A 93,490-nucleotide genomic window follows, 5' to 3' on the forward strand; every position below is an offset into this window, starting at 1 on the left:
GTTGGGCCTCCGGGGGGGGGGCCCCCCCCCGCGGCCCCCCCCCGAGCCCGTCTCCCGGGCCGTGCCGGCGCGGTCCGCACGCACGAGAGGAAAGGCGCCATGGGGGAGCCACCCGCACTGCCCAAAGACTCCGAGGTCGATGCCGAGCAGATCGACAAGCTGCCCGCGCTGCTCAAGACCCTCCAGGGTTACGTGGAGACGTACTGCATCGGGCAGATGACGAACATCCGCGAGCACCTGGACATGTCCGGCCTCAACATGGAGGACGTCGACATGAAGCTCAACGGGCAGGCGACACCCTTCGGCGGCTTCTACAGCGCGTTCGGCATGCAGGCGAAGGCCGACGGGGCCTACAAGTCGGTGAACAAGTCCCTGCACGAGCTCGCGAAGCACCTCGGCAAGATGGTCGGACCGACGGAGCAGATCGCGAAGAACTACCGCACCGCCGAGGAGCGCAACCGGGCCGACATGGCCTCCATCAAGAAGCTGCTCGACGAGGGCAAGTACGTGCCGGTCGACCAGACCGCGGTGGACAACCGCAACGACACGGACCCGGCGGCGCAGGACCCGCACACCATCACCGAGCACAACAAGACCACGACCTTGGCGCCCGCCGCGTTCGACGGCCAGCAGCACGGCTCCGGCACCCAGACCACGGAGGCGTAGGGACATGGGCGACGAGACCGACCCGGGCAGCTACGTCGACAAGCAGTACACGGAGCCGACGAAGTCCCAGGACGGCGGCTGGTTCGGCGACTCCTACGCCAACGAGGGCGACCCGTCCTGGGAAGACGTCATCGCGATGGTCGTCATCCCGGGCAGCCCGGCGCGCATCAAGCAGGCCGCGGACGAGTGGACCGCGCTGCTGAGCCGGCTCGGCGAGGTCGAGCGGGTCCTCAAGGCCGTCAAGTCGGACCTGGAGACCTGGAAGGGTGCCGGCGGTGAGCAGTACCGCAGCCATCTCGACACGATGGTCACCAGCATCCAGAAGGTCATCGACGACAACACGAACCTCCCGCACTACCTGCACCTGGCGGCCGGTGACCTGGAGAAGGCGATCGCGAAGATCCCGATCCCGGACGACATGATCCACGAGGTGATGGCGGCCAAGCAGGGCTACATCGACAGCGGCATGATCTCCGACACGTGGGGTCCGAACGCGATCTACCAGCACCTGCTGCCGGTGTACGGGAACAAGTGGTTCGACGAGGCGCGCGAGTTCTTCACCTGGGACTGGGCCTCCAACAAGCTGCGGGACTGGATCTCCGACCAGGACAACAAGGCCAAGGAGGCCTACCACCAGCTGGCCAAGGAACACGTCAACACGATGGCGCAGATTCCCGGCAGCGACCCCGTGGCCTTCCAGGACCCGCGCGTGCCCCTCACCCCGGACGACTTCGGCGGCCCCGGCGGCGGCCCAGGTGGTGGCGGCATGCCCAAGACGAAGATGCCCGGCGTCGACCCCAAGCTCGGCGGCGACCCCAAGCTCGACGACCTGGGCAACCCGCCCGGCTCCAACGTGACCGACCCCAACCTGACCAACCCCGGCGGCGGCTACGACCCGGACGACATGCCCGGCAGCGGCCTCGCGGGCGCGGGCGGCGGCCTCGTCGGCGCCGGCCCGGGCGCCGGCGGTCTCGGCGCGGGCGCAGGCCTCGGCGGCATCGGCCCCGGTAGTGGCAGCGGCCTCGGCGCCGGCGGTCTCGGCGCGGGCGGTCTCGGCCGCGGCGGCGGCGTCGGCGGGGGCATGGGCGCGGGCATGATGCCCGGCATGGGCGTGGGTGGCGCAGGAGCCGGCCGTGGCGCCGGCCGCGGCGTCACCGGAGCCGGCGCCGGCAAGGGCGGCGTGCGCGGTGCCGGCGCGGGCGCCGGAAGAGGCGGCGCCGCGGGCGGCCTCCGTGGAGGAATGATGCCGGGGGCCGGCGGCGCCCACGGCGGTGGAGAGGGCGAGGACCACACGACGTGGCTCCAAGAGGACGACGACCCGTGGGGCTCCGACAGCGAAGCGCCACCTTCGGTGCTCGGCTGATCCCCGTGCCCGATCGCAACGCATCGGCGCAGGCCGGCCGGACCCACCGGCCGGCCACCCGCTTCGCACGGCGCATGACCGCCACGGTCGTTGCCGGGATCCTGCTCGGCGTCTCCGGCGGCGTCGCCGCGGGCCTGGTCGCGCCGCAGGCCGCGCACGCCGACTCGGTCCGCGAGCGGCAGTGGTGGATCGGCCCGCTCAAGCTGGCGCAGGCGCAGAAGGTCACGCAGGGCGAGGGCGTCACCGTCGCGATCATCGACTCCGGCGTCGACGCGACCCAGCCCGACCTCAACGGCGCCGTGCTCGCCGGCACCGGCATGCTGGGCAGCACCAGCGCCAAGGGCTGGGACGACCCGAACGGTCACGGCACCAACATGGCCGGGATCATCGCGGCCCGCGGCGGCAGCAGCAACATGCAGATGCTCGGCATCGCGCCGAAGTCGAAGGTCCTGCCGATCGCGCTCCCGGTCCCGTTCGCCGGCAGCATCAGCGAACCCATCCACTACGCGGTGGAGCACGGCGCGAAGATCATCAACATGTCGTTCGGCGGCAAGGGCGACCTCGTCCGGGACGAGGCCGACGCGATCACCTGGGCCCGGTCCAAGGGCGTCATCCTCGTCGCCGCCGGCGGCAACGCCACCCAGGGCGACGACCACGTCCCGCACCCCGGCAGCTACCCCGGCGTCATCACCGTCAACGGCACCGACCGCGACGGCAACCTGTGGAGCGGCGCGCTGCAGGACGACACCATCGAGATCGCCGCGCCGGCCCAGGACATCATCAGCACCGTGCCCAAGTCGTTCGCCGCCTCCGGCTTCGCCACCGGCTCCGGCACCAGCAGCGCCACCGCGATGGTCTCCGGCACCCTCGCCCTGATCTGGTCGAAGTACCCGAAGCTCGACGCGGCCAACGTCGTCAACCGCCTCTTCAAGACCGCCATCGACAAGGGCCCGGCCGGCCGCGACGACCGGTTCGGCTGGGGCCTCATCGACCCCTTGGCCGCCGTCACCGCCGACGTACCGGCCGTCACCGCCGACCCACTCGGCCCGATCGCCGCCGGGACGGCCAGCGCCAAGCCGGGGACCACCGGCGACGCCGGGTCAGGCCCCGGCTCCGGGGACGACGACTTCGGCACCCCGGCGATCCGCACGGCCATCGTCGCCGGTGTCGCCCTGGTCGGCCTCACCGTCGTGATCCTCGCCATCGTGCTGCCGATCCGAGCGATGAACCGCCGCCGCGAACGCACCGCTGCGGCGGCCCGTGCCGGGTTCGGCCCGCCGCCCGGGTTCGGCCCGCCGCCTGGCCCACCAGGCCCGCCCGGGTACCCACCACCGGGCCCGCCGGGCTATCCGCCGGCCGGGTATCCGCAGTCTGGGTACCCGACGGGGCCCGTCACCGGCCAGCAACCGCCGACTGGGCAGTTCCAGGCCGGTGCTCCGCCGACTGGGCAGTTCCCGGGCGGCAACCCGACCGGGCAGTTCCAGGCCGGTGGTCCGCCGACCGGGCAGTTCCCGGGGAGTGCTCCGCCGACGAGCCCGACCGGGTTCCGCCCGGGCGGCACCGCACAGTTCCCGGCAACCGGCCAGCCACCACCGCCCGGTCACCCGCCGGCCGGCACTGCCGCGTTCCCGGCAACTGGGACGCAGCCTCCGGCCGCTCCTCAGCCACCCCGGCCCCCGCAGTGGGAGCCACCGTCGAGCCCGCAGGACCGGCGCTAGCACGCAACGCGGTTGCGGCGGCGGGCCCGGCTGACTGGGGGCTCCCGTCGCCGCTGCCGGCCTCGCTGCCCGCTCCTGCGAGCCCGACCGGGTTCCGCCCGGGTGGCACGGCACAGTTCCCGGCAACCGGCCAGCCACCACCGCCCGGTTACCCGCCGGCCGGCACTGCCGCGTTCCCGGCGACCGGGACGCAGCCTCCGGCCGCTCCTCAGCCACCCCGGCCCCCGCAGTGGGAGCCACCGTCGAGCCCGCAGGACCGGCGCTAGCACGCAAATCCGAACCGGTTCCAGGTGTGACACGCCATCGGTCCGCGACACGCCGGGGGAAGTAGCTTGCGCCTCGGACGGTTGAACGGTCTCGGTGCGACAGCCGGGCGGCGCGACAGGCTCGCGGCGACGGCTCGGCAGCGACCGTTCAGCCGCGACCGTTCAGCGGTTGTCGCCGCCGGTGCTCGATGTCGGCATGGTCATCCGCCGGGAGGCGTTGGCCATGCCGCGCGAGGATGGGCTGCGGTGGACCGTTGGGGGACGTACGTTCAGCGGGCCGTTGGCCGTCGGCTCGAACTGGTCGCGGCCCCGTGCTGGCCTGCGGGCGAGTGCGGCCACCGGCACGCCGCGCTGCCTGCGGCGGGCGCGCTGCACGAGCAGGCCCGACCAGATGAGCGCCGCGACGAGCACCGCACCGAACGCGGTCCAGATCGCCGGCAGCTGCGACTCGGACTTCTTGCCGCCGGTGTCGGGGGCGAGCCCGACCTGGGGTGCCGCGGCCGCCGCGTCAGGGTCCAGGAGTGCCGCGACTGCCCGGTAGGGGTTGACGGTGCCGTAACCGACCTGCGCGTTGCGGCCGTTCGGCGGGTGGTCGGCGGTGGCCGTGATCCGGTCCGCGATCTGCTGCGGCGACAGGTCCGGATAGTAGGCGCGCAGCAGGGCGGCGGTGCCGGCGACGTACGGCGCGGCGAAGCTCGTCCCGCCGCCGGAGCGCAGGCCGAAGCCGCCGCCCTGCGGTGCCGGGCCCTGGATGCGGACGCCGGGCGCGGCGACGTCGACGTAGTCGCCGGACGTCGACGTGGTGACGTGCTTGTCCTGCTCGTCGACGCCGGCGACCGCGATCACGCCGTCATACGCCGCCGGGTATGCGGGCTGGTTGGCGTTCTGCGTGGCGCCGTCGTTGCCGGCCGCGGCGACCACGATGACGTTGCGGCTCAACGCCCGGCTCACCGACGCGGCGAGCTTCGGGGTCGGCTGCGTCACCAGCGAAAGGTTGATCACGCCCGCGTCGTGGTCGACGGCGTAGTCGATGGCGGTGGCGATCGTGTTCGGCAGGTTCTGGTCGAACGACTTCTGGTCGTCCTCCATGACGCGGATCGGCAGGATCTTCGCGCCCGGCGCAACACCGTAGAACCCGGCGCCCGGCAGGCGCAGGCCGGCGATGATCCCCGCGACGAACGTGCCGTGCGCCGCCTGGTCACAGTCGCCGACGCCGGTGGTCTGCACGAAGTCCTTGCCCGGCAGGACCTGGTCCTTCAGCGACGGGTGGATCGTGGACACCCCGGAGTCGATGACGGCGACGATGACCCCGTCGCCCTTCGTCATCGGCCACGCCAGCTCAGGATGCAGCCGGGCCAGGGGCCACGGGGTCTCGGTCAGCTTGTCGGTGAAGGTCGGCCCGCACGCCGACGGCGCCGCGACGGCCTGACCGGGCACCGCGAGGAACGCGCAGGCGGCGAACAACCCGGCGACCGCCTGAGCACCGATCCGTCGAATGTGCCGCACGTGCGACAGGGTATCGCGCGCCCCGATCCGGCGGGGCCCTGGACAGCGGGGGCGTTCACGGGATCGACGGGTCGATGTGGACCTTCGGGGCGGCGCCCCACGCGGCCGGGCGCGGGCCGGACAGCGCCGACGCCGCCTCCGACAGCCCGATCGTCGCCGCCACGAGGGGGCGCGGGTCGACGGCACCGGAGGCGTACAGCTCGACCGTACCGGCGAGACCACCCGACGCGCTGAGGACACCGACCGCGGTCACGTCCTTGAGTGCCAGGCTCCGTGAGTCGAGCAGGCTCGGCGTCCCCGACAGCCCGATGAACACCACCCGCCGGCCAGGTTCGACGAGCTCGAGGGCCGCCGCCGGTGACGTCGCCGCGTTCGAGGCGTCGATGACCGCGTCCCACCGCAGCGGCGGCAGCGTCTGCGCGGTCCAGACGGCACCGCAGCCGAGCCCACGGGCGAACCCGACCGACGCCGGCGTCACGCCCAGCAGGTGCACCTCGACGCCCTGCGCGGCCGCGATCTGCGCGACGAGCAGCCCGATCGTGCCGGGCCCGAGGACCAGCAGCCGCTCGCCGGGGCGCAGCGCGGCGCCGCGGACCGCGCGCAGTGCGTTGCCGCCGGGCTCGACGAGCGCGCCGAGGGTCGGGTCGACCGACGGCGGCAGGGCGTGCAGCGCGGTCGCGGGCACCAGGAGCCGCTCGGCAAGGGCGCCGGGCCACCCATGGCGGATGCCTATCTCGTGTCGCGTCGCGCACAGGTGCTGGCGATTGGTCGTACACCTGGCGCAGCGGCCACACCCGAGCATGGTGTCGCCCGTGACCCGGCGGCCGACCCACCCCGCGTCGACGCCGGGTCCTGCGTCGCGGACCACGCCCGACCACTCGTGCCCGATCCTGATCGGATATTCCGCCTGGCCGTCGTGCAGGTAGGACATCTCGCCGGTGAAGAACTCGACGTCCGTGCCGCACACGCCGGCCCGCTCCACGTCGACGACGACCTGACCAGGGCCGGCAACCGGCTCGGCGACGTCCTGGACCTCAGCCCGGTTGGGGCCGATGATGACGAATGCGCGCACGGGCACCATCTTCCGGGAAGCAGGTCCGATGTCAGAACTGCGCAGTGCCGAGTGGTACGCGGGCGACGACCGCAACGCCTACATCCACCGCGCCTGGATGCGCCGCGGACTCCCCGACGACGCGCTCGACGGCAGCCGCCCGCAGATCGCCATCGCCAACACCGCCTCGGACCTGACCCCCTGCAACCGCCACCTCGACGAGGTCGCCGAGCACGTCAAACGCGGCGTCTGGGAGGCCGGCGGGGTCCCGCACAACCTGCCGGTCGTGTCGCTGGGCGAGACGCAGGTCCGCCCGACCGCGATGCTGTGGCGCAACATGGCCGCGATGGCGATCGAGGAGATGCTGCGCGCCAACCCGATCGACGGCGTCGTCCTGCTCGGCGGCTGCGACAAGACGATCCCGGCGCTGCTCATGGCCGCCGCGTCGGTCGACCTGCCCGCCGTCGTCGTGCCCGGCGGCCCCATGCTCACCGGCACGTTCCGGGGCGTGCCGCTGGGCTGCGGCACCGACGTGTGGCGGCTGTCGGAGGAGGTACGCGCCGGCACCCTCACCGAGCAGGCCTTCCTGGACTCGGAGTCCTCGATGATCCGCAGCCGTGGACACTGCAACACGATGGGCACCGCCTCGACGATGGGCCTGCTCGCGGAGGCCCTCGGGATGACGCTTCCCGGCACGGCTGGTGTACCGGCCGCCGACAGCCGCCTCCTCGCCCGAGCGCACGCGACCGGCGCCCTCGCCGTCGACCTGGTCCGCGCCGACCGCCGCCCCAGCACCGTCATGACCGCGGCGTCGATGCACAACGCGATCGTCACGCTCGCCGCGACGGGTGGGTCGACCAACGCTGTGGTGCACCTCCTCGCCATTGCCGGGCGGCTCGGTGTCCCGCTGACGCTCGACGACTTCGACCGGATCGGTGCGGGGGTGCCGCTGCTCGTGGACCTGCAGCCCGCCGGGCGGTATCTGATGGAGGATCTGTACCGGGCCGGTGGCCTCGCCGCGGTGCTGCGTGAGGTGCAGGATCTGCTGGATCCTGCTGCGCTCACGGTGACCGGCGCGCCGCTTGTCTCGTCGCTGGCCGGGGCGGAGATTTGGGATAATTCGGTTATTCGGTCCCGGTCGTCGCCGGTGCAGCCGCACGCCGGGATCGCCGTGCTGCGCGGGAATCTCGCGCCCGCCGGGGCCATCATCAAACCCGCCGCCGCGACGCCCGCCCTGCTGCAGCACCGCGGCCCGGCCCTCGTCTTCGACTCCATTGAGGACTTCCACGCCCGCATCGACGATCCCGCTCTGGATGTCGATGCGTCGTCGGTACTGGTGCTGCGCGGCTGTGGCCCGAAGGGGTACCCCGGCATGCCCGAGGTGTCCAACATGCCGCTGCCGGAGAAGCTCCTGCGCGCCGGGGTCCGCGACATGGTCCGCATCTGCGACGGCCGTATGAGCGGCACCGCCTACGGCACGGTCGTGCTGCACGTCGCACCCGAGGCGGCGGCCGGCGGCCCGCTCGACCGCATCCGGACCGGCGACATGGTCGTGCTGGACGTGGCCAGCCGTTCGCTCACCGTCGACGTGCCGCAGGCCGAGTTCGACGCCCGGCCGCCGTCGCAGGCGCTGCTTGACGGGCTCGCCCGCCCGCGCCGCGGCTGGGAACGCCTCTACGTCGACACCGTCCTCGGCGCCGACACCGGCGCCGACTGCGACTTCCTGCTCGGCTCCTCAGGTCCACGGGTAAGCCGCGAGTCGCACTGACACCCGCCGTCGACGCCGCCTGCGGAACTCACAGGCAACCTGAATGTTCGTGGCACGCTGCGCACAGGTGTCGGCGCCACGCTCGTGCGATGACCGAACCTAGCTCCAGTGCCGCTGTCCCCTGGGCGGATCCGTCGCCTCCACCTCCGCCTCTACTTCCGTCGCCGCCTTCGTCGCCGCCTTTGTTGCCGCTGACTGCCCGGCCGTCGCGGTGGAAGGTCGGCGTGGTTGCCGCGGTGTCGGCGGTGATCGTCGTCGGCGGCGGGGTGGCGGTGGCCAACGCCGCTACGTCTTCGGCAAAGCAGCAGGGCCCGGGCGGCTACGGCCGTCCTGGCTATGGCGGCGGGCCGGGCGGCGGCCCGGGTGGCGTCCCCGGCGCGGGCGGCGTTCGTGGGGGAGCGGAGCTGTCGCGTGCGCTGCACGGCGAGTTCGTGGTGAAGGACAGCAGCGGCAAGTACGTCACCCAGCGCCTCCAGTCCGGCACCGTCACCGCCGTCAGCGCCACCTCGATCACCGCGAAGAGCGAGGACGGCTACGAGTCCACGTTCACCGTCGATGCCACCACGAAGGTCAACGGCGGCAACTCGAAGATCGCCGACGTGAAGACCGGCGACACGGTCACCGTGGTGGGCCTCGTGTCGGGCTCGACGGTGACCGCCACCACGATCACTGACGCGAAGCTGCGCCCATCCACCGGCGCTGGCAGGCCTACGGCACGTCCCACCGGCAGCCAGCGCCCGACCCGCTGACACCCACACACCCCGGCGGATCCGGCCGCCCCACGCCCCCGGATCCGCCGGCCACCCTCGCCATCATGATTCGGTTGCCCCGAACCGCCTGATGCCCGCACTTCAGATCCTGGAGGCGTGGCCTGACGAGCGCCGTGGTCAGCAGCACGTGGTGGTCACAACGCTGAGCAGCGTTTGCTACTCGGCGAGGCGCCGGAGCAGCGTCGCGCGCGTGTAGGCCCACACGGCCGAAAGGAACGAGGCTTTCGACGAGAACAGACTACGAACCGGCGCCTCGCTCAGGCGTCCGCCGAGCGGTCGTATTCGCCCGTGGCCCGCGCCGACCAGGGCTTCGGCAACATGAGCCCGTTCCAGCCGGAGGTATTCGCGCCAGGTGAACGGCTCCGGTATCGGCGCGCTGTGGGCCAGGTTCACCGTCGCGCTGTCGCGTGCCTGGCGGATCACGGCACCCGGCAACACGACCCACCCGGCCAGCGCATGTCCGTAGGAGCCGGCGGTGAGCCGCCAAGGCGGTTCGATGCCGCCGGCTGGGCCGAGGATGGGCAGATGGCCGGGCGGCGCCGCGGAGGTCCACCGGGCCTCGGTGTAATACACCCAGTGCCCGCGCGGGTGCCAGCCGACCCGGTTGGCGAATGCGGTGGTATCCCAGGCGCCCAGCTCGGCCGCTTCGAGCTGGGCCAGGAACCCGAACCGCCCGGCGCTGTGCCGACGCCAGCATTCGTCGATGTCCAGCAGGTCGTCGACCGAGGTCGCCGCGACGTCGTCCGGGCTGAGCAGGTGGGTGTGGATGGACTGCGGGTCACGGCCGGCCGACTGCAGCACCAGGCGCAGTGTCTCCCGGTCGGCGTCGCGGAGCCGGCCGTGTCTGATCAGGTCGTCGAGTTTGTCGAGATTCAGCGCGGACGTCGACGACGCCGGGCGCTGCCGACGTCTCCTGCTGATCCGGCGGCGCAGCGGCCTGGTGAACAGGGCGGTGTCGCCGGTGTGGACCGCCGCATGGGACAGGTTCGCGAACAGCATTGCCGCGGACAGGTCGTCTTGGACCTCCTGGCTGTGGCCGTGCAGGTCGGCGATGTCGGCGTGGTGCAGCAGTTGCGGTGCGAGGAGCAGGCCCTCCACCAGCTCCGCCGGTTCGGCCATGATGGTCGGGGACTGGCGCCAGTTGATGTTGAGATCGCGGGAGCGGGACAGGACACGCTTGGCCAGCGGGCTGTTCAGTTCGGCGAGTGTGCGTGGCCGCGAAGGGGGCGTCATGAGATCGACGAACGCGGCCGTGAGCAGGCCCAGGCCACGCTCGTGATCCTCGAAGGACAGCTGCCCCTCTGGACAGCCCGAGATCACCACGGTTCCGGATGGTTTCGCGTCGATCAGCGCGCGCAAGGCGTTGGCGAAGTCGAGATCGGCGGAGCGTCCGCGGGTGGATGGCCGGCTGCGGCACGCGTCGAGCAGCATGATGATGTTGGGTTTGTCCCGGGGCGGCCGATGCTGGGGCGCTCCCACCGGCGCGCGCAGGCGGTCGATGACCTCACTGACGACGACGCTGCTGCGCAGACGCGAGCCGGATTCCCAGTAGGTGTCGTGCACGAGCAGGTGGCCCCGGCCGTCGAGATCGATCAGGCCGTGACCGCTGAAGCAGAACCAGACCCGGTCGCCGGCGTCGAGCTGGGGGAACTGTTGCGGCAGGTCGGTGACGACGCCCATGACGGCCGCGCGGGTGGCGTCGTCCCCGATGAGCACCTTGATGCGATCGGCGGCCAGCCCCAGGTGCCCGAACAGCTTGGCCAGCGCCACGGCGTCCGCTTCCGCGCACGACAGGACGCTGGTTGCCATGGTGGCGTTGCGGTTGACGCCGACGATGACGGCGACATCGCGGGAGCGCGGAACCGGCGTCGACGCCTCGTTCACCGGCACCGCCCCACGCGACGATCGTCAGTGACGCTCGGCACGGTCACTGGTCGAACTGCTGATCGGAGAACGGACCGCTCACCGCCGGGCCTCCTGTACATCGCGCCAGATGCCGAACGCGCTTCCTCTGCGACGTTCTGACGGACGGCACCTTGCCGATGTGCGGGCGTTCACGTTGCGGATCCGGCCCGGCTTCCCAGCCCGGTAACGGGGGAGGCGGCCGGGCCGGATCCTCGATGCCGGCTAGATTCCCGCAGGGTCCGTCACGTCGGTTCGACGGGCAGCCACAGCTCGCAGGTCGCGGTGCTGAAGTCGTCCGCGCGCTCCAGGACCGCAACGATCGAGGGGCCTGGCCGCAGACGCCACGGGTTGGAGGGGAACCACTCGGTCGCGGTCGCGGCCCAGGTCTGCTGCAGAGCCTGCGGGTAGGGCCCTGCGGTGCGGAAGACCGCCCACATACCGGCCGGTACCTCGATGGCGTGGAGGTCGTCGGGGGCCGGTGTGTCCCGAGAGACGGCGACCCCGTGCAGGTAGGTGAGTGCGCTGCCCTCGGTGGCGTCGGGGTCGAGGTCGTCGCTGACTTGCAGCAGGCCCGCCGGCTCGGTGTCGCTGAGCGTCTTCAGCCGGACATGCTCCTCCTGCGGCAGTGCGGTGATGAGGTGCTGGATGTGCGGGTTGATGCCGTGGTGGATCAGCGGAACCCGGGCTGCGTATCCGACGAGCCGGAATGCGGGGCGGTCGATGATGCGGGTGTCCATGGGGATGCTCCCTTCGACGGTCAGGCGGAACCTGATTTGCGGTTGTGTGCGAAGAGGGCCTCCGTCGCGGCGTACGTCACCGGGGCCGGCGCCGTGAACCGCCCGGAACGCACGTCCGAACGCCTCGGTTGAGCCGTATCCGTGCCGGACGGCGATGCTCAGCAGATCGTCCTCACCCCGCACGACGGCGGCAGCCGCGACGGTCATGCGGCGTCGGCGCACATACTCCGACAGCGGCATGCCGGCCAGCGACGAGAACATCCGGCGCAGGTGGTATTCGGTCGTGCCGAGCGCCCTGGCCAATCCGTTGACGTCGAACTCCTCTGTGAGATGCTCCTCGACAAGGTCGACAAGCCGGTTGAGTGCCGAGATCACGAGCCCTCCTTTCAACGTCAACCCTGGCCGAAGACACCTCGCCCGCGCCCGACCGCTGTGGCCCGATCCGATCATGTGCCTGCTGTACGGGCACGTGGATGCCGTGACTTGGCGGCACACTGCAACGTGAGACGGCCTACGGGATGTGTGGGGTGAGAGGCAGGTACGGCATGATCGCCCGGACGTGGCGGGGATGGGCTTCGACCGTGACCGCTGATGACTACCAGTACCACTACGAAACCGATGTCGCTGAACACCTGCAGCAGGTTGCGGGTTTCTGCGGTGCGCGGCTGCTGCGCCGCAACGACGGCGACGAGGTGTTGTTCACGTCCATCACGTTCTTCACGAGCATGGACGATGTGCGTGCGTTTGCCGGCGAGGACCCGGAACGGGCCGTCGTGGAAGACGCCGCCCGCCGGGTGCTGACGCGTTGGGACGAGCGCGTCACCCACGACGACGTCACCGTTGCCCTGCCGGCGACCAGCTGAACATGACCGTCACGGTCTGCCGCTCGCCGAGATCACGTACCCGGATCTGCCGCCGAGCGAGCGCGCCGCCGTTCAGGAGAAGCGGTCGGCGTCCCGAGCGGCTCGGATGATCCATTGTCGCCGATCGGTTGATTTCGCGTTGCGTGACTCAACACGCCACAGGGCTCGCGGTACCGTCAGCCCGGACGGCGCTGCGCCGCGGCCTGTTGTGCACAGACCACGGCGCAGCAGATGGTGCTGGTCGCGTTGGTTGACGGAGTTGTGTGGCGGGCCGAGAGGCCGGCGCTGACTGGGGCTACCGCGAGTGGGTCCACCACCAGATCAGTGCGGTGACGGCTGTTTGGCCGAGGGCGGTCCCGGTGCCGGTGAGGATGCCGTAGGTGACGAGCCGGACGAGCCGGCGGGCCGTGCGGCTGCGGGTGCGAGTCGGTGAGCGGTGGGCTGTGGTGTCGGCGGATGCGCCGCGGCGGAAGAGGTTCATGCGATCAGGTTCTGGCGGTGCAGGTCCGGTCCTGTCCGGCCGGACCTGGCCGGACGTCGGACGGCGTGCTGGTGAACGGTGGCGGGGTGTTTCGTCGATGGAGGTGGGTTGCCGATGACGGCTCGCGATCCGATTCCCGAGACGAGGGCTGCGATCCGGCGGCTTGTTGCGGACGTCGGCGGTCCCGGGCTGGATAGCTTGTTGCGACACGTTCCTGCGGATGAGGACGGGAAGCCCACTGTGGCCCGTTCGACGCTGGGTGATCTGTTGACCGGGCCGGCCGCCAAGCCGCGGGTGCCTTTATGGAGGAGCGTCGCGGCGGCGGTCGGGGCGTGCGAGACGTACCACAGGACGCATGCCGGGCGTGCCGCGCACGAGGCGATGGTGCGGGGCGGCCGGTTCGATCTGGCCGTGTGGCAGGTCATGTTCGCTGGGGAGACCGGAGCTGCCGCTGGTCGGGAGTCGGAGGTTTCTACCGCGTGGCTGGAGTATTTGTCTCGGGTGCGGGACCGGTATGGGCGGGTGGATCTGGAGATTCTGACGCCGTTGACCGAGCAGGGCGAGCACCCGGTGATGCTGCTGGAGCAGATCTTCATGCCGCAACGGGTGCGGGCTGACCTACCGCCGGTCGAGGTGCCGCGGGAGGTGTGGCAGCGGCTGGCTGACGCCGGGCTTGCTGACGCTGACAGCCTGCCCGAACAGCTCGACCGAGACAAGCTCAAGGCGCAGTTGGACGCCTATCGCACCCGGCCCACGCGTGCGGTCCTGGATGTGATCAGCGATCCGGGCGAGCGGAAACTCGTGGTGCTCGGCGATCCTGGCGCGGGCAAGTCGACCTTGGCCAGATTTCTCCTGCTCGCTCTGGCAGATGCGTCGGGCCAGCGTCCGGCCAGCGGAACCGCCATGGCACCTGACCTCCGGACACCCGGGGGTCAGGTGACCGGGTCCGGGTTGTCGCGGCTGTCCGGATGGCTCCCCGTGCTCGTGGAGCTGCGAACGTACGCCGACATGCAGTGGCGTTCGGGCCCATCCGCGACATTCTTCGACCTGCTCGATCATCTGCATCGTACCCAGCATGTGGGGTTGCCCAGGAACGTCCTGGAGCCGCTGCTCGACGCGGGCCGGCCGATCCTGGTCGTGTTCGACGGTCTCGATGAGGTGTTCGACTCGAGACAGCGGGCGGAGATCACTGCACAGATCGAAGGGTTCGCTGCCAAGTACCCTCGCGTCCGGGTGGTGGTTACCTCCCGGGTAGTCGGCTATCAGCGGGCGATGCTTGACGCTGCCGGGTTCACGCATTGGATGTTGCAAGACCTCGACCGGGAGCAGATCGGCGGTTTCACCGCCTGTTGGTACACCCGCTCGTGTCCCACCGACCCGGCGCAGGCCACCCGGCTGCAGCATCGGCTGCTCGCCGCGATCGACGCTTCGACCGCTGTGGCCGAGCTGGCTGGCAATCCGATGCTGTTGACCATCTTGGCGATCATCGGTCGCCGTCGGGAACTGCCCCGTGACCGGCGGAGCGTGTACGAACACGCGGTCACCGTGCTGATCGAGCACTGGGACGTCAACCGGCAGTTGCGCGACAAGCAGCTCGACATCGACTACCTCGACGCGCAGGACAAGCTCGAACTGCTCCATTTGGTCGCCCGGCATATGCAGGACGGCCCAGCCGGTCTTGCCGGCAACCACATCCCCGGCCCGATACTGAAGGTCTTGTTCCGCCAGTATCTGGAGGCCCGGTTCGCGCTGACGCCTGATCGATCCATCCCAGCGGCCCGAACCATCCTGGCCAAGTTCCAAGAACGCGACTTCATCCTCGCCAGGTTCGGATCAGAGGTGTACGGATTCGTGCATCGCGCGTTCCTCGAGTACCTCGCCGCCGGTGATCTCGCCCGGCGCCTGACCAGTTTCGACATCGACGCGGCAACCGTAGTAGGCACCTACGACCGGCACTGGCCCGAAGCCGCCTGGACCGAAGTCCTGCTCCTGCTCACCGGCATGATCCCCGAAAAGGTCGCGGTCCTCGCGATCCGCCAGCTCTTGCGCGCCGATCCGCGCTGGAGGGTCCGTCGACGGCTACCCCGGCACCTCCTCATCGCGCTGCAAGCGACCACCGAGATCCGTAAGACGACCATCCTGACCCCATTGGCGCCCGATCTGACCAACGCGCTGATCACCCTGCTGGAAGAAGTTGCCCTCCGCGACGGCACAACTCAGAACGACGAGCTGTCATCTGCCGTCGAGCGTCTAGCGCCTTACCTCCTACGAACCGTCAGCCCGGCCTGGATCGACATAGACCGGTACCACGTCTGGCACCGATCCACTGGCAATCGACTCACCAGCGGCCAACGCTATCTTGCTGCGCGAACCGCAGCAGCCATCCACATCCAACTGACCGGACGCGCGCTCACGGACCTGCAGCAGAAGCTGACCGATCGAAACTGGGCGACCCGCGAAGCTGCGGTCCAGGCCATCGCCAGTGGCTGGCCCGGCCACGCCGACACCCTCATCTGGCTCCGCGACCGCGCCACCACCGACGACAACTGGGACGTCCGCCAGGCCGCGGTTCAGGCGATCGCTACCGGCTGGCCAGAGCACCCGGACACCCTCACCTGGCTTCGTGACCGCGCCACCACCGACGACGACAACGACGTCCGCCAGGCCGCGGTCCAGGTCATCGCCAGCGGCTGGCCCGGCAATCCCGATACCCTCACCTTCCTCCGCGACCGCGCCACCACTGACGACAACTGGGCCGTCCGCCAGGCCGCGGTCCAGGCCATCGCTACCGGCTGGCCCGAGGACCCGGACACCCTTACCTGGCTTCGTGACCGCGCCACCATCGACGACGACAACGACGTCCGCCGGGCCGCGGTCCAGGCCATCGCTTCCGGCTGGCCAGAGCACCCGGACACCCTTACCTGGCTCCGTGACCGCGCCACCACCGACGACAACTGGGCCGTCCGCCGGGCTGCGGTCGGGGCCGTTGCCAGCGGCTGGCCCGGCCACTCCGACACCCTTACCTGGCTCCGTGACCGCGCCACCATCGACGACGACAACGACGTCCGCCGGGCCGCGGTTGGGGCCGTTGCCAGCGGCTGGCCCGAGGACCCGGACACCCTCAGCTGGCTCCGTGACCGCGCCACCACCGACGACGACTGGGCCGTCCGTCGGGCCGCGGTCCAGGCCGTCGCTTCCGGCTGGCCCGAGCACCCGGCCACCCTCAGCTGGCTCCGTGACCGGGCCACCACCGACGACAACGAGGTCGTCCGCCAGGCTGCGGTCGGGGCCGTTGCCAGCGGCTGGCCAGAACACTCCGACACCCTCACCTGGCTCCGTACCCGCGCCACCACCGACGACAACGACGACGTCCGTCGGGCCGCGGTCGGGGCCGTTGCCAGCGGCTGGCCAGAACACTCCGACACCCTCATCTGGCTCCGCGACCGCGCCACCACCGACGACAACGACGACGTCCGCCAGGTCGTGGTTCAGGTCATCGCCAGGGGCTGGTCGGAGCATCCCGACACCCTCACTTGGCTCCGTGACCGCGCCACCATCGACGACGACTGGGCCGTCCGCCGGGGCGCGGTCGGGGCCGTCGCTTCCGGCTGGCCCGAGCACCCGGCCACCCTCAGCTGGCTCCGTGACCGCGCCACCACCGACGACAACTGGGCCGTCCGCCAGGCTGCGGTCGGGGCCGTTGCCAGCTGCTGGCCAGAACACTCCGACACCCTCATCTGGCTTCGTGACCGCGCCACCATCGACGACAACGACGACGTCCGTCGGGCCGCGGTCCAGGCCGTCGCCAGCGGCTGGCCCGGCAATCCCGACACCCTCACCTTCCTCCGTGACCGCGCCACCACCGACGACAGCTGGGCCGTCCGCCAGGCCGCGGTCCGGGCCGTCGTCAGCGGCTGGCCCGAGGACCCGGACACCCTCATCTGGCTTCGTGACCGCGCCACCACCGACGACAACAACGACGTCCGCCAGGCCGCGGTCCAGGCCACTCGACGCCTTGATAGGCACGGGATCGTTGGCTGAAGCCGGCGAAACGTTCCGCGTCCGCTGTGACTCCGACAAACCCGTTGCGAGTGGCCGGCATCCGACGTCTGCTTGTGCGGCCACCAGTCACGGGAGGGAACATGACGCGCATCTCGCTGCCCACTCCTACGCTGCACACCGCTCGCCTTCGACTGCGTCCCTTCGACGACGCGGATGCGAACGACCTCTTCGCGCTGCACAGCAGCGCCCACGTGCTGCGGTACTGGGACGCGCCGCCGTGGAGCGAACGCGGGCGTGCCGAGCGGTTCATCACGGCTTGCCGGCAGATGGCGGAGGAGGGCACCGGGGCACGGCTGGCCGTGGATCGTGTCTCCGACGGGGCGTTCATCGGCTGGTGCAGCTTGAACCGGTGGAATCCGGACTACCGCAGCGCGTCGCTGGGCTACTGCTTCGGCGATGCCGCGTGGGGTCATGGCTACGCGACGGAGGCCGCGCGCGCTTTGCTGCGGTGGGCATTCGACATGCTGGACCTGAATCGCGTCCAGGCTGAGACCGATACGCGCAACGTGGCATCTGCCCGCGTGCTGGAGAAACTCGGGTTCGTGCGCGAAGGGACGTTGCGGGAAGACTGCGTGGTGAACGGCGAGGTCTCCGACTCGTGGGTCTACGGGCTGATCAGACGAGAATGGCGGCCGCAGACAGCTGGAGTTAGAGGTCGATGACGACCTTGCCGTGTACGTGCCGGCCGGCTTGAAGCTCGACCGCGGCGCGGATCTGTTCGACCGGAACGCTTGCCCCGATGGGCACACGGAGCTGGCCCGCCGCGACCAGGCGTGCAATCTCCTCGATGGCGCCAGGGGCGGCGTTGGCGCCGTTGGCCGGTGTGATGCCGTCGACCTGTGCAGCGATGGTGGTGATGCGCGTGTCCGGAACACCAAGGTCTCGTGCCGCCTGCGCCGTCTCCGTCCCGTACAGGTCGATGGCCGCAGTGACGCCGGCGGGAGCCAGTGCACGGAGCCGGTCGACCAGGCCGTCGCCATAAGCGACCGGCTCGGCCCCGAGTGCGCGCAGGGCATCGGCCGACGCCGCCGATCCCGTCCCGATCACCCGCGCGCCTGCGAGACGAGCGAGCTGCACGGCGAAAACGCCGACCCCGCCTCCCGCACCACCGATGAGCACCGTGTCACCCGGGCCGGGCTTGACCACGGCGAGCGCGGCGGCGGCTGTGCACCCCCCGATTGCAAGGACGGCGGCTGTGCGGTCGTCGACGCCGTCAGGGGTACGGTGCGCGTCACCGCCGACCGCGATGGTCCCTGCCACGTCGATGACTACGTGGTCGGCGACCGCGCGGGAGAGGGCGCCGCCGAACACCCGGTCGCCGGCCGCGAACTCGGTCACGCCGGCACCGACCTGGTCCACAACCCCGGCATAGTCGGTTCCGAACCCGCACGGCAGGCTCAAGCCGAATCGAGCGGCGGTCTCTGCGTCGGAGGTCATGACCCAGTCCATCGGGTTCAGTCCAGCCGCGGTGACTCGCACCCGAATCTGCCCAGAACCGGCCTGCGGTGCGGGTACCTCACGAAGGGACAGGACCTCGGGACCACCGAATGACTCGAGCTGGACCGCTCGGCTCGTGGTCGTCGACGGGTTGACACTCGGTTGTTGCATGCTCACTTGTCTCCTGTGGCGGCGAACGAAGGCAACGCAAACCGGACTATGCTCCGGTTATCAGAGGCACCGTACCATAATCGGAGCGTGATCCGTTTTGGCAGAGTCGGAAACTCGCGGGCTGCGAGCGGATGCGGCACGCAACCGCGACCAGCTCCTCGAAGTCGCGACCCGCGTGTTCGTGTCTGCCGACACCGAACCGTCAATGCGTGCGATCGCACGCGAGGCGGGGGTCGGCATCGCCACGCTCTACCGGCACTTCCCGACCCGCGAGTCCCTCGTCGACGCGGTCTACCGCGATCAGGTCGCGCGGCTCACCGACGGCGCCCGTGAGCTGCTCGCCCAGCTTCCCCCGCCCGCGGCGCTGCGACGCTGGATGGAGCTGTTCGGCGACTGGATCGCGACCAAGAACGGCATGCTCGACACGCTGCTCGCAATGATCGAATCAGGCGAAATCGCCCATGCCCGGACCCAGACCGAACTGCTCGCGGCCATCGACGAAATCCTCAACGCCGGCCGTGTGACGGGCGAACTCCGCGCCGACGTCACCGCCGAAGACATCGCTGCCAGCCTCATCGGCATCTTCACCGTGGCCCGCCCGCCCGAACACGAGGCCAGGGCAGGCCGCCTGCTGAACATCCTGATGGACGGCCTTCGACCTCCACCCTGAACCACCGCCGACGCCGAGCGGATACGCAGCGGCATCCGCTCAAGTAGCCGCGAGGTGCGCGCTACCCAGCGTGACGGCGGACTCTGTCTGGCGCAATTTCGATCAAAGTGCGGCGAGCTTGGCGAGCATGCGCCCCATGTGGGGATCGAGCGTCTTCGGATCGGCGTCGCTGACTTCCTGGGGAGTCCACCATCGGATCCCACGGAACTCGTCCGGGTCGGGGGTGAACACCTGATCGCGGCTGCTGGTCAGAACGAACCACAGGCTCACATCGGTGTGCCGTTGCTCCAACGTGCCGACAGTGTCCGTGACGGTAAGGAAGAGGGGACGTTCACCAAGCTCGGGGAGGAACACGGCCGGGACGCCAAGTTCCTCCATTACTTCGCGCCGTACGGTCTGTACCGGGTGCTCGCCGGGCTCGACGTGACCGCCGGCGGGTAGCCACAGGCCGGCTTTGATGTGGTCGACCAGGACGACGCTTCCATCCTGATCGTCGCGCAGGAGAAAGTAGGCGACCAGGTGCGGTGAGGGGGTCCGCGGCTTCGCACGGCGGAACACGTCGTCGGTCTCGCGCAGCCAGGCAAGGCACTCCGAACGGTGGCGAGCCTCAAGGTCATCAAAGGGCTGCAACCTGTCGATGAGTGCGTAGATCTCGTCGAAGAGCCCGGCCGCCGCCTGCATCAGCTCAGTCTTCCATCCAGCGCTCAAACCATCCACATCTGCCGCTGGTCGCGCTGGGGACCCTCTTCAGGCGGCCCGTCCTCCAGGGTGTCGCAGCCCGGATTGCCGTAAAGATCACGCTTCAGTAGCTACTTAGCGTTATGTTGCTGATACTTAGAGCAGGTCGTCGTCATCGGTCACGGCTTCGCACCCCACTCGACGGTCAAAATCGCGATCTACTCGGCCCCGGCGCTGCTGGCCACCGCCGTCGCCGACGAAGACGGCGACGTGAACCAACCGGTGACTGTCCCGAACAGCCTGACGTCCGGCCAGCACACCGTGGTCGCACTCGGCGTCGACCAGTTGGGCGTGACCCACACCCTGGCGTTCACGGTGACCATCCAGCCGACGACCGGCAGCCTCCCGGTGACTGGCCTGGCCATGACCTGGATCGTGCTCGCCGCCGTTACCTCGATCCTGACCGGCGCCACGCTGACGACCAGCGGCCGTCGGCGCTGCTGACCGCGCCGGAGCGCGTTCAGCGGGTCAAGGACCGGCCCGTTCACCGGTCCGGCTTCGTCCGGCGAGTACCTCGGTGAACATCGCGAGGTAGCTGCCGTGCGCAAGGCGTAGCTCAGCGAGCCCGGTCTCGTCGAACCAGGCGATGGCGTCATGCTCGTCCGGCGCGGCATTGACCGGAGTGCCAACCCAAGTGTCGAGAAGCCAGATCTGCATGGCGAATGTGTCGGCATAGATCTCGTGCATCGGCGGGCCGGACGGTTCCGCGACGGCGATCCCCAGTTCCTCCCGTAGCTCACGCGCAAGCGCGGCGCTGGCGAGTTCGCCGTCTTCGACATGACCGCCGGGCAGGTCCCACACGTCGGGACTCCAGCGGCGGCCAGCGGATCTGTGGCACAACAACAGCCGGTTGCCGTCGCGCAGGAGGCCCGTGACGATTTGGGCTCGAGCAGAACTGTCCACGGAGATCGCCATAGCTGCATTCTTGCTCCTGTACGGGCCATCGAGGCAACGGAGAATGCGGCAGGATCAGGCGGTGCTGACCCGACTGCTCTTCGTCCGCCACGGCGAGTCCGTGCACACCGTCGAGGGCTTCATCGGCGGGCCGCGGGCCTGCCGGGGCCTCACTGATCGTGGACACGAGCAGGCCGGCGCCATCGCCCGATCGCTCGTCGGAGAACTGCAGACCACCCGACCCGTGGCGGTCTACTCCTCGACGCTGCGCCGCGCGACCGAGACCGCGACCACGATCGCCGCCGCGCTGGACGTCCCATCCGATCAGGACTGCCGCTTGTGCACGTGGCACGTGCCCGACTACGCCGACGGCCTCACCCACGCGGAACTGCGCGAGCACTCGATCACCGGCGGCGGGGTGTTCCGACCGTTCGAGCGGGACAACGAGACCTGGGCGGAGCTGGTCACCCGTGGCTGCCGGGCTGTCCTCGACATTGCCGAGCGGCATCAAGGCTCGACCGTCATCCTCGTCGGGCACTCCGAGACCGTGGAGGTGTCGTTCCATGCGCTCGGACTGCTGCCGCTGTACCGCTCGTTCGACCTCACCGTCGCGCCGGCCTCGGTCACCGAATGGCAGACCAACGAGACACCGACCGCCTGGCCGCCGCCGCGGTGGACGTTGACCCGGTTCAACCAGACCGCAGCGTAGGCCCCTGCCGTCGTCACCCTCCACGGCGCCGGGTGGTCCTGTCGCCGGGTGCGGCGGTCGCAAGGACTTCGTCGGCGATGGCCGTTACGACAGATGGATGGCGGTGCGGGAGCAGGTCGACATATGCCGACCACGGCCCTGTGCACAGCGCCGCGCCGACGAGGTGAGGGGTCCGGTCCGGTGGTGCCGCGTCCGCGAGGGCGACCAGCACCCGCGCCGACCGGCCCGGGTCGGGGATCGCGCGGCTGAGCGCCTCGGCGTGATCCGGTCTTCCGATCGCGATCGCGAAGCGGGCGACGGCCACGAGCGCGTTGGAGCGGGCATGGTCGTTCGCGATGCCATGGGCGAAGGCTTCCGCGAGCGCGGCCGACGTGTGCATCCGGTCGTCCGCGCCGCACCGCTGATAGATCTCTGCCGCCATCAGGTACGCCTGAGCCGGCCAGTACAGCTCCTCCGTCGCAATGGCCAGGCCAGTGATGTCACCGGCGAGGCCTTCTGCGCGGGCCGTGTCACCACGTTCGACGGCCGCCAGCGCGATCTCCGACAGCGCCGCGCACCGATGCTGGTCGTTCTCGATGGTGGAGACGAGGCTGGTGGCGCGGTCGAGGTCGCCTACGGCAGCGAACGTCCTGACCACCGTGACGCGCTCGTCATCCAGTTCCAGGCCGTCAATCTCGATCCGGTCAAGGAGCGTCCGGGCCCGGGCGATGTCACCGGCGGACACGTACGCGACGGCGACGGCGGCCAGGGATTCGGCGTCGGTACCGGCCTGCTGTTCGGCATCGCGCAGCAGGTCTCCGGCACGCTGCGGATCGTCGGCGGCGATGGACGTGAGGGCCTGCGTCTGCCAGTACGGCCCGAGCGCGGCGCGGGCGACCGACTCCCGGCGCGCCGGATCGCCGCTCGTCGCCACTTGGGTGGCTCTGCCGACGGCCAGCTCCCGCCGGCCCCCGATGACGATCAGCGTGGCGACGGTCAATGACCGGTCGAGGTCCCCGGTGGCGGCGACCGCCTCGGTCAGGGCGACGAGCCCCAGCTCCCGGTCGGTCGACGGGGCGACGCTGTCGTCGGTCCACGCGGCACGTTCGGCCTCGTACATGAGCGCGGTCGCGTGTCCGGTGTCGCCGGCCTCCGCAACGGCCCGCGCGACCCCGGCGAGCGCTTCTGCCCGGTCGCGGGCACGGGGCATGGCGCAGATCAGCGCGACACCGCTGCCCGCGCGTCCGGCCCGCGCCAGGGCGACCCCGACGTCCTTGACCGCGGCGCCGGACGGGCCGAGGGCGGTCACCGCCTCGTCGAGCAGCGCGGTGGCGCTTTCCAGGTCACCCACCCCGATCAACTCGTGGGCCACGTCCGCGAGGGCCTGAGCACGCTGGTCGGCGTCGGGGACCGACCGGGCGATGTCCCCGGCCTGCAGCGGGTCTCCACCGGCGGCGGTCGCCCCCGCGACCTCGGCCAGAGCCATCTCCCCGAAGTACCCGTCGATGCGCGCGGCGAGGGCCGCCGCCCGGTCCGTTTCGCCGGACCGCGCGGCGGCACGGGCGACGTAGTAGAGGGCCGCCTGCGCGTTCCAGTCGTCGGCCGGCTCGATGCCGCGCGCGATCGCCTCGGCCTCGTCGAGGTCGCCCACGGTCGCCAGGGCAAACGCGATCGAGGACAAGGCACCCGGGCGGGAAATGGTCTCGGGGATGGCGTCGGCGAAGCTCCTGGCTCGGCGGATCATGCCCCGGGCGCGGTCCAGGCAGCCCGCGTCCGCCGCGACGCGGGCCGCATGCGCGAGACTGGAGACCTGGGAGACCGGCCACTGTTCCAGCGTGGACAGCCGCTCCGCCTCCGCGAACAGCGCATCGACCTCCGCCTGGTCCACGAGGCCGACAGCGGCGGCGGCGACCTCGAGCACGGCGTTGCGGCGGCGGTCGCGGTCGGTCACCGCCCACGCCCCAGCGACCGCTTCGGCGATCATGGCTTTCGCGCGGTCCGGCCGGCCGGTCTCCGCCATGACCCCGGCGAGCTTCGCCAGGTCGGCCGGCATCGGCTCGGCCCGCCGGCCTGCGCAGATGATCGCCTCGGCGCGGTCGACGTTGCCGAGTCGGAGCCACATCGCCGGGATGCTGGCCGGCAGGTACGGGCGGCTTGCGAGCAGCGCTTCTCGATGGACCGCGACCCTGGCGATCGGGCCGAGGTCGACGGGGTGCTGGCCGAGCAGCAGCTGTTGCGTCGCGGTCGTCTCCGTCAGCGCGGCACCGATGCCGCCGGTGTGCTCGCGCAGACGCCGGTGACGGTCGCTGTCGGTGGCACAGACGACCATCCGCTCCAGATCGTTCGTCCTGTGGAGCAGTTCGAAGTAGCCCTGGAGCAGGTCCTCGGGTGTGTCGTCGGGCCAACCGCGGTCGCGGTAGCTGCCGGCACGGGCATGCATGGCGGCCCCCTTCGTATCAACCACCACTCATCCGTGAGTCGGCGGCGGCTCAGGCGAATCCCAGATCCGTTCGAACGTGTCGGCCACCTCGGGCAGATTCCACACCACCCGACGGCCGTCCTCGACCGATTCGATCTCATCGGCCAGGGGACCGGAGACGACGAATTCGTGGGGGATCACCCGGCCGGCCGCGTCTTCGCGGTCCAGTGGGTCCGGGAAACGCAGCGCTACCCTCGCGCCGGCCCGGTGGCAGATCTCCGTGTCATCCCCCGCCCCTGCGAAGGCATCCTCGTATTCCAGCAGCGGATCCTTCAATCCGCCCTTGAGGAGGAACCGGAACCCCCAGGTCCGCCCGCGAGTGGCCCAGATGATGCTCATCGACGGCTCCGGAGCAGGACATGCTCCCGTTCGCCCAGGTCCAGGTCCATCCGGAAGCCGGACAATGTGGCGGCAAGGTGATCATGTCGGGTCAGCGCTTCGGAGTTGATTCTCCGGAGTTTGTCCCCGGCCAGTTTGGCCGCCTCGTTCACGAGATCGGGATTGACGAAACTCAGCAGATTCTCGATCGGTGCAGGCAACCAGCTCTTGCGTGAGATCAGCGCGGCGGCCAGCATTCCGGCGCTGCTCAGCAGATTCTCGGCCACCTTCCGGGGGAGCTGCATCGCCTGGTGCCACTGGACGTGCCGCACGAACGGGAGCATGGCAGCCATCGGCAGGATCAGGTCCAGGCCGATGCGCTCGGTCACCTTGATCTTGCCGGTCTCGAACTTCGCGGACGAGAGCAGCACGAAGTCCTCACCCACGGACAGCGCGTCGCTCGCTTCCACCAGCCCGGCGATCACTTTGCGCAGTTCGTCCAGGTCGTCGCCAGCCTTGTCGGTGAGGAGATCCCGGAACTCGTACACGTCCATGTCCGGGAGGAGATCGGCCTTGGACAGCGCCATCACCCAGATCCGCGGGAACTCGACGAGCGGCTTGCCGTCCTCCAGCAGCTCATCTTTGATCGACAGCAGTCCGGTGCGGAAATTTGCCAGCAGCGACTTGAGGTACCGCTCCTCCTCGCCGGCGTTGTCCAGCAGCTTCTGCGCGTCCACCAGCAGAAAGGCGACATCCGAGCCCAGCAGCGACCGGAACGTGCCGACCCGGCGCTGGGCCTCCTCCGGCCCGTCCACCGCCTGCTCGAACCACTCACCCGGGTAGTCGTGCCAGATGACGCGCAGCGCGTCGAACGGCCTTGCCTTCACCGCGCCGTCGGAGGAATCCCGCAGCTTGACGGAGAAGGCGTAGGACGTGGCGGTGAACCGGGTCTGCGCGGGGCGCCGCGCCGAGTTCTTCATGCCGAGGTAGTTCTGATGTAACCGGGTGTGCTGGCCGACGTCATCCGCCACCACGTCGAACAGATTTTTCTGCAGGTAATGGGCCTCCTGCGTGGCGCCGTAGAACGAGGAGAGCAGGACGGTCTTGCCGCTGCCGCTCTCACCGAACACTGCAATGTGCTGATCCAGCACTCTCTTCGGTGGCATGTGGGGATGGTACGGAAGCCGCCACCCCCGGGCGCACGGCGATGTGTTGGACTAGGGCATGCAGATGCGTCCCGCGGAGCTGGCGGCGATCCGTGCCGGCGAGGTCGATGTGGCGTTCCGCCGGTGGGAGCGGCCTCGTGTCAAGGTCGGTACCCGGATGCGTACCGCGGTCGGGCTGGTCGAGATCACGTCCGTCGACCGGGTGCCGGTGAGGTCGCTGACGGCCGCGGACGCCCACCGGGCCGGCGCGGCGTCGCTGACCGCGCTCCGGCAGGGGTTGGACCGTCTCCATCCCGACCGGCCGGTGTACCGGATCGGGCTACGGTACGCGGGCGACGACCCGCGGCACGCGCTGCGCGAGGCGACACCCGACGCCGCGGAGATCGACACGATCGTCGCGTGGCTCGACCGGCTCGACCGCGCCTCGCCGACCGGGCCCTGGACCCGGGCAACGCTCCTGCTGATCGACGAACTCCCGGCCACCCGGGCACCCGACCTCGCACAACGGCTGGGCCGTGACACCCCGGCGTTCAAACAGAACGTGCGCAAACTCAAGGAACGCGGCCTGACCGAATCACTCGACATCGGCTACCGGCTCTCGGCGCGCGGCGCCGCCGTGCTGGACCACGAGGGTCATCCCCGGCCGAGCCTCGACCGGCCGGCGCCGCAGCCCGGCATCCCGCTGCCACACCTCGGCGCAGCCGCGACCCGCGCACTCACCGCACACGGCGTGACCCGCCTCGAACAGGTCGCCGAACTCAGCGAGACCGAGATACACGCACTGCATGGAGTCGGGCCCTACGCTCTACGCCAACTCCGAACCGCGATGGACGCAGCCAGGCTGGCCTTCCGCACCGGCCCTGCCACATCACCGCAGGCCACCGCCGTACCAGAGACATCCTGAACATCAGCGCTCGTGCCGCAGGGCCGCATCAACCCGGTCGGCGCTGTCCGACCAGGGTCGCGCGGGAACGACCGGGACGCCGATCCGTGCGGCCCGGATCGACAGCTCGGCATCGAAACGGGCGCTCACGATGGCGCGGAGCCGTTGCTCTGCCGCAGCTGACTCGCGGGACAGGTAGTTCGCGACGATCTGATCCTCGTCCGGCTCGGAGATCACCACCGTCCTGACCCTGTCGCCGAAGCCGGCGGCGAAGTCCGGCAGCAGGTAGTCGCCCTCCATGACAACCGGCGCCGCGGACTCGAGGTGATCGGTGATGACGGCCTCGATCCCAGGTCGCATCGCCTCCGCCACAGCGATCGTGTGCTCGACGATCCGCGCCGGCGTCCATTGCCGCGCCGCAACGTTCGTGTCCCACAGGTGCAGCGTCGGCGACTGCTCGGGCGTGGTCAGCGCCTTGACAACGGTCACCATGTCATCGACCTCGGCGAGCGGCACACCGTACCGGCGGGCCAACGCGATCGCGACGTGCGACTTGCCGACACCAGACGCGCCGCAGATGAGCGTGACGGTCCAGGAGGGAGCAGGGACAGGACTACCCATGCGAGTGATTTTTGCCGATACCCACAAGCCGACCCGGCATCGACTGGTTCGTCCTGCGTCACGCGTATGGACGAGCCACGGACACCCCGGCCCACCTGGCCGCCCTCGAATCCTGGGACCGCGAGGCCATTCCTGACCCATGGCGACCCTCAGGTGCAGGTGGCCGCCGCGCTGGCACCGGCCGTCGCCCGCTCCGGCGCCGCCACCGACGTGCTCGTGCGGGCGCTGCACGAGGCCGCGTCCGGCACGGCGGCCGCGCAGGCCTGCACGCTCCCCGAACTGATAGGCGCGCTCGTCGCCCGGGTGGAACGCTTCGAACGCATCGCCGTGCCGGCCGCGGCGATCGTACGGACGGCCGGGCTGGGCCGGGTTCGACTCGACGTGGGGGTCGTTGCTGCAGGCCGCGTTCACCGGCCGCGGCCCCGGCGATCCGATCAGCGGGACGCAGCGGCTCGTCCTGGCCGCACTGGTCGACAACCCGTCGCCGTGGGATCCCCGCAATGGCAGCGTCGCCCTGACGTTCCAGCGCGCCGGCCTCCCGTTCGACCGCCGACAATGCCGGCAGCTGTGCGAGAGCGCTGCCCGCCGGCCACTGCCGCCCTGACTCTGCCGGCCACTGCGCTGACGCTTGCCGGCCGGTGCGCCGCCGGTGCGCCGTCGGTGCTCTGCGGCGCTGTCGGCGCCGCGGCGGCTTCGCGAGGCAGTGCGTGGTGGTGGCCCGTGGGGTGTCAGGTGTCGTAGATGCCGTCCCAGGGCGGGTCGAAGCCGAGGGTGTCTGGCAGGAACTCGGCGTGGTCGTGGCCGGCGGACAGGTCGGAGCCGTCGACGAGGCCGAAGATGTGGCCGTCGAACTCGACGTGGAAGAGCTCGATGGCGATGTTGCCGAACGTGTGGCCGGGCAGGGCCCTGATCTGCTCGGTGAGGTGGGCCTTGGCGCGCTTGACGGCGGCGCGTTCCTTCTCGCTGGTGCCCGCGAACCAGATCTCCGAGCCGGTGTGAGTGCCGGTCGGGTCGAAGCGGTGCAGGACGGAATACCAGCGCTTGTGTGGGCGCCAGTCGGGTTCGGCGCCGGCGCCGGGCTCCGTCGTGGCGGTGACGGAGCCGAAGAACTGACCGCCGGTGTAGTGGCCGATGTGGCTGGTGCGGTAGCCGCGGACGTGCGCGATCGGCACGCGGTCGGGGATGGCCATGGCGGGCACGTTAGTGCTGGGGTGTGGCGGGACCTGTCAGCCGTTGAGCCGGGGTCGGTGGAGGGGGAGCTTGAAACCGACTGCGATCAGCCATGCCAGACCGGCGAATCTGGCAACCGGCAGGAGATAGGCGGCGCCCTCGAGCAGCAGGCTCAGGGTCGCGAGCTCGGCGACGGCGGCGATGACCAGGCCGGCCCAGGCGAGCCAGCGGGGCAGCAGGCCGGCGAGGAGGCCCGGCACGGCGATCCCGGCGAGCAGCAGGCCCAGCGGCACCACGTGGCCCGGGCCGCCGGCGGCGAAGGCGAGCAGCTGCAACGGGCGGATGAGGTCGGGCGCGGTGGTCACGCCGGGCTGTGACAGGGCCCAGCTGATCAGGCCGGAGCAGGCCAGGAACGTGGCGGCGAGCAGGCCGCCGGCGAGGGCGATGGTGGCACCGGGGGCGCGGATGCCGAGGTGGTGCAGCCGGGACGAGACGGTCGCGGCATAGATCGCGAGGGGGATCGCGGCGCCGAACTGGAACGCCCCGCCGACGCGCACCGCGACGTCGTGGTCCTGGAAGTAGGCGACGATCGGGCCCGCCTCGCCGAACGGCGACGGGAACGGTGTGCCACCCGCGAGCGCCGTGCTGAGCACGAGGCCGGCGACGAACAGGGCGGCGACGACGATGCCGAGGACGCCGAGCGGCGGGCCGCCCTGGGCGACACGGGGGGCAGTGCGGGGGGCGGTGGCCTGCGTGACCATCGAACATCCCTTCAGTAGAATGAATGGTTCACTGGAGTGAATTATTCAGTACACTAGCGGGGTGAGTAGTCCCGGGCAACCCCCGCAGGGCGCGGCGTTCCTGATCGCGCAGGTCGGTGCGCACGCGGCCGGCCGGTTCGCCGAGCGCGTCGAAGACCTCGGCCTGACACCGCCGGAGGTCGGGCTGCTGCGCATGATCGCCGTCGCGCCGGGACGCAGCCAGCAGGCGGTCGCCGCCGACATGGGCGTGGTGCCGAGCCGGGTCGTCGCGATCCTCGACACGCTCGATCACAAGGGGCTGGTCGAGCGGCGGCAGGGCGCGACCGACCGGCGGCATCACGCGCTGCACCTCACCGACGGCGGCCGGCAGGTGCTCATGGAGATGCGGCAGCTCGCCCGCGCCCACGACGACGATCTGTGCGCCGCCCTGGACCCTGAGGAGCGCACGCAGCTCGCCGGGCTCCTGCAGCGCATCGCCGACCAGCAGGGCCTCACTCCAGGTGTCCACCCCGGCTACCGTCAGCTCGGCGGCAGGCGCAAGCGCTGAGGCGGGCCGACCTGGCTGGACCGGTGGACCGGTGTATCCATTACGGTCTACGACCATGACCGCACCACAGCGCGCCGAGTTCACTTCGGCCGGCATGGGGGCCCGTGTCGTCGCGCTTGTCGGCGCGCTGGGCGCGGTGCTCGCGATGAGCATGCCGTGGGCCAGCGAGGACAACACCGGCGTCGCCGAGAGCGGCGAGACGCTGCTCTTGCGCGGCGGCGTCGAATGGACCGGCTGGGGCATCTATGACGCGAGCCGCCTCGACGGTCACCGCCCGGTGTCGCTGACCGTGGCGATGATCCTGATCGCCGGGACGGTGCTGCTCGCGATCGCCACGTGGGTCGCGTTCGAGCAGACCCGCCGCCGGTGGCTGCCCCCGGCGACCGCCGCCGCGGCTGCGATCATGCTGGTCGTCAGCTTCCCTGGCCTGGAGGGCGTGAGCGGGCGCTTCGGCACGGGGCACTACACGGTGACCGAGTTCGGCATCGTCGTCTGGCGGCTGGCCGTGGCCGCGGTCGTCCTCGGCTCGACCCGCCTCGCCCTGCTCCAGGAGGCGGCGCAACCCCTGCGCCCAGACGCCACCTGACAGCCGTCCACTGGGTGGCGGTTTGCGCCGGTACGCCCGGATCCAATCACGGCACGTAACCACCCCGGCACGGCGTGGCGCCGGGTGTCATCCGACCGGGTCGGCAGGGTGCTACTCGGTTGCTGACAACCTCACCGCACCCTGGCGGCTACCTTAAGTGGACCAGCCATTCAGGGCTGGCGGGGAAAGCGATGATCCACCGGGCGTCCTTGGTCGCCAGTTTGGTCCGGTGGGGAGCCAGTGGCGAAACCGGACCCGGTCAGGTGACTACCGCGGGAGAACCGGTGTGCGTATCCACGCGCCCTCAGGCGCAGCAATGAATCGCTGAACCACAGCCATTCCTTTTCTTTGCCCTCGACCATTCGAGGGTTTCTCAAGCATGCCGTGCGACGGCGGAAACCGGGGGTCTTCGTGCTGAAGAAAGCAGTGATCGGCGTCGGAGCCGCGGTCGTCGCGGTGGCCTTGGCTGCCGTGATCTACCTGGCCGCGGCGCACCGTACGCCGGCCGCCGACGCCGGAGTCGTCTCCCGGCCGGCGAGCCGCAGCGAATTGCAGCCGCCGCCGAATCCCGAGCAGCTGAAGCCGTCCGAACGCGTCGTCGTCACCACCAAATAGCGAAGCAAGTCGTCACCGACACAAGTACCGCCCCGATTCAACAGAACCAGGAGAACTGCGTGTTCCGCTCGAAGAAGCAGAAGATCGCCGCCATCGGTGCGACCGCCGCGGCTGTGCTCGTCGGTGTCGGCTCCGCCGCTTTCGGCGCCATTCCGGCCAGCAACACCGGCGTCATCACCGGTTGCCGCGACAAGAACACCAGCGCGCTGCGGGTCATCGACTACCAGGCCGGCACGCGGTGCAAGAACAGCGAGCAGATGGTCCAGTGGAACCAGGCCGGCGCCAAGGGCGCGACCGGCGCCACCGGTGCGACCGGTCCCCAGGGCGCGACCGGCGCACGGGGCCTGCCGGGCGCCACCGGCCCGGCCGGCCCGGCCGGCGCGAAGGGTGCCACGGGTGCGACCGGCGCGACGGGTTCGACCGGTGCCACCGGAGCGACCGGCGCCACGGGTGCCCAGGGCGCGACCGGTGCCCAGGGCGCGAAGGGCGAGACCGGCGCCGCCGGCGCCAAGGGCGAGACGGGTGCCGCTGGTGCCGCTGGTGCCGCTGGCGCCAAGGGCGACACGGGCGCTGCCGGCGCTCAGGGTGCGAAGGGCGAGACCGGCGCCGCCGGTGCCCAGGGCGCTCAAGGTGCGCAGGGCGAGAAGGGCGACACGGGCGCCCAGGGTGCCCAGGGCGAGAAGGGTGAGACCGGCGCCCAGGGCGCTCAGGGCGAGGCCGGCGCCGCCGGTGCGCAGGGCGCTCAGGGTGAGAAGGGCGAGACCGGCGCCCAGGGCGTGCAGGGCGAGAAGGGCGAGAAGGGCGAGAAGGGCGAGACCGGCGCCCAGGGCGTGCAGGGCGAGAAGGGCGAGACCGGCGCTCAGGGCGAGGCCGGTGCCCAGGGCGCTCAGGGTGAAAAGGGCGAGAAAGGCGAGACCGGCGCGCAGGGCGAGCAGGGCCTCCAGGGCATCCCCGGCATCAACGGCGCCGACGGTGCCCAGGGCCCGCAGGGTGAGAAGGGCGAGAAAGGCGACAAGGGCGACAAGGGCGAGACCGGCGCGGCAGGCGCCGACGGTGCGGCCGGCGCGGCAGGCGCCGACGGCACCGCAGGCACCCAGGGCGAGAAGGGCGACCAGGGCATCCAGGGCGTCCAGGGGATTCAGGGCATGCCCGGTCTCAGCGCCTACGACGTGGCCCTCGCCAATGACCCGACGATCGGCACGCCCGCGGAGTGGCTCGCCTCGCTGGTCGGCGTGAACGGCGTCGACGGCAAGGACGCCTACCAGCTCGCGGTCGACATGAACGCCTTCTCCGGTTCGCCGGAGGAGTGGCTGTCCTCGCTCAAGGGCAAGGACGGCGCGGCCGGTGCCGCGGGTGCCGCCGGCGCCACCGGTGCGACGGGCGCGACGGGTGCGCAGGGCGCCACCGGCGCGCAGGGTCCGGCCGGTCCGGCCGGCGCCGCCGGTGCCAACGGCTCGGTCTGGCTGACCGGCACGGGTGCCCCGGCGGGTGCGAACGGCGCGGTGGGTGACCTGTACCTCGACACCGCGACCTCCAACGTCTACAAGAAGACCGCGGCGACCACCTGGACGCAGACCGCCAACATCAAGGGCGCCACGCCCACGGTGACGGCGACCAGCGGGACCAAGCCCGGCACGCTCAACATCAACAGCGGCACCTCGGCGCCGACGCTGAACGTCACCTGCGACAACGCCGGCATCGCGATGCTCGGCACCTGGTCGGAGTCCGGCTCCGGGAACGTGTCGCTGACCAGCGGCAAGCAGTCGACCGATGGCAAGACCTGGCAGTTCACCTTCTCGCACAGCGGCAGCTCGAACGTCGTGACCGCACTGGTCACCTGCGTCAGCTTCAGCTGAACCATCCCGCGCAGCGGCCCTGGCACCCACGCCGGGGCCGCTGCGACCAGTACACCCGAAACTCAAGCGAAAGCGAGCACCTGTGCGCACTGTGGTGAAGCTGGTGGCGTCGACGATCGTCGGCACCATCGCCGCCGGGGGCCTGGGCACGGCGGCCTACGCCGCGGGGCCGGCCGTCAGCGGGGTCACGCCGAAGAACGGGACGACCGGCGTTGCCGTCGGTGTCCGCCCGACGATCACCTACGCCGACCCGGTCGACCCGGCCGCGCTGCGGTACTCGTTCGTCAAGACCAGCGGCGGCGCGACCGTCGCGTCGTACTACGCCTACGACGTGCCGACGCACACGTTCACGTTCACGCCGCGGGCCGCGCTCGCCGAGTCGACGAAGTACACGATGACGGTGAAGGTCAGCACGTCGACCTACACGTGGTCATTCACCACCGGCGTCACCGACCGGGTCGCGCCGAGCGTGCCGGGCACGCCGAGCGTCACCGACGTCACCACCACGGGCGCCACGGTCAGCTGGGGCGCCTCCACCGACGCCGTCGGCGTCACCGGCTACCAGGTGTTCGACAACGGCACGCTGAAGGCGACCGTCACCGGCACCTCCACCACCCTCGCCGGGCTCGAGCCGAGCACCGCGCACAGCGTGACGGTCAAGGCCGTCGACGCCGCAAACAACGTCTCCGCCGCGTCGGCCGAGGCCGCGTTCACCACCCTGACGCCGCCCCCGCCGCCGGACACGATCGCGCCGAGCGCGCCGGGTGCCCCGGTGGCGAGCGCCCTGACGTCGACCGGGGTCACCCTCACCTGGGCCGCCTCGACGGACAACGTGGGCGTCACCCAGTACACCGTCAGCGGCGGACCGACCGTGGTCACCTCGACCGTCAACAGCGTGACGCTGACGGGCCTGTCGCCGCTGACCGCCTACGCCTTCACCGTCCAGGCCGCCGACGCCGCCGCGAACACGTCCCCGGCGTCGCCGAGCACGGTCGTCACCACGCCGGCCACGCCGATCGCCAACGGCGTCAACGGCGCCGGCATCCCGGGCGCCACCGGCAAGACCCTGGTGCTGTACGACACCACCGGCCCTTACGGCTTCCTCGGCGAGCAGTACGCCATCGCCACCGCGAACCTCAGCTCCCACTTCGGTGACTGGACCGCCCAGCCGGTGACCAGCTACGTGGCCGGCGAGCTCGAGCAGTTCCAGGCCGTGGTCTACCTGGGCAGCACGTACGACGAGCCGCTGCCGCTGGCGTTCCTCGACGACGTGACCGCGACCACGAAGCCGGTCGTCTGGATCTACGACAACATCTGGCAGCTGACCGCCCGCGACCCGAACTTCGTCGCGAACCACGGCTTCACCTGGACCAGCTTCGACGTGTCGTCGGTGTCGCAGGTGCAGTACAAGGCGAAGAACTTCAGCCGGGACCCGCAGAACGGCGCCGGCATCATGGACACCACGATCAGCGACGCCACCAAGGCCACACCGGTCGCGACCGCGGTCCGCGCCGACGGCACCTCGATGTCGTGGGGCGTGCGGTCCGGCAACTTCACCTACCTCGGTGAGATCCCGTTCTCCTACATCAGCGCCGACGACCGGTACGTCGCCTTCTCCGACATGCTCTTCGACGTGCTCGCTTTGGCTACGACCGAGCGGCACCGGGCCCTGGTCCGCATCGAGGACGTCGGCCCCGACGCCGAGCCGAGCGAGCTGCGGGCGATCACCAACTACCTGTACAGCAAGAACATCCCGTTCTCGGTGGCCGTCTACTCCCGCTACCGCGACCCGCTGGGCTCCAACACCGGCGGCGTGGCCGAGGACTACACCCTCGCGGACCGTCCCCTGGTCGTGGCCGAGCTCAAGTACATGCAGTCGCACGGCGGCACCCTGCTGATGCACGGCTACACGCACCAGTACGAGAGCATGATCAACCCGTACAACGGGGTCAGCGCGGACGACTTCGAGTTCTACACCGCACACGTCGACCCGGTCAGCAACAACGTCATCTACGACGGCCCGGTGCCGACCGACTCGCAGGCCTGGGCGCAGAGCCGCATCGACGGCGCGTTCGCGGCGTTCGCGGCTGCCGGGCTCGCCAAGCCGACCATCTTCGAGTTCCCGCACTACGCCGGCTCCGACGCCGCCAACAAGGCCGTCGCGGCGACGTTCCAGACCCGCTACGACCGCGGCCTGTACCCCGTCGGCGCGCTGCGCGGCGGCACGCTGGACAACACGCGGATCTTCGGCCAGTTCTTCCCCTACACGGTGCGCGACATCTACGGGGTGCTGACCGTGCCGGAGAACATCGGCAACATCGAGCTGGAGCCGTTCAACAACCACCCGGCGCACCTGGCGGCCGACATCGTGGCCTCGGCGGAGCTCAACAAGGTCGTGCGGGACGGTGTGGCGAGCTTCTTCTTCCACCCGTACGTGCCCGTCAGCTACCTGCAGGACACCGTGACGGGTATCCAGGCGGCCGGCTACACGTTCGTCCCGGCCTCGGCGATGTAACAACCGTTGCGAAGACGCGGAAAGGCCGGTGCCCCCCGCACCGGCCTTTCTGTCTGCCCGGGGGACAGCTCCGCACCCCGATTGCACCTAAATTCGACATGTCAGCAAATTTCGCTTGTAGCAGTAGGAGGCCCGCGTTGGTTGCGTCCCTGGAGACCTCGGAGACCGTCACGACCTCCCTCCCGTCTGACGTGCTCCCGGCGAAGAACCGCCGCGGCCGGCTCGCCGCGGGGTTCGCGCTCGTCGCCGTCGCCGCCGGCGTCATCGGCTGGCAGGCGCCGCGGGTCGTCGGTGAGCTCACCAAGCCGGCGTACATGGGCGAGCCCGCCGCCGCGATCGCCGCCGACCTCAAGTGCGACAACTACGCCGAGTCCACCAACCACGACGAGTCGGTGTACCGGTACCACGACCAGGGCACCTGCTCCCTCGAGGGCACGGTCATCACGATCACCACGTTCGACCGGGCCAGCGACGAGCAGGCGTTCGAGTCGGTGATGAAGGCCCTCATCCCCGTGGTCCACCCGACCTGGGAGGGCGCGACCTACGCGGCCGGTGAGGCGTGGAACGTCGCCGACGCCCGCAACCTGACCCCCGAGACGGCAACCCTCGTGGTCCAGCGCCTCGGCATGGGCGCCACGAAGATCATCCCTTTCTCCGGCAGCTGACCGCGCCCGCTGTGCCACCATCGGCGGATGCTGGAACTGGTCGCCGGTGACATCACCACGCAACAGGTCGACGCGATCGTCAACGCCGCGAACTCGTCGCTGCTCGGCGGCGGCGGCGTCGACGGCGCGATCCACCGCAAGGGCGGCCCGGAGATCCTGGCGGCGTGCCGCGCGCTGCGGGCCGGGCACCTGGGCAAGGGGTTGAAGGCCGGGCAGGCCGTCGCCACGACCGCCGGGCGGCTGCCGGCGACGTGGGTCATCCACACGGTCGGGCCTGTGTGGAGCGCCACCGAGGACCGCTCCGCCACCCTCCGCGACTGCTACACGAACTCCCTGGCGGTCGCCGCGGGGCTGGGTGCGCGGTCGATGGCCTTTCCGTTGCTGTCCTCCGGGGTGTACCGGTGGCCGAAGGACGACGCCGTCGCCCAGGCCCTGGCGGCGTTGCGGGACCTGCCACCCGGCATCGACCTCGTCCGGCTGGTCCTGTTCGACGAGCCGACCCTGGCCATCGCCGAACGCGTCCGCGCCGCCGGCTGACCGGGGAGCACGTTGCCGCGGGCTGACAGGATCGCGGGATGGTGTTCGCCGGGATCGTCGTGGTCGTCGTCGGGGTGCTGCACTGGTACCTCTGGCTGCGGCTGGTCCGGGCCACCACCGGCCGTCCCCGGGTCCGCCGGGCCGGCGGCTGGGTGATCGGGGCGCTCGGCGTGCTCTTCGCGGTCACGGCCGTCGGGAACCGGGCGCTGCCCCGCCGGTATGAGCCGATGCTCGAACGGGTCGTCGGCTGGCCGGGGTACGTGTGGCTGGCCCTCGCCGGGTACCTCGTCCTCGCCCTGGCAGTCCTGGAACTGCCCGCCTGGCTGACCCGGACGGTGCTGCGCCGTAAAGGCACCCCGGACGAGGCCGTCGACCGCACCCGGCGCCTGCTCATCGCGCGGGGTGTCGCCATCACCGCCGGTCTCACCGCGACCGGGGTCACCACGAAAGGCATGGCCACCGCCCTCGGCCCGCCCACCACCCGCCGGGTCCGCATCCCGCTCGCGAAGCTGCCCCGCGGCATGGACGGCACCCGGATCGCGCTCGTCTCCGACATCCACCTCGGGGCGCTGCTGGGGCGGGCGCACACCGAACGGGTCGTCGCCGCCGTCAACGCCCTCGACGCCGACATCGTGGCCGTGGTCGGCGACCTCGTCGACGGCACCGTCGGGGACCTCGCGCCGGCCGCGGAGCCCCTGCGGGCACTGCGCAGCCGGCGCGGCGCGTACTTCGTGACGGGCAACCACGAGTACTTCTCCGGGCACGAGGACTGGATCGGGCACGTCGGCACGCTTGGGCTGCGGGTGCTGCGCAACGCCCGGGTCGAGCTCGACGGGCTCGACCTCGCCGGGGTCAACGACGCGACCGGCGGCAGCGTCGGTGACCCGCCCGACTACGACCTGGCCCTCGCCGGGCGCGACCCGGCCCGGCCGGTGGTGCTGCTCGCGCACCAGCCGGTCCAGGCGCACGAGGCCGCGAAACGCGGCGTGGACCTGCAGCTGTCCGGGCACACCCACGGCGGGCAGCTGTGGCCGTTCCACTATGTGACCCGCATCTCCCAGCCAGTGATCAGCGGGCTGGCACTGGTCGACGGAATGCCTGTCTACGTCACGAATGGCGCCGGTTTCTGGGGCCCGCCGGTGCGGGTCGGTGCCGCGCCCGACGTGACCCTGGTCGAACTGCGCAGTGGCTGAGCGTGGACAGATCGTGTTCATGGCGTACGATGGCGGCGTGATGTTGGGTTATCGGCGTTTTACCGTGGCTCCGGGTGGAGCCGGCGGGCGCTTGCGCTGACCTAGATCACCCGGAGCCAGCAAGGGCAGAGACCACCGTCTCTGCCCTTTGTCGTGTCACACGGCGGGCTGGAGCACCGGACCCGCCTCAACCTGGGAGAAGAGACGGGACATGAACACCAGCAACCTGCGCGTCACCGGATACCGGCCGCTCGTCACACCCCGCGAGCTGCAGCACGAGCTGCCGATGGACGACGCCCGCGCCGAGGTCGTCCGACGATCGCGGGACGAGGTCCATGCGATCGTGACGGGCGTCGATGACCGGCTGCTCGTCGTCGTCGGGCCGTGTTCGGTGCACGACCCGGTCGCCGCCGTCGACTACGCGCGCCGGCTCGCGGCCGCCGCCGCCCAGCACAGTGCCGACCTGTGCGTCGTGATGCGGGTGTACTTCGAGAAGCCCCGCACCACCGTCGGCTGGAAGGGCCTCATCAACGACCCGGGCCTCGACGAGACGTTCGACGTGCCGACCGGGCTGCGGCTGGCCCGCCGGCTGCTGCTGGACGTGCTCGGCCTCGGGCTGCCCGTCGGGTGCGAGTTCCTGGAGCCGACCAGCCCGCAGTACATCGCCGACGCGGTGTCGTGGGGCGCGATCGGGGCGCGGACGCCGGAGAGCCAGGTGCACCGGCAGCTCGCGTCGGGCCTGTCGATGCCGGTCGGGTTCAAGAACGCCACCGACGGCGACGTCCAGGTCGCCATCGACGGCTGCCACACCGCCGCGAGCCGGCACGTGTTCTTCGGCGTCGACGAGGACGGCCGGGCCGCGGTCGTGGAGACCACCGGCAACCCCGACTGCCACATCATCCTGCGCGGTGCCCGTTCGGGTCCGAACTACGGCGCGGAGGGCGTCGCCGACGCTCTCGCCCGGCTGGAGAAGGCGGGCCTGCCGCAACGGCTCGTCGTCGACGCCAGCCACGGCAACAGCGGCAAGGACCACGTCCGCCAGGCGTCGGTGACCCGGGAGATCGCCGAGCAGGTCGCCGCGGGCCAGGCCGGGATCGCCGGCGTCATGCTGGAGAGCTTCCTCGTCGAGGGCCGGCAGGATCTCGGTGGCGAGCTGACCTACGGCAAGAGCGTCACCGACGCCTGCATGTCGTGGGACACGACCGAGACGCTCCTGGCCGACCTGGCCGCGGCGGTCCGGACCCGGCGGGGGTAGCCACCGTCAGGACAGCAGCTTGTTGGTCCAGCCGCCCTCGATGATGCCGCGACCGTCGACCCAGACGCCCCAGTCGACGACGGTCGCGGCATCGACGGTCGTCGGCGTGCCGGCCCGCACCGCAGGATCCGTCTCCGCGTCGGACATGCTCACCCCGGCGATCCGCGACGGATCGGGCCAGCCGGTGACGGTGGACCACACGTACTCCCGCTGCGTCGCGTGCCCGGCCAGCCCGTGCTTCACGATGAGGTGCGACGGCGCCGCGATCGTCCCGCCCAGGAACCGCGCCCGGGCCTGCGGCAGCGCGGCGCGGGCGGCGGCGATCGCGGCGTCCATCCGGGCGTCGCGCGGCGCCCGCCGCACGGCCGTGGCCGGATCCCCCAGCAGCGCGGCGCTCACCGACGCCAGGAACTCGCCGCCGGAGCGCCCGTAGGCCGCCGGCGGCACCACCGTCAGGAACGCCTGCCCGTCGAAACGGTCCGGCGGGTCGAGCCGCAGCCGCACCTCGGCGCGCCGGTCGGTGCCGTCCTCGTGCCCATACGCCCGCGCCACGTCCGCGGCGGTGACGACGAGCCGGCAGGGCAGCTCGACGAAGCTCGGCTCGCCGCGCAACGCCCGCGCCCACTCCCGGACCAGCGCCGCCGCGACGCCGCTCATGACCCTGGTCCACGCGGTGGCCAGCGCCGGCGGCACGTCCAGCACCTGCAGCTCCGGCAGCCCGAACCGTTCGAGGCCCTTCGTGGTCATCCACAGCCCCCGCGCGCCGGGGGACTGGGGCACCAGCACCCACCGCACGAGCACGATCCGGCCGTCGGCGTCCGGCAGCGACCCCACCGCCGCGGCCGGCCCCAGGATCTGCGGGGTGAACATGTCGACGAGCGTCCCGCCGGTCAGCTGCGCGAGCCCGGCCGCGACGCCGCGGGCGTGCCACTCGTGCGCCGGCGGCCACCCCGGCCGGAACACCGCCTGGCAGACGACGACGTGCGTCGCCGCCGCCAGGTCCCGCAGCTGGGCGGCCGACGCGCCGAACACCTCCAGGAAGGGCACCGGCAGCGCCGGCGCGTCCACGACGGCCGACCTGGTCACGCTGAGCAGCGGACCGGCCAGCATTCGCAGCGCACCCACGCGCAGCGGCTCCGGCAGTCGCCGCGCCGCGTCCCGCGCGGCCGCCTGGACGTCCACGGGCGGGTGCGACGTCACCACCACGTAGGTGGCCTCCACCAGCTCGGGCACGCTCAGCGTCACCGCGTCGTCCATACCGCCCATCCTGCCCCGCCGGGGGCGGCGGTGTCCGTCCCTCGTCCGCGGCCCGGTCAGAGCCGCAGCTCGCGCCCCGGCCAGCGGGAACGCAGCCAGCGGTCGTGGCTGGCGACCACGATCGCGCCGGGCCCGGTGCCCAACGCCTCCTCCAGCTCGTCCGCGAGCCGCGGCGACAGGTGGTTGGTCGGCTCGTCCAGCAGCAGCAGCTCCGGCGGGTCCGCGACCAGCAGCGCCAGGGCGAGCCGGCGCCGCTGCCCGACCGACAGCTCACCCACCGGCCGGGCCAGGTCCCGCGGGGCGATCAGGCCGAGTGACCGCAGCGGCACCGCCTCGGCGCGGTCCGGGCCGAGCGCCAGCTCATACGTCGCGGCCACGGTGCGGTCCGGGTGGTCGAAGACGGTGTCCTGGGCCAGGAGGCCGACCGTCAGGCCGCGCCGCCGCTGGACGGTGCCGTCGGCGGCGAGCCGCCCGGCGAGGACGGCCAGGAGCGTCGACTTGCCCGCGCCGTTGCCGCCCGTGACGAGCAGCCGGTCGGACGCGGCGACGTCCAGGCGGTCGAGCGTCAACCGGCCCGGCACCGCCACGTCGTGCAGCGTCACCAGCAGCCCGTCCGCCGACGCCGCGGCCAGCGCGGGGACGCCGAGGCGCAGCGGCGCCGGCGGTTTGCGGACCTGGGTGCGGGTGAGGTCGTCGAGCCGGCGGCCGGCGTTGCGGACCCGGCGGGAGATCTGCTGCTGGACCCGGCCGGCGGTGTGGCCGTAGCCCATCTTCTCGCTGTCGCGGCGCTCCCGGCCGGGCGCTACCTGGTGCGCGGTCACCGAGACGGCGTGCCGCAGCTGCTGCAGCTCGTCCTGCTCCTCCTCGAACCGGCGCTGCCAGCGTTCCCGCTCGGCGCGTTTCGCGTCCTGGTAGTCGGTGTAGTTGCCGCCGTACCGGGTGGGGCCGTCGACGGCGGGGTCCAGGTCGATCAGGTCGGTGCAGACCGCGTCGAGGAAGGCGCGGTCGTGGCTGGCGAGCACGACGGCGCCGGGCAGCTCGCGCAGCTGCGCCTCCAGAAACGCCGCGGCGTCGTCGTCGAGGTGGTTGGTCGGCTCGTCCAGCAGCAGCGCGGTCGGGCGGCGGATGAGCAGCGCGGCCAGGGCGAGCCGGCCGCGCTGCCCGCCGGAGAGCGTGCCGAGCGTGCGGCCGTGCTCCAGCGCGCCGAGGCCGAGCCCGGCCAGGACGAGCCCGGCGCGCCGGTCGGCGTCCCACGCGTCGTGCGCCTGGGCCCGTTCCAGGCGCTCACCATATTCCTCGAGCGTCAGCGCATCGGGGGACTCCAGCGCGGCGAGGTCCTCGCGGGCCTCGCGCAGCGCGTCGTCGAGGACGTCGGCGATCGTCGCGCCCGCGTCGAACGGCATCTCCTGGTGCAGGTAGCCGAGGTCGGACGGGCGCACGACGGTGCCGGTCTCGGGCTCGTCGGCGCCGGCGAGCAGCCGCAGCAGGGTGGACTTGCCGGCGCCGTTCTCGCCGATCAGGCCGATACGGTGGCCGGGCGAGGCGGTGAGGGACACGCCGTCGAGCACGCGGCGGGCGCCGAACGTGCGGACGAGGTCATGCGCGAGCAGGGTGAATGAAGACATGCTGACACCACCGGCAAAGAACGTCGGAAACCCGCCGGGCATTGGCCTCGGGCGCGGGTCGGGGAGGTGTCAGCGGCTCACATCCCCTTCAACATAGCGCGACCGGCCGGATCAGGCCAGCATGGCGTCGGCCACAGCCCGCCGGGCGGTGTTGTTGTTCCCCCAGGTGGCGTCGGGGTGGACGCGGTTGGTGAGCAGGACGAGGACGATGCGGCGGCGCGGGTCGCAGACCATCGACGTGCCGGTGAAACCGGTGTGGCCGAAGGCGCCGTGCCCGGCCAGCTTCCCCATGTACCAGGCCTGGTCGACGTCGACGCCGAGCCCGTGCGCGGCGGCCGGCCCGAACCGCGCGTTGGCGTCCGTCCGCATGAGCTCCACAGTGGACGGCCGCAGCAGCGGCCCGCCGCCGGCCAGCAGGGCGCCGCCGAGCAGCGCGACGTCGGCGGCGGTGGCGAAAAGCCCGGCGTGGCCGGACACGCCACCGAACGCGGCCGCGGACGGGTCGTGGACGGTGCCGTGGATCCCGCCCTCGGTCGCCGCGGTCGGCAGCGACGCCGGCGGCCGGAAGCCGGTGCGGGCCATGCCGAGCGGCCCGGCGATCTGCTGCCGGACCAGCAGGTCGAGGGGTTTGCCGGCCAGGCGGGTGACGATCTCGCCGAGGGCGATGAAGTTCTGGTCCGCGTACAGGAAACCGCTGCCGGCCGGCGCGACCGGCGGCTCCCGCAGCACGTGCTCGACGCGTTCGGCTTCGGACGAGCCGACCAGCGGCACGTCCTTGGACAGGCCCGACGTGTGCGTCAGCAGCATCCGCACGGTGATCGCCGGCTTGTCCACAAAGGACGGAAGGTAGGTGGCCGCCGGCGCGTCCAACGCCAGCAGGCCCTGCTCGACGAGGCGCAGCGCCAGCACGGCGGTGAACGTCTTCGTCAGGGAGGCAAGGTCGTAGAGGGTGTCGACGGTCGCCGGGATCCGTGCACCCGCCGGGAGTTCGGCCTTCGCGGCGTCGTACCGCACCGCGTCGCCGAACGCGAAATGCGCGACGACCGCGCCGTCGACGGCGGCGAACAGCACACCACCGGGGAACAGCGGGTGCGTGGGGCTGGGCGCGAGGAAACGGGTCACCACGTCGCGCAGCCTCCCCGCCCGGGACGCACCGGCCCGCCACGGCGCCGGGGTGGCGACCGGCAGCGTCCACGGCGACACCGGCGACGGCGTGACCGACGGCGCGGGCGCGGGCGTGGTGTGGCGCGCCGACGAGCAACCGGCGAGGAGACCGGCGAGCCCGGCGACGAACAGCCGCCGGTTCACTGCAATGGCGACCGCACGGCCTCATACAGGGCGGCCATGTCGTCCTCGGCGAACCCGCGCGCGGCGGCCGTGGCCAGCAGCGCCGCGGCCGCGTCCACGACGGACCGGTCCACGCCGACGGACGCGGCGAGGTCACCGACCAGCGCGGCGTCCTTGGCCGCGCCGCTCACCGGGAACGCGACCGGATACGTGCGGTCCATCATGGACGGTGCCTTCGCATGCAGGTACGGCATGTCCAGCGCACCACCGGCGACCAGCGACAGGAACAGCTTCGGGTCGAGGCCGAGCCCGTCGGCGAGCGCGACGCTCTGCGCCAGCCCCGCGACGGCGGTCAGCACCCAGCTGTTGACGACGAGCTTGATGCGGCTGCCGGCGCCGGCCTCGCCGAGCCACGTCACCTTCGCCGCGATCGGCGCGCACAGCGCCTCGACGCGCTCGCGGACGTCGGCGGGGCCGGACGCGAGGACGTTGAGCTTGCCCTGCTCGGCGGGCTGCCGGGTGCCGAGGACCGGTGCGTCGACGTAGACCAGGCCGAGCTTCGCCGCGAGAGCCGCGAGGTCGTCGGCGCCGGGCACGCCGACGGTGCTCAGCTGCAGCCACAGCGTGCCGGCCTCGGGTGCCGCCGCGGTGACGACCGTCTCGACGGACGCGGCGTCGAACAGGACCGTCACGACGGCGTCGGCGCCCTCGACACAGGAGGCGGGCGAGTCGCAGACGACCGCCCCGTCGGGCGCGAGCGCCTCGGCGGCCTCGGCCGTGCGGTTCCACACCCGCACCGTCTCGCCGGCGCGCAGCCAGTTGCGCGCCACCGCCGCACCCATGATCCCGGTCCCCAGCACCGCCACCGTCATCCCGCCGCCCCCTTCACGAGCTCGCCCCCGATCGTCGCACCACGGCGGCGCCGGTGCCCACCTGGGGCCCTCGTGCCGAAGCTGGACAGCGCCGCCTCCAGCAGCGGCAGCGCGTGCAGGACCTGACCGGAGCGGATCAGCACGTCCCAGACCCGTTCGAACTTCTTCCACCCGCCCGCGTACGCCAGGTGCCGCACCCGGTCACCGGGCCGCTCCTTGCTGGCCGCGCCCCGCCACAGGTTGCCCCAGCGGTAGAAGTCCCTGTACGCGCGCCAGTAGCCGTCCTCCAGCTGCTGGGCCGTCATCCCGCGCGGCTCATAGACGACGTGCCGGGTGTCGTACAACTCCCAATTGCGGTGCACGATGCGGTCCTCCGCCTCGATCCGGCGGAACAGACCGGTGCCGGGATAGGGGGTCATGATGTGGAACGTGGCGGTCTCGATCCCCTGCCGCACCGCCCACTCCACGGTGCGGTCGAACACGTCCGGCCCGTCGGAGTCCATGCCGAACACGAAGCTCGCGTTGACCATCACCCCCGCCTCGCGCAGGCGGCGTACGACCTGCCCGTAGTCGCGCCCGACGTTCTGCCGTTTGCGCTGCTCGGCGAGGTTGTCGGCGTTGATGGTCTCGAACCCCACGAACAGGCTGCGCAGCCCCGCGGCCACGGCCCGTTCCAGCAGCTCCGGTTGCAGGACCGAGTCGACGGTGCCGGCCGCCTGCCACACCCGGCCCATGCCGCGCATCCCGGCGAACAGCTCGGTGGCGAAACGTTTGTTGCCGAACAGGTGGTCGTCGAGGAAGTACAGGTGCCGCCCCGGCAGCCGGTCGATCTCGGCGAGCGCGTCGTCGACCGCCTGGGTGTAGAACGACTTGCCGCCTTCGAAGAACGCGTCCTTGTAGCAGAAGTCGCAGTGGTGCGGGCAGCCCCGCGACACGACGATGGAGTTCGGCACCAGGTAGCGGTGGCGTTGGATCAGGTCCCGGCGGATCGGCGGAAGGCCGACGAGGGTGCGCTGTGTCGAGGTGTACCGGGGCAGCGTCGCCTTGTTGCGCAGGTCGGTGAGGAAGACCGGCCAGGTGTCCTCACCCGGCCCGCAGAACACGCTGTCGGCGTGCTGGGCAGCCTCGTCGGGCAGCGACGTGACGTGCAGCCCGCCGAGCGCGACGAAGACGCCGCGGGCCCGGTACCAGTCGGCGAGCTCGTAGGAGCGGCGCGCCGAGGTGATGTACGCCTGGATGACCACCAGGTCGGGCAGGTCAGTGGCGGCCGGGTCGAACCGTTCGACGTGCTCGTCGACGATGCGCACGTCGTCGTCCTCGGGCAGGTAGCCCGCGAGGGTGGCCAGGCCGAGCGGTGGGAAGAGGCTGTACTTGATCGGCCGGAACAGAGGGCTGGTCGCCTCGGTCAGGGCCGGAAGGATCATCAGCACCCGCATGCCACCGACCGTAGGTGCGGGCCGGGGGCGAGCGGGTGTGCGAAGTGTGCAGATGTCGTGCGGAGACCGTCCCCGGCTACCGTTTTGGCTGCCGGGCCGGCTACTGGGCTGGCTACTGGGCGTTGAAGGGCGGCTGCGGCTGCGGCGGGAACTGCTGCGGCGGCTGCTGTGGGAACTGCTGCTGCGGGAACGGCGGCGGCTGCTGCGGGAACGGCGCCTGCTGGTACGGCGCCGGCCGCGGGTCGGCCCGCTTCCTGAGTGCGGCCGCGGCGAGTGCCCCGACCAGCAGTGCCACGCCGATGGTGATGACGATCGGGTCGGCGACGGTGTAGGCGTTGTTCACCGTGGTGTACTCGTCGGGGTCGAAGTCCCCGTTCGCCATCGAGGTCAGCTGCAGCACCCAGGCGACGTTGACGACCTGGTCGGCGGCGACGAACAGGCCGCCGAGCGCACCGAGGATCCCCGCGAGCGCGCCGAGCCGCCGGATGAGCACGAGCGCCAGCACCACACCCGCCAGGGCGAAGAGGATGACGGGCACCCGCAGACCGATCTGGATACCGTTGGAGAACGGTTCGACCGTCTCGCTCACCCGCCACCTCGCACATTTCGATCTGGGACGATGCGCCGCAGATCGTACCCCGGGCGACTCGCCGCCGCCGTCGCCGTCGAGGGCCGTTTGCCGTCGTAGGCTGGCCGGGTGAAGACCTTCCCGCTCGGCGATCGCACTGTCCACCGGATCGGCTTCGGGGCGATGCAGCTGCCCGGCCGGGGTGCCTTCGGGCCACCCCGGGACCGTGCCGAGGCCCTCGCGGTCGTCCGGCGCGCGGTCGAGCTCGGCGTCGACCACATCGACACCGCGCAGTACTACGGCCCCGACGTGGCCAACGAGCTGCTGCGCACGGCCCTGCACCCGTACGACTCCCGGCTCGTGCTGGTCAGCAAGGTCGGCGCGGAACGCGATGCCAAGGGCGGCTGGCTGCCGGCGCAGCAGCCCGAGCAGCTGCGCGCGGGGGTGCTGGACAACCTGCGGTCGCTGGACGTGGAGCGACTCGAGGTGGTGAACCTGCGGGTGACCAGCGGCGTGGCGGACTTCGACGCCCAGCTGGACGCGATGACCGCGCTGCGCGACGAGGGCCTGATCGGCGCGGTCGGGCTGAGCAACGTCACCCTCGACCAGCTCGAGCACGCCCTGACCCGCACCCCGATCGCGTGCGTGCAGAACCCGTACAACCTGGTCGACCGCGGCGGCGAGGACGTCCTGCGGGCCTGCACCGACCGTGGGATCGCGTTCGTGCCGTTCTTCCCCCTCGGCGCGGCGTTCGGACGCGAACGGGTCCTCGGCCACCCGGCGGTGAAGGCGACGGCGCTGCGCCTCGACGTCACCCCGGCGCAGGTCGCCCTCGCGTGGATCCTCGCGGTGGCGCCGAACACGCTGCTGATCCCGGGCACCGCGTCGCTGGAGCACCTGGAGGAGAACGTCGCCGCCGGGCGGGTGACGCTCGACGACGAGGCGATGACGGCGCTCGCCACGCCATGACGAAACGCAAGGTCGCCAACCTGCTCGGGCTCGCGGTGCTGGCGTATCTCAGCCGGGCGCCGATGCACCCGTACGAGGTGTCCAAGACGCTGCGCGCGCACGGCGACGATCGCAGCATCAAGTTCACCCACGGCTCGGTCTACATGGTGATCGAGCAGCTGGAGAAGGCCGGATTGATCGCGGCGCAGGAGACGACCCGCAACGGGCAACGCCCCGAACGCACCGTCTACGGCATCACCCCCGACGGCCGCGCCGAGCTGGAAGACTGGCTGCGGGACCTGGTCGGGGTGCCTCGGCACGAGTTCCCGGCGTTCGGCTCGGCGCTGTCGCTCATCGGCGCCCTGCACCCCGACGTCGTCGTCGACCTGCTGCGGCAGCGACTGGTCCTGTTGGAGGAGCAGCGCTCGGCCGCGGCCGCCCTCGCCGACGGTGCTGCACCGCACCCGTTGTTCCTGGTCGAGGAGGCGTACCGGCAGGGCCTCCTCGAAGCGGAGATCGCGTTCGTGCACCGGTTCATCGAGCAGATCACCGACCCTGTCTCCGGCTGGGGACCGATGTGGGCGGCGTACCACCAAACTCAATAGTTGACTCTAACTAGTCGACGGCGGATAGTTGGTATCAACCAATCGTCTTGCCGGGGGTAGTCATGGGAACAGTCACGTCCGCGATCGTCATCGGCGGCGGGATCGCCGGTCCGGTCGCCGCGCTCGCCCTGCAGAAGGCCGGCATCGCCGCCGCCGTCTATGAGGGCCACGACGGGTTCGCCGACGGCGTCGGCGGCGCGCTGAGCATCGCGCCCAACGGCCGCACCGCGCTCGCGGCCGTCGACGCCGACCACGTCGTGGAGCGGGTCGGCACGCCGATGTCGGGCATGGTCATGCAGAGCGGCACCGGCAAGCGCCTCGCCGAGTTCGGCACCTTCGACGACCTGCCGCCGATGCAACTCGTGTGGCGCCACGAGCTCTACCGCGCCCTCTACGACGAGGCCGTCTCCCGCGGCATCCGCATCACCCACGGCAAGCGCCTCGTCTCGCTCACCGGCGGCGTCGCGGGCTTCGCCGACGGCACCACCGCCGAGGCGGATGTCGTCATCGGCGCCGACGGGATCCGCTCCACGGTGCGCCGTCTCATCGACCCGGGCGCGCCGTCCCCGCGGTACGTGGGCCTGCTCGGCTTCGGCGCCCGCTGCCCAGGCGCCGGCGTCGCCCCCACCGGCGACAAGATGCACCTGGTCTTCGGCCGCCGCGCCTTCTTCGGCTACCAGGTGACCGACGGCGGCGACGGAGGCTGGTTCGTCAACCTGCCCTCGAAGGATCCGTCGTACGGCGCCGCCTTCACCCCCTCCGAGTGGCTGCCGATCCTCGCGGACGCGTTCACCGCCGACCGGATCCCCGCCGTCGAGCTCATCCGCCGCACCGACCCCGCCGACCTCGTCGTCACCGGCGGCCTCGAGGACATCCCGTCGGTGCCCGTCTGGCACCGCGACCGCGCCGTCCTCATCGGCGACGCCGCCCACCCCACCTCACCCAGCTCCGGGCAGGGCGCCTCCCTCGCCGCCGAAAGCGCCGTGCAGCTCGCCCGCTGCCTGCGCGACCTGCCCGTGCCGCAGGCGTTCACGGCGTACGAGTCGCTGCGCCGCGCCCGGGTCGAACGCGTCATCGCCGCCGCCGCGCGAACCAACAGCGACAAGGCCGCGGGCCCGGTCGCCCGGGTCCTGCGCGACGCGCTGATGCCGGTCGCGATGCGCCTGCTGGCCAACCCGGAGAAGTGGCGCTGGCAGTTCGACCACCCGATCGACTGGTCCGGCACCGTCACCACTGGCACCCCCGCCCGCGTCTGACCACCCGCGCGGGTGGGGGTGTCGTCCGGGTCGGGTCAGAAGCAGGAGTTGAGGTCGCGGAGGAGCTCCGACGCGGCCGCCGGGTCCAGGGTCGAGAACGGCACAGTGTGCTCGCGGGACCACTGATCGCCGCCGCCGGGGCAGATCCAGATGTCGTCGAGGGACTGTTGCGGGTGCTCCGTCGGGACGCCCATCGCGATGCCCGGATCGAGGTCGACGATCAGGGTCGCTCCGCCGGGCAGGTCCCGCTCGACCCGCCCCTGGTGGCCGCCGTCCTGACCGGACCTTCGCCAGCCGCGCCGCTCCAGCGCGAGGACCTTGACCGTCAACGCCTTCCGCCCGTCGAACCGCTCCAGCCGCGTCGTGGTGAGCTCCTGCGGCGTCAGCGCGTGGACGTCACGGCTCAGCTGCCGGAACGGTTGCAGGATCTCGTAGTCGGCGAGGACCTCTGACCACACCCGCACATCGAGGTGTACCGGATGCGCCACCGACACGACAGCATCATCAGCGAGCGCGACGGCCGTGTCATCGACCCCGGCGAGCGTGCGATCCTCGGCCAACCGGACCGGGATGCCGAAACCATCACCGCTGCCGCTGCCGCTGCCGCTGCCGCTGCCGTTGCCGGTGACGACGCCGCTGACATCGGCGTCGACTCCGTCGCCGTCGATGGCGCTGAGACCACCGACGCCGTCGTCCTCGGTGAAGTCGTCGCCGCCGTCGATGGCGCTGAGGCCGCCGACACCGCTGGTGATGCCGCCGCCCGCCGCAGTGCTCCCACCAGCGCTCCCGCCGCTGCCGGGGGTGGCAGGACCGCTGGTGGCGCTGTTGCCGGGAGTGGCGGGATCGCTGGTGGTGCCGCTGCCGGGAGCGGCGGAGGACGGGTCGTGGACGAGCCAGACCAGGCGGCGGGCGATCGGCCACAGCAGCGGGTGCTGCAGGAACGTCTGGCGGAACTCGGCGCCGGTCCAGGTGCGGCGCATGACCATGGCCCGCTCCAGGCGCTGGGTCTGCTCGGTGGCGACCTTGCGGACGGTCTTCTTGGCGTCGGTGAACCGTTGCTGCGCGGCCGGTGCGAGCCGCGGGTCGTCGCTCCCCGCGGGGGCCGGGAGGTCTTTGCGCCTGGTGCCGGACTCGTCGAGGACGTACGGCTTGAGCTGATCGTCGAAGCCGCCGACGAAGCGGCGTGGGCCGTAGTCGAGGGACAAGGTCGCGTCGGGGGTCAGGTCGAGGTGCGGGACGAGGCGGTCGGCGAGCTGGTCCGGGGTCAGCTCCAGGGTCTCGGCGACCTCGCGCAGCTTCAGCTCGGCGCGAGCCTTGACGGCCTTCGCCTTCATCTTCGTGGCGATGTCCTGCAGCTGGATGAGGGCCGCGTCGGTGCCGAGCTGGGCGAGCGTGTCGAGGCCCGCGGCGGCCCGCTTGTGGGCGCCCTGATACGGCCAGGCGCGGACGGTGGTGGCGAGCCGGGCCGCGGTCTCGTCGTCGCCGAGCGCGGCCTGCGCGTCGAGGGCCCAGCTGTCCGCGGGCGGCGCGTCGGCGGACTCCCACCGCTGCAGCAACGCCCAGGCGAACCGGGCCAGGTCGGAGGGGTTGCAGGCGTCGCGGACGACGGCGATCCCGGCGTACGGGTCGCCGAGCCTCGAGAGCATCAGCATCGTGATCAGGTGGCTGACCGCGCCGGCGGGCAGGACGTGGGAACCGCTGCGCAGCCGGATCGGTGGCAGGGTCGACGGCTCGGCCCACGACGGCAGCAACGGGATGCGCGTCGGGAGAACCTCGAGCGGGTCGGTGTCCAGCAGGTCGCGGATCGCGGCGGCCGCCTCGGGCCCGTAAGTGTCGGCGGCGGTGAGGATCGTGTCGCGGTGCCCGGAGGACGCCAGCGCGAGCAGCGCCTGCCCCGCGTGCCGGCGGCCCGCGCCGGGCTTGGCCAGCGCGGCGGGCACGAGCGTCCTCGCCGCCACCGCGGGGTGACGGCGCAGCCACTCGAGGGCCACCACCCGCGCCGCCTTCAGTCGTCCGTGCCAGTCGGCGGCGAGCAGCGCCACCTCCGGCGCGGCGAACGGCATCAGCGCCGGCCCGCCGTCGCCGGGGCTGCGGCGGGCGATCCGCAGCACCAGTGGCAGCGCCGCCACCCCGAACCGGGCGGCGATCCGCGGCAGCCAGTAGTGCACACCCCACAGGTGCCTCGGATTCCACACCGGCAGCAGCGGCCGGACGAGCTCCTCGGGACCGGCCTCGAACAGGTCGGCGGCGAGCCAGTCATCGAGCGACCCGGCCCGCAGCTGCGAGGCGAGCTGCTCGGGGTCTTCCCGGCGGACCAACGGTCTGAGCTTGGCGACGAGCCGCTCCCGCTCCCCGGGCGGCCAGATCGCGACCGGCTCGTCGTAGCAGTGGAGGTGCGCGAGCACGACCGGCTTCGCCGCCTTGCGCCGCACCGTCCACGGCGGCGTGACCAGCACCGCCGGCAGGACACCCACGGCCGCTCCGCCCGCCGCGACGAGCGGCATGCCGGTGACAACCTCCGGCGCCACGGGTGGCGAGCCGGCGGCAACGTCCGGGTCCGCGGGTGGGACGCCCGAGGCCACGGGTGGCAGGTTCGGGGCCACCGGTGGCAGACCGGCGGCAACGTCCAGCGCCACGGATGGCAGGCCGGTGGCAACGTCCAGCGCCACGGGTGGCAGGCCGGTGGCAAGGCCCGGCGTCGCGAACGGCAAGGCAGCGGTCGAGGCCGGGAGCGGTGCGACGGGTGCGAGTGCAGGATGCCGGACGATGTGCCGGCGCAGCAGCTCGGCGACCTTCGACGCAGAGGCAGAGGCAGAGGCGGAGGTGGAAGCGGCGGTGGAAGCGGCGGTGGAAGCGGTGGCGGCGGTGGTGGCGGTGGAAGCGCTGGCGGAGGTGGGAGCGGTGGCGGCGGCAGAGGCGGAGGCAGAGGCGGCGGTGGAAGCGGGGGCGGTAGCGGGGGTGGAGGTGGAAGCGGGGGCGGAGGCGGAGGTGGAAGCGGTGGCCGAGGTGGAAGCAGGGGCGGAGGTGGAGGCAGGGGCGGAGGTGAAGGCAGGGGCGGAGGTGAAGGCAGGGGCGGAGGTGGAGGCAGGGGCCGAGGTGGAGGCAGGGGCGGCTGCGGCTGAGAGCAGGCGCATTGCTCGGTCGGGGAACCGTTCGGCGGCCGCTTCGATGGCGGCCTGGGCGCCGCGCAGGTCGATGGCGTCCAGCAGGGCTTGGAACGCTCGGTCGGTCGGGATGGCGGCCAAGGTCGTCAGCAGTGCCCGGTGCTCGGCGGCGGCGCCCCAGTCCCAGCGTTGCCAGCCCTGGTAGACGTCGAGGACGCCGTCGCCGACGCCCTCGGCGATCGTGTGCATCATGGCCGTGCCGCGGAGCAGGCGCCAGCCGACGGAGTGGATCTGCGGGCGGATGAGCGTCACCTGCTCGGCGGTGTGGGCGGCGGCCATGAGCAGCGGTGCGTGCGGGTGGCGCCGGCCGTCGGTGGCGAGGTCGCGGGCGTCCGCGTCGACCCAGGCGGTCTGCTCCGGGGCCAGGAACGACGCGGCGATCCGCTGTGACAGGGTCCCTTCGCGCGGCTCGGCCAGGGCCGCGATCGCCGCCGTGTGCTGGTCGTCGGGCGCGGCGGCGAGCGCTGTCCGGATCTGGCCGAGGACCTTCTCGATGTCGCCGGTGCCGCCGTGGGCGTCGGCCTCGTCGCCGCGGCGGGTGACCGTCGTGTGCCCGCCGCGGCAGCCTGACTTGCTGCACCACGCGCGGCCCCGGCGGAGGCCGGCGAGCTCGGCACCCGCGACAGCGGCGAACGCCAGGCCCATGCCCGCGATCCAGCCGTCGGCGATCGCCCGCTGATCGAAGCGTGGCACCTGCGGGGTCCACAGCAGGATGCCGGCAATGGCCGCCGCCCCGAGCGGTGTCGCCGGCGCCGTGTCCGCCAGCGCGGCCAGGTCGGCGTCGGCGGAGAGCCGCAGCACGGCGCGGGTGTCCGCCCAGTCCGGCACCGCGTCGGTCACCGCGGTGTAAGCAACGCGGGCGCCACCTCGGCGCGGATAGATGCTGCGCCGCCACGAAGCCGGCACGGCCAACCGCGACGACCCCGGCACCGCCAACGACGACGATTCCGGCACGACCAACGACGACGGTGCCGGCACGGCCAGCGGGGACGAGACCGGCACGGCCGATGACGTCGCCGCCACGCCCGGCGCACCAACCAAGGCCCCTGCCTCCGGAGCCGTCGCCGCTCCTGGAGCCGCTCCTGGAGCCGCCCCCGGATCCGTTCCCGACTCCGGAGACCCGTCCGGCGGCGTGAGTGGCAGGTCGGCGGTCGAGGCCGTCGGCGGCGGCGCGGGAGCGAGCGCGGGGTGCCGGACGATGTGCCGGCGCAGCAGCTCGGCGACCTTCGGACTCCCGGTGGCAGCGGCCGAGAGCAGGCGCATCGCCCGGTCGGGGAACCGCTCGGCGGCCGCCTCGATGGCGGCCTCGGCGCCCCGCACGTGGATGGTGTCCAGCAGTCCCTGGAACGCCCGGTCGGTCGGGATGACCGCGAGCGTCGTCAGCAGCGCCCGCCAGTCGTCAGCGCGGATCGTGTCGCGGAGCCACCAGTCGAAGTAGGCGTCCATGATGCCGTCGCCGATCCCCTCGGCGACGGTGTGCATCATGATGGGCTCGCGCAGCCGCCAGTACGCGTCGGCGTTGAGGGCGCGCTGGACGCGTGAGGCCTGCGCCGCGGTGTGGACCGCGGCCAGCAGCAGGGGCGCGTCGTCGTCGAACCGGCGCAGCCCGTCCAGCTCCTGGGCGTCGGCGTCGACCCATGCGGTCTGTGACGGGTCGAGGAATGAGGTCGCGATCCGCCGCCGCAGCGATCCGCCCCGATAGGGCAGCAGGGCCTCGATGACGGCCGCGTGGACGTCGTCGGTGGCGTCGGCGATCGCCGCGCGGATCGGGCCCAGGACGGTGTCCACGCGGGCCGCGAACCCGTGGTGCGGGTGTCCCTGCCGCACGATGGTCAGGTGCCGTGCGCAGGACCGGTTGCCGCACTCGCGGACCTCGGCCGGGACCTCCAGGAAATTCATGCTGCACTCGCGGACGAACGCGCGCAGCCCGATGTATTCCATGGCCGCGACGGCCGCGAACGGCAGGCCGAACCGGGTGACCCAGCTGTCGACGACGGCACGCGGATCGAGGTGGACCTCCGGGGCGCTGAACAGGACCGCACCGATGGCCGCGGCGCCGAACGGGGTCACGGCGCCGTCCAGCATGGCGAGGCCCGCCGCGGCGACGTCGGGGGTGGTGCCGGGATCCTTCAGCACGGCCCGCGTGCCGGACCATTCGGTCACCTGGCCGGTCACCGGGGCATAAGCCACCCGGACGCCGCCGCGGCGGGGGTGGATGCTGCGCCGCCACGACGCCGGCACGACCATCGGTGAAGCTGTCACGGCCGCCACACTAGCCAGACCCACCGACATTTTCCGCCGCACCGACGCTGGAACCGACGCTAGCGCTGTGACCGGAAACGTTGGCCGGGTCGGGTGCCACGATTCCGTCCGTGGCTCGCATCAGGCACGCGCCGATTTGAACAATCTGTTGAAAACAGATTGTTGAGATGGCATGCTCCGAAGGTATGACGGAGATGCTGACCTACCCCGATCCCGGGGCACGGCGCGCGGAGCGGGTATATGCCGCGCTGGCCCACCTCACCGAGCGCCACGCCGGGTCGCCCGAGCTGCGCTCGCGGCACACCCACGCGGACGTCGCCGCCCCGCACGAGGTGGTCCGCGTCGCCGCAGCGATGGCCGCCGGGTCGATCCCGCCGGCCCCAGGCGAGCCCCTGCTGGACAAGTCCGACCTGGTCGCGGCGCTGACCCTGCTACCCGAGGTGCGGGCGGAAGTGGACGCCACGGAGCTCTACCTGCTCAGAACCGCCCGCGCCCGCGCAATGACCTGGCAGGACATCGCGCTGAGCCTCGGCCTGGGCACCCCGCAGGCGGCCCGGCAGCGCTACGAGCGGCTGGAGGCCCGTAGCGACCCCGCGACATGATCGGGGATCTGCCCGAGCGGCGCGCCCGAACAGGATCCGCCATCCCGACAGCCGGCACCGGCACCGGCACCGGCACCGGCATCGACGCCGAAGGCGACATCGAGGTGGTACCGGTCCCCGGCGTACCTCGACTCGGTCAGCTCCAGCGGCACGTCGCGATCGTCGAGGATGAGCCGCCGCTCGACCAGCAGCGGCGCACCCGCCCGGACGTCAAGCAGCCGGGCGTCGGCACGGGTCGCGGCCGCCGCGGTCAGGGTTGCCGTCCCCCGCGTCGGGACGTGCCCGAGCGCGGTGACGGCGGCATGCAGGGAACCGGCGACCAGGTCGGCGGACAGCAGCGCGGCCAGCGCACCGGGGAACACGGCCCGTTCCACCGCGACCGGCGTACCGTCCGCGAGCCGGACCCGCTCGACCGCGACCACGTCCGCGCCCGTGGGCAGCACCAGCCGGGCGGTCTCCGCCGCGCTGGCCGCCCGCACCGCGGCGACCAGGACCCGCGACGACGGCGTCCGCCCCTGCCGCCGCATCTCGTCGCTGAACCGGACCAGGTTGTCGGCGCGCCGGGGCGCGGACGGCACGGCGACGAACGTGCCGCGGCCGGGGGAGCGGTACGCCAGCCCCGCCGCGACCAGATTCGTCACGGCGGCCCGGGCGGTCATGCGGCTGACCCCGTGCTCGCGGGCCAGCTCAGGCTCCGACGGCAGCGGGTCGTGCGGCGCGGACCGGGCGACCAGGGCCCGCAACTCCTGCTCGATGCGGTGGTAGTGGGGCGTGAAGTCGGCCACGACGTCGAGGGTACACAGGGAGCTGTATAGACAACTAGACTGGGCGCATGGAGAGCGTTGCGAAGATGATCGACCACTCGCTGCTGCGGCCGGAGCTGACCCTCGACGACGTGCGGGACGGCTGCGCACTCGCCGCGCGCTACGCGGTGGCGTCGGTGTGTGTCCGGCCGTGCGACGTGCCGGCGGCGGTGGCGCTGCTGCAGGGCACGGGCGTGCTGGTCGGCACCGTGGTGGGGTTCCCGCACGGCAGTTCGGCCACCGCGGTCAAGGTCGCCGAGACGGCCCTGGCCGTCGAGCAGGGTGCCGCCGAGATCGACATGGTGCTCAACATCGGCCGGCTGCGGTCCGGTGACACGGCAGCCGTCGAGGCCGACATCCGCGCGGTCGTCGAGGCGGCCGGCGGCGCGACGGTGAAGGTGATCCTGGAGAACGCGTATCTCACCGACGCGGAGAAGGTCGCGGGCTGCCAGGCGGCGGAGCGCGCCGGCGCGCACTACGTGAAGACGTCGACCGGGTTCGCCCCGGGCGGCGCGACCATGGAGGACCTGGCGCTCATGCGCGCGTCCGTCTCACCGCACGTCAGGATCAAGGCGGCCGGTGGGGTGCGGACCCTCGACATCCTCCTGGCCATGGCGGACATCGGCGTCACCAGGTTCGGCGCCACCGCCACCGCCACGATCCTGGACGACCTCGCGCAGCGCGCCGCGCGCGGCTAAGCGCCCGAAATTGCCGCGGCGGCCGACGCGCTGGGGACGACCGGCACGACCTCGAAGTCGACCAGGTCGGACCAGCGCGCGATCCAGGTCATCAGCAGCGTCAGGTCGTCGCATTCCATGAGCTGGAAGCAGCGCGCGAAGTTCGCCTCGACCCAGCTGTCGACATACCGCAGGCCGTCGGGCATCATCCGGCCATCGGCGGCGGCTCGCTCGTACACCGGGCGCGGCTGCCCGTCCTTGAAGCGTTCGACGACCATGAACAACACGACCGCCAACCTACAACGCGGGGAAGGTCGGTGGCTGACCGGTTGCCTCCAGGACCGACAGCCACAGGTCGCCGTCGGGGTCGACGAGGTTGCGGGAGCTGATGGCCAGGGCGATCGGCACGTGGACGAACCGGCCCCGCCACCGCCCGACCACCATCTCCGTGCGCCCGGCCATCGCGGCGTGCACGGCGGCGTGGGCAAGGCGGATGCAGTAGACGCTGTCGTAGGGGTTCGCGGGCACGCTGCGGATCGTGTAGCTCGGGTCGATGTACTTGAGGTTCGCCTCGATGCCCGCGGCGGCGAAGTCGTCGGCGATGCGATGCCGCAGGTAGCGGCCGAAGTCCTGCAGCCGCACGTTGCCGGACGCGTCCAGCGACGAGGCCGAGTCGAGCAGGAACTCCTGCCCGGCGCCCTCCGCGACGACGATCATCGCGTGGCCGCGGTCGACGACGCGGTCGCGCAGGTGCGCCAGGAAGCCGCCGGGGCCGTCGAGGGCGAAGGGCACCTCCGGGATGAGCACGTAGTCGGCGTCGTTGTTGGCCAGCGCCGCGTAGCACGCGATGAACCCGGAGTGCCGGCCCATCAGCTGCACCAGGCCGATGCCGTTGGGGAACGCGGTCGCCTCCACGTGCGCGGCGCGGATCGCCTCGGTCGCCTTGGCGAAGGCCGTCTGGAAGCCGAAGGAGCGCTCGATGTACGGGATGTCGTTGTCAATCGTTTTGGGCACGCCGACGACCGCGATGCGCCGCCCGCGCTCGGCGACCACCTCGGCGATCTTCAACGCGCCGCGCATGGAGCCGTCGCCGCCGATGACGAACAGGACGTTGACGGACAGCTGCTCGAGGCAGTCGACGATCTCGTTCGGGTCCTGGTTGCCGCGGGAGGTGCCGAGGATCGTGCCGCCGTACTCGTTGATGCCGGCGACCGTCTCGGCGTCCAGGTCGAGCACGGAACGGCCGTAGCGGGCGGTCATGCCCTGGTACCCGTTGCGGAAGCCGAAGATGCGCCGCACGCCGTAGTGGTTGGTGAGCTCCAGGACCAGCGCGCGGATGACGTCGTTGAGGCCGGGGCACAACCCGCCGCAGGTGACGATCCCGACGCGGGTCTTGGACGGGTCGAAGAAGATCTTCCGCCGGGGGCCGCCGGGCTCGAAGCCGGGCAACTCGTCGACGGGCACGCCGCGGGCCGCGACCAGCGAGATCGTGTCGTCGAGCAGGACCCGGTCGGACTCGTCGACGTAATGCTGGGTGGTGCTCCCGGTGCGCAGCAGCGCCGCGAGCGGTGAGTCGATGCGGCTCTCGCCGAGCGCCTTGACCTCGAGCTGGGCCCGTTCGTCCACCATGCTCCCCATGCTCGTCGACCCTCGTTTCGTACCGGTGAAATCGGTTGAGCGAGCAGGCACCGCGGTGGATGGTGGAGCGATGCGAGTCACCTTCTACCGGTTGCCCGATCATCAATGGGCCGACGTGCTGATCCAGCGCGACGACGGCGTGGTCTACCGGATGCATGCCGGGCCGGTGACCGCGCACGCCCCGCACGACCTCGTCCACTTCACCGTCGAGGACGCCCTCGGCATGCCCGACGGCATCTGGGGCTCGATCGCCGGCGGTGTCGTGTTCCGCAGCATGACGCACGTGTCGGGGCGCCGGCCGCCGCACGCCGCGGAGCGTTCCGCGGAGCTGATTCGCGCCAACCGCGACCGGTTGCAGCGCGCCGAGCTCATCGGCGGTTTCGTGGAGCGGGCCGCGGCCCTGCCGGACGGTGACCTGGACCGGCTTGCGGCGCAGCAGGGCGCCGACCCGCTCGGCGAGCTCGACAAGGCTGCGGTCCGGCGGGCGGCCGCGGCGCTGCGGGCGGCGCAGGAGACCTGGGCGCGGCTCGAGGTCGGCGCCGAGCTGACGCTGACCTGGCCCCGGCACCGCCGCCTGGTCCCGTTGGAGCGCAAGGTGAAGCGCCGCCAGGCCATGTTGCGGCGGGCTTCTTAGGTGTAGGTGCCGGTGTAGCCGAATCCGTGGCACAGCCACAGGAGGATGAGGGCGAGCAGGAACGAGATCGCCAGGGTCCACGCCGCCCGCCGGGCGACGCGGGTCTGCAGGTCCTCGGTTCCGCCGGTCTTGACCGGCCGGTCGTCGGCGGCGGGGCGGCTGCCGTCCAGCGGGTCCACCCAGTGGGTCGCCTCGGCGGCGAAGGTGTCGCCGTAGGCAGCGTGGTCGGCGGGGATGCGCCCGGCGAGGCGGACCGGAAGGGCGTCGAAGTCGCCGCCGTCGCCGACCACGATCACCGACCCGGGGACCTGCCGGCGGTCCAGGGCCTCCAGGAAGAGGATCGTGTGCCCGGTCGCGTCGGCGTCGGTGCCGGTGACCACGACGACGGGCGCGCGGACGGCGGTGGCGAGGTCGGCGACGGTCCAGCCGGCGCCCTGCGGGGTGACCATCCAGGCGTCGACGAGCACCACGACCCGGTGGTGCTTGGCGCACAGGTCGGTGACGACCGCGGCGACGGCGTCCAGGCCGGTCCCGGCGGGCAGCTCCACGACCTCGGCGGCCTGCGCGCGCAGCACATCGGGGACCGCGCCGAACACGACGGCCGCCGTGGTGCCCTCGGTCGTCGCCGCGAGGGCGGCCGCCGCCACCATCCAGTCGACGGATGACGAGGTGGGAGTGACGACCCACGGGCCGCGGGTAGGCAGAGACATCGAAACCGATCCTAAGCCCGCGGCGGCGGGGACAACGCCCCTGGTGGCGCGGTGGACGACCGCACCACCAGGTGCGTGGCCAGCTCGACGTGCAGCGCGTCGAGCTGGTGCCGCTCAAGCAGCCGCACCAGCAGCGAGACCGCCATGCGGCCCATCTCCGGCAGCGGCTGGCGGACCGTGGTCAGGTTGGTGGCCTCGGCCAGGTCGATGTCGTCGAAGCCGGTGACCGACAGGTCGTGCGGCACCCGCAGCCCGCGCTCCGCGGCCGCCTGCATCGCGCCCACGGCGGCCTTGTCGTTGAACGCGACCAGCGCCGTCGGCGGCTGCGGCAGGTCGAGCAGCGCGCCGGCGGCGCGGCGGCCCTGCTCGGTGGTGGGCTCGATGGTCCGCAGCAGCTCGGCGGCCGGCAGCACGCCGACGTCGGCGAGCGCGGCGTTGTGCCCGGCCAGCCGGGCGTCGCTGGCCAGCCACTCCGTCGGCCCGCCGATGACGCCGATGCGCCGGTGGCCGAGGCCGACCAGGTGCGCGGTGACCTTCCGGGCGCCGGAGAAGTGCGCCGCCGACACCGACACGATGTCCGGCGGCAGGGTGGTGCGCGGGTCCACGACCACGAACGGGATCCGGCGCCGCTGCAGCTCGATGAGGTCGGCGCCCGGTTCTGGCGGCAGGATCACGATGATTCCGCCGATGCCGTCGTGGCGGTCCAGGTCCCGCAGCAGGGGAGTGCGCTGGGCGGCCTCACCGGCGGTGAGCACCAGCTGCCGGCCGTGCAGCTCGACGGTCTCCGCGATCGAGGACACGATCAGCCCGAAGTAGTCCGTGAGAACGTACGGGCAGCGCAGGTACACCCGGTCGCCGGCGGGGCGCGGGGCCCGGTCGGTGCGCTGCGAGCCGAGCCGCTCGGCGGTCTGGTGCACCAGGTCGCGGGTGTGCGGGGCGACCGTGTCGTGGTCGTTGAGCGCGCGGGAGACGGTGGCGATCGACATACCCGTCGCCGCCGCGATCTCCCGGACCGTGACCTTGCGCATCCGTTTCAGTCCCCGTTTCATAGGTCTTCATTAAGGACTCTTGACAGTTTGACGAGCCTCGCTGTTTCCTGATCCTGGCGATGTTACACGGTGTTTCATTTGTTACATCAGCCGAATGTAGGACGTCCGCCCCGTCCTAACCACGAGGAGACTTTATGTTCAGGCGTACCGCCGCGGCGATGCTCGCCACGGTCACCATCGGCTTCGTCGGCTGGGTCGCCGTCCCCGACGCCCTGGCCGCCGGCGAGACCGTCAACGTCTGGCTCACCACCACCAGCGACGCCGGTGGCCGCACCGTCACCCGCGGCCTTGCCCAGCAGGCCGCGGTCAGCTTCACCGCCGGCACCGGCGGCGGCGGGCAGAACATCACCGTCAACGACGCCACCCGCTACCAGACCTTCACCGGCGGCGGCGCCTCGTTCACCGACACCGCCGCCTGGCTGATGAACAGCTCCGGCGCCCTGTCGGCGAGCACCCGCGCCACCGTCATGCAGAAGCTGTTCGACCCGGTCAACGGCATCGGCGTCAGCTTCCTGCGCAACCCGATGGGCGCATCCGACCTTGCCCGGTACGGCTACACGTACGACGACCGCCCGGCCGGGCAGACCGACCCGAGCCTGGCGAACTTCACCATCTCCCACGACCTCGCCGACGTGCTGCCGCTGACGAAGCAGGCGCAGCAGCTCAACCCGCAGCTGACGACCATGGCCAGCCCGTGGACCGCGCCGGCGTGGATGAAGGACAACGGCAACCTCAACGGCGGCTGGCTGCAGGCGCAGTACTACGGCGCCTACGCGCAGTACTTCGTGAAGTACATCCAGGCGTACCAGGCGCAGGGCGTGAAGGTGAACTTCGTGTCCCCGCAGAACGAGCCCACCTGCTGCGCCGGCTACCCGTCGATGAGCTGGAACGGCTCCGGCCTGCAGTTCTTCACCGGCACCAACCTGCTGCCGGCGCTGCAGGGCGCGGGCCTGTCCACCAAGGTCCTCGTCAACGACTGGAACTGGGACACCTACGACGCCTACGCCGGCCCGTCGGTGAACGACGCCACGATCCGCAACCACCCGAACTTCGGCGGCATCGCCTGGCACGGCTACGTCGGCGACGTCGGCAAGCAGACCAGCGTGCACAACCAGTACCCCAATGTCGACGCCTACGACACCGAGCACTCCGGCGGCACCTGGATCGGCAACCAGCAGCAGGAGGACATGCTCAACCTGATCAACTACGGGCGCAACTGGGGCAAGAGCTTCGTCAAGTGGAGCCTCGCCGTCGACCAGAACATGGGCCCGCACTACGGCGGCTGCGGCACCTGCACCGGCCTGATCACCGTGCACAACGGCGACAGCCGCAGCGGGCAGGTCGACTACACCGTCGAGTACTACACGATGGGGCACCTGACGAAGTTCGTGAAGCCCGGCGCGTACCGGGTCGACTCCACCGCCAACGGGTCGGTGCCGAACATCGCCTACCTGAACCCGGACGGCACCCGCGCCCTCATCGCCTACAACAACACGTCCAGCTCGCAGCAGGTCACGGTGAACTGGAGCGGCCAGCGCTTCACGTACACCCTGCCGACGAAGACCTCGGCGACCTTCACGTGGAAAGCCGGCGCCAGCAACCCCAACCCCGGTCGCACGGGCGCGGTGACCGGCCTGGCCGGCAAGTGTGCCGACGTCGCCGGCTCCAGCACCGCCAACGGCACCGCCGTGCAGCTGTACACCTGCAACGGCAGCGCCGCGCAGCAGTGGACGGTCGGCACGGACGGCACCCTGCGGGCGCTGGGCAAGTGCCTGGACATCAGCGCCGCAAGCACCGCGGACGGCACGAAGATCCAACTCTGGGACTGCAACGGCAGCGCCGCGCAGACCTGGACCGCCGGCACCGACGGCACCCTGCGCGCGCTGGGCAAATGCCTGGACGTGACCGGCAACGTCTCCACCGACGGCACCCGGCTGCAGCTGTGGACGTGCTTCGCGGGCGCCAACCAGCGCTGGGTCCTGCCCAGCTGACACAGACCGGGTCCCGGACAGCGACGGTGGGGTGGCCGTCCGGGAACCGAACGGGTGGGACGGCCGGTCGGGGCCGGTCGTCCCACCCACAAACCTCTTAGCCGCAGACCTTCGACATCGCGTCGGTGGCGGTCGTCAGCGTGGCTTCGAGCTTGGCGGCGTCCGCGGTGCTCTTGAAGCCGGCCAGGTAATCGTCCTTGCCGAGCGTGGTGAGCGCGGTGATCAGCGTGCCGAGCGCGGCCTTCAGCGCCGGGTCGGCCGCCTCCTGCTGCATCACGCCGAGGTCCTTGGCCCACGAGTCGGTCTTGGCCCGGATGGCGGTCTTCGCCTTCGCCTCGGCGTCGGCGTTCTTCTGCTGGCGGGCCGCGATGATGAGACCGACCTGCCGGCCGACCTCCCGGACCTCGTCCTCCTTGATCAGTGCCTCGGACCTGGTGCAGATGTCCTTGGTGTTGGCCGCCACGTCGACCGACGGGGCCTTCGACGAGGCAGCGCTGGCCGTGCCTGCCGACGCGCCGGTCGACGCCGTGTCGTCGGTCGACGCGCAGGCGCCGCTGGTGCCGACGATCGCTACGAGGAGTGCCGCGGTCAGGAACCGTCGCATGGTGGAGGTGCTCCTAGGTGTGGGACGTTCACAGCGGCCGGGAGACCCCGGCCGCGGGGACGCCGGATGGTAGCCCGGCCCGGGCGACGCTGTCGATTCGAGCGGGACGGCCGGACGCAGGCAGGACACCCGATGGCGGTCGATGTGCCAGCGAGTCTGCATTGTGACAATGCACGACGCGTGCGATGTGTTCGTGACCTGAGTGCCGAAGGCTTGCGGTACCGTACGGAAGGTCATCCGCGTGTTGTCGTGATCACCACCGGTGAGGATGCGTTCATTGTCGCGCAGACCCGTGTCCGTGCCGCTCGCTGTCGCCGTGGCAGGGGTGTTCGGGGCCGTCGGCCTGGGCAGTTCGGGACTGCTCGGCCCATGGTGGTCGCTGTTCGTCGACGACCTCGCGCAGTTCGGCGCCGGTCTCGCGGCCACCCTCACCTGCTGGATCACCGCCCGCCGGCACACCGGCGCCCAGCGCCGCTGGCGGCTGTGGATGGGCACCGGCACCTGCGGCTGGATGATCGGCCAGTTCATCTGGTCCTGGTATCAGCTGTTCCGTGACGACGCGCTGCCCTCGCCGTCGCTCGCCGATGCCGGCTACCTGACCCTGCCGGTCTTCGCGCTGCCCGCCCTCATCGCGCTCGCCGGTGACCGGCCCTCCGAGGGCGGCCCCCGCCGCCTCGCCACGCAGCTCGTCATGGTCCTCGACGGGCTCATCGTCGTCGGCGCCCTGTTCGTGCTGACCTGGGCCACCTCGCTCGGCGCCGTCGTGCGGGCCGGCGCCGGCACCCCGTTCGCCTACACCGTGGCGATCGCCTACCCGGTCACCGACCTGCTGCTGACCGTCATCGTCATCCTGCTGCTGGCCAGGTCCGCGGCCGTCAACCGGCGGCAGCTGTCGATCCTCGGCATCGGGCTGTTCTGCCTGTCGTTCTCCGACAGCGTCTTCGCCTACCTCGTCGCCGCCGGCGCGGACAGCATGCCGCCGCTCGCCGACGCCGGGTTCATCGCCGGGCAGGCGTTCGTCGCCGTCGCCGCCGCGACCCCGACCCGCGACGCACCGCCGGAGTCCCCGCGCCCGCACCACCGATGGGGGCACCTGCTGCTGCCGTACGTGCCGGTCGCCGGCACCGGCGTCCTCTTCATGATCCAACTGGTGCAGGGCCGGCCGATGGACATGTTCGAGATCGCCGTGGAGACAGCGGTCATCTCGCTGCTCATCATCCGGCAGGCGGTCACCCTGGTCGAGAACGCGGTGCTGCTCGACCGCCTCTCCGACAGCCAGGCACGACTGAGTCACCAGGCATTCCACGACGGCCTCACCGGACTGTCCAACCGGGTGCTGTTCCAGGACCGGCTCGACCACGCGCTCGCCCTGCACCACCGCGACCAGCGCCCCCTCGCGGTGCTCTTCCTCGACCTCGACGACTTCAAGGCCGTCAACGACCGCTACGGCCACCACGCCGGCGACCGGCTGCTGCGCCTGGTCGCCGACCGGCTCCGCGGCGCCGTCCGCGAGGGCGACACCATCGCCCGCGTCGGCGGCGACGAGTTCGCGGTGCTCCTCGAAGGCGGCGGCGACCCCGGCGCCCCGGCCGAACGCATCATGGCCGCGCTGCGCGAACCCTTCGACCTCGACGGCGCCACGGTCACCGTCGCCGCCTCCGTCGGCCTCGTCGAGGCGGGCACGCACGGGCCGGTGCACACCGCCGACATGCTCCTGCGCCGCGCCGACGCCGCCATGTACGCGGGCAAACGCCAGGGCAAAGGCACCCTCGTGCGCTACCGGGTGGACCTCCCCGACGGCACCGGCAGCTCCGACCTCGCCGAGATGCTCGCCGACACGCTGCGTGACGGCCGCGGTCTCGACGTGCACTACCAGCCGATCGTGCGGCTCAACGACGGGACCGTCGTCGCGGTCGAGGCCCTCGCCCGCTGGACCCACCCGAGCCTCGGCCCCGTCTCCGCCGACATGTTCATCGCCACCGCCGAGGAGATCGGCCTGATCCGCCTCGTCGACGACTTCGTGCTCGACCGCGCCTGCCGCGACGCCGCCGCGTTCCGCGGCCCGTGGGCGAGCATCGCCGTGCACGTCAACACCTCCGCCGCCCGGCTCGGCCGGCCCGAGCACGAGGAGACCGTCCGCGCCGCCGTCCTGCGCCACGGCCTCGCCCCGCACCGGCTGCTGCTCGAACTCACCGAGACCGCCCCGCTGCCCGACCTGTCCGCCGCCGCGGGCGCGGTGCGCCGCCTCGGCCGCTTCGGCGTCCGCTTCGCCCTCGACGACTTCGGCACCGGCTACAACGCCCTCGCCCAGCTGCACGCGATCGCGGTCGACGAGGTGAAGCTCGACCGCAGCTTCACCCTCGCCGACGGCGGGCGCAGCGAGGCCATCTGCCGCTCCATCGTGTCGATCTGCGCCGGCATGGGCGTCACGGTCGTCGCCGAGGGCATCGAGACCGACCGCCAGGCCGCGACGATGGCCGCGCTGGGCTGCCGATACGGCCAAGGCCACCGCTACGGCCTCGCCGGCCCACTGCACGAGGTCGCACCCCCCGGAGCTCTGGACCCCGAAAACAGCCTCGTGTGACTTAGCCCCTGTTGGAAAGTGAGCCGGGCTGCGGCGGGCCCAGACGCCGCCTGGCCGCACGCCCAGCCGACGCCTGGACTCCGCCTCGCCTCGACCCCCTTTCCAACAGGGACTAAGGTCCACTACGTGCTTGGGCTGATCGTCGCCGCGCTGAGGGCCCGGCGCGCCGCGGCGGTCGTCATGCTGGTCCTCGCCGCCGTCACCATGGGCGCGGCCGTCGGCGCCGGCGCCGCGTCCGGCGTCCTGCAGAAGAACGCCGCCACCGCCAGGATCGACGCCGCCACCCCGGCCGAACGCACCCTGTCCGTCCGCTCCGCCGTCTCCCTCGGCAGCCAGCCCGACGACATCGTCAGCAAGTTCCAGGCGCTGATCACCGGCGTCCCCGCCGAACGCAGCGTGCTCGGCGTGCGGTACTCCGGCGTCCTGCGCGTGGACGACCTGCGCCTGCCGGCCGAGCTGCGCGCCGTCGACGGCTTCTGCGGCAACGCCACCATGCTGCAGGGCCGCTGCCCCGAACGCGACGGCGAGATCGTCCTGCCCCCCGACGTCGCCCGGCAGCTCGGCATCGCCGTCGGCGACCCGCTGCGCCAGGACGGCGGCTCTGGCACCGCCGTCGTCCCACTGCAGCTCGTCGGGCTGTTCGCACCCAGCGACCCGCTCGGCTGGTACTGGTCCGGGCTGGACGGCGTCGCCGCGTACACCACCCGCGGCACCGTCGCGAAACCCGGCGGCGCCGCCGTCGCCACCTACGACGCGCTGCTGCCCGCCACCGCCTTCGACCGCCCGGCCCAGATCTCCACCACCGTCAACCGGCTGCGCGCCGGCTCCCTCGAGGTCTCCTCGGCCGCCGCGACGCTCGCCACGACCGTCGCCGCCGACCGCCGCGGCGTGCGCCGCGGGCTGCTGCTCGTCCAGCTGCAGGTGCTGCTGTGCGGCGGCATCGCGATCGCCGTCGCCGCCGCCTACGCCGCACAGGAACGCCGCGCCGACGCCGCCCGCATGGCGATCCGGGGGCTGCCGCCGTGGCGGATCCTCGCCGGCACCGCCGGGCAGAGCCTCCTGCCACTGCTCATCGGTGCCGCCTGGGCCGTCGCGGTGCGCCCCGCCCTGTGGCAGGCCCTCGCGGTCGCGGTCCTCGTGGTCGTCGCCGCCGAGTGGCCGGCGACCCGGGCCAGCGTGCCGGCACTGCTGCGGGTCGTGCAGCCCCGCCGCCCACTGGTCGCGGCCACCCTCGAGGTGTGCGTGCTCGCCCTCGGCGCCGCCGCCGTGTTCCAGCTCGCCGCGGAGCCGCCCGCCGACGTGCGCCGCGACACCGGTCTCGGCCTCGGCCAGGCCGCAGCGCTGTTGATCGCACTGGCGGCGGGTGTACTGGCAACGCGCGCGCTCCTGTCAGCCGCCGGCTTCGCCGGCCGGACCGCCCTGGCCGGTGGGCGCGTCGGCGGCGCCCTCGCGGGCCTGACTCTGGGCCGCCGACGGACCGCGTACCGGATCGTGCCCGTCATCGCGGCCGCCACCTGCGTCCTGGCCGTCGCCGCGCAGGACTGGGCCGGGGCCGCGGGCGCCCGCGCCGACCGGGCCGCCGTCGAGGTCGGCGCCGACCGCGTGCTGCGGGTCGCGCCGATGGACCGGGAAGGACTCCTCGCCGCTGTCCGCGCCGCCGACCCCGGCGGCCGGGACGCGATGGCCGTCGCGATCGGCGCCGGCACCGGCACGCCGGTCATCGCCGTGGACGGCACCCGCCTGCGGGCCGTCACCGGCATCGCCCTGCCGTCGCTGCGCGCCGACGCACCGGCGCCGCTGACGTTCACCGCGACGACCCTGACGCTGCGCTCGGCGTCGGCCGGCTCGACGGTCACGCTCCAGCTGGCCGCCCCCGGCGAACGCGTCACCGCCGTCTTCCAGACCCCCGGCTTCCTCGCCGCACCCGGCACCGCGGCGACCGTCGAGTCCACTGTGGACGCCGCGGTGCCGCAGTGCGCGGCCGGTTGCCGGCTCGTCTCCGTCGAGACCAACCGCGGCCCCGTCGACCTGCTCGAACTGCGCGCCGGCGGCACCGTGGTCGTCGACGGCACCACGTTCGCCGACCCGGCCCGGTGGCGGACCACCCTCGCCAGAGCCGTCAGCACCGTGCAGGCCGGCCAGCGCGACGGCCACCTGCGCCTGCAGGACGTCGACCCGCCCAGCGAACGCCCCCGCGACAACCGCCTCTACGTCGTGGACACCCCGGTCCCACTGCCCGCCGTGATCGCCGGCGACCTCACGCTGACCGCCGACAACGACGTGCCCCGCGTGCGGGTCTTCGGCGCCGACGTACCGGTGGCGCCCCACGCCGTCACGTCCGTCCCGCGCGGCGGCGCCGAAGGAGTGCTCGTCGACCTCGAATACGCCGCCCACGTCGCCGGCCCGTCCGGCGGCGTCCCCACCACCGCCGCGGAACGCCTCGAGGTGTGGCTCGGCCCGTCCGCCCCCGCCGACCTGCCCGACCGGCTGCGCGCCGCCGGGCTCACCATCGCCGGCGGCGACAGCACCGCCGCGGCCACCGCCCGCGCCGCGCGCCTCGCCCCCGCGGTGACCCTGCTCGCCGGGCTCGCCGGCGGGCTGATCGCCCTGCTGCTCGCCGCGGTCACCGCCGCCGTCGTCGCGGCCGTCGACCGGCGGCAGCGCGGCGCCGAGCTCACCGCGCTGCGCCGCCAGGGCCTGCCGGCGCCGACCGCGCGCACCGTGGGCCGGTGGACGTCGGCCGCGCCGGTCCTCGTCGCCGTTCCCGTCGGCCTCGCCGCCGCGGTCCTGCTGCGGCTGCTCGCGCCGGCGCCGGTCCGCCCGTTCGCCGACCGCTGGCCGGTGCCGGTCGCACCCGTGCAATGGCTCGCGATCCTCGCCACGGCCGCCGTCGTGTTCGCGGTACTGCTACCGCCCGCACTGTGGTCCCGCTCCACCCGTGACGGCGCCGGGAGGTCCCGATGATCGGGCTGGTGTTCGCGATGCTGTGGTCGCGGCGCGGCCGGGCCGCCGCCGTCATGCTCCTGACCGCGCTCGCCACCGCCGGCGCGCTCGCCGCCCCCGTCTACCTCGCCCGCGCCGACGACCGGATCGTGCGCACCGAAACCGCGAGCGCCGCACCGTCGGAACGGACCGTCCTCATCACCGGCGAGGTCCAGTCCTCCGGCGGCGGCCGCATGGCCAACACGTTCCAGAGCCTCGCCGGCGGCTGGCTCGACACCCCCGGCTACGCCACCGTCTTCTCCGCGCAGTTCGCCGCCCAACCAGCGGAGATCCCCCGGGCCTCCGCCAGCCAGCTCAGCACCGTCCTGTTCCGCGAAGGCATCTGCGAGCACGTCCGCGTCGTGGCCGGCAGGTGCCTGATGGGCACCGGCGACACCGTGCTGACCGGGCGCACCGCCGACCGGCTCGGCATGCACCCCGGCGACGCCGTCGCGCTCAGCGGCTCCCGCTACGACACCGACCTCAAGCGGTACGTCGCGGCCGGACCGCCGACCGCCCTCACCGTCGTCGGCATCGTCGAGCCCCGCGACGCGACGGAACCCTACTGGGGCCGGGCCGGCGGCGCGCGCGACGCGTTCCACGTCGACCGGCGCACCCTGGACACGTTCGCCCGCCCGAGCGAGCTGCAGTCCTACGACGCGTACCCGCTGCCCGGCGCCATCACCGTCGAGACCCTTCCCGCGCTGCGCGAATGGGTCGTCGACGCGCAGCGCCGCAGCACCGACGAGGCGCGCCTCAACACCGACCTCGACGTGCTGCTGGACCGCATCGCCGAACGCCGCACCGAGGTCCGCGCCGCCGTGCCGTTCGCGGTCGCGCCCGTGCTGCTGCTCGCCTGGGCCGTCATCACCCTCGCCGTGTCCACCGTCATCCGGGTCCGCCGTTTCGAGCACGGCGTCATCGCGCTGCGCGGCGTCGCCCGTCCCGTCCGGTGGTGGCTGGCAACGGGGGAGACCCTGCTGTCCGTGCTCACCGGGGCGCTGCTCGGCTTCACCGCAGCCGGCGGCTGGCAGACCCGCGGCGCCTGGCCGTACGCTGCCGTCGCGGTCCTCGGCGCGCTCGCCGTCGCCGTCACCGTCGCGCTGCGCACCGTCTCCGCGCCCGTCTCCTCGCTGCTGCGGCAGGTCGACCGGCACACCGCCCGCTGGCGCGGCCTCGCCCTGGAAGGCGTCCTCGTCGTGGCCGCCGCCGTCGCCGTCGCGCAGGTCCGCGGCCGCCCCGGCGGCGTCGCCCTGCTCGCGCCGGCCCTCGTCATGCTCGCCGGCGCCGTCCTCGCCGGCCGGGCCGGGCCGATCCTCAGCGGCCTGTTCGCCGGCCGGGCGCTGCGCCGCCGCAGCGTCGGCCGGGTCCGGCTCGCCGCGGCGCTCGCCGGGTTCCGGTTGGCGCGGCGGCCCGTCGGCGCCCGCCTCCTGGCGCTGCTGACCCTCGCCGTCGGGTCGCTCGCCTTCGCCGCGGCCGCCACCTCCGCCGTCGACCAGCGCCAGCGCGACCAGGCCGACCTCGACACCGGCGCGCCGGTCGTGCTCACCGTCGACGCGACCAGCCGCACCCAGCTGCTGCGCGCGGTGCGGGCCGCCGACCCCGACGGCCGATCGGCGATGGCGGCCGTGCCGATCCGCCTGGCCGAGAACGGCGAACCGGGCGCCGTCGCCGTCGACGCGGCCCGGCTGCCCGCCGTCGCCCTCTGGCCCGCCGGCGCCGCCCCGGTCGTCGAGGTCGCGGCGCAACTGCACCCGCCACTGGCCGCGCCGCCGGTCATGCACACCGGCGCGACGCTCTCCCTCGACGTCACCGCCGCGACACTGGAGCGGACCGACATCGTCCTCGACGCCACCGTCGCCCCGCTCGACGGCCAGCCGACCGCCACCGTCGAACTGGGGACGCTCCTGCGGGGGCGCCAGTCGTACACCGCGGAAACCCCGATGTGCACGAGAGGATGCCGGCTGGTCCAGCTGACCGTCCGGCTGCCGCCATACGTCGGACCGACGATCGTGGTGACCCTGCACGCGCCGCCGGCGGCCCAGTGGCGCACCGCGCCGGGCGCGACCGCGACCACCGGCGCCGACGGCATCACGTTCACCCTGCCGATGACCTCGCAGCCCGCCGCCGGCGTCCTGCGCCCCGCGGGCGGCCCCGACCAGCTCCCGGTCCTGACCACGATGCCGCTGGACACGTTCAAGACGTTCGGCGGCAAGGAGGTGCCTGCGACCGTGTCCACCGCCACCCGGCTGCCGCGGGTCGGGACCACCGGCGCGCTCGTCGACCTCGAGTACGCCGATCTCTTCGCCGCCGACGACGGCCGCGCCGAGAACGCCGAGGTGTGGCTGTCGGCGACGGCCCCACCCACGATCGTCGACGCGCTGCGGGCACAGGGCCTCACCGTCACCGGCCGCCGCACCGTCGCCGAGACCCGCGCCGGCATCGCCGCCGGCGGCACCGCACTCGGCCTGCGCTTCTACCTCTTCGCCGGCCTGCTGTCGGTGGCGCTCGGCGCGGCAGGACTCGCCGTCGCCGCCATCGGCACCAGCAGTGCGGATCTGCGGGCGCTGCGGGTACAGGGCCTGCGCCGCTCGGCCGCCACACTGGTGGAGCCGCTCGTGGTCGTGGCGCTCGTCGCGGCCGCCGGGCTCGCGGGCGTCCTCTCGGCGGCGGTCGCCTGGGTCGCGGTCGGCGGCACCCTGCCCGGCCTGTCGGGGACGGGGCCGCCACCGCTCGCGACGCCCGCGGCGACCGTCGCGGGCGCGCTGCTGGTCCTCGCGGTCGCGGGCCTCGCCGCTCAGACCACCGCCGGCCGGCGCTGACCATGGGCCTGGTGATCCGCGCGGAGTCGCCGCTGCTCGTCATCGGCGGCGAAGGCTGCTATCCGCTCGCGGCTACGGTGGGGCAGCTGCTCGACGCGCCCGTCGTGCGACTCGCCGACTGCGGCGACGACGGCGATGACGTGCACAGCGTCGACCTGGATCAGCTGCAGCGTCTCGTGGACGCGGTCGACGGCGGCGAACTGGTCATCGTCGCCGGGGCAGTGGCGCTGGCGCTGCCACCGCTGCGCTGGGCGACCCGATGGCTGGTCGACGCCGCCGTCACCACCGACCCTGCCGCGGTCGCCGCCCTCACCCGCGGCGAGGCCACGCCGGACGCGTGAAGCGCACGGGGTTCCTGGGCTTCACGCCTCCACGCGGCCGTTGCGCCACTGGTCGGTGCCGCGGGCGCGGGCGATCGCCGCGTCCAGCTGCGCCGCGGTGATCTGCTCCTCGTGGGTGCCGGGGGCGCCGCACGCGAACGCGCCGGACACCGCACCCGCGAGCGCACACTCCTGCAGCGGGCGGCCGGCGAACCAGCGGCTCATGAACGCGGTGCTGAACGCGTCGCCGGCGCCGTTGCTGTCCACCACCGGCCGCTCCGGCGTGGCCACGGGGAACCGGACGATCCGCCGGTCGGCGCGGTCGAGGACACGGCAGCCGGCGGCGCCCTCCGTCGCCACCACCACCGAGGCCCGCCCCGCGTCGAGGATGGTGTGCATGAGGTCGTCGATCTTGTGCGGGGCCGCCTCGGCGCTGAGGAACACCAGGTCCGCCTCCCGCGCCAGCTCCATCGCCCACGGCGCCTCGCCGTCCCACGAGTGGATGTCGGTCGACGTGGTGATGCCCAGGCGTTGTGCGTCGGCGAACGCCTCCACCGCCCGGCCGGCGACGTGGACGTGCCGGGCCTGCTCCAGCGCCGGCAGGTACGCGTCCCGCGGCAGGCGCAGGCCGGCTGGGTGGCGCCCGTCGTAGAAGGAGAACCGGCGGCCGGCGGCGTCGACCAGGTTGACGCTGCGCGGGGTGCCGTTGGGTGCCGGTACGTGCTCGAAGTCCAGACCCACGGCCGCATAGCGGGCCAGGACCTGCGCGCCCTGCGCATCGTCGCCGAGGAAGTCGATGAACTTGGTCCGCAGCCCCAAGGCGTGGAACCCCAGCGCGACCCCGTTGCCCGAGTGCGCGACGTAGTCCCGGACGGGCTCGACGTGCAGCAGGTCGCCCGGCGGGATTTTCAGGTCCGGGACCCGGACGATGGTGTCGATCCCGACCCCGCAGAGCACCAGCACGTCCAGCGACATTGCGACAGCTTAGCCGGGGCAGACGGGTCCAGCTGTCATGGTCGTGCACCGCCACACCGTTGAAGGAGGCGTACCGCGCCGCCGCCGTGTCCACAGTGGACAACTGGGCGGTCAGCCCGGCCCTGGCGATGTGCGGGCGGCCGGATCCGGGCGACGGACCGGCCGACCGCTCCCCGGCCACGCCGCTGTGCCGTAGCCGGGGAGCGGGAAAGCGGCAGGCTACGGAGGGCAGCAGGCCGCGCCGTACACCTGGAACTCCCACAGCGAGTAGCCGTAGGCCGTCGCGCGCTGGGTGCCGTTGACCCGCACGTAGCGGCCGCTGCCCGTCACGTTCAGGGTCTGCACGCCGCCGGTGCCCGTCGTCGTGGAGTAGATCGTCGTCCAAGTGGTGCCGTCGGTGGACGTCTGCACCTGGAACGCCCTCGCGTACGCGGCCTCCCAGTTCAGCACCACCTTGTTGATCGACGTGAGCGTGCCGAGGTCGACGCGCAGCCACTGCGGGTCGCTGAACGCGCTCGACCAGCGGGTGCCGGTGCTGCCGTCGGTAGCGTTGGCCGCGGCGGTCCCGGCGTTCTCCGTGGAGGACGCCGTGGTCGGCTTGCCCTGCGAGACGAGCGTGCCGCCGGTGCTGCCGGTCGGCGTCCCGGCGACGGCCATCTCCCAGAGCGAGTAGCCGTAGGCGGTGCCGCGCTGGGTGCCGTACATCCGCACGTATCTGCCGTTGGCGTTGACGACATAGGTGTCTGTGCCGCCGTCACCGGTGGTGGTGGCGGCGATGTCGACCCAGGTGAGCTGGTCGTTCGAGACCTGGATCTTGTACGCCTTGCCGTACGCCGCCTCCCAGTTGAGGCTGACGTTCGTCAGGTGGTAGGACTGGCCCAGGTCCACCGCCAGCCACTGCGGGTCGCTGAACGCGCTGGACCAGCGGGTGGTGAGGTTGCCGTCGGTGGCGCACGCCGGGCAGTTGCCGGCGTTCTCCGTCGACGACGCGGTGGTCGGCTTGCCCTGCGCGACGTTGTTCGTCGGCGGAGGCGGCGGTGGCGGGGTGGTGGTGCCCGGGCCCTTGTTGTAGACGGCGACCCAGTCGATGTTCATCTGCCCGCCGGAGATCGTGGCGGCGTTGGGCCCGCCGCCGAACGCGTCGGGGAACCCGCCGCCGATCGCCAGGTCGTAAATGATGAAGAACGGGTGGTGCACCGCGTTGGCCCAGGTGGTGGCGTCGACGCGAGTGGCCGGCAACGTGAAGTACAGCGCGCCGTCCAGGTACCAGCGGATCTCCTCCGGCGACTTGGACCGGTCGATCTCCACCGCGTAGGTGTGGTAGCCGGTCTGGCAGCCGGGGCATGGCCGCTCGCCGCTGCCGAGCCCGGTCGACTCGTTGCACGGGCCGCCCGGGTTCGTGCCGCAGTGCAGCGTCCCGAACAACGAGCTGCGCCCGTTGATGTCCTCAAGGATGTCGACCTCGCCGCTCGTCGGCCACGGGGTGCCGGTGCGCAGGGTCGAGCCGAGCATCCAGAACGCCGGCCAGTACCCGGCGCCGTTGGCGGTCGTCACGTTCGGCTGCTGGATCGAGGACTCCATGCGGACCACGCCGCCGGCCTCGGCGCCGTACGTCGCGGCCTGGGTCTCGATCCGGCCCGACGTCCAGCCGGCCCGCGGGTCGGTCCCGCTGTGCAGGGCGCGCAGCACCAGGTGACCGTTGCCGTCGTGGAACACGTTGGCGGTGCTGTTCGTCATCGTCTCGATCTCGCCGGTGCCGAAGCTGCTGCCCGGCCCGGTGTCGTACTTCCAGTTGGCGGTGTTGATCCCGGTGCCGCCGGCGGCGTCGAAGTCGTCGCTCCAGGTCAGGTTGAACCCGGCCGGCGGGGCGGGCACCGCCGCGGCGGCGGCGAGCCGGGCGGTCTGCAGGCCGCTGTCGGATGCTTCGGTGCCGGCGTACGCGACGGCGGTGATCGCGGCCAGGGCGATCGTGGCGACGGCGGTGCCGGCGGCCGCCCAGCCACGGATGCGGCGCCGGCGGTGGGTTGGATCGTGCATGGGGGTCTCCTCGGGGCGGGACGCGCGGAGCGCGGCGGGGTCCACCCGGTGCGGACGCGCTGGCGGGCCGACGGCGGATCGGCGGGCCGGTGGGGGTCGTCCGGGCCAGGGGAAGTCCGACCACGGTGATCGGTCGTGGTCGATGCGGGTACGCGAGAGAGCGCTCTCTCGGCACGCTACCAGTGGACGTCGATTCGTCCAACCCCTGCCTTCGCCGGATGCGTACCGTCGACGGTGCTCGACGGGTCACCGGGCGGTGGAGGCACAATCGGTGGCGTGCGGGTCGGGGTGCTGGGGCCGCTCGAGGTGCGGGCCGCGTCCGGCACGCCCGTCGAGGTCGGTGGCGCGCGCCTGCGGGTCCTGGTCACGCTCCTCGCGCTGGACGCGGGGCGGACCGTCACCGCCGCCCGGCTCGTCGACGGCATCTGGGGCGACACCCCGCCGGGCGACGCCGGCAACGCGCTGCAGTCCCTGGTGTCGCGGCTGCGGCGGGTCCTGCCCGACGGGATGCTGGGGGCGCGGCAGGGTGGATACCTGCTGGACGTCGACCCCCTCGACGTCGACCACCTGCTGTTCGCCGACCTCGTCGACCGGGGGCGCGCCCTGCTCGCCGACGACCCGGCCGCGGGCGTGGCGGCGCTGCGGGAGGCGGAGGGGTTGTGGCGCGGGCCGGCCCTCGCCGACGCGGCGGACGCACCGTTCGCCGCCGGGTGGCGGGCCCGGCTGGACGAGCTGCGCCTGGCCGCCGCCGAGGACCGGATCGACGCGGAGCTCGGCCTCGGCGTCCGCACCGTGGCCGAGCTGGAGGCCATGGTCGCGGCGCACCCGTTGCGGGAGCGGCTGGTCGGGCTGCTCATGCGCGCGCTGTACGCCGACGGCCGCACCGCCGACGCGCTGCGCACCTTCGACCGTTGCCGCGCCCGCCTCGCCGACGAGCTGGGCGCAGACCCGTCACCGGCCCTCGCCGACGCACACTTGGCGATACTGCGAAGTAGGCCGATAAAAGCTGAAAAATCGGGTCCTGGTAGTGGGGGTGGCGCCGCGCTGGGTCGCGGCAATGGCGGGCCGGATGGTGGAGCCGGCGCGGCGACGGATGGCGGCGGCGGGCTGGCTGGTGGGGGCGGCGCGGCAACGGGTCGTGGCGGCGCCGCGGCAACGAATGGTGGCGACGGTGGGCCGGCTGGTGAGGGCGGCGCGGCAACGGATGGTGGCGTCGGTGGTCTGGCTGGCGAGGGCGGCGCGGCGGCGGGACGTGGCGGCGGCGGGCCAGCGCGGCGAGACGGCGCGGCGACGGATGGCGGCGGCGGTGGGCTGGCTGGTGGGGGCGGCGCGGCGACGGGTCGTGGCAACGGCGGGCCGGCGCGGCGGGGGAGCCTGCGGGTGCCGTTGACCAGCTTCGTCGGCCGGGACGAGGAGGTCCGCACCGTCCGGGACCTGGTCGCCCAGGCGCGTCTCGTCACGCTCGTCGGGCCCGGTGGCGCTGGCAAGACACGGCTGTCCACCGAGGTCGGGCGCGGACTGCGGGACGTGCCCGAAGACGGCGTGTGGCTGGTCGAGCTGGCCACCGTCACCGACCCCGACGACGTCGTGCAGGCCGTGTGGACCGCGCTCGGCATGCGCGACCCGTCCGCCGCGCCCGGTCCGGCCCGCCGCGTCCACGCAGGCGACGGATCGCTGGCGTTGGACCGGCTCGCCGAAGCACTGGCGTACCGGCGGATCCTGCTCATCCTCGACAACTGTGAGCACGTCGTCGGCGCCGCGGCCGCCCTCGCCGACAGCCTCCTCGGCGACTGCCCCTACCTGCGCATCCTCGCCACCAGCCGGGAGCCGCTCGGGATCACCGGGGAGGTCCTGCTGCTGGTCGGGCCGCTGCCGGGAGACGGGCTGGACTCGCCCGCGGCACGGCTCTTGTCCGATCGTGCGGCGGCGGTACGACCAGGCTTCCAGCTCGACGGATCCGCCCTTCGGATCTGTCGCGCGCTGGACGGCATGCCGCTGGCGATCGAGCTGGCGGCGGCCCGGTGCCGGTCGATGACCGCCGCGCAGGTCGCGGACCGGCTCGACGACAGGTTCCGGCTGCTGACCCGGGGGAGCCGCACGGCGCTGCCGCGGCACCAGACGCTGCGGGCGGTCGTCGACTGGAGCTGGGACCTGCTCACCGACGCCGAGCGGGTGATGCTGCGCCGGCTCGCCGTGTTCCCGGGCGGGGCGACCCTGGACGCTGCGGCCGCCGTCTGCGACCCCGGCGGGACGCTCGGCGACCCGGTGGAGCTGGTCGCGGCGCTGGTGGACAAGTCGCTGCTGGTCGAGGACGACGGCCGGTACCGGATGCTGGAGACCATCCGCGCATACGGGCTGGAGCGGCTCGAGGAGCACGGGGAGACGGCCGCGCTGCGGCGGCGGCACGCGACCTGGTTCCTGGCGCTCGCCGAGCGGCTCGAGCCGAGCCTGCGCACCTCCGAGCAGCTCAAGTCGCTCGCGGTGCTGTCTGCCGAGCACGACAACCTGCACGGTGCGCTCCGGCGGGCGATCACCGACGGCGACGCCGACCTGGCCGTGCAGTTCGTGCTGGTCCTCGGCTGGTACTGGTGGATGCGCGGGCATCGGGTCGAGGGTGCCGGCCTGGCCGTCGCCGCGCTCGGGCTGGACGGGCCGACCGACCCCGACGCGCGCGCGATGGCGTGCGGTGTCGCCGCGGTCAACGGCTTCGACGGGATCGGTGAGACCAGGCAGGTCGAGGCCTGGTTCCAGGAGGCGTTCACGTATCAGGGCGAGCATCCGATGTTCCGGCTGTTCCAGGCGGTCTCGCTGCTGTTCCGGGAAGGATCGACCGACGCCACGCTCGAGCACATCGGTGTGCTGGCCCGCGACCCCGACCCGTGGCTGGCGAGCCTCGGGGAGCTGCTGCTGTGCCACGCCGAGATGAACGTGGGCATCCCGTACGACGCCGCGGCCCGGCGGTTCGACAAGGCGCTCGCCGGGTTCCGCGAGATCGGCGAGCGGTGGGGGATGGCGGCCTCGCTGCAGTCGCTCGCCGAGGTTCTCGCCCGCCGCGGCGAGTACGCGGCCGCCGTCGATCACCTGGAGGAGAGCCTGCGGCTGTTCGCCGAGCTCGGCACGACCGAGGACCGCTCGGCCGCCGAGGTCCGGCTCGCCCAGCTGCACGAGCTGCTCGGGCACCCCGAGCAGGCGGCGGCGGTCCTGGCCGGGGCGCGGCGCACGGCGCTGCAGGTCGGGCTGCCCGACGGGATCGCGTTCGTCGAGTACGTGTACGCCGAGCGGGCGCTGCGGGCCGGCCGGCTGGACGAGGCGCGGCGGCACTTCAACGACGCGGCGGAGATCCTCGCCGGGGACCGCGCGTCACCGCAGATGCTCGCGGCGGTCCACGGTGGACTGGCGGTCGTGCGCGCGTTGGAGGGAGCGCCGGGCGATGCCCGTACCATGGCTGCGGTTGCTCTTGCACACGCGCGCAGCGCGTTCGACGGACCCGTCGCGGGTGCGGTGCTCGAGGACGCGGCGGAGGTCATGCTGCTGGACGGCGACCCGGCCCTGGCCGTGACGCTGCTCACGGCGGCCGAGAAGATCCGTGGTGGCCCGGACCACACCCGGCCGCACCTGGCCGCGCTCGCGAGCGCCGCATCCGAGGCGCTGACGGCAGAGGAGCACGCCGCGGCGGTCGCCCGGGGGCGGGCCACGACGATCGAGACCGCGGCCGATCTCCTGTAATTGGATTGAAAATGCCCGGGGTCGCGGCGCAGTCTGAGAGGCCGCCACAACGATCCGGGGGGATCCCACCATGCGCCTGCTCCGTGACCTCTGGGCCACGTCGCCGCGCCGCACCGGTCTGGTGGTGTTCCTGGTCATCGTCGGCGCCGCCGGTCAGGCCGCCGCGGCCGGCGTGGCCGGGTCGGTCCTTATACATCGATCATGGGCGATGTTCACGGTGCTTGCCGTGGCCCTCGTCGCCGCCGTGCTCACCGACCTCGTCGTCGGGCTCATCATGGCCCGGCTCACCGCCGACTGGTCCGCCGACGTCCGCCGGCGGCTGTGCCGCGTCGCGTTCGGCCAGGACCTGCCGACGCTGGAGACCACACCCGTCGGCGAGCTGCTCGACCGCATCGACGGCGACGTCTACCAGGTCGCCTCCGAGATGCGCGGCAGCGGCGTGCGGATCGCCCAGTCGCTCGCGTTCGGCGTCCTGTCGATCGCGACCACCATGTATGTCTGGTGGCCCGCCGGCATCGCCATGATCGTGCTCGTCGTCGGCCTCACCATCGTGCTGCGCAAGCCGACGGCGAAGATCGGCACCGCCCGGATGGGCGAGGAGGAGGCCTGGTCCGACCTGGCCGCCGTGATGGAGGAGTCCATCCACGGCCAGGACGACGTGCGCACCAGCCTCGCCCGGCCCTATGTGCTGCGCCTCTACGCCCACCGCGCCAGCGTCGTGCTCGCCCGCGGCCGACAGGTCTGGACCCGCTCCGGCGCGGTCACCGCCGTCGCCGCCGGGACCGTCCGCGCCGGCATCGCCGTCATCGTCGTCGCCGGCCTGTGGGCCATGGCCACCGACCGGATCGACGGCGCCCGGCTCACCGCCGTGTGGCTGCTCGCGCTCGGCTTCGGTGCCACCGTCGAGCACACCAGCCGGATGGTGCCGGAGCTGCAGTACGCGCTCGGCGCCTGGGGCCGCGTCCTGCTGCTGCGCGACTCGCCGCAGGAGCCGGCCGGCGGCTCCGAACCCGTCGAGGGCGACCTGGTCGTGCGGGACCTCACGTTCCGCTACGCCAAGGGCGAGCAGGACGCCGGCCGGCGGGCCGCCCTGCGCGACGTCAACCTCACATTCCTGCGCGGCAGGTCCTATGCGCTCGTCGGCCGCACGGGCTCCGGCAAGTCGACCCTGGCGAAGGTCCTCACCCGCGCCGTCGACCTGCCCCGCGGCACCGTCTTCCTCGGCGGCGTCGACCTGCTCGACCTCGACGTGGAGGCGCTGCGCCGGTGGATCGCGGTCGTGCCGCAGCGCACCGAGATCCTCGCCGGCACCGTCGCGGAGAACATCGCCCTGTTCGACCCGCTGCTGATCGAACGCGCCGGTCAGGCCCTGGACGAGCTCGGCCTCACCTCTTGGGTCGCCGAGCTGCCGGACGGCATGCAGACGAAGCTCGGCGAGGGCGGCCACGTGCTGTCCGCCGGCCAGGAGCAGCTGGTCGCGTTCGCCCGCATCGTGGTGCGCGACCCGCAGGTCGTCATCCTCGACGAGGCCACCGCGCGGCTCGACCCGGTCACCGAGGCCCAGGTGCAGCGGGCCACCGACCGGCTGCTGGTCGGCCGGATCGGCATCATCGTGGCGCACCGGCTGTCATCGGTACGCCGCTGCGACGAGGTCGTCGTCCTCGCCGACGGCGCCGTCGTCGAGGCCGGCCCGATGTCGTCCTCCGCCCGGTTCGCCGAGCTGCTCGCCGCCTCCACGGTGCGCTCTTCGGTGCCGGTCGCCGCCGGGTCGTCGATCGCCGTCCTGGAGCCGGCCCCGCTGGAGGGCTCGCTCGTCTCGTCGTTGTCGGACAAGACCGATCCGCCGCCACTGCCGAAGCTGCCTCGGGCCCGCACGCTGTGGAACATCTACAAGCTCGCCACCAACGACGCGCGGTATGGCCTCGTGTCCGTCGTCATGTTCGCCACGATGGTGTTCCTCGGCCTCGACGGCTCCGTGCTGCCGTGGCTGTGGGCCGACCTCGTCGACGGCAGCGGCGGCACCCTGTGGCCCGCCGTCGGCATCGTCACCGGGCTGCTGCTGCCGCTGCCCCTGCCGTACTACACCGGCAGATGGTTCCCCGAGTGGTGGGTCCGGCAGCTGCTGCGCATCAGCCTGCGCCTCGTGCACGGCCAGACCGGCCCGCGCCGGGTCAGCAGCCACACCCCCGCCGAGGTCGTCGCCCAGGGCGGCGACACCGAACGCGTCGTCGTGCTCGCCGACAACCTCATCGACCAGTGGATCTGCGCCTTCGTCCTCGTCTCGATGACGCTGGTCTCGGGCTCGCTGGTGCCGGCGGCGTTCATGGCCGCCACGATCGTCGTCTCGGGTCTCACCGCGACCCTGTTCGGCCCGGTGCTGAAACGGTCCGCGACGAAGACCGTCGCCGCCCGGGCCGCGTTCGCCACCGCCCTGGTCTCGTCGCTGTCCGCGGCCCGCACTGTCAAGCTCGCCGGCGCCACCCGGCCCGTCCTGGACCACCTCGCGAAGCTCGACGACATCCGCAGCGCCCGGCAGCGCTGGGAGATCTCCATGCAGGTCTGGGCCCGCTCCACCCCCGCCATCGCCAGCGGCCTGCTGCCGATCGGCGCCTGGGCCCTGTTCCTCACCGGCGGCCTCTCCGCCGGCGCCACCCTCGTCGCCGTGTCGACCCTCGGCTCCGCCCGCTGGTTCGCGTGGACGACCGCGTCGCTGGTCTCGCAGCTGCCGTCGGCCCGCGTCTGGACCCGCCGCACCGTGGCGATGACCGGCGAGGGGGAGTACGCCGCCGCCGTCCCCGGCGTCGACATCTCCTCCGGCGCCGCGCCGGCCCCCGTCACGCCGCCGCGCCGCCCGCTGCGCCGCCTCGACCTCGACGGCTTCACCGCCGTGCACGAGGACGGCACCGTCGCCGTGCGCGACCTCGACCTCACCGTCTCCCGCGGCGAGCTCGTCCTCGTCGTCGGCCCCGTCGGCTCCGGCAAGTCCTCACTCCTGCGCGCCCTCGCCGGCATCGTGCACCACACCGGCGCCCTGCGCTGGAACGGCGAGCCCGTCACCGAACCCGAGATGTTCCTGCGCCCCAACCAGATCGGCTACGTCGCCCAGCTGCCCCGGGTCCTGTCCGGCACCGTCGCCGACAACATCCGCCTCGGCCACGAGGTCGACGCCGACGACGCCGTCTCCACCGCCCAGCTGACCCACGACCTCGCCGCCGCCGGCGCCGGCCTCGGCCTGCTCATCGGCCACAAAGGCACCCGCCTGTCCGGCGGCCAGCTGCAGCGGCTCGCCCTGGCCCGCGCCCTGGCCCCGCGCACCGAGCTCCTCATCGCCGACGACGTGTCCTCGGCGCTGGACGTCACGACGGAGCTCGCCCTGTGGCGCGCCCTGCGGGACCACGGCGTCACGGTCATCGGCTCCACCTCGAAGCGCGCCGCCCTCACCCAGGCCGACCGCGTGGTCGTCCTCCTGGACGGCACCGCCGCCGCCCAGGGCACCTGGCACGAGCTCGAGGACCGCTGGGGCCACCTGGCCGGCTGACGGTCATGTCCGGCGACGGACTCACGCGCGTGCGCGCCGCACCCGAAAGACCGGGGGCCGAGGTAGTGAGGCCACGACAGGTCTGACGTCCGTGCTCGCTATGCCATGCCGGCGGTGGGGTGGGCCGCGGTGGGCGTGGTCGTGCGGCGGTTGGTGCGCCAGGCGCGGATCGCGGCGACCGGGACGGCGAGTGCGGGGGTGAGCATGAACAGGACCGGGACGGCGCCGCCGCGGCGGACGGAGACGGTGTAGCCGTCGGCCCGCAGGAGCTCCTGGATGCCTTCGTTCAGCAGCGGGGCCGCGAGGACGACGGCGAGCGCGATCCAGGCCGGGGCGGCCACCGCGGTGAATGTGGCGAAGCCTCGGAACCATTTCGGCAGGAACGGGATCGCGCACAGCAGCACGGCGAGGCCGACGATGACGGCCGGCCAGAGCAGTGCCCAGCCGCCGAGCTCGAACACGGTGTATTTGACCCGCTCGACGGTGCCGTTCCGCAGTGCCCAGAAGTCGTCGTCGAGCAGGGTCGGGGCCGTGACCATGCTGACGCCCGCGACCAGGGCGACGAGCACCCGCAGCTCGGCGGGGCCGGCGAGGACGAGCAGGACGGTCAGGGCCAGCAGCGTCACCCCGAGGACGGCGACGACCCATCCGCCGTGGGCGTAGGCGCCGACGATGCCGTCGCTCTCGTCGTCGGTGGGTTTCACCGCCGGCAGGTGCGCGGTCGCCAGTCGTGCGTCGAGCCGGTCGAACTTCAGCTTCAGGACCGCCAGCAGGACGGACATCAGGACCGCGACGAGCATCGCCGGCAGGCCGACGGTGAAGCGCAGGGTGTCCGGCGACTTCAGCAGCGCGCCGGTGAGGACGACCAGCAGCCCGGCGCCGACCAGGTACGCCACCCAGTACACGGGGGTGTCCCGGCCGTGCAGCTCGAACAGGGTCGCGGAGCCGCCCGGATGGGCGGCGACGAACGTGACCCGGCCGCCAAAGTACAGCAGGACCGTCGCGATGAGCGAGACGACGGTCAGCCCCCAGGTCGGGCGGCGGGCCGCGGCGGGGGCCCGTCTGAGGCGCCGGCACACCACCAGCAGGCCGAGGGTCGCCAGCATGCTGGCCGCCGTCAGCACTGTGACGGCGGTGGCCTCCGCCGACGACGGTGCCAGGTCCCCCATGCGTGTCCTCCCCCGGATCGACCGGCCGATACTAGAGGACGTCGATGCCCGAGCTAGAGCGCGACCTGCAGGGCGACGCGGCCGGCGCGGGTTTTCTTCGCTGCGTACATGGCGGCGTCGGCGCGGGCGATGAGGGTGTCGGCGTCGAGGGTGCCGGGGGGGCCCAGCTGACCCCGATGCTCGCCCGCGGCAGGATCCGCACCGTGCCCGCGTCCGTGTCGAAGTGCAGGGCGGCGGTGTCGGCGGCGAGGGCGGTGGCGAGGGTCTCCGCGATCCGCCGGGCCTGCGGCTGGCCGGCGACGTCGCAGCAGACGACGACGAACTCGTCGCCGCCGAAGCGGCCGACCACGTCGCCGTCGCGCACGGCGGCGCGCAGCAGGGAACCGACGTGGGTGAGGAGGCGGTCGCCGGCGGCGTGGCCGTGGCGGTCGTTGACCGCTTTGAACTCGTTGAGGTCGACGAAGACGACGGCGACGCCGCGGTTCGTGGCCGGCTGGGCCAGTGCCTCGTCGAGGCCGGTGAGGGTCGCGGCGCGGCTGCGGCAGCCGGTGAGCGCGTCGTAGGTGGCCTGCCGGTGCAGCTCCTCGCGCATCCGGACCGCGTCGGTGACGTCGGTGAGGCAGATGATGGCGCCGGTGATCTGGCCGTCGGGGGCGGCGAGGGCGCGGACCTTGGCGTCGATGCGGCGCAGGCCGGTGCTCTCGTGGCGGAAGCCGTATTCGAGGTCGACGTCGACGCCGTCGCGCAGGACCCCGTCGAGGGCGGCGGTCACGGTGGGCAGGTCGCCGGGGATGACGCCGGCGGCGAGGATGGCGTCGCTGAGGATCTCGCCTTCCTCGATGCCGATGGTACTGGCGACGCGCGCGTTGCGGTACACGATGCGCCGGTCGGCGTCGAGCTGCACGATGCTCATCGGCAGCGCCTCGGTGAGCCGGCGCAGCAGCTGCTCGCTGGCGCGCAACGCCTCCTCGGCGGCCATCTCGTCGGTGATGTCGAGCATCTCGCCGAGGACGTGCGGGTGCTCCGGCGCGCCGAGGAAGCTGTGGTTGGTGATCTCGAACCAGATGGCGTGGCCGTCGCGGTGCAGGTGCCGCAGCCGGACCGGGCGGGCCTCCCCGGACGGCACGGTGAGCAGGTCCATCCAGCTGGAGATGGCCCGCTGGTGGTCGTCGGGGTGGACGAGGTCGATGGCGCGGCGGCCGACGAGCTCCTCGGCGGTCCAGCCGAGCAGCCGCACGATGCCGGGGTCGGCGTCGGTGATGACCGCCGTCTGGTCCTTGCGGACGGTGACGAGCCGCGGCCGCACCGCGTCGACGCCGAGCGCGTCGGGCTGGCCCTCGAGCCCGGTGATGCAGCAGGTGTACAGCCCGAAGCGGTGCGTCGTGTCGATGATGTGCATCCGCGCGGTCGCCCCGGGTGCGGCCTTCGGGTGGAACGCGCAGCTGGCGGTGCCGTCGGTGATGGCCCGGTGCCAGGCGTCGACGACGGCCGGGTGGTCGTCGCCGATCACGAGCCCGAGCGCCGAGGCCGGCCCTTCCAGAGGGCGCATGCCGGTGCGCCGCAGCTCCTCCGGCAGGGGCGCGAACAGGCCCTGGATGGTGACGGCGCTGACGAACGCGTCGGGGTGCGCCGCCAGCAGGGCGGCGAAAGCGGCGTCGCGCGCGTCGGTGTCCATCGTCGATCCGGCCATGTCAGCGTCATCGGCCGGTCAGTACTGCGCTGAAGACCTTCCCGTGTGACATCGCCGATGCTATGAACGCTGCATGCTGCCCGGTGGCATGATGCCCGTCACCCAGCTCGTCGCCATGATCCGCAGCTCCCCGCCGAAGGGGGCGGCGGGCCTGCTGATGGCCATGCCCGCCGACCGGCTGCCGCTGCTCGCGGCGCAGCTGCGCCCGGCGGACCTGGCGCGGCTGGTGCCGGCGCTCGGTGCCACGGCACGCCGCGACCTGGTCGCCGCGATCACCGACGAGCGGCTGCCGGCGCTGGTCGCCGCGCACGCGGAGGCGCTCATCCCGGCGGTCCCGACCGCCCGGCTCGACGGGGTCGTCGCGGCCATGCCGGACGAGGCGGTCGCGGAGCTGCTGGACGCCCTGCCGGCGGACGAACGGCGGCGGGTCACGAGCGTCACCGACCCGCGGCGCGAACGCGGGGTGCGCGGCCTGCAATACCGCAGCCATCTCCGGCACGCGCTCGGACGGGCGAACGTGCAGGTCGCGGCGGCACCGCAGCTGCCCGCCGGCAGCTGGTTGGTGACCGGGTTACGGTGGCGGATCGCGGTCGCGGCGGGCTTCGGTGACGACGGCAGCCATGCGGTACGCGACGCGGAGGACGCCGCCTACCGGCTCCGCGCGGACGGTGCCCTGGCGGTCATCGACGGCCCGGCGGCCGCCGGCGTGCTCGCCTACTGCCGCTCCAGCGGCCGGCCCGTCAACGTGGTGACCTGGGCCGACCAGCGCCACGACGGCCATCTCACCCGGGCCCTGGTCGGCCTGTTCCAGTGAGCTCGTAGGCGTCGCGGGCGGCCATGATGTGCTCGATGTTGGTCTCCGCCCACGTCTTCAGCGCGCCGAGGATCGGCGCGAGGGACCTGCCGAGCGGGGTCAGCTCGTAGTCCACGCGCACCGGGACGGCGGCGGTGACGGTGCGCTTGACCAGGCCGTCGCGCTCCAGGGTGCGCAGCGTCTGGGTCAGCATCTTCTGGCTGGCGCCGGCGACGCGCCGCCGCAGCTCGCTGTGCCGGCGCGGGCCGTCGGCGAGGGCGTTGACCAGCAGGCCGGCCCACTTGTCGGCGATGGTGTCGAAGACCTCACGGGTCGGGCAGGCGGCCATGTATGCGTCGTAGAGGACCTTCGCCTCGACGCGCTGCTGCTCGGCGGACTTCGGCATGATGTTTCCCCCCGGCTCCCTAGGGCACTTTCAGGTGCCTGGTTTCTCAGAGTACCTGCCTCGGTAAGGCTGTTCTACGACAGATCGGTTCGACAAGGGGGAACGTCATGCGAGTGGTCGAGGTGCAGCAGTACGGCGGGATCGACACGCTGCGGGTCGTGGAGCGGCCGGAGCCCGGCCCGGAGCTGGCCCAGGGCCGGGTGCGGGTGCGGCTCGCCGCCGCCGCGGTCAACCCGGTCGACACGGCGACCCGGGCCGGTTACACGGCGGCGCTGGTCCCGGACCTGACCGGCCCGTTCGTCCTCGGGTGGGACTTCGCCGGGATCACCGACGACGGGCAGGCCGTCGCCGGGTTCGTGCCGTGGTTCGAGCAGGGCGGCCGCGTCGGCACCTACACATCGGTGCTCCTCGCCGACCCGGCGTGGTTCGCGCCGGTGCCGGTGCCCGATGACCGGCCCGCCGACCTGGTCGCCGCTTCGACGATGCCGCTGAACGCGGTCACCGCGGCGCAGGCGCTGCGGCTCGCCGGGCTCACCGCCGGGCAACGCCTGCTGGTGACCGGGGCGAGCGGCGGCGTCGGCGGGTTCGCGGTGCAGCTGGCGGTCGCCGCCGGGCTCGACGTGACCGCGGTCGCGTCCACCGGCGACGAGGCGTTCGTGGCCGGGCTCGGCGCGAAGACGGTGCTGTCGCGCACCGCGACGCCGTCGCCAAGGTCGTTCGACGGCGTGCTCAACGCGGCGTCGGCACCGGAGGCGATCGCCGCCGTCCGCGACGGCGGCGTGTTCGTGGCGGTGACCGACTACTCGGCGCCGGCGGCGGAGCGGGGGGTGCGGGTCGACACGGTGCACGTGACGCCCGACCGGGAGCAGCTCGCCGAGGTGCTCGCCGCGGGCCTGGTCACCCGGGTCGCCGGGACCCTGCCACTGGCGGAGGCCGCGGAGGCGCACCGGCGGCTGGAGGCCGGCGGCCTACGCGGCAAGCTGGTGCTGACCGTCTGAGATCGCGAGCTCCGGCGCGGGCCGGCCGAAGTGGTACCCCTGGACGAAGCGGTAACCCAGCCGGTACAACTCCTCGGCCTGCGCCGCGGTCTCCACCCCCTCGGCGATCGCGGTCAGCTCCAGGTGGTTGCTCACGTCGATCAGGGCCCGGGCGATGACGGCCTGCCGGCTGGGGGTGCCGACGTGGTCGATGAACGACTTGTCGACCTTGAGGATGTCGACCGGTGCCGTCTGCAGCAGGCCGAGCGACGAGTGCCCGGTGCCGAAGTCGTCCAGGGCGATGCGCACCCCGAGGGCCCGCACCGCGCGCAGCGTGTCCAGGGCGGTGTCGCTGTCGAAGACCGCCGTCTCGGTGACCTCGACGACGAGGCACCGGGCCGGCAGGCCGGTCGCCCGCAGCACCGCCGCGACGGTCCCGGCGAAGTCGGGCTCCGACAGCTGACGGGCCGAGACGTTCACGCTGACCCGCTGCGGCGCCCGCTCGCCCAGGGTGGCCCGCCAGGACGCCATCCGGGTGCACGACTCGCGCAGGATCCAGGCGCCGAGCTCGACGATCAGCCCGTTGTGCTCGGCGACCGGCACGAAGTCGGCGGGGTTGACCAGGCCGCGCACCGGATGTTGCCAGCGCACGAGGGCCTCCACCGCGACCGTGTCGCCGGACGGCAGCGCCACGATCGGCTGGTACACCATGAAGAACTGCGACTCGTCCAGCCCGGTGCGCAGGTCGGCGCCGAGCTCGGCGTGCTCCGTGGCCCGGGTGTCCAGGCCGGCGTCGTAGTGCAGCTGCCGGCCACCGGTGACCTTGGCGGCATACATCGCGACGTCGGCGCGGCGCAGCGGCTCGAACGGGTCCGCGGTGTCCTCGCAGTCCGCGACGCCGATGCTGGCCCGCACCAGCAGCCGGTGCGCCCCGGCCACGAACGGCTGGTCGAGCGCGTCAGCGAACCCGGTCACGTCGCCGGACGCCAGCAGCAGCGCGAACTCGTCGCCGCCGAGGCGGGCCACGGTGTCGCCGGGGCGGGCCACGGACCGCAGCCGCTCCGCGACGGCGACGAGGAGCCGGTCGCCGACGCCGTGCCCGAGCCGGTCGTTGATGGCCTTGAAGTCGTCGAGGTCGATCAGCGCCACCGTCGTCGCCGAGCCCAGCGCCGCGCGGATGCGCAGCTCCAGCTCGCGCCGGTTGGCCAGGCCGGTGAGGTCGTCGCGCATGGCGAGCCGCCGGACCTGCCGGACCAGGCCGGCCATGCGGACCCCGACGAGCAGGAACAGCACCACGGCGCAGGAGCCGACCGGAAGCCAGTCGATGTCCCGCGGCTGGGTGACGCCCTGCACGAGCAGCACCCCGGGAGCCAGCAGGGCCGAGCTCGCCAGGGCCAGCAGCCGAACCCAGCCGAACCGCAGCCCGTCCTCGCCCGGGTCCGTCTTCCTCGCCGGTCGTTTCGACGACGGGTGCAGCGCGGCGGCGGCCCACAGCACGTAGGACAGCAACCAGCCGGCGTCGAAGAACCCGCCGTCATAGGAGGTGTACGCGGTGACCACCGAGTACGCGACGTCGGCGCAGGTCAGCACGGTGAACGAGGCGGCGAGCAACCGGATCCCGGTATCCCGCACGGCGCCGGAGACCAGCAGCCGGGCGAGCATGGCCAGCAGCAGCACGTCGAACGCCGGATACGCGAGCGCGACCATCCGGGTGCCGACGCCGACGCTGCCGTCGTGCGCGATCGGCTGCATGACGAACGTCCACAGCACCAGCCCGACCCCGGTCGCCACGATCGAGGCGTCCAGGACCGCGGCGCGGCTGCGCCCGGCGCCCTGCCGCACCAGCGTGAAGACCCCGGCGACGAGCAGCGGGTACGCGACCAGGTACAGCGCGTCCGCCACCGACGGGAACGGCTCCTGGTGCAGCTCGTACACGTAATAGCTGTAAACGGCGTCGCCGGCGGCCCACAGCAGCGTGCCGGTCGCGAACAGCCACCACGCCGGCCTGCCGCGGGCCGCGGCGAGCATCACCAGGGCCGCGGACGCGCCGAGCCCGTCATAGACCAGGCTCGCGGCGCGGGAACCCTGCGGCAGCATGAAGTAACCGGCGACCGCCAGCAGCCCGGCGACCGTCCACCACATCCACAACCGCTCTCGTCCCCGCACCTGTCCACCATCGGCCGGCGCGGGGCGGGCATGAGGGTGCTTCAGCTCACGGTCGTCAGGGCCCCGTCGATCTGCGCCCGCAGCTGCGACCGCGGCCGCGCCCCCACCACCTGCGACACCAGCTCCCCGTTGCGGAACAGGCTGAGCGTCGGCATCGACATCACCCCGTAGGCCCGCACCGTCTCCGGGTTCGCATCCGAGTCGATCTTCACGATCCTGGCCCGGCCCTCGTACTCCACGGCGAGCTCCTCCAGCACCGGCGACAACCGGTGGCACGGCGGGCACCACTCGGCCCAGAAGTCCACCAGCACCGGCAGCTCGCTGCCCAGCACCTCGTCGGCGAACGTGGCATCGGTGACGTTCTGCATGATCAGCCCAGCTCCTTCACGATCGTGGCGCGGATCCGCCGCAGCCGCACGATGTAGTCGTCGATCTCGGCGAGCCGGCGGGTGAGGACCTCGACCGACGCCGGGCATTCGGCGCCGGAGCTGTGCCCGTCACGGATGCACTCCACGAACGGCCGGGTGTCCTCGAGGTTGAACCCGATCTCCAGCAGCGCGCGGATCTCCCGCACCAGCCGCAGGTCCTCCTCGTCGTAGTCCCGGTATCCGTTCGAGCTCCGCCGGGCGCTGAGCAACCCCTGCTGCTCGTAGTAGCGCAGCGCACGGGCACTCGTCCCGGCCTGCTCCGCCAGCTCACCGATCCGCATGGACCCAACCGTAAACCTTGACAGTGATGTCAACGCCAGCCCCGATCCGGGACCGGCCCGCTCCCACGCTCAGCGGGCGGTCCAGCCGCCGTCGATGAGGAGGGTCTCGCCGGTGATGAGCGACGCGGCGGGGGAGACGAGGAACAGCACCGCGCCGGAGACCTCGACCGGCTCGCCGATGCGGTGCAGGGCCGCGATCCGCTCGACGACATCGCGGCGGTGCTCGGGATCGGCGAGGTACTCCTCGGTGCCGGGCGTGTGGATGAACGTCGGCGCGACCGCGTTGACCGTGATGCCGTGCCCGCCCCACTCGACGGCGAGGCAGCGGGTCAGGTGCGCGATCGCCGCCTTCGTCATGCAGTAGACCGCCTCGCCCGGCAGCGCGACGGCACCGGCCTGCGAGCCGATGTTGACGATCCGCCCGTACCCCTGCCGGATCATGACCCGTCCGGCGGCCTGGCTGGCGAAGAACGTGCCCTTCAGGTTGACCGCGAGGGTCCGGTCGAAGTCGTCCTCGACCACGTCCTCGGCGAGGTTCTCCGGGGCGATGCCGGCGTTGTTGACCAGGATGTCCAGCCGGCCGAAGTGAGCCACGGTCGCGTCGACGGCGGCGCGGACCTGCGCGACGTCGGTGACGTCCATCTGCAGCGGCAGGACCCGCCGGCCCAGCGCCGCGACCTCCGCGGCGAGGCCCGCATCGGCGTCCACGTCGCGCAACCCGAGCGCGACGTCGGCACCGGCGTGTGCGAGGGTGAGGGAGATCGCGCGGCCGAGGCCCCGCGCGGCCCCGGTCACCAGGGCCACCCGCCCCGGCACGTCGAAACGCGGAAAGCCGTCCATCCGGGCAGCGTACGTGAAGGGGCACCATGATCATCCCGGCGCGGTTCAACGGTCCACCCGGCTCCGGCAACGGCGGCTACACCGCGGGCCTGGTCGCCGCCCACCTCACCGGACCGTTCGGGGCGGGTGCGGTCGAGGTGACCCTGCGCCGCCCGCCGCCGCTGGACACGCCGCTCACCGTCACCACCACGGTGCCCACTGCAGAAAACGCCGCGGAGGATGCCACCAGAGACGGGGACGCCACCGGGAACGGCGCGGGCGTCACCGTGCAGGTGTACGACGGTGAGGCGCTGGTCGCGTCCGCCCGCGTCGACCCCGGCGACCGGCCCGACCCGGTGCCGGCGGTGCCGTTCGCCGCCGCGGTCGAGGCATCCGAGCGCTACCCGGGGTTCACCGCCCACCCGTTCCCGACCTGCTTCGTCTGCGGCCCCGACCGCACCGACGGCCTGGCGCTGTTCCCCGGCCCGCTGCCGGACGGGCGCACCGCCACCCCCTGGCGGGTCCCGGACGAGGTGTCGCCGGTGCTGCTCTGGGCGGCGCTGGACTGCCCCGGCGGCTGGTCCGTGCTGACCGCGGGCCGCCCGTATGTCCTGGGCCGCATCGCCATCCGCATCGACGCGGTACCCGATCCAGGGACGCAGTGCGTGATCACCGGCCGGCACGTCGCGTCCGAGGGGCGCAAGGCGACGGTCCTGTCCACGCTGTACGGGCCCGGCGGCGACGTCCTCGCGCTGGCCAAGGCGACGTGGATCGCCGTCGACCGCTGACACCCCCCGGCCGTTCGGCGGACGACGCGCGGCCGGAGATCACCTAGATTCATGGCGCGCCGGAAGTCGGCGAGCGGCCATGAAGGGGACGTGCGGTGCCGAACCAGCTGGTCGTCAGCGTCCTCGGCGAGGTCTCCGCCAGCCACGACGGGGTGCCGCTGGACCTCGGCGGGCGCCGGCAGCGCGCGGTGCTCGGGATGCTCGTCCTCGCCCGCGGCGACACGGTCCCCGCCGACACCCTCATCGACGCGCTGTGGGGCGAACGGCCCCCGCCGGCCGCGGTCGCGGCGCTGCAGTCCTACGTGTCGCACCTGCGCCGCGGGCTCGAACCGGGCCGGGACGCCCGCTCCCGGGCGTCGGTCATCGCCAGCCAGGGCCGCGGGTACGCGCTGCTGCTGCGCGGCGACGCCGTCGACGCCTGGCACTTCGAACGCCTGGTCCGCGACGCGGCCGGCGACCCGTCGGCGGACGGCCTGCAACAGGCCCTCGACCTGTGGCGCGGGCCCGCCTACGCCGAGTACGCCGACGAGCCGTGGGCCCAGGCGGAGATCGCCCGCCTTGCCGAGCTGCGCGAGGTCGCCCGCGAACAGCTCGCCGCGGCCCGGCTCGCCCGGGGTGAGGCGGCGGTGACGGTTGCCGAGCTGGAGTCCCTCGTCGCGGCGGCGCCGCTGCGGGAGGAGCGGTGGCGGCTGCTGATCCTCGCCCTGTACCGCTCGCACCGCCAGGCCGACGCCCTCGCCGCGCTGCGCCGGGCCCGGCAGCTGCTCGCCGACGAACTGGGCATCGACCCGGGCCCGGCGCTGCGCGCCCTGGAGGCCGAGGTGCACGCCCAGGCCGAGTCGCTGAACGTACAAGCCACGGACGCCGTGGTCACCCAGCAGAACAAGAGCGGCCAAGCCACGGAAGCCGTGGTCGCACAGCAGAAAACGAGCAGTGACGACCTCGTCGACCGGGACCGGGAGCTCGCCGACCTCGACCTCGCCCTGGCCGACGCCCTGCGCGGCGACGCCCGGCTGCTGCTGGTCGAGGGGCCTGCCGGCATCGGCAAGACCAGGCTGCTCACCGAGGCCCGCCGCCGCGGCTCGGCACGCGGGGCGCAGGTCTTCACCGCCCGCGGCAGCCGCCTGGAGAAGGAGTACGGGTTCGGCGCGATCCGGCAGCTGTTCGAGGCCGCCGCCGCGACCCCGGGCATGCTCGACGGGCCCGCCGCCTCCGCCGCCACCGTGTTCGACGTGGCCGGCACGGCGCAGCGCGAGGACAGCGGCCTCGCCGTCATGCACGGGCTGTACCGGCTGACCGTCAATCTCGCCGCCGCCGCGCCGCTGGTCCTGGCCGTCGACGACCTGCAGTGGTGCGACAGCGGGTCGCTGCGGTTCCTCGCCTACCTGGTGCGGCGGGTCGAAGGGCTGCCCGTGCTCATCGTCGCGACGCTGCGCACCGGCGAACCGCACGACGACGCGGCGATCCTCGAGGAGCTGACCGCCGACCCGATCACCGTGCCGGTGCGCCCCGGCCCGCTCAGCGCCCAGGGCGCGGCGAGCGTGGTCCGCAGCCGGCTGGGCGCGGCCGCCGACAGCTTCGTCGACGCCTGCCACCGCAGCACCACCGGCAACCCACTGCTGCTGCGCCAGCTGCTCCAGGCGCTGCACAGCGAGCGGGTCCCGCCGGACGCCGCGCACGCCGGGACGGTGACCGCGATCGGCTCCCGGGCCGTGTCGGGCCTGGTGCTGATGCGGCTGGGCCGGCTGTCCCCGGCGTGCGTCGCGGTGGCGAAGGCGATCGCGGTCCTCGGCAACGGCGCGGCGCTGCCGACCGTCGCGGTCCTCGCCGACGTGCCGGAGGACGAGGCCGCCGTCGCGGTGGCGACCCTGGCCCGCGCTGAGGTGCTGCGCGACGAGTACCCGCTCGGGTTCGTGCACCCGCTCGTCGCCGACGCCGTCTACTCCGACCTGGCACCCGGGCAGCGGCAGCTGCGCCACGACCGGGCCGCGCGGGTCCTCGCCGCCGCCGGCGCCGCGCCGGAACAGGTCGCGGCGCACCTGTCGCAGGTGCCGCCGCGCGGCGACGCCTGGGTCGTCGG

75 protein-coding genes are annotated in these 93,490 nt (G+C 72.7%); 39 read left to right on the forward strand and 36 right to left on the reverse strand.

All coding sequences use genetic code 11. From position 1 onward, the window contains the following. Window positions 1-99: 99 nt before the first annotated feature. From AB0K00_RS34140 to AB0K00_RS34150, 3 genes are read left to right on the forward strand one after another with little or no spacing between them, the layout of a single operon-like run. A complete protein-coding gene (locus tag AB0K00_RS34140) occupies window positions 100-666 on the forward strand; it encodes a hypothetical protein (RefSeq protein WP_363529023.1) in 567 nt (188 codons plus the stop codon). Window positions 667-670: 4 nt separating this feature from the next. Beyond that, the gene (locus tag AB0K00_RS34145; protein ID WP_363529025.1) at window positions 671-2,029 is read left to right on the forward strand and encodes a hypothetical protein; all 1,359 of its coding nucleotides are present in this window, start codon (window positions 671-673) and stop codon (window positions 2,027-2,029) included. A gap of 5 nt (window positions 2,030-2,034) precedes the next feature. Beyond that, the gene (locus AB0K00_RS34150; protein WP_363529028.1) at window positions 2,035-3,747 is read left to right on the forward strand and encodes a S8 family serine peptidase; all 1,713 of its coding nucleotides are present in this window, start codon (window positions 2,035-2,037) and stop codon (window positions 3,745-3,747) included. A gap of 428 nt (window positions 3,748-4,175) precedes the next feature. Here the strand turns inward: AB0K00_RS34150 and mycP are convergent, their stop codons facing one another. After that, entirely contained in the window at window positions 4,176-5,519 is a 1,344-nt protein-coding gene (mycP, locus tag AB0K00_RS34155; protein ID WP_363529031.1) for a type VII secretion-associated serine protease mycosin, read from the reverse strand. Window positions 5,520-5,574: 55 nt separating this feature from the next. Then, window positions 5,575-6,591 (reverse strand): alcohol dehydrogenase catalytic domain-containing protein, encoded by a 1,017-nt coding sequence (locus tag AB0K00_RS34160; protein ID WP_363529034.1) that lies wholly within the window; start codon window positions 6,589-6,591, stop codon window positions 5,575-5,577. 28 nt (window positions 6,592-6,619) lie between these two features. Here AB0K00_RS34160 and AB0K00_RS34165 point away from each other — a divergent pair, with 28 nt between their 5' ends. Both AB0K00_RS34165 and AB0K00_RS34170 read left to right on the forward strand, forming a co-directional pair. Then, a complete protein-coding gene (locus tag AB0K00_RS34165) occupies window positions 6,620-8,338 on the forward strand; it encodes an IlvD/Edd family dehydratase (RefSeq protein ID WP_363529037.1) in 1,719 nt (572 codons plus the stop codon). A gap of 224 nt (window positions 8,339-8,562) precedes the next feature. Beyond that, entirely contained in the window at window positions 8,563-9,087 is a 525-nt protein-coding gene (locus AB0K00_RS34170; protein WP_363529040.1) for a DUF5666 domain-containing protein, read from the forward strand. 177 nt (window positions 9,088-9,264) lie between these two features. On the opposite strand, the gene AB0K00_RS34175 is transcribed toward AB0K00_RS34170, so the two are convergent. Both AB0K00_RS34175 and AB0K00_RS34180 read right to left on the reverse strand, forming a co-directional pair. Then, window positions 9,265-10,998, reverse strand: coding sequence for a GUN4 domain-containing protein (locus tag AB0K00_RS34175; RefSeq protein ID WP_363529042.1), 1,734 nt, complete (start codon window positions 10,996-10,998; stop codon window positions 9,265-9,267). Window positions 10,999-11,255: 257 nt separating this feature from the next. Continuing rightward, entirely contained in the window at window positions 11,256-12,125 is an 870-nt protein-coding gene (locus AB0K00_RS34180) for an AraC family transcriptional regulator (protein ID WP_363529045.1), read from the reverse strand. A gap of 206 nt (window positions 12,126-12,331) precedes the next feature. On the opposite strand from AB0K00_RS34180, the gene AB0K00_RS34185 reads away from it, so the two are divergent. Beyond that, window positions 12,332-12,613 (forward strand): antibiotic biosynthesis monooxygenase, encoded by a 282-nt coding sequence (locus tag AB0K00_RS34185; protein ID WP_363529048.1) that lies wholly within the window; start codon window positions 12,332-12,334, stop codon window positions 12,611-12,613. Between the two features lie 295 nt (window positions 12,614-12,908). Here the strand turns inward: AB0K00_RS34185 and AB0K00_RS34190 are convergent, their stop codons facing one another. Next, window positions 12,909-13,094 carry a hypothetical protein gene (locus AB0K00_RS34190; RefSeq protein ID WP_363529051.1) on the reverse strand — a complete coding sequence of 62 codons (186 nt, stop codon included), beginning with the start codon at window positions 13,092-13,094 and terminating at the stop codon, window positions 12,909-12,911. Between the two features lie 114 nt (window positions 13,095-13,208). Here AB0K00_RS34190 and AB0K00_RS34195 point away from each other — a divergent pair, with 114 nt between their 5' ends. Both AB0K00_RS34195 and AB0K00_RS34200 read left to right on the forward strand, forming a co-directional pair. After that, a complete protein-coding gene (locus AB0K00_RS34195) occupies window positions 13,209-17,135 on the forward strand; it encodes a HEAT repeat domain-containing protein (RefSeq protein WP_363529054.1) in 3,927 nt (1,308 codons plus the stop codon). 101 nt (window positions 17,136-17,236) lie between these two features. Further along, window positions 17,237-17,818, forward strand: coding sequence for a GNAT family N-acetyltransferase (locus AB0K00_RS34200; RefSeq protein ID WP_363529057.1), 582 nt, complete (start codon window positions 17,237-17,239; stop codon window positions 17,816-17,818). Here the strand turns inward: AB0K00_RS34200 and AB0K00_RS34205 are convergent. Then, a complete protein-coding gene (locus AB0K00_RS34205; RefSeq protein ID WP_363529230.1) occupies window positions 17,805-18,764 on the reverse strand; it encodes an NADP-dependent oxidoreductase in 960 nt (319 codons plus the stop codon). The two genes, AB0K00_RS34200 and AB0K00_RS34205, sit on opposite strands and share 14 nt — an antisense overlap. A 97-nt stretch (window positions 18,765-18,861) precedes the next feature. Here AB0K00_RS34205 and AB0K00_RS34210 point away from each other — a divergent pair, with 97 nt between their 5' ends. After that, window positions 18,862-19,434: a helix-turn-helix domain-containing protein gene (locus tag AB0K00_RS34210; RefSeq protein ID WP_363529060.1), complete on the forward strand. Its 573-nt coding sequence runs from the start codon at window positions 18,862-18,864 to the stop codon at window positions 19,432-19,434. Between the two features lie 102 nt (window positions 19,435-19,536). On the opposite strand, the gene AB0K00_RS34215 is transcribed toward AB0K00_RS34210, so the two are convergent. Continuing rightward, complete coding sequence (locus tag AB0K00_RS34215) at window positions 19,537-20,115, reverse strand: NUDIX domain-containing protein (RefSeq protein ID WP_363529063.1); 579 nt, start codon at window positions 20,113-20,115, stop codon at window positions 19,537-19,539. A gap of 279 nt (window positions 20,116-20,394) precedes the next feature. Here AB0K00_RS34215 and AB0K00_RS34220 point away from each other — a divergent pair, with 279 nt between their 5' ends. Then, entirely contained in the window at window positions 20,395-20,616 is a 222-nt protein-coding gene (locus AB0K00_RS34220; protein WP_363529066.1) for a hypothetical protein, read from the forward strand. A 24-nt stretch (window positions 20,617-20,640) separates the two neighbouring features. Here AB0K00_RS34220 and AB0K00_RS34225 read toward each other — a convergent pair whose 3' ends face one another. Then, entirely contained in the window at window positions 20,641-21,087 is a 447-nt protein-coding gene (locus AB0K00_RS34225; RefSeq protein ID WP_363529069.1) for an NUDIX hydrolase, read from the reverse strand. A gap of 61 nt (window positions 21,088-21,148) precedes the next feature. Between AB0K00_RS34225 and AB0K00_RS34230 the strand changes: the two genes are divergently transcribed. Beyond that, a complete protein-coding gene (locus AB0K00_RS34230) occupies window positions 21,149-21,775 on the forward strand; it encodes a histidine phosphatase family protein (protein ID WP_363529072.1) in 627 nt (208 codons plus the stop codon). Window positions 21,776-21,788: 13 nt separating this feature from the next. Here AB0K00_RS34230 and AB0K00_RS34235 read toward each other — a convergent pair whose 3' ends face one another. The 3 genes from AB0K00_RS34235 to AB0K00_RS34245 are packed head-to-tail and all read right to left on the reverse strand — an operon-like array spanning window position 21,789 to window position 25,717. Beyond that, window positions 21,789-24,194, reverse strand: a complete 2,406-nt coding sequence (locus AB0K00_RS34235) for a hypothetical protein (protein ID WP_363529074.1) — start codon at window positions 24,192-24,194, stop codon at window positions 21,789-21,791. Window positions 24,195-24,221: 27 nt separating this feature from the next. Further along, window positions 24,222-24,572 (reverse strand): hypothetical protein, encoded by a 351-nt coding sequence (locus AB0K00_RS34240; protein ID WP_363529077.1) that lies wholly within the window; start codon window positions 24,570-24,572, stop codon window positions 24,222-24,224. Then, a complete protein-coding gene (locus AB0K00_RS34245) occupies window positions 24,569-25,717 on the reverse strand; it encodes a hypothetical protein (RefSeq protein ID WP_363529080.1) in 1,149 nt (382 codons plus the stop codon). The genes AB0K00_RS34240 and AB0K00_RS34245 overlap by 4 nt, the downstream gene beginning before the upstream one ends. A gap of 58 nt (window positions 25,718-25,775) precedes the next feature. Here AB0K00_RS34245 and AB0K00_RS34250 point away from each other — a divergent pair, with 58 nt between their 5' ends. Then, a complete protein-coding gene (locus tag AB0K00_RS34250; protein ID WP_363529083.1) occupies window positions 25,776-26,621 on the forward strand; it encodes a hypothetical protein in 846 nt (281 codons plus the stop codon). A gap of 3 nt (window positions 26,622-26,624) precedes the next feature. Here the strand turns inward: AB0K00_RS34250 and AB0K00_RS34255 are convergent, their stop codons facing one another. Beyond that, on the reverse strand, window positions 26,625-27,632 hold the full coding sequence (locus tag AB0K00_RS34255) for an isopentenyl transferase family protein (protein ID WP_363529086.1): 1,008 nt from the start codon (window positions 27,630-27,632) through the stop codon (window positions 26,625-26,627). On the opposite strand from AB0K00_RS34255, the gene AB0K00_RS34260 reads away from it, so the two are divergent. Continuing rightward, entirely contained in the window at window positions 27,613-27,825 is a 213-nt protein-coding gene (locus AB0K00_RS34260) for a hypothetical protein (RefSeq protein WP_363529089.1), read from the forward strand. The two genes, AB0K00_RS34255 and AB0K00_RS34260, sit on opposite strands and share 20 nt — an antisense overlap. A 124-nt stretch (window positions 27,826-27,949) precedes the next feature. Here AB0K00_RS34260 and AB0K00_RS34265 read toward each other — a convergent pair whose 3' ends face one another. Then, window positions 27,950-28,411, reverse strand: a complete 462-nt coding sequence (locus AB0K00_RS34265) for a hypothetical protein (protein WP_363529092.1) — start codon at window positions 28,409-28,411, stop codon at window positions 27,950-27,952. 36 nt (window positions 28,412-28,447) lie between these two features. Next, window positions 28,448-29,152 (reverse strand): DUF4386 domain-containing protein, encoded by a 705-nt coding sequence (locus AB0K00_RS34270; RefSeq protein ID WP_363529095.1) that lies wholly within the window; start codon window positions 29,150-29,152, stop codon window positions 28,448-28,450. A gap of 61 nt (window positions 29,153-29,213) precedes the next feature. On the opposite strand from AB0K00_RS34270, the gene AB0K00_RS34275 reads away from it, so the two are divergent. The 9 genes from AB0K00_RS34275 to AB0K00_RS34315 all read left to right on the forward strand — a co-directional run bounded on the left by AB0K00_RS34275 (window position 29,214) and on the right by AB0K00_RS34315 (window position 38,921). Continuing rightward, window positions 29,214-29,699, forward strand: coding sequence for a MarR family winged helix-turn-helix transcriptional regulator (locus tag AB0K00_RS34275; protein WP_363529098.1), 486 nt, complete (start codon window positions 29,214-29,216; stop codon window positions 29,697-29,699). A gap of 55 nt (window positions 29,700-29,754) precedes the next feature. Then, on the forward strand, window positions 29,755-30,285 hold the full coding sequence (locus AB0K00_RS34280; RefSeq protein ID WP_363529100.1) for a hypothetical protein: 531 nt from the start codon (window positions 29,755-29,757) through the stop codon (window positions 30,283-30,285). Window positions 30,286-30,633: 348 nt separating this feature from the next. Further along, on the forward strand, window positions 30,634-30,900 hold the full coding sequence (locus AB0K00_RS34285; RefSeq protein WP_363529103.1) for a hypothetical protein: 267 nt from the start codon (window positions 30,634-30,636) through the stop codon (window positions 30,898-30,900). Between the two features lie 59 nt (window positions 30,901-30,959). Then, window positions 30,960-32,756, forward strand: a complete 1,797-nt coding sequence (locus AB0K00_RS34290; protein WP_363529105.1) for an exosporium protein — start codon at window positions 30,960-30,962, stop codon at window positions 32,754-32,756. 82 nt (window positions 32,757-32,838) lie between these two features. Then, window positions 32,839-35,271: a DUF2334 domain-containing protein gene (locus AB0K00_RS34295; protein WP_363529108.1), complete on the forward strand. Its 2,433-nt coding sequence runs from the start codon at window positions 32,839-32,841 to the stop codon at window positions 35,269-35,271. Window positions 35,272-35,408: 137 nt separating this feature from the next. Then, complete coding sequence (locus tag AB0K00_RS34300; RefSeq protein WP_363529111.1) at window positions 35,409-35,936, forward strand: hypothetical protein; 528 nt, start codon at window positions 35,409-35,411, stop codon at window positions 35,934-35,936. A gap of 27 nt (window positions 35,937-35,963) precedes the next feature. After that, entirely contained in the window at window positions 35,964-36,473 is a 510-nt protein-coding gene (locus tag AB0K00_RS34305; protein WP_363529113.1) for an O-acetyl-ADP-ribose deacetylase, read from the forward strand. A 38-nt stretch (window positions 36,474-36,511) separates the two neighbouring features. Beyond that, complete coding sequence (locus AB0K00_RS34310) at window positions 36,512-37,666, forward strand: metallophosphoesterase (protein ID WP_363529116.1); 1,155 nt, start codon at window positions 36,512-36,514, stop codon at window positions 37,664-37,666. 211 nt (window positions 37,667-37,877) lie between these two features. Further along, complete coding sequence (locus AB0K00_RS34315; RefSeq protein WP_363529119.1) at window positions 37,878-38,921, forward strand: 3-deoxy-7-phosphoheptulonate synthase; 1,044 nt, start codon at window positions 37,878-37,880, stop codon at window positions 38,919-38,921. A 6-nt stretch (window positions 38,922-38,927) separates the two neighbouring features. On the opposite strand, the gene AB0K00_RS34320 is transcribed toward AB0K00_RS34315, so the two are convergent. The 6 genes from AB0K00_RS34320 to AB0K00_RS34345 form a co-directional block, all read right to left on the reverse strand. Then, window positions 38,928-40,178 carry a DUF2314 domain-containing protein gene (locus tag AB0K00_RS34320; protein WP_363529122.1) on the reverse strand — a complete coding sequence of 417 codons (1,251 nt, stop codon included), beginning with the start codon at window positions 40,176-40,178 and terminating at the stop codon, window positions 38,928-38,930. A gap of 56 nt (window positions 40,179-40,234) precedes the next feature. Then, window positions 40,235-41,803 carry an ABC-F family ATP-binding cassette domain-containing protein gene (locus AB0K00_RS34325; protein ID WP_363529125.1) on the reverse strand — a complete coding sequence of 523 codons (1,569 nt, stop codon included), beginning with the start codon at window positions 41,801-41,803 and terminating at the stop codon, window positions 40,235-40,237. Window positions 41,804-41,914: 111 nt separating this feature from the next. Next, window positions 41,915-43,111, reverse strand: a complete 1,197-nt coding sequence (locus AB0K00_RS34330) for a serine hydrolase domain-containing protein (protein WP_363529127.1) — start codon at window positions 43,109-43,111, stop codon at window positions 41,915-41,917. Continuing rightward, window positions 43,108-43,962, reverse strand: a complete 855-nt coding sequence (locus AB0K00_RS34335) for an NAD(P)-dependent oxidoreductase (RefSeq protein WP_363529130.1) — start codon at window positions 43,960-43,962, stop codon at window positions 43,108-43,110. Before AB0K00_RS34335 ends, AB0K00_RS34330 begins: the two co-directional genes overlap by 4 nt. Further along, on the reverse strand, window positions 43,959-45,398 hold the full coding sequence (locus AB0K00_RS34340; RefSeq protein ID WP_363529133.1) for a radical SAM protein: 1,440 nt from the start codon (window positions 45,396-45,398) through the stop codon (window positions 43,959-43,961). The genes AB0K00_RS34335 and AB0K00_RS34340 overlap by 4 nt, the downstream gene beginning before the upstream one ends. A 112-nt stretch (window positions 45,399-45,510) precedes the next feature. Then, window positions 45,511-45,987, reverse strand: coding sequence for a hypothetical protein (locus tag AB0K00_RS34345; protein WP_363529135.1), 477 nt, complete (start codon window positions 45,985-45,987; stop codon window positions 45,511-45,513). 108 nt (window positions 45,988-46,095) lie between these two features. Between AB0K00_RS34345 and AB0K00_RS34350 the strand changes: the two genes are divergently transcribed. From AB0K00_RS34350 to AB0K00_RS34360, 3 genes are all read left to right on the forward strand, one after another. After that, a complete protein-coding gene (locus AB0K00_RS34350; RefSeq protein ID WP_363529138.1) occupies window positions 46,096-46,935 on the forward strand; it encodes an oxidoreductase in 840 nt (279 codons plus the stop codon). Continuing rightward, on the forward strand, window positions 46,932-47,519 hold the full coding sequence (locus AB0K00_RS34355) for a PadR family transcriptional regulator (protein ID WP_363529141.1): 588 nt from the start codon (window positions 46,932-46,934) through the stop codon (window positions 47,517-47,519). Before AB0K00_RS34350 ends, AB0K00_RS34355 begins: the two co-directional genes overlap by 4 nt. 62 nt (window positions 47,520-47,581) lie before the next feature. Further along, window positions 47,582-48,775, forward strand: coding sequence for an NAD(P)/FAD-dependent oxidoreductase (locus AB0K00_RS34360; RefSeq protein ID WP_363529143.1), 1,194 nt, complete (start codon window positions 47,582-47,584; stop codon window positions 48,773-48,775). Between the two features lie 35 nt (window positions 48,776-48,810). Here the strand turns inward: AB0K00_RS34360 and AB0K00_RS34365 are convergent, their stop codons facing one another. After that, window positions 48,811-54,201, reverse strand: coding sequence for a DUF4132 domain-containing protein (locus AB0K00_RS34365; RefSeq protein ID WP_363529146.1), 5,391 nt, complete (start codon window positions 54,199-54,201; stop codon window positions 48,811-48,813). 185 nt (window positions 54,202-54,386) lie between these two features. Between AB0K00_RS34365 and AB0K00_RS34370 the strand changes: the two genes are divergently transcribed. Then, complete coding sequence (locus AB0K00_RS34370; protein ID WP_363529149.1) at window positions 54,387-54,803, forward strand: DNA-binding protein; 417 nt, start codon at window positions 54,387-54,389, stop codon at window positions 54,801-54,803. On the opposite strand, the gene AB0K00_RS34375 is transcribed toward AB0K00_RS34370, so the two are convergent. After that, window positions 54,764-55,588: a GntR family transcriptional regulator gene (locus AB0K00_RS34375; RefSeq protein WP_363529151.1), complete on the reverse strand. Its 825-nt coding sequence runs from the start codon at window positions 55,586-55,588 to the stop codon at window positions 54,764-54,766. The two genes, AB0K00_RS34370 and AB0K00_RS34375, sit on opposite strands and share 40 nt — an antisense overlap. 47 nt (window positions 55,589-55,635) lie before the next feature. Here AB0K00_RS34375 and deoC point away from each other — a divergent pair, with 47 nt between their 5' ends. Further along, window positions 55,636-56,304: a deoxyribose-phosphate aldolase gene (gene deoC / locus AB0K00_RS34380; RefSeq protein ID WP_363529154.1), complete on the forward strand. Its 669-nt coding sequence runs from the start codon at window positions 55,636-55,638 to the stop codon at window positions 56,302-56,304. Here deoC and AB0K00_RS34385 read toward each other — a convergent pair. Beyond that, the gene (locus AB0K00_RS34385; RefSeq protein WP_363529233.1) at window positions 56,301-56,561 is read right to left on the reverse strand and encodes a DUF3303 family protein; all 261 of its coding nucleotides are present in this window, start codon (window positions 56,559-56,561) and stop codon (window positions 56,301-56,303) included. The genes deoC and AB0K00_RS34385 overlap by 4 nt on opposite strands. 19 nt (window positions 56,562-56,580) lie before the next feature. Further along, window positions 56,581-57,912: an ATP-dependent 6-phosphofructokinase gene (locus AB0K00_RS34390; protein WP_363529157.1), complete on the reverse strand. Its 1,332-nt coding sequence runs from the start codon at window positions 57,910-57,912 to the stop codon at window positions 56,581-56,583. Window positions 57,913-57,991: 79 nt separating this feature from the next. Between AB0K00_RS34390 and AB0K00_RS34395 the strand changes: the two genes are divergently transcribed. Further along, entirely contained in the window at window positions 57,992-58,555 is a 564-nt protein-coding gene (locus AB0K00_RS34395) for a hypothetical protein (protein ID WP_363529160.1), read from the forward strand. Here the strand turns inward: AB0K00_RS34395 and AB0K00_RS34400 are convergent. Both AB0K00_RS34400 and AB0K00_RS34405 read right to left on the reverse strand, forming a co-directional pair. Continuing rightward, window positions 58,552-59,265 (reverse strand): hypothetical protein, encoded by a 714-nt coding sequence (locus AB0K00_RS34400; protein ID WP_363529163.1) that lies wholly within the window; start codon window positions 59,263-59,265, stop codon window positions 58,552-58,554. The two genes, AB0K00_RS34395 and AB0K00_RS34400, sit on opposite strands and share 4 nt — an antisense overlap. 11 nt (window positions 59,266-59,276) lie before the next feature. Continuing rightward, a complete protein-coding gene (locus AB0K00_RS34405; protein WP_363529166.1) occupies window positions 59,277-60,314 on the reverse strand; it encodes a LacI family DNA-binding transcriptional regulator in 1,038 nt (345 codons plus the stop codon). 134 nt (window positions 60,315-60,448) lie between these two features. Here AB0K00_RS34405 and AB0K00_RS34410 point away from each other — a divergent pair, with 134 nt between their 5' ends. Then, entirely contained in the window at window positions 60,449-62,305 is a 1,857-nt protein-coding gene (locus AB0K00_RS34410; RefSeq protein ID WP_363529168.1) for a ricin-type beta-trefoil lectin domain protein, read from the forward strand. A 97-nt stretch (window positions 62,306-62,402) separates the two neighbouring features. Here the strand turns inward: AB0K00_RS34410 and AB0K00_RS34415 are convergent, their stop codons facing one another. Further along, the gene (locus AB0K00_RS34415) at window positions 62,403-62,909 is read right to left on the reverse strand and encodes a hypothetical protein (RefSeq protein ID WP_363529171.1); all 507 of its coding nucleotides are present in this window, start codon (window positions 62,907-62,909) and stop codon (window positions 62,403-62,405) included. Window positions 62,910-63,186: 277 nt separating this feature from the next. Here AB0K00_RS34415 and AB0K00_RS34420 point away from each other — a divergent pair, with 277 nt between their 5' ends. The 4 genes from AB0K00_RS34420 to AB0K00_RS34435 all read left to right on the forward strand — a co-directional run bounded on the left by AB0K00_RS34420 (window position 63,187) and on the right by AB0K00_RS34435 (window position 71,638). Continuing rightward, entirely contained in the window at window positions 63,187-65,493 is a 2,307-nt protein-coding gene (locus tag AB0K00_RS34420; protein WP_363529174.1) for an EAL domain-containing protein, read from the forward strand. A 126-nt stretch (window positions 65,494-65,619) separates the two neighbouring features. After that, window positions 65,620-68,457: a hypothetical protein gene (locus AB0K00_RS34425; RefSeq protein WP_363529177.1), complete on the forward strand. Its 2,838-nt coding sequence runs from the start codon at window positions 65,620-65,622 to the stop codon at window positions 68,455-68,457. Further along, entirely contained in the window at window positions 68,454-71,297 is a 2,844-nt protein-coding gene (locus tag AB0K00_RS34430) for a hypothetical protein (protein ID WP_363529180.1), read from the forward strand. Before AB0K00_RS34425 ends, AB0K00_RS34430 begins: the two co-directional genes overlap by 4 nt. Before the next feature lie 11 nt (window positions 71,298-71,308). Then, window positions 71,309-71,638 carry a hypothetical protein gene (locus AB0K00_RS34435; RefSeq protein ID WP_363529183.1) on the forward strand — a complete coding sequence of 110 codons (330 nt, stop codon included), beginning with the start codon at window positions 71,309-71,311 and terminating at the stop codon, window positions 71,636-71,638. Window positions 71,639-71,659: 21 nt separating this feature from the next. On the opposite strand, the gene AB0K00_RS34440 is transcribed toward AB0K00_RS34435, so the two are convergent. Both AB0K00_RS34440 and AB0K00_RS34445 read right to left on the reverse strand, forming a co-directional pair. Continuing rightward, the gene (locus AB0K00_RS34440) at window positions 71,660-72,592 is read right to left on the reverse strand and encodes a carbohydrate kinase family protein (RefSeq protein ID WP_363529185.1); all 933 of its coding nucleotides are present in this window, start codon (window positions 72,590-72,592) and stop codon (window positions 71,660-71,662) included. 219 nt (window positions 72,593-72,811) lie between these two features. Beyond that, window positions 72,812-74,629 (reverse strand): discoidin domain-containing protein, encoded by a 1,818-nt coding sequence (locus AB0K00_RS34445; RefSeq protein ID WP_363529188.1) that lies wholly within the window; start codon window positions 74,627-74,629, stop codon window positions 72,812-72,814. Between the two features lie 276 nt (window positions 74,630-74,905). Here AB0K00_RS34445 and AB0K00_RS34450 point away from each other — a divergent pair, with 276 nt between their 5' ends. After that, complete coding sequence (locus AB0K00_RS34450) at window positions 74,906-78,355, forward strand: BTAD domain-containing putative transcriptional regulator (protein WP_363529190.1); 3,450 nt, start codon at window positions 74,906-74,908, stop codon at window positions 78,353-78,355. Between the two features lie 70 nt (window positions 78,356-78,425). After that, window positions 78,426-81,893 carry an ABC transporter ATP-binding protein gene (locus AB0K00_RS34455; protein WP_363529192.1) on the forward strand — a complete coding sequence of 1,156 codons (3,468 nt, stop codon included), beginning with the start codon at window positions 78,426-78,428 and terminating at the stop codon, window positions 81,891-81,893. A 98-nt stretch (window positions 81,894-81,991) separates the two neighbouring features. Here AB0K00_RS34455 and AB0K00_RS34460 read toward each other — a convergent pair whose 3' ends face one another. Next, window positions 81,992-83,062 carry a hypothetical protein gene (locus AB0K00_RS34460; RefSeq protein ID WP_363529195.1) on the reverse strand — a complete coding sequence of 357 codons (1,071 nt, stop codon included), beginning with the start codon at window positions 83,060-83,062 and terminating at the stop codon, window positions 81,992-81,994. Between the two features lie 31 nt (window positions 83,063-83,093). Then, window positions 83,094-84,737: a diguanylate cyclase gene (locus tag AB0K00_RS34465; RefSeq protein ID WP_363529198.1), complete on the reverse strand. Its 1,644-nt coding sequence runs from the start codon at window positions 84,735-84,737 to the stop codon at window positions 83,094-83,096. Between the two features lie 88 nt (window positions 84,738-84,825). Between AB0K00_RS34465 and AB0K00_RS34470 the strand changes: the two genes are divergently transcribed. Beyond that, entirely contained in the window at window positions 84,826-85,566 is a 741-nt protein-coding gene (locus AB0K00_RS34470) for a hypothetical protein (RefSeq protein WP_363529201.1), read from the forward strand. Here the strand turns inward: AB0K00_RS34470 and AB0K00_RS34475 are convergent. Then, window positions 85,535-85,951: a helix-turn-helix domain-containing protein gene (locus tag AB0K00_RS34475; protein ID WP_363529204.1), complete on the reverse strand. Its 417-nt coding sequence runs from the start codon at window positions 85,949-85,951 to the stop codon at window positions 85,535-85,537. The two genes, AB0K00_RS34470 and AB0K00_RS34475, sit on opposite strands and share 32 nt — an antisense overlap. Before the next feature lie 107 nt (window positions 85,952-86,058). On the opposite strand from AB0K00_RS34475, the gene AB0K00_RS34480 reads away from it, so the two are divergent. Next, complete coding sequence (locus AB0K00_RS34480; protein ID WP_363529207.1) at window positions 86,059-86,949, forward strand: NADP-dependent oxidoreductase; 891 nt, start codon at window positions 86,059-86,061, stop codon at window positions 86,947-86,949. Here the strand turns inward: AB0K00_RS34480 and AB0K00_RS34485 are convergent. The 4 genes from AB0K00_RS34485 to AB0K00_RS34500 all read right to left on the reverse strand — a co-directional run bounded on the left by AB0K00_RS34485 (window position 86,920) and on the right by AB0K00_RS34500 (window position 90,643). Then, on the reverse strand, window positions 86,920-89,094 hold the full coding sequence (locus AB0K00_RS34485; RefSeq protein ID WP_363529210.1) for a bifunctional diguanylate cyclase/phosphodiesterase: 2,175 nt from the start codon (window positions 89,092-89,094) through the stop codon (window positions 86,920-86,922). The two genes, AB0K00_RS34480 and AB0K00_RS34485, sit on opposite strands and share 30 nt — an antisense overlap. Window positions 89,095-89,135: 41 nt before the next feature. After that, window positions 89,136-89,462 (reverse strand): thioredoxin, encoded by a 327-nt coding sequence (gene trxA / locus AB0K00_RS34490; protein WP_363529212.1) that lies wholly within the window; start codon window positions 89,460-89,462, stop codon window positions 89,136-89,138. A 2-nt stretch (window positions 89,463-89,464) separates the two neighbouring features. Next, on the reverse strand, window positions 89,465-89,803 hold the full coding sequence (locus AB0K00_RS34495) for a MerR family transcriptional regulator (RefSeq protein WP_363529215.1): 339 nt from the start codon (window positions 89,801-89,803) through the stop codon (window positions 89,465-89,467). Between the two features lie 69 nt (window positions 89,804-89,872). Next, on the reverse strand, window positions 89,873-90,643 hold the full coding sequence (locus AB0K00_RS34500) for an SDR family NAD(P)-dependent oxidoreductase (protein WP_363529218.1): 771 nt from the start codon (window positions 90,641-90,643) through the stop codon (window positions 89,873-89,875). Window positions 90,644-90,669: 26 nt separating this feature from the next. Between AB0K00_RS34500 and AB0K00_RS34505 the strand changes: the two genes are divergently transcribed. Both AB0K00_RS34505 and AB0K00_RS34510 read left to right on the forward strand, forming a co-directional pair. Next, the gene (locus tag AB0K00_RS34505; RefSeq protein WP_363529221.1) at window positions 90,670-91,410 is read left to right on the forward strand and encodes a hypothetical protein; all 741 of its coding nucleotides are present in this window, start codon (window positions 90,670-90,672) and stop codon (window positions 91,408-91,410) included. A 95-nt stretch (window positions 91,411-91,505) separates the two neighbouring features. After that, window positions 91,506-93,490: BTAD domain-containing putative transcriptional regulator (locus AB0K00_RS34510; RefSeq protein ID WP_363529224.1), on the forward strand; the 1,985-nt coding region annotated here is incomplete at its 3' end.

This window comes from Dactylosporangium sp. NPDC049525, from assembly GCF_040676755.1.
GTDB lineage: Bacteria > Actinomycetota > Actinomycetes > Mycobacteriales > Micromonosporaceae > Dactylosporangium.

What these genes read in the sequence shown, in the direction of transcription:
- AB0K00_RS34140 (WP_363529023.1), top strand. Translation starts at nt 100, where the DNA reads ATGGGGGAGCCACCCGCACTGCCCAAAGACTCCGAGGTCGATGCCGAG.
- AB0K00_RS34145 (WP_363529025.1), top strand. Translation starts at nt 671, where the DNA reads ATGGGCGACGAGACCGACCCGGGCAGCTACGTCGACAAGCAGTACACG.
- AB0K00_RS34165 (WP_363529037.1), top strand. Translation starts at nt 6,620, where the DNA reads ATGTCAGAACTGCGCAGTGCCGAGTGGTACGCGGGCGACGACCGCAAC.
- AB0K00_RS34190 (WP_363529051.1), bottom strand. Translation starts at nt 13,094, where the DNA reads ATGAACCTCTTCCGCCGCGGCGCATCCGCCGACACCACAGCCCACCGC.
- AB0K00_RS34195 (WP_363529054.1), top strand. Translation starts at nt 13,209, where the DNA reads ATGACGGCTCGCGATCCGATTCCCGAGACGAGGGCTGCGATCCGGCGG.
- AB0K00_RS34200 (WP_363529057.1), top strand. Translation starts at nt 17,237, where the DNA reads ATGACGCGCATCTCGCTGCCCACTCCTACGCTGCACACCGCTCGCCTT.
- AB0K00_RS34205 (WP_363529230.1), bottom strand. Translation starts at nt 18,764, where the DNA reads ATGCAACAACCGAGTGTCAACCCGTCGACGACCACGAGCCGAGCGGTC.
- AB0K00_RS34215 (WP_363529063.1), bottom strand. Translation starts at nt 20,115, where the DNA reads ATGCAGGCGGCGGCCGGGCTCTTCGACGAGATCTACGCACTCATCGAC.
- AB0K00_RS34225 (WP_363529069.1), bottom strand. Translation starts at nt 21,087, where the DNA reads ATGGCGATCTCCGTGGACAGTTCTGCTCGAGCCCAAATCGTCACGGGC.
- AB0K00_RS34235 (WP_363529074.1), bottom strand. Translation starts at nt 24,194, where the DNA reads ATGCATGCCCGTGCCGGCAGCTACCGCGACCGCGGTTGGCCCGACGAC.
- AB0K00_RS34240 (WP_363529077.1), bottom strand. Translation starts at nt 24,572, where the DNA reads ATGAGCATCATCTGGGCCACTCGCGGGCGGACCTGGGGGTTCCGGTTC.
- AB0K00_RS34245 (WP_363529080.1), bottom strand. Translation starts at nt 25,717, where the DNA reads ATGCCACCGAAGAGAGTGCTGGATCAGCACATTGCAGTGTTCGGTGAG.
- AB0K00_RS34250 (WP_363529083.1), top strand. Translation starts at nt 25,776, where the DNA reads ATGCAGATGCGTCCCGCGGAGCTGGCGGCGATCCGTGCCGGCGAGGTC.
- AB0K00_RS34265 (WP_363529092.1), bottom strand. Translation starts at nt 28,411, where the DNA reads ATGGCCATCCCCGACCGCGTGCCGATCGCGCACGTCCGCGGCTACCGC.
- AB0K00_RS34270 (WP_363529095.1), bottom strand. Translation starts at nt 29,152, where the DNA reads ATGGTCACGCAGGCCACCGCCCCCCGCACTGCCCCCCGTGTCGCCCAG.
- AB0K00_RS34280 (WP_363529100.1), top strand. Translation starts at nt 29,755, where the DNA reads ATGACCGCACCACAGCGCGCCGAGTTCACTTCGGCCGGCATGGGGGCC.
- AB0K00_RS34305 (WP_363529113.1), top strand. Translation starts at nt 35,964, where the DNA reads ATGCTGGAACTGGTCGCCGGTGACATCACCACGCAACAGGTCGACGCG.
- AB0K00_RS34310 (WP_363529116.1), top strand. Translation starts at nt 36,512, where the DNA reads ATGGTGTTCGCCGGGATCGTCGTGGTCGTCGTCGGGGTGCTGCACTGG.
- AB0K00_RS34315 (WP_363529119.1), top strand. Translation starts at nt 37,878, where the DNA reads ATGAACACCAGCAACCTGCGCGTCACCGGATACCGGCCGCTCGTCACA.
- AB0K00_RS34320 (WP_363529122.1), bottom strand. Translation starts at nt 40,178, where the DNA reads ATGGACGACGCGGTGACGCTGAGCGTGCCCGAGCTGGTGGAGGCCACC.
- AB0K00_RS34325 (WP_363529125.1), bottom strand. Translation starts at nt 41,803, where the DNA reads ATGTCTTCATTCACCCTGCTCGCGCATGACCTCGTCCGCACGTTCGGC.
- AB0K00_RS34335 (WP_363529130.1), bottom strand. Translation starts at nt 43,962, where the DNA reads ATGACGGTGGCGGTGCTGGGGACCGGGATCATGGGTGCGGCGGTGGCG.
- AB0K00_RS34340 (WP_363529133.1), bottom strand. Translation starts at nt 45,398, where the DNA reads ATGCGGGTGCTGATGATCCTTCCGGCCCTGACCGAGGCGACCAGCCCT.
- AB0K00_RS34355 (WP_363529141.1), top strand. Translation starts at nt 46,932, where the DNA reads ATGACGAAACGCAAGGTCGCCAACCTGCTCGGGCTCGCGGTGCTGGCG.
- AB0K00_RS34360 (WP_363529143.1), top strand. Translation starts at nt 47,582, where the DNA reads ATGGGAACAGTCACGTCCGCGATCGTCATCGGCGGCGGGATCGCCGGT.
- AB0K00_RS34370 (WP_363529149.1), top strand. Translation starts at nt 54,387, where the DNA reads ATGACGGAGATGCTGACCTACCCCGATCCCGGGGCACGGCGCGCGGAG.
- deoC (WP_363529154.1), top strand. Translation starts at nt 55,636, where the DNA reads ATGGAGAGCGTTGCGAAGATGATCGACCACTCGCTGCTGCGGCCGGAG.
- AB0K00_RS34385 (WP_363529233.1), bottom strand. Translation starts at nt 56,561, where the DNA reads ATGGTCGTCGAACGCTTCAAGGACGGGCAGCCGCGCCCGGTGTACGAG.
- AB0K00_RS34390 (WP_363529157.1), bottom strand. Translation starts at nt 57,912, where the DNA reads ATGGTGGACGAACGGGCCCAGCTCGAGGTCAAGGCGCTCGGCGAGAGC.
- AB0K00_RS34395 (WP_363529160.1), top strand. Translation starts at nt 57,992, where the DNA reads ATGCGAGTCACCTTCTACCGGTTGCCCGATCATCAATGGGCCGACGTG.
- AB0K00_RS34400 (WP_363529163.1), bottom strand. Translation starts at nt 59,265, where the DNA reads ATGTCTCTGCCTACCCGCGGCCCGTGGGTCGTCACTCCCACCTCGTCA.
- AB0K00_RS34405 (WP_363529166.1), bottom strand. Translation starts at nt 60,314, where the DNA reads ATGAAACGGGGACTGAAACGGATGCGCAAGGTCACGGTCCGGGAGATC.
- AB0K00_RS34410 (WP_363529168.1), top strand. Translation starts at nt 60,449, where the DNA reads ATGTTCAGGCGTACCGCCGCGGCGATGCTCGCCACGGTCACCATCGGC.
- AB0K00_RS34415 (WP_363529171.1), bottom strand. Translation starts at nt 62,909, where the DNA reads ATGCGACGGTTCCTGACCGCGGCACTCCTCGTAGCGATCGTCGGCACC.
- AB0K00_RS34430 (WP_363529180.1), top strand. Translation starts at nt 68,454, where the DNA reads ATGATCGGGCTGGTGTTCGCGATGCTGTGGTCGCGGCGCGGCCGGGCC.
- AB0K00_RS34440 (WP_363529185.1), bottom strand. Translation starts at nt 72,592, where the DNA reads ATGTCGCTGGACGTGCTGGTGCTCTGCGGGGTCGGGATCGACACCATC.
- AB0K00_RS34445 (WP_363529188.1), bottom strand. Translation starts at nt 74,629, where the DNA reads ATGCACGATCCAACCCACCGCCGGCGCCGCATCCGTGGCTGGGCGGCC.
- AB0K00_RS34455 (WP_363529192.1), top strand. Translation starts at nt 78,426, where the DNA reads ATGCGCCTGCTCCGTGACCTCTGGGCCACGTCGCCGCGCCGCACCGGT.
- AB0K00_RS34460 (WP_363529195.1), bottom strand. Translation starts at nt 83,062, where the DNA reads ATGGGGGACCTGGCACCGTCGTCGGCGGAGGCCACCGCCGTCACAGTG.
- AB0K00_RS34465 (WP_363529198.1), bottom strand. Translation starts at nt 84,737, where the DNA reads ATGGACACCGACGCGCGCGACGCCGCTTTCGCCGCCCTGCTGGCGGCG.
- AB0K00_RS34470 (WP_363529201.1), top strand. Translation starts at nt 84,826, where the DNA reads ATGCTGCCCGGTGGCATGATGCCCGTCACCCAGCTCGTCGCCATGATC.
- AB0K00_RS34475 (WP_363529204.1), bottom strand. Translation starts at nt 85,951, where the DNA reads ATGCCGAAGTCCGCCGAGCAGCAGCGCGTCGAGGCGAAGGTCCTCTAC.
- AB0K00_RS34480 (WP_363529207.1), top strand. Translation starts at nt 86,059, where the DNA reads ATGCGAGTGGTCGAGGTGCAGCAGTACGGCGGGATCGACACGCTGCGG.
- trxA (WP_363529212.1), bottom strand. Translation starts at nt 89,462, where the DNA reads ATGCAGAACGTCACCGATGCCACGTTCGCCGACGAGGTGCTGGGCAGC.
- AB0K00_RS34495 (WP_363529215.1), bottom strand. Translation starts at nt 89,803, where the DNA reads ATGCGGATCGGTGAGCTGGCGGAGCAGGCCGGGACGAGTGCCCGTGCG.
- AB0K00_RS34500 (WP_363529218.1), bottom strand. Translation starts at nt 90,643, where the DNA reads ATGGACGGCTTTCCGCGTTTCGACGTGCCGGGGCGGGTGGCCCTGGTG.
- AB0K00_RS34505 (WP_363529221.1), top strand. Translation starts at nt 90,670, where the DNA reads ATGATCATCCCGGCGCGGTTCAACGGTCCACCCGGCTCCGGCAACGGC.